This is a genomic window from Streptomyces sp. RLA131, from assembly GCF_056270125.1.
Genome location: NZ_JBWDOQ010000002.1, coordinates 3825938 through 3941280 on the forward strand (window position 1 = coordinate 3825938; position 115343 = coordinate 3941280).

A 115343-nucleotide genomic window follows, 5' to 3' on the forward strand; every position below is an offset into this window, starting at 1 on the left:
CACCTTCAGGTCCTCGGTACGGGCGATGTGCTCGACGGCGGCGGTGAAGCGGTGCACGGGTCTGAGCGCGGTACGGGCGATGAGCAGCCCTGCGCCCAGCGCCAGCAGCACCCCGCAGCCGCTGACGATGGTCAGCAGCGCGGCGAGCTTGCTGAGCGGCTCCGCCACGTCGCTGATCTCGCGGGCGATCATGATCGTGTCGCCGTTGCGCATCGTGCGGGTGAAGACCTGGACCGTGGTGCCGTCGTCCCGCCGGCCGACGTACAGCGCGGACTGGCTCTTGCCGGCGGCCACCGCCAGGTCGGCCGCGGTGACCTCGATCGCGGTGTCGGCGTAGTCGACGCACCGGGTGCCGTCGGCCCTGATCAGCTGACCGGTGATGCGGGAGGGCGGCCCGGACTTGTTGGTCCTGGCCGGGGACTTCCCGCACTTGCTCTCCAGGATCTTCACCCAGCCCGGATTGATGTCCGCGGTGATGAGCGAGTCGTTGAGATTGTTGCGGAGCTGGTTGGCGGTGATGTACCAGCAGGCTGCCGCCGCCACCCCGATCGCCACGGCGAACGCCGCCGCCGTGAGGAGGGCCAGACGGGAGCGGAGCGGCAGTCTGCGCATCATGGGATCACTCAGGCGGCGAGCCCGCCCGCCTTCCTGGTCGGGGGTGGGATCGGGGGTGGGGCCGGGGGTGAGGTCGAGGTCGAGGGTGGCGACGAACTCCTTGAGCCAGGCCCGGAACTCCGGCCCCAGGTCGGGCCGGTCGCAGGCCACCCGGACGACGGTCCGCAGATAGTCGGCCTTGTCGCCGGTGTCGTAACGGCGGCCCCGGAAGACCACGCCGCGCACCTCGCCCTTGGCCGCCAGTTCCTCGATGGCGTCGGTCAGCTGGATCTCGCCGCCCCGCCCGGGTGCGGTGCGTTCCAGGACCTCGAAGACGCCCGGGTCCAGCACATAGCGGCCGATGACGGCGTAGTTGCTGGGGGCCGACTCGGCGGACGGCTTCTCCACCAGGCCGGTGACACGTACGACCCCGTCCTGCCCCGCGTCCCCGGCACACGCCGCGGACTCGACGGGGGCGACGGCCGCGCAGCCGTACAGGTGGATCTGCGCCGGGTCGACCTCCATGAGGGCGACGACGCTGCCGCCGTGGCGGGCGCGGACCTCCAGCATGTCCTTGAGCAGGGTCTCGCGCTCGTCGATCAGGTCGTCGCCGAGCAGTACGGCGAAGGGCTCGTCGCCCACATGGCTGCGGGCGCACAGCACCGCATGGCCCAGGCCCAGCGGGTCGCCCTGCCTGATGTGGTGGACGCGGGCCAGCCGTGAGGCGCTGCGTACGGCGTCGAGACGGGCCAGGTCGCCCTTGGCCTCCAGTACGCGCTCCAGTTCGGAGGCGGCGTCGAAGTGGTCCTCGATCGCCCGCTTGTGCCGCCCGGTGACCATCAGTACGTCGTCCAGGCCTGCCGCGGACGCCTCTTCGACGACGTACTGGATGGCCGGCTTGTCGACGACCGGGAGCATCTCCTTGGGCGTCGCCTTGGTCGCGGGCAGGAAACGGGTGCCGAGGCCGGCGGCCGGCACGACCGCCTTCCTGACACCGTGGGTGGGGTGAGAGGTGTGGGGGGTCATGGAAGTCATGCTGTATCACCGGGATGAGAGAGCTCTGAGATCGCGGTGAGGTGGATCGCAGAAGACGAATTCACAGCATTCGTGCCGACTTGGGAAGCTACCGGGCGTCCGCTTGCCGCACCGTCCGGTCGCCCCCGGCGCCCCGGGCGCGCAGCGCCTCGAAGACCGCCGGGGCGACCGACAGGACCACGATCGCCACCAGCACCACGTCCACATGGTCGCGGATGAAGCCGATCCGGCCGAGGAAGAAGCCGGCCGCGGTGACCCCGGCGCCCCACAGGACACCGCCGAGGACGTTGAAGACGGTGAAGGAGCGGTGCGCCATGCCGCTCACCCCGGCGAGAACCGGGGTGAAGGTCCGCACGACCGGGATGAAGCGGGCCAGAACCAGCGCGCGGGCGCCGTGCCGCCCGAAGAAGTCGCCGGCCCTGGTGACGTACTCCTGCCGGAACAGCCGGGAGTCCGGCCGCCGCAGGAGCGCGGGCCCGGCCTTGCGGCCGAGGACATAGCCGACCTCGTTCCCCGCGATCGACGCGGCGGCGATGAGGAGGCAGACCAGCCACAGTTGCTGATGGATCACCTGGTGCTGGGAGATCAGCAGACCCGCGGTGAACAGCACGGAGTCACCGGGCAGGAAGAAGCCGATGAGCAGACCGGACTCGGCGAAGACGATCGCGAGTACGCCGAGCAGCCCGAAGGCCGAGACGAGATGACTGGCGTCCAGCATGCTCAGCGGGCCTCGCGCTTCTTGGCCGGCCGCAGCACGTAACCGGTGCCACGTTCGGTGTGCAGGAGCCGGGGCAGGCCGCCGGCCTCGGTCTTGCGGCGCAGGTACATCACGTACACATCAAGGGTGTTGGAGCTCGGCTCGAAGTCGAAGCCCCAGACCTCGCGCAGGATCGCGGCCCGGCTGAGCACCTGGCGCGGGTGCGCCATGAAGAGCTTCAGCAGCGCGTACTCGGTCTTGGTGAGGTCCAGCCGCGTGCCGGCCCGGGTGACCTCGCGGGTACGCAGGTCCATCGAGACGTCCTCGAACGTCAGCTGCTGCCTGCCCGCGGCGGCCTGCGGAGCGCGGCCGCCGCCCTCGCGCTGCGGCGGTATCACCGGGACGGGCGCGCTGCGCCGCAGCAGGGCGCGTACCCGGGCCAGCAGTTCGTCGCCGGCGAAGGGCTTGGGGAGGTAGTCGTCGGCGCCGTTGTCCAGGCCTACGATGCGGTCGCCGACGGCGTCGCGGGCGGTGAGCATGAGGATCGGCACGGTGTCGCCCTTGGCCCGGATCCGGCGCGCGGCGGCGAGGCCGTCGAGAACGGGCATCATCACGTCGAGCAGGATGAGGTCCGGGTGTTCGATCTCGATGTGCTGGAGGGCGTCCATGCCGTCCTTGGCGGTGTCGACCTCGTAGCCCTCGAACTCCAGGCTCCTGGTCAGTGCCTCACGGACGGCGGGCTCGTCGTCAACGATGAGGATCCGCGCCGGGTTCACCGCGTTCTCGATCTGCGTCGTCTCGTACATGGCGTCCACGGTTGCCCGTGAATCTGTGAAATCGCTGAGAGCAGGATGTGTGGAGCCGTAGAATCCGCTGTCGGTCATGCCACGGCTTCCAGGTCGGTGTCGAGTACGTAGCCGACCCCCCGGACCGTACGGATCAGCCGGGGCAGGCCGCCGGCCTCGGTCTTGCGGCGCAGGTACATCACGTACACATCAAGGGTGTTGGCGGTGGGCAGGCCCTGGTCGCCCCACAGCGCCTTGAGCAGCCATTCGCGCTCCAGGACCTGGCGGGGGCGGGCCAGGAAGAGTTCCAGAAGGGCGAACTCGGTGCGGGTGAGGCGCAGGTCACGGCCGTCGCGGGTGACCTCGCGGCCGATGGTGTCCATCCGCAGGCCGGCGAAGCTGTGGACGGGGTCCGCGGTCCTGGTGGCGCTGCCCCGGCGCAGGAGGGCGCGGATCCGGGCCACGAGCTCGTCGGTGGCGAAGGGTTTGGCCAGGTAGTCGTCGGCCCCGGTCTCCAGGCCCGTGACGCGGTCGCCGATGGTGTCGCGGGCGGTGAGCATCATCACCGGCACCTCGTCACCGCGGGCGCGCAGCCGGCGGCAGGCGGTGAGGCCGTCCATGTAGGGCAGCAGGACGTCCATGATCACGAGGTCGGGGTGGAGGGACTCCACCATGGCGAGGGCCTCCTCGCCGTCGCCGGCGAGCAGCACCTCGTAACCGCGTCTGCTGAGGATCATCTGCAGGGCGTCCCGGATGGCCCGCTCGTCGTCGACCACCAGGATGCGCGGGGTGCCGGAGACTCCCGCGGCCGCGCTCGGATCGGTCATGGTCATGGTCATGGTCATGGTCATCGTCATCGCCTTCGGTTCTCCTTACCGGTAATCCGTCGCGAATCCGGACGGGACGCGGAACTGGCCGGTGTCGAACTGCCCGGTGCCGTCCGCGGGCCCGCTGTTCTGCGAGTGGTGCAGGTGGGCGTAGGCGCCACCGTGGGCCAGCAGTTGCTGGTGGGTGCCGACCTCGACCAGGCGGCCGTTGTCCAGGACGAGGATCCGGTCGGCGTCGGGCGCGAGGTTCAGATCGTGGGTGATCATGATCGTGGTGCGGCCGTTCATCAGGCGGCGCAGCGGCTTGATCACCCGGCGGGCGGCGAGCGCGTCCAGCCCGGTGGTGGGCTCGTCCAGCACCAGTACGGGCGAGTCGCGCAGCATGGCGCGGGCGATGGCGATGCGCTGCAGCTGGCCGCCGGACAGCTGGGCGGTGTGGGCGTCGATCAGGGTGTCGTAGCCCTGCGGCAGGGCCGCGATGAAGTCGTGGGCCTGGGCGTCCCGGGCGGCGGCGCCGATCTCGGCGTCGGTGGCACCGGGGCGGCCGCAGGCGATGTTCTCGCGGATGGTGTCGTGCAGGATGAGGGTCTTCTGCGGCAGCAGGGTGACGTTCTCCCGCAGGTGGTCCACCGGGTAGTCGGACAGCGCGATGCCGTCCAGGCTCACGCTGCCGGCCGACGGGTCGTAGAAGCGCAGCAGCAGTTTGGAGATGGTCGACTTGCCGGCGCCGCTGGCCCCGGTGACCAGGACCAGTTCGCTGGGGTGGGCGGAGAAGGAGACCCCTCGTACGGAGTCCTTCTCGGCGCCGGGGTAGCGGAAGCCGGTGTGGCGGAACTCGACGTGGCCCTGCACCCGGCGCGGGACGGGGACGGCGCGCTCGGGGTCGCGGACGGAGGGCTCGGCGTCCATGATCTCCAGGATCCGCTCGGCGCCGGCGGTGGCCGCGTTGAGGGTGAGACCCAGGGTGCCGAGCTGGCGGATCGGCGGGTAGAGGTAGCCGAGAAAGGCGGCGAAGGCCAGCAGCTTGCCGATGGTCATCCGGTCCTGGGAGATCTCCCAGGCGCCGAGGCCGATGACGACCAGGACGCAGACGGTCTCGACGACCTCGACCAGCTGGCTGTACCGCTCGCTGAGCCGGCCGCTGGTCACCGAGGCCTTCATCCAGGCCCTGGCCTCCAGCCGCAGCTTCTTCTCCTCGGCCCGCTTACGGTTGTAGGCCTGGGTGAGCAGGATGTTGCCGAGCGACTCCTCGACGACCGAGGTGATCGCGCCGTCCGCGACCCGCTCGTCCCGCGAGACGTCCTTGAGCTTGCTGGAGAACAGCTTCGCGGACAGCCAGAACAGCGGCGCCAGGACGAAGGTCGCCAGCGCCAGGTCCCAGCGGATCCACAGGGAGGCGGCGGAGAAGAAGACCACGCTGAACAGCGCGGAGATGGTGCCCACCACCCCGGAGACCACCATGTGCTCGATGGCCTCCACGTCCCCGGTGAGCCGTTCGACCAGGTCGCCGAGGCGGTGCCGCTGGAAGAAGTCGGGCGGCAGGTCCTGGATGTGGGAGAAGACCTTGGCGCGCAGCCGCAGCACGAAGCGCTCCGCCGTCCACACCGCGAGCGAGTTGCCGACGTAGCCGACGATCGCGCCGAGCACGGTGACGGCGAACCACTTGCCGGCCGGCGCCCAGAAGGCGGAGAGCGAGCCGGCCTGCAGGGCGTTGTCGGTGAGGTCGGAGAAGAGCAGGATGGCGGCGGTCTCGCCGAGGGCGGCGATGACCACGCAGACACAGATGACGACCAGCCACAGCCGGTCGCCCTTGGTCAGCGGCCAGAAGCGCTTGAAGGCGTCACGGACCGGGAGGTGGGGGGTGCGCTCCTCCGCCTCCTCCTCGGTCTCGGCCTCGGGGGTGTGGCCGCCCTCGTAGATGATCTCGAACTCGCCGGTGTGGCGGTGACGTCCGTACGGGCGGGCACGCCGGGGCTGCTGCCGGTGGCGGCCGGTGGCACCTGCTGCGGCTTCGTCCGGGTCGAGGACGCGCAGCTGCATCGTCGCCTGGTCTTGATACGCGGACAAGGTCTCTCCCACCTCGATACGGACATGGCCGAGGCGGGCCTGCGGCTCTGTGCCGCGGCCCGCCTCCGGTACCTGAAGGGTCAGCCGCCGATGGGGCGACGACGCTGGGGCTTCTTGCGCTTCGGGGCCGGCTTCGCGGGAGCGGGCCTGACCGGCTCGGCCTTCTTGGCGGCGGGCTTGACCGGGAGGATCTTCTGGAAGCTCATGCGGGTGTCTCTTCCGTTCCGTGCGGGGTGTCGAGGAGGTGGCTGCTTGCTCCGGCGTGGGGCGCCGGGGTCAGTTGCCGACCGGACGCGGGCGGGCCTTGCGCACGACCTTCCGGGCGACCGGCTTCACCGGGGCGGGCTTCTTGTGCAGCTCGTGCTTGGGGGCCGGCTTGGCGAGGGGGGCAACCTTGCGGAAGCTCATGGGGATTCTCCTTTTACGCGTTTTCTTCGGTCTTTCCGTCGTCGCCCTTTCGGCTTCGACATGGAAAACATTACGCGAGGAAAAGCGCTGCGGAAGCCGATTGCGGTGAGATGCCTATGAAATGAATGTGAGGCCGGTTCTCACAGTCGGGAGGGAACCGGGAGGCCCCGCGCGAGCGTCCCGACCCAAGGCCCTCGAACGCGAACAGGAACGCGAAGAGGGCCGGTGGTCACTCCACCGGCCCTCTTTCGGGCTGTTAACTACCTGGCCGCCAGGCTCAGTTGGCCGCCGAGCCGTCCGGGTTGACCGGGCGCGGGGCCGGGGCGGGCTTCTTCTTCGCCTTCGGCTTCGGCGGCGGGGGAACGATCTTCTTCTTCTTGGGCAGCGGCAGGGGAGCCTTGAAAGCCATCTCGATTACCTCTTCGTTGTGTGCTGTTGGCGTCGTCCGTTCGACGCCGACAGAGAGGACAGTACAGAGATCGACTCCGGCGATCATCCGAATTCGATTAAGCCTTTGTGAGCTGTCGATTAGAATCACTCATCATGGTTTGAGAATCCTCAGGGTCGATCCTCAGGAGCGGCGGACACGCCGGAGGAGGCGGCCCCTGGGCGGACCGCCCCCTCCGGTCGTGCTGGCTCCGGTCGTGCTGGCTCCGGCTACTGCACCACCGTGATGCGGTCGGCCGCTGTCGGCGCGTACGGCGCCGACGCCGAGGAGTTGGCGGTCAGGTAGTCCACCAGGGCGGCCAGGTCGTCCCCGCCGATCACCTTGTCCGTGCCCGCGCCCAGCGCCGCGAACCCGTCGCCGCCGCCGGACAGGAAGGAGTTCATCGCGACGCGGTAGGTGGCGGCGGGGTCGACGGCCGCGCCGTCGAGCCGGACCGAGTCCGCGACGACGCGGTCGGCGCCGGACCTGGTCGGATCCAGGGTGTAGGTGAGCCCCGAGGACACCTGAAGGATCTTCGGCACCGCCTCGTTGGCGCCGCTGACCTGCTGCCGCAACGCGGTCACCAGCTGCGCGCCGGTGAGGCTCACCAGCGTCACCGTGTTGCTGAACGGCTGCACCGCGAAGCCCTCGCCGTAGGTCACCACCCCGTCGCCCTCGCTGCCGGAGGCGGTCCGCACGAGGTCGGCGCGGATACCGCCGGGATTCATGAGCGCCAGGTCCGCCCCGCTGTCCAGGGTCCTGGCGTAGGCGAGCTGGGCGTCCGCGATCAGGTCACCGAGCGGCGACTCGTTGCCGTCGGCGTCGTTGCGCGTGATGTCCGAGGAGATGTAGCCGATGGTCCGGTTGGCGACCGGCGCGGCCAGCGCGTTCCAGTACGACAGCAGGCCGGTGAGGTCGGCCGCCTTGTCCTGGGTGCGGTTCACCACGTGGTTGGAGCCGGAGACCGAGGTCCGCACGATGTCGTGGGTGTAGCGGTCGTACTTCATGTCCAGCTCGGTGAAGAGCCGGCCGTACGAGGCCGCGCTGGTGACCAGGCGGTCGTTGCCGCTGGGGTCCGGGACGGTGCAGACGTACGCGTTGTGGGTGTGGCCGGTGATCAGCGCGTCCACGTCCGCCGAGGTGTTCTTGGCGATGTCGACGATCGGGCCCGACAGACCGGAGCCGGAACCGCCGGCGTCGCAGTCGTAGTTGTACGCGGAGGAGGCGGGGTAGCCGCCCTCGTGGACCAGCGCCACGATCGCGTTGACGCCCTGCCGCTTGAGCACCTTGGTGTACTTGTTGATCGTCTCGACCTCGTCGAGGAACTTCAGCCCCTTCACACCGTCCGCGGAGACGATGTCCGGCGTCCCTTCGAGGGTGACGCCGATGAAGCCGACCTTCACGCCCTTGACGTTCTTGACGACATAGGGCTTGAGCAGCGGCTTTCCGGTCTTCTCGTTGATGACGTTCGCGGACAGGACCGGGTAGTCCGCGCCCTCGAAGGTGCGGCCGTCCGCGTAGCAGCCGTCGGTGGGGTGGCAGCCGCCCTTCTGCAGGCGCAGCAGTTCCTTCCCGCCCTCGTCGAACTCGTGGTTGCCGACACCGGTCACGTCCAGGCCGATCGCGTTCATCGCCTCGACGGTCGGTTCGTCGTGGAACAGCCCGGACAGCAGCGGGCTCGCGCCCACGAGGTCCCCCGCCGCCACGGTCAGCGAACGCTGCTGCCCGGTACGGGCGGTGCGCAGGCTGCTCGCCAGATACTCCACGCCGCCCGCGTCGACGGTCTTCGTGGTGCCGTCCGCCTGGAGCTCCGTCACCCGCCCCGAAGAGCCCGCCGGCGGTTCCAGGTTGCCGTGGAAGTCGTTGATCGCCAGCAACTGCAGGTCCACCGTGCGGCTGCCGTGGCCGCCGTGGCCGCCGGGCTTTCCGTACGGCGTCGACTGCGCCTGGGCCGTGGGCATCCCGGCCGCGAGCACGCCGACCACGGCGAACCCGGCCGCGGCGGCCGCCGCCGCGCGCGCGGCCCTGCGCCGCCGGGGGCGGGGGCGGGGGTTTCCAGTCATGAGGTCCCCTTACAAGACATAAGTGCCGGATAAAGAGGGGAGAGCGGGCGCAGCCTATGGTCAACGCGCGTAGTTGTCATGTCCTTTGCGGTTACCATCCCGTTTCCCCACTCCCGCACCGGTGACGCCGGCTCCTCCGTCTCGTATAGCGATACGAACTGTCTCGCCATACGAACACCCGGCATAGTTGTGCCCACCACCCACCAAGGAGGTGCACGCCATGCCACGCCGCTGGCTGATGCTGGCCCTGGGCACCGCGGCACAGACCGCCGCCTGCGCCTTCGTCTACGGAATCCCTTACCTGGCAACGGAGTTGAGAAGCCAGGCGCACCTCTCCCTCGCCCAGGTCGGCCTCCTGGTGGCCTGCCCGACCGTCGGCCTCGTACTGGCCCTGGTGGCATGGGGGGCCGCCGCCGACCGCTACGGCGAGCGCGTGGTGATCTCCGCCGGGCTGGGCCTGGCGGCCGTCCTGCTGGCCGTCGCCCACACCGCCGACGGCATGGGGACCCTGGGCGTCCTGCTGGCCCTGGCCGGCGCGGCCGGGGCCTCGGTGTACTCGGCCAGCGGCCGGCTGGTGATGGGCTGGTTCGGCGCCGGCGAACGCGGCCTGGCGATGGGCATCCGGCAGACCTCGACCCCGCTGGGGATGGGCGTGGCCGCACTGTCCATGCCGCCGCTGGCCGCCGCGTACGGCGTGGCCGGCGCCATGGTCTTCCTCGCCGCCGTCTGCGGGGTGATCGCCCTGCTGATCGCCCTGTACGCGGCCGACCCCCCACGGGCCGCCGCGCCGGCCGGGGACCACGCCGTGCCCGCCGCCAACCCCTACCGGGGCACCGGCACCCTGTGGCGGATCCACGGCGCCGGGGCCCTGCTGGTCGTACCGCAGTTCACCGCCGGGGCGTTCGCCCTGGTACTGCTCGTGGACGTACGCGGCTGGACGGCCGTCCACGCCGGGCAACTGCTCGCCGGGGCACAGGTGCTGGGCGCGGCGAGCCGGGTCGCCGCCGGGCGCTGGTCGGACCGGGTCGGCAGCCGGCTCCGGCCGATGCGCCAACTCGCCCTGGTCACCGCCGCCGTGGTCGCCGCCTGCGCGCTCACCGCCGCCTTCCCCTCCCCGCTCACCGACCTCGCCCTGGTCGTCGCCGTCGGCATCACCGCCAGCACCAACGGCCTGTCCTTCACCGCCACCGCCGAACGCGCCGGCCCCGCCTGGTCCGGCCGGGCCCTCGGCGTCCACAACACCGGGCAGAACCTGGCAGCCGCCCTCGCCCCGCCGCTCGTCGGCGCGCTGATAACGGCGACCGGCTACTGGCCGGCGTTCGCCGCCGCCGCCGGGATCGCCTGCGCGGCAGCGGCGGTCGTACCCGTACGACCGGTCGTAAGCTCAGGGGCATGACGGACATCGCTGACCCGCGCCGCATCGACGTACTCGACGGACTGACGCCCGACCAGGCACGGTCGGTACTCACCCTCATCGAGCAGGCCGCCGCCGTCGACGGCCAGCCCGCGGTGTCCGAACAGGGCCGGATCAACCTGCGCGGCGGCGAACGGCCCGGCGTACGGCACCTGCTGGTGCACACCGACCGCGGACTCGTCGGCTACGCGCAACTGGAGGACACCGACCCCGTCGAGGCCCCGGCCGCCGAACTGGTCGTCCACCCCGTGCACCGCGCCAAGGGCCACGGCCGGGCCCTGGGCCACGCCCTCCTGTCCGCCTCCGGCCGCCGGCTCCGCGTCTGGGCCCACGGCGGCCACCCCGCCGCCCGCCACCTCGCCGGGCTCCTCGGCCTCGCCCTCTTCCGCGAACTCCGCCAGATGCGGCGGCCGCTGCACGAGGAGGCCGGCGGCCCGCCCCTGCCCGAGCCGGTCCTGCCGGAGGGCGTCACCGTACGCACTTTCGTCCCCGGCCAGGACGACGCCGCCTGGCTCGCCGTCAACGCGGCCGCCTTCGCCCACCACCCCGAGCAGGGCTCCCTCACCCAGCGCGACCTCGACGACCGCGAGGCCGAGTCCTGGTTCGACCCCGCCGGCTTCTTCCTCGCCTTCCGCGGCGACCGCCTCACCGGCTTCCACTGGACGAAGGTCCACCCCGCCCAGTCCCTCGGCGAGGTCTACGTCCTCGGCATCCACCCCGAAGCCCAGGGATCGGGCCTCGGCAAGGCCCTCACCGCGATCGGCCTCCGCCACCTCGCCCACGACCGCGGCCTGCCCACCGCCATGCTCTACGTCGACGCCGACAACCTCGCCGCCGTCGCCGTCTACGAACGCCTCGGCTTCCGCACCCACGAGGTCGACCTCATGTACCGCACCGAGGCATAGCGCGCCCCCGTCGCCCGGTGAGGGGTGCCGGTCTCGCAGGCGCCCGCAGCCCGGTGACCCGGTCCCCTCCCTCACGTGTGCCGCGCCCCGGGACGCGTCGGCGAAGGGGGCAACCGCCTGCCCGCCCGCAGGCGCCCCACCTCGCTTCGCTCGCCCGCAACCGGAGCTGGGTTGCCCCCACGCCCGCCAGAGCGTAGGGGCCCCGGCCGCAGCCGCCCGAGGCTGCGCCCCGCGCGGGTTCCGAGGCACAACCCGCCCGGGTCGGGGCCGCAGCCCCGCCCGGGACGTCCGGGGCACCACCCCGCCCGAGTTACGGGCCGCAACCCCGCCCGGGTCCGAGGCACAACCCCGCCCGGGTTCCGGGGCGCAGCCCCGCCAGGGTCCGGGCTGCAGTCCCGTGCGGGTCGTCCGGGGCACAACCCCGCCCGAGTTCCGGGCCGCAACCCCGCCCGGGTCCGAGGCACAACCCCGCCCGGGTCCGGGCCGCAGCCCCGCCAGGGTCGAGGCACAACCCCGCCCGGGTTCCGGGCCGCAGCCCCGCCCGGGTCCGAGGCACAACCCCGCCCGGGTTCCGGGGCGCAGCCCCGCCAGGGTCCGGGCTGCAGTCCCGTGCGGGTCGTCCGGGGCACAACCCCGCCCGGGTTCCGGGCCGCAACCCCGCCCGGGTCCGAGGCACAACCCCGCCCGGGTCCGGGCCGCAGCCCCGCCCGGGTCGAGGCACAACCCCGCCCGGGTTCCGGGCCGCAGCCCCGCCAGGGTCGAGGCACAACCCCGCCCGGGTTCCGGGCCGCAGCCCCGCCCGGGTCGAGGCACAACCCCGCCCGGGTTCCGGGCCGCAGCCCCGTGCGGGTCGTCCGGGCCGCAGCCCCGCCAGGGGTCCAAGGCACAACCAACCCCGTGCGGGTCCGGGGCACAACTCCGCCCGCGAGTCCGGGCCGCAGCCGCATGCGGGCTTCCGGGCCGCGGCCCCCGCCCGGGTCCGGGGCACCACCCCGCCAGGGGTCCGGGGCACAACCCCACCGGGGTCCAAGGCGCAGCCCCACCGGGGTCCAAGGCACAACCCCGGCGGGGTTTCGGGCCGCAGCCCCGTGCGGGGTTCCGAGGCGCAGCCGCCGCAGGCCTGGGGCGGAGCCCCGCCGCGGGTCCGGGGCGGAGCCCCGCCAGGGGTCCGGGCCGCAGCCCCGCAGGGGTTCGGGGCACAACGGGGCGCGGTCCCGGGCCGCTTGGGGCCGCAGGCGTAGGCCTTGGGGATTCCTGGTCGCCATCTGCTCGTTACCGGCGATTCAACGTCGCTTGCGAGCATCACAGGATGCAGCCCGCCATCCGCACCACCCTCCAGCGGCCCGACCTGCCGGAACGGCATCGCGCACGGGAGAATGGAAGACGGAATGCCGTGCCGGATCCGGAGAAGGGCTCGCTCCCATGGCCTCGATGAATTTTCCCGCAGAAGCCGCCGCCAGCGCGGGGGACGGTGCCGTGGCTGCCTACCGCCCCCGCGTCGTGCCCGACCTGGTGTCGGACATTCCTGATGTGCCGGAGGGCGCCGGTGGCGGCGCCGGGGCCGACGAGGACACCGCCGAGCTGCCGCAGGGCCGGTTCCTGGACCGTGAGCAGAGCTGGCTGGCCTTCAACGAACGGGTGCTGGAACTCGCCGAGGACCCGGCGACCCCGCTCCTCGAACGCGCCAACTTCCTGGCGATCTTCGCGAGCAACCTGGACGAGTTCTTCATGGTCCGCGTGGCCGGCCTGAAGCGCCGGATCGCGACCGGGGTGGCGACCCGCTCGGCGTCCGGCCTGCAGCCGCGCGAGGTGCTGGCGAACATCCTGTCCCGGTCCCGGGAGCTCATGGCCCGCCATGCCGCCACCTTCCAGAACGACGTGGCGCCGCAGCTGGCGGAGGCGGGCATCCACATCATCCGGTGGGCCGAGCTCACCGACAAGGAGCAGGCCCGGCTCTTCACGCTGTTCCGGCACCAGATCTTCCCGGTGCTGACCCCGCTGGCGGTCGATCCGGCCCACCCGTTCCCGTACATCTCCGGTCTGTCGCTGAATCTCGCCGTGACCGTACGCAACCCGGTCTCCGGCCACGACCACTTCGCCCGGGTCAAGGTGCCGCCGATCCTGTCCCGTTTCCTCGAAGCGAGCCCGCAGCGGTTCGTGCCCCTCGAAGACGTCATAGCGGCGCATCTGGAGGAGCTGTTCCCGGGGATGGAGGTCATGGACCACCACATGTTCCGGGTCACCCGCAACGAGGACCTGGAGGTGGAGGAGGACGACACCGAGAACCTGCTCCAGGCCCTGGAGAAGGAGCTGCTGCGGCGTCGTTTCGGCCCGCCGGTCCGGCTGGAGGTCGAGGAGTCGATCTCGCCGAGGGCGCTGGACACGCTGGTCCACGAGCTGAAGATCGAGGACGCCGAGGTCTACCCGCTGCCGGGCCCGCTGGACCTGACCGGGCTGTTCTCGATGGCCGGGCAGGACCGGCCGGAGCTGAAGTACACCAAGTTCGTGGCGGGCACCCACCGCGATCTGGCCGAGGTGGAGTCGGCGCACGCGCCGGACGTCTTCGCGGCCCTGCGGGAGCGCGACGTCCTGCTCCACCACCCGTACGACAGTTTCTCGACGTCCGTACAGGCCTTCCTGGACCAGGCCGCCGCCGACCCGGACGTGCTGGCGATCAAGCAGACCCTGTACCGCACCTCCGGCGACTCCCCGATCGTCGACGCGCTGATCGACGCCGCCGACGCGGGCAAGCAGGTGCTGGTCCTGGTGGAGATCAAGGCCCGCTTCGACGAGCAGGCCAACATCAAGTGGGCCCGCAAGCTGGAAGAGGCCGGCTGCCATGTGGTGTACGGCCTGGTCGGGCTCAAGACGCACTGCAAGCTGTCGCTGGTCGTCCGCCAGGAGGGCGACACGCTGCGCCGCTACAGCCACGTCGGCACCGGCAACTACCACCCCAAGACCGCCCGGCTGTACGAGGACCTCGGCCTGCTGACCGCCGACCCGCAGGTCGGCGCGGACCTGTCACACCTGTTCAACCGGCTGTCGGGCTACTCGCGCCGGGAGACGTACAACCGGCTGCTGGTCGCCCCGCGCAGTCTGCGGGACGGGCTGATCGCCCGGATCATGAAGGAGATCGACCACCAGCGGGCGGGCCGCCCGGCCTCCATCCGGATCAAGGTCAACTCGATCGTCGACGAGGCGCTCATCGACGCGCTCTACCGGGCCTCGCAGGCCGGCGTGCCCGTGGACATCTGGGTGCGCGGCATCTGCGCCGTACGGCCGGGTGTGGCAGGGCTGTCGGAGAACATCCGGGTGCGCAGTGTGCTCGGCCGGTTCCTGGAGCACTCCCGGGTGTTCGTCTTCGGCAACGGCGGCGAGCCCGAGGTCTGGTTCGGCAGCGCCGACATGATGCACCGCAACCTCGACCGCCGTATCGAGGCGATGGTGCGGGTCGCCGACCCGGCCCACCGTACGACGCTCAACCGCCTGCTGGAGATCGGGACTTCGGACACCACCTCGTCCTGGCACCTCGGCCCGGACGGGAACTGGACGCGGCACAGCACCGATGCCGACGGACGTCCGCTGCGCAACGTCCAGGAGATGCTCATCGACGCCCGGAGGCGCCGGCGTGGCCCAGCGACACCATGACACCGCGTTGGCCGGCCCGCTCGCCGGGCCGGCCGGCACGCCCGCCGCGGGCGACGTGCTCACCGGCTATCTGCGGGAGCAGGCCACCGCCTTCCTGCGCGCCCTCAACGAGGAGGGGGACGACGCCACCGGACGGCAGCTGCGCCGCGCGGCCCGGCGGATCGGCGGCGCCCTGCACACCTACGGGCCGCTCGCCGATCCGGCCTGGGCCGAACCGCTGCGTGCCGAGCTCGGCTGGCTGACCACCACTCTGGGCCGCGAACACCAGCATGCCGCCCGGCTGGCCCGGCTGGTCTCCGCCCTGCACCGGCTGGCCGCCTCCGAGGAGCCCGGGGACGGGGCCCTGGCGATCGGCGCGGCCCGCGCCGGGGCGCTGCTGGAGCGCCGGCTGACGCTGGCCAGGACCCGGGCCCACTCGGCGGCCCTGCAGGCGATGGGGTCGTCGCGGTTCCACGCGGTGGCCGACGCGGTGGCCGTGATGGCCTCCGACGTGCCGCTGGCCCCGGCCGCCCGCGCCCCCGCGCCCGAGGTGCTGCCCGCGCTGACCGGCCAGGCCCACGCCCGCCTCGCCGACGCGGCCGAGGCCCTGCCGCTGACCCGGGCCGCACAGCCGTACAACGGCGGCCCGCTGTGCGCCGCCCTCGCCGCCGAGCCCCCGGCCGACCGGCAGGACGCCCCCTGGCACCGGGTCCGTACCCTGCTGCGGCTGAGCCGCTACGCCCGCGAGGTGTGCCCCCACGACGACGGGGAGCCCGAGGCACGACCGTCCGCGCTCGCCCGGATACTGCAGCAGCACCACGAAGCCGCGGAGGCCGCCGCCGCCGTGACCGCCGCGGCCCAGACCCCCCGGATAGCGCCGGCGACGGCGTACGCGCTCGGCGTCCTGCACGCGGACCAGCGGCAGGAGACCGAGCAGGCCCGTTTCGCCTTCGCGCATCTGTGGCTGGGTACCGGTTCCGCCTGAAGGGAGCACTGCCATGGACACCGCACGTAACAGGGCGGGCGACACCGCGACCGCCCCCGTTCTCGCCGCGGGCGCGGTCCTGTGGCGCCGCTCCCCGGTAGACGGCGGCCTGGAGATCGCCCTGGTCCACCGGCCCCGCTACGACGACTGGTCCCACCCCAAGGGCAAGCTCAAGCCCGGCGAGAGCGCGGCCGCGGCCGCGCTGCGCGAGGTCAAGGAGGAAACCGGTCAGGACTGCCTGCTCGGCGACCCGCTGCCGTCCGCCTACTACCTGGTGGCCGGGCGGCCCAAGCATGTGCGGTACTGGGCGGCCGAGGCGACCGGCGGCGGTTTCACGCCGAACCACGAGGTCGACCGGGTCGTCTGGCTGCCCCCGGTGGCCGCCCGACACCGGCTGACCCACGAGCGGGATCGTCCGCTCATCGACGCCTTCATGCGTCATTCTGGACAAAACGCCCACTGATCGGAATCCACAGGCTGGGCTACCGCACTGATATGCGAGGTTCACCCCCCGTTCACCCTGTCCCATCGGGCGCTTCATCTGATCTGCCTAATTTCGGCCTTACCGGTGAACAGCAACGGACACCGGAGACGCAGGACCCCTACATCTCTGCTTCGCCGTCCCGGCGGGCTCTTGGGAAGGAAACACCGAAGGTGAAGCTTCAGCGTAAGAGCGGCGTGCGCGCCCTGACCGTCGGCACGGTCATGATTTCCGGTGCGCTGCTCCTCACGGCGTGCGGCTCGGACGACAACAACAACGCGAGCGACGGCGCCAGCAAGTCGTCCTCGTCGTCCAGCAGCATCAAGTGCGCGGACAAGGGCGGTCAGATCCTCGCCTCCGGCTCCTCCGCCCAGCAGAACGCCATGGACCTGTGGGTCAAGAACTACCAGGCGGCCTGTTCCGGCGCGACGGTCAACTACAAGGCCTCGTCCTCCGGTGAGGGCATCATCGACTTCAACCAGGGCACCGACGCCTTCGCCGGCTCCGACTCCCCGCTGAAGCCCGAAGAGGTCACCGCCTCCAAGGCCATCTGCAAGACCGGCACCGGCATCAGCATCCCGCTGGTCGGCGGCCCGATCGCGATCGGCTACAACCTCTCCGGTGTCGACAACCTGGTCCTGGACGCGACCACGATCGGCGAGATCTTCAACTCGAAGATCACCTACTGGGACGACGCGGCCATCAAGAAGCTGAACGACAGCGCCACCCTGCCGCACACCAAGATCCAGGCCTTCCACCGCCAGGACGAGTCCGGCACCACGGACAACCTCACCAAGTACCTGAGCACCGCCGCCCCCAAGGCCTGGCCGTACGAGCACGCCAAGGCCTTCGCCGGCAAGGGCGGCCAGTCCGCCGCCAAGTCGGCCGGCGTCGCCGCCCAGGTCAAGCAGACCAACGGCGGAATCGGCTACTTCGAGGTCTCCTACGCGACCGCGAACAGCATCAAGACCGCCAAGGTCGACACCGGCGCCTCCGCCCCGGTCGAGGCCACCGCCGCCAACGCCTCCACCGCGATCGCGCAGGCCAAGGTCGTCGGCACCGGCTCGGACCTCTCCCTGGACCTGGCCTCGGCGTACACCACCAAGACCGACAACGCGTACCCGATCACCCTGGTGACGTACGAGATCGCCTGCGACAAGGGCAACAAGGCGGCCACCCTGCCGCTGACCAAGTCCTTCCTGACCTACATCGCCAGCGAGGATGGCCAGAAGGTCCTGCCCGACGCCGGCTACGCCCCGCTGCCGGACGAGCTGGCCACCAAGGTCCGCTCCACCATCTCCTCGCTCTCCTGAACCACCGGCCGGCCCGCGGTCCTCACCGACCGCGGGCCGGCCACCCATCCGGTGCACCGCCGCCGGGGGAGCCATCCCCCACCCAGACCGGAGAAATCCCCCAATGGACATAACCGCACAGCCCTCAGCCCCTCCACCCCTGGCGGAGAAGAACACCAGGGGCGGTGACCGCACGGTCACCCGCGCGGGCGACCGGATCTTCTCGGGCCTGTCCCGGGGATCCGGCATCCTGCTGCTGGTGATCATGGCCGCCATCGCGGTCTTCCTCACCTACCGCGCCGTCGGCGCCATCGCCAAGGACCACGGCAACTTCCTGACCACCTTCGAGTGGAACGCGAGCGCCACCCCGCCGGTCTTCGGCATCGCGGTCCTGGCCTACGGCACCGTGGTCAGCTCGGTCATCGCCCTCGCGCTGGCGGTCCCGATCTCGGTGGGCATCGCGCTGTTCATCTCGCACTACGCGCCGCGCCGGCTCGCCACCCCGATCAGCTATGTGATCGACCTGCTGGCCGCCGTCCCGAGCATCATCTACGGCCTGTGGGGCGCCCTCTTCCTGGTGCCGCACCTCATCGGCCTCAACGAGTGGCTCGACACATACTTCGGCTGGACCGTGATCTTCGACTCCAGCAACCCGCAGGCCGCCCGCTCGCTGTTCACCGTCGGCATCCTGCTGGCGATCATGATCCTGCCGATCGTCACCAACGTCAGCCGCGAGGTGTTCAACCAGGTCCCGAGGATGCACGAGGAAGCCGCCCTGGCCCTCGGCGCGACCCGCTGGGAGACCATCCGCCTGTCGGTGCTGCCCTTTGCCCGTTCCGGCATCATCTCCGCCTCGATGCTCGGCCTCGGCCGCGCCCTCGGCGAGACGATGGCCGTGGCCACCGTGCTGTCCGCGTCACCGCAGCTGACCGCGCACATCCTGGACCCGGCCGGCGGCACCTTCTCGCAGAACATCGTCGCCAAGTTCGGCGAGGCCGACCAGTTCGGCCGTGACGCGCTGATCGCCTCCGGCCTGGTGCTCTTCGTCATCACCCTGCTGGTGAACGGAGCCGCCCGGATGATCATCGCCCGCCGCAAGGAGTACTCGGGGGCCAACGCATGAGCGACACCGTGATCGACCAGGCCCCCGCGGCGGCCGTGCCGCAGGGCTCCCTCTCCCACCGGCGCCTCCCGCGCTGGGCACCGGCCGCGATCGCCGCAGGCTCGATCGCGCTGGGCATCGGCATCGGCCTGGGCGCCGGGCTGAACAGCAGGATCCAGTGGGGCCTGATCGCCCTGGCCCTCTTCGTCGGCGGTACGTACGCGATCACCGCCCGCGTCGAAGGCGGCCGCCAGGCCAAGGACCGGGTCGCCACCAGCATGGTGTGGGCCTGCTTCGTGCTGGCCGCCCTGCCGCTGTACTCGCTGCTCCAGACCACCATCAGCAAGGGCGTCAAGATCCTCGACGGCGCCTTCCTCGGCCACTCCATGAACGGTGTGCTGACCCTCTACCCCGGCGGCGGCGTCTACCACGCCATCATCGGGACGCTGGAGCAGGTCGCCATCGCCACCCTCATCGCCGCCCCGATCGGCCTGCTCACCGCGATCTACCTGGTCGAGTACGGCAAGGGCAAGCTCGCCAAGGCGGTCACCTTCTTCGTCGACGTCATGACGGGTGTCCCGTCCATCGTCGCCGGTCTGTTCGTCCTGTCGTTCTGGATCCTGGGACTCGGCTTCGGCTACTCGGGCTTCGCCGGCGCGCTGGCACTCGCGATCCTGATGATGCCGGTCGTCGTACGCTCCACCGAGGAGATGCTCAAGCTCGTCCCCAACGAGCTGCGCGAGGCATCGCTGGCGCTGGGCGTCCCGAAGTGGCGCACCATCATGAAGGTCGTCGTGCCCACCGCGATCGGCGGCATCACCACGGGCATCATGCTCGCCGTCGCCCGTATCGCCGGCGAGAGCGCGCCGATCGCGCTGCTGGTCTTCGGCAGCAACCTGATCAACAGCAACCCCTTCAGCGGCCCGCAGGCCTCGCTGCCGTTCTACATCTTCCAGCAGTACCAGAACGGCAACGAGCCCAGCTACGACCGGGCCTGGGCGGCGGCACTCGTACTGATCGCCTTCGTGATGATCCTGAACATGGTGGCCCGCGGCATCGCCCGCTGGAAGGCCCCCAAGACCGGTCGCTGACGCGACCACCCAGACAGCGACCGGATTGAGAGCAACACCATGGCCAAGCGAATCGACGTGAGCGGTCTCTCCGCTTACTACGGCACCCACAAGGCGATCGACGACATCTCCATGACCGTCGAGCCGCGCACCGTCACCGCCTTCATCGGCCCCTCCGGCTGCGGCAAGTCGACGTTCCTGCGCACCCTGAACCGTATGCACGAGGTCACCCCCGGCGGCCGCGTGGAGGGCAAGGTGCTCCTGGACGACGAGAACCTCTACGCCTCCGGCGTCGACCCGGTCGCCGTGCGCCGCACCGTCGGCATGGTCTTCCAGCGCCCGAACCCGTTCCCCACCATGTCGATCTACGACAACGTGGCGGCCGGCCTCAAGCTCAACGGCGTCAAGAAGAAGCGCGACCTCGACATCATCGTCGAGAAGTCCCTCAAGGGCGCCAACCTCTGGAACGAGGTCAAGGACCGCCTCAACAAGCCCGGCTCGGGCCTGTCCGGCGGCCAGCAGCAGCGCCTGTGCATCGCGCGCGCCATCGCCGTCGAGCCCGAGGTGCTGCTGATGGACGAGCCGTGCTCCGCGCTCGACCCGATCTCCACCCTCGCCATCGAGGACCTGATCGGCGAGCTCAAGGAGAAGTTCACGATCGTCATCGTCACGCACAACATGCAGCAGGCCGCGCGGGTCTCCGACCGCACCGCCTTCTTCAACCTCGCCGCCGTCGGCCAGCCCGGCAAGCTCATCGAGATCGACGACACCGAGCGGATCTTCTCCAACCCCTCCGTGCAGGCCACCGAGGACTACATCTCCGGCCGCTTCGGCTAGGCCGGCCCCGTACTCGTCCTGCGGTGCTGCATGGCGGTGCCACCGCACGGCGAAAGGCCCGCCCCCTGTGCAGGGGGCGGGCCCGTTTGCTGTCCGGCGGAGCCGGCCCCGGCCGGAAGCCGGCTCAGCCGGAAGCGGCCTCAGCCAGTGGCTGCCTCAGCCGAAGACCAGATGCGTGACCCCGTACACCAGCGCGGCCACACACCCGGCGGCCGGCATGGTGATGAACCAGCCCATGACGATGTTCTTGGCGACACCCCAGCGGACCGCCTTGACCCGCTTGGTCGCGCCGACGCCCATGATGGCCGAGGTGATCACATGGGTCGTGGAGATCGGCGCCTTGAAGACGTACGACGTCACATAGAGGATCGACGAGGCCGTGGCCTCCGCCGCGAAGCCCTGCGGCGGATCCAGCTCGATGATCTTCCGGCCCAGCGTGCGCATGATGCGCCAGCCACCGGCGTACGTACCGAGCGACAGCATCGCCGCACAGGCGAACTTGACCCAGACCGGAATGCCGTCGCCCTGCTGGGCCCCGCCGATGGTCAGCGCCATGACCACGATGCCCATGGTCTTCTGCGCGTCCTGCAGACCGTGGCCGAGCGCCATCGCCGCGGCCGAGACGGTCTGGGCGATCCGGAAACCGCGCTTGGCCTTGTGCGGATTGGAACGGCGGAAGAGCCACATCACGCCGACCATCACCAGATAGCCGACCACCAGACCGACCACGGGCGAAATGATCATCGGAAGGATGATCTTGTCCAGGACGCCGTTCCAGTAGACCGTGCTGGAGCCGGCCAGCGCCGCGCCCACCATGCCGCCGAAGAGCGCGTGACTGGAGGACGACGGCAGACCGAAGTACCAGGTGCTGAGATTCCAGACGATCGCCCCGACCAGGGCGGCGAACAGGATGATCATGCCCTGCTTGCCGGTGGGGGTGTCGATGATGCCCTTGCTGACCGTGTGGGCGACGCCACTGCCCGCGAAGGCACCGATCAGGTTCATCACCGCCGCCATCGCCAGCGCGGCACGCGGGGTGAGGGCCCGGGTGGACACCGAGGTCGCGATGGCGTTCGCGGAGTCGTGGAAGCCGTTGGTGTATGTGAAGAAGAGCGCGACGCCGATGACGACGACGAGTGCGAAGGTGTCCACGCCGGTCAGGACTCCTTGACCGCGATGGTCTCCACCGTGTTGGCCACGTGCTCGAAGGCGTCCGCCGCCTCTTCCAGGACGTCCACGATCTGCTTGAGCTTGAGCACGTCCATGGCGTCGTACTTGCCGTTGAACAGGTGCGCCAGCAGCTTGCGGTGGATCTGGTCCGCCTGGTTCTCCAGCCGGTTGACCTCGATCCAGTACTCGGTGAGGTCGGTCATCGTGCGCAGGTTGGGCATGGCCTCGGCAGTCAGCTCCGCCGCCCGCGCCAGCACCTCGATCTGCTGCTCGACACCCTTGGGCAGTTCCTCGACCTGGTAGAGGACGACCAGGTCGACGGCCTCCTCCATGAAGTCCATGATGTCGTCGAGCTGCGAGGCCAGGGAGTAGATGTCCTCCCGGTCGAACGGCGTGATGAAGGACGAGTTCAACTGGTGGAAGATCGCGTGGGTCGCGTCGTCACCGGCGTGCTCCGCCGCGCGCATGCGCTCGGCGATCTCGGTACGCGTGGCCGCATCGGCTCCGAGCAGTTCCATGAGGAGCTTCGATCCTGTGACGATGTTGTCCGCTGACGCGGCGAACATGTCGTAGAAGCTCGTCTCCCTGGGGGTCAGACGAAAGCGCACGTGAAGTCCTCGGCTACTGGCTGCTGGCTACATCGGGGGTCGGTCGCAATTGATGCTAGGTGCATCATCCGGCCACTGCTGACCGGCGCCATACAGTGTCGCTCATCGTCCGACGTGCTCCCCACAGGGGGCACCTCGCACAATGGGCCGAATTCGGTACGATATATCCTGGCTATACCCTGGAGGGGTATACCGGGGCAGGAGGGACGGGTTATATGACCGCCACCGAGGTCGGCGCCGAACACCACGGCTCACACGAAACTCATGAGTCTCACGGGTCCCATGGGTCTCATGGGTACAGCAAACAGAAGGACCAGCACCTCAAACGGCTGCGCCGCATCGAGGGGCAGGTCCGCGGCCTCCAGCGCATGGTCGAGGAGGACGTCTACTGCATTGACATCCTTACCCAGGTATCGGCGGGCACAAAGGCCCTGCAGGCCTTCGCTCTCCAACTCCTGGAGGAGCACCTGCGGCACTGCGTCGCCGACGCCGCCGTACGAGGCGGCCCCGAGGCCGACGACAAGGTGGCGGAGGCCACCGCCGCGATAGCCCGGCTGCTGCGGACCTAAAGGCTGTCCCTGTCGTACGGATCCCCGCGGCGCTCGACATTGAGCACCTCGTCGATCCGGGCGGCGCTGAGCCGCTCCTCGGCGGCGGCGGACGCCGCGATCATCAGCTCACCGCACAGCTCGATCTCCGCGAGAGCCACATGGTCCTGCCCCAGAACCGTCCGGGATCCGGTCGACAACCCCACGCGCACCACCTCCTCCCCACCCCAGCGTAGGGAAGGACCCACACTCCGTGCATGACACGGACGGGCCATTCGGGGTGGCCTACTTTGTCGCGGCCGTGCTCGCCGCGGCCCCGGTCGCCGCGGCCGTGCCCGCCGCGGAAACGATCTTTCCCCGGTAGATGGCGCCCCGGTCCGGCAGTACGACCCGCACCGGCGACCCGAACGCGGAGAAACGGGTGGTGGAGACCACCTCGGCACCGTTGGTGAAGGTGAACCGCTGCCGCAGTTTGCGCAGCCGCCCCCGCTCGTCCAGATACGCGTCGAAGGGCACCACGGTCACCGTGAACCCGCGCGCCGCCGCGCGCAGCGGCCCCCGCGAGCCCGCCGAGGCGTCCCGCGCCGCCCGCGCGATGTCCGTCACCCCCCGGAAGTGCCGCACCCGCGCCCCGTCGAGGGTCTCCTCCCCGAGGTAGGAGACCCGGCGCGCCCCACGGCACAGCTCGGCGGCGGCGAGCGGCTCGGTGGCCCCACCGGTGACCAGGTTCCCGTCGGACAGCCGCGTGGTGTCCACCCGCACCCACTTGCCGTCGGGCACACCCTCGCCGCGGTTCTTCATGTAGAGGGCGCCCGAGACCATCAGCTCGGTGATCGGCGGGTGCTCCGGGTCCCCCGCGGCGTCCACCGGCAGCACCACCGTGAGGCTGCCGCGATGCCGGGCGAAGTCGAAGCCCCCGCTGCCGGTGACCGAGACCCTCGTACCGCCGCTGGCCATCTCCATGGACGTGGCGACGCGGGCGCTGCCCGACCGGACCAGTACATCGGCGGCCCGCCGCACAGCCTCCGTACGATCCGGCTCGGCGGCCTGGCCGGGGGCGGAGCAACCGCAGAGCGCCACCGCGCCCAGACCCAGACCGAGCCCGAGACCCGCAGCCGCGGCGGTCCCGCGCGTCCGCTGCCCCATCTCCGCCAACTCCCTGCAACTTCCGGCACCTCGGACCTCGTTCGGCATAACGACGACCGGGGTCCGTCGTCACGGCCTGGCCGGTACCGTTGATTGCGTGCTCAACCAGCCTTCCGCAGCCCATCGCACGACCACCGTCGAAAAGGGCCACTTCACCCACGCCACCTGCGCCTGCGGCTGGCGCGGGCCCGCCCGCCGTGCCCGCGACCGGGCCCGGCGGGACGCGGCGGAGCACACCGGAAACTGACCGGGGCACACGGCGGCGCACGGGGCGGACCGCCTCAGGCCGCCAGATCCTTGTCGTACGCGGTGGGCTCCGGATACGGCTCGCCCTCGGGCTGCCGCACCCGCCGGGGCGAGCACACGAGCCAGCCCGCCCGGGACGACCGGGCGACCGCCGTGGTCAACGGGGTGAGCAGCGCCATCGCCGGCGGGGCGAGCAGCAGCGCCACGGCCGTGCCCAGCGCGAAGCCGCCGATGACGTCGGTCGGGTAGTGGACGCCCATGTAGACGCGGCAGAAGCCCTCCGCCAGCGCCACCCCGATCGCGACCAGTCCGAGCCCGCGGCTGACCAGAAACAGCCCCACCGCGACCGCCATCGTCAGGGTCGCGTGATCGCTGACGAACGAGAAGTCCGTCTTGCCCTTGATCAGGACATCCAGCCCGTCATGGTCGACGAAGGGCCGGGGCCGCTCCACGAACCCCCGCAGCGGAATGTTGAGCAGCAGCGCGATACCGGCCGCCAGGCCGGACCACAGCACACCCGCCACCGCCACCGGGGCCTCCGGGGCACGCCGGGCCACCCGCCACCAGCACCAGCCCCCGAGCAGCACCATCAGCAGGATCAGCCCGTACTCGCCGACGAACTCCATGCCCCGGTCGAACCACGCGGGGGTGCCCTTCGCCAGGCCGTTGATGTCACGCAGCAGACCGACATCGGGGTTCGAGCCGTCAAGCGTGAGCTCTGCCATCGGTGATGCCCCTCACTGTCCGTACCGCCGTCGCGCTGCAACCCCCGTCGCGTCCCGCTCCTCACGCATACACATGCGTCCGGGGCCATTCTCCCCGGACAACGGCGCACACGGTACGTGGCGTTCCGGTCTCCACCGGATGATCACCAGGAAGTTACCGAAGGGAGACCGGCGTCACGCGCTCGCGTCCGCATCGGCCGACGGCAGCGCCGCCGCCCCCTCCTGGGTCACCCGGGTCGCACCGATGTAGTCCGCTGTGTCGATCTTGTCGAAGCGAATGACCGCGCCGGTGTGCGGGGCGTTGATCATATAGCCACCGCCGACGTAGATCCCGACATGGTGGATGGTCCGCGGATCGTCCAGGTCGTACGCGAAGAACACCAGATCCCCCGGGGCCAGCTCGTCCCGGCTCGGATGCGGCCCCGCGTTCCACTGGTCGTTCGCCACCCGCGGCAGCTCTATGCCCACCGAGCGGTACGAGGCCTGCGTGAGCCCCGAGCAGTCGAACCGCCCGTTCTGCGCGGCCGTGCCGGTGCCGCCCCACAAGTACAGGGTGCCCAGCTTCTTCTGCGCGTAGTAGATGGCCCCGGCCGCCTGCCGCGACGCCGCGACCGTGGCCTTCGGCGCCTCGAAGCTCTTCGCCAGGGTCATGATGCTCTTTACGTAGTTCCTGGTCTCGGCGATGTCCGGCACCCCGCCCGCCCTGATCACCCGGTACGCGCCCGCGTTGTAAGCGGCCAGCATGTTCTCGGTCGGATCGCCGGGCACGTCCTTGACGTACTGCGCCAGTTCGCAGTCGTACGACGCCGCCGAGGGGATCGCGTCGGCCGGGTCCCACACGTCCTTGTCGCCGTCACCGTCACCGTCGATGCCGTGCGTCGCCCAGGTGCCGGGGATGAACTGCGCTATGCCCTGCGCCGAGGCGGCACTGCGGGCCTTCGCGTTCCACCCGCTCTCCTGGTAGAGCTGCGCCGCGAGCAACGGGGGACTGATGGCCGAACACAGACTCCCCCACTGCTGCACCATGCCCGAGTACGCCGCCGGCACCGCGCCCTTGGCCAGGGAGTGCACACCACCGGTCAGGCTCGCCGCCGCCGAGTACGTGCCGACGACCAGCAGCGCGAGGAAGGAGAAGAACACCCCACCGGCCACGCCGGTGGCGACCCAGGCCTTGCGCGCGGCCTTCATCATCCGGTCCCCTTCTGTGCGTACTGGGTGTACAGACACGGGTGGTGACGGCGAGTCGGCCCCCGGAAAGCGCCCGGTAAAGCATCACCACTCATCGCCGCCCCCAATCGTTGCCCTGCGGTCACGCGCGTGATACACAGAGTAGTCATCCAAGTCCCATCGAACACCGGTCCGTGCGACAGTCCGACCAGTCTGACGTCTGCGGCGGTAATCACACGAGGTAATCGGCTGAGAAAGTCGCCGAGTCGACATCCGACGGCGGCATCCTCCGCCAAGATAGACCTTGGCTCCTTGCGCCCCGGCGAGGAGACCAACTGATCTAGCGTGGTGGTGAGTTCTCATGTTCCTGGCAGCCGAGAAGGGCGACATCAACACCATCATCGGTGGTATCGCCCCGGACTGGGGTCCCTTCGGTTCCCTCGGGAACGAAGCGCGCGTGATGATCGAGGTGGTGATGGCAGTGGCGATCCTGCTCTGTCTGGCCATCGCGATCTGGGGCGCGGCAAAGCAGCGGATCGGCGCGACGGCGCTCCGCGACACCTTCAGCGCCGAGCAGGGCAAGGGGTTGATCATCGCCGGACTGACCGGCGTGTTCATCATCGGTTCCCTCGGCACGCTGTTCACCATCGTCTACGGGATGGCGGTCTAGCCAGGCCCCGACACGACACAGCGTCTCCCAGCCACTGTCCCCTACCTTGGTTATGTCCCCAGGGCCCGTCCCGGCCCACATCCCCACCCGAGGCTGCGTGCTGATGCCCACTCACCCGAGCAGCGATACCGGACCCGACCGCGGTTCCGCCCTGCCCTTCTCGCGTGAGGGGGCGACAGCGCGATGAGCCCCGGCCACGACGGGCCGCCGACCACCCGCACCCGGTTCCCCGAGGGCCAGGCCGGCCCCGGCGGCACCGCCGCCCGCCGCCCCGCCCGCCCGGGCCGCAGCCTGATCGCCGTCGTCGGTGTCATCGTGCTGCTCTTCGCCGCCATCGCCTTCGTCAACCGCGGCGACAGCTCGGACAACACCTCAGGCGGCAACGACTCGGGCAGCGGCGGCAAGGGGACCACCCAGTCCCAGCCCACCTCCGCCACCGGCCAGAAGCCCGTCTCCGGCTCCGACCAGGGCATCGCATCCGGCTTCGCCCGCACCTCCCAGGGCGCCCAGTCCGCCGCGGCCAACTACGCGGTGGCCCTCGGCGGCGACGGCATGTTCGACGCCCAGCGCCGGCACGCCATCGTCACCGCCATCCACGACCCGGCCGTGGTGGACCGGCTGCAGAGCAAGCTCGACAAGGCGTACTCCGCCGCCTTCCTGGAAAAGGTCGGCCTGGACCAGGACGGCTCGACTCCCAGCGGCTACACCTTCGTATCGCGCACGATCCCCGTAGGCACCAGGACCACCGGCCACAGCGGCACCACCGCCACCGTCGAGGTCTGGTGCACCGGACTCGTCGGACTGGCCGGCGAGGGCTCCACCAAGCCGGTCAGTCAGAGCTGGTTCACCATCACCGAGAAGCTGAAGTGGATCGACGGCGACTGGAAGATCGAGTCGTCCAGCCAGAAGCAGGGACCCGCGCCGGTCGCCGGCGACGAACGGGCCGCGGGCGCGGACGAGATCGCGAACGCGGTCGAGGGATACGGAGGTTTCACCTATGCCAGGTAGCCGCCATCACCACCGTGTGCTGTCGCTCGCCGCGCTTCTCGCCGGAGCACAGACCGCCTTCCTCCTGGCCGCCTCACGGGCGGTCGCCGCCCCCTCACCGTCGCCCAGTCCCAGCGCTTCCGCCGACTGCAGCCAGTTCATCGGCGTCGCCAAGGACTACTGCGAGAGCGGCAACGGCAGCAGCGGCGACACCAACAGCCTCACCGACTCCCTCGACCCGCTGGCCTCGCTCGCCCGGGGCTGCGCCGACGCCGCGTCCTGGGTCATCGGGCAGCTCTCGAAGGCGGTCACCAAGACCACCCAGGTCGACTTCACCAACGCCTCCTTCCTGCGCCAGTACGCGGTCGTCTTCGCCGCCTCCACCATCCTGACCCTGGTCCTGTGGCTGCTGGCGGTCGCCAAGCGCGCCGTGCGCGGCGTGCCGCTGACCGAGGCCCTCACCGAGGCCGTCGGCTTCCTGTGGCTGACCGTCATCGCCTCGGCCTTCACCCCGCTGATCCTCTACACCGTGGTGTCCGCCACCGACGGGGTCACCGAGGTGATCTCCTCCGGCACGTCCTCCAACACCGATGTCTTCTTCGGCTCCTTCGCCGACGCGCTGTCCGGCGAGACCGACATCGGCGGCGGCCCGATCATGCTGATCGTCGTCTCCCTCATCTCGGTGCTCGCCGCAGGCGTCCTGTGGCTGGAACTCGTCATCCGCGCCGCGCTGCTGTACGTCGGCGCGCTGCTCGGCACCGCCGTGTACTCCGGCCTGGTCGACAAGAACATGTGGCACCACGTCCGCCGCTGGGCGGGCATCATGATCGCGGTCATCCTCGTCAAACCGGTCATCGTCATCGTTCTCGGCCTGGCCGGCGCGCTCTCCTCCGACGACGGGCCGAACGCCTTCGGGGCCGTGGTCTCCGGCCTCGCGATCATCCTGCTGGCGATCTTCGCCAGCGCCATGATCTACCGCTTCGTGCCCGGCTTCGGCGACGACGTGCAGAGCCTGCGCAACGGCCGCAAGGCCAGCGGTGAGAGCCAGGCCGCCGCCGTGATCTCCTCCCCGGCGGCGCTGGTGAAGCAGGGCATCAAGACGCACAGTTCGCGCGGCGGAGCCCAGGAACAGGCCGCCTCCGGAGGTTCCGCCCAGCCCGCCAACAGCGTGGCCGGCGGCGTGGCCGCCCACAGCACCCGCGGCGGCGCCGCCGCGGCCCCCGCCGCCCCCGCACCGCGCACCACGCCGGACCGCGGCGGCAACGGCACCAGCAGCAGTAGCAAGTCCGGAGGTGACAACAGGTGACGTCCCAGCCCTACGCCGCCCCCCAGCCACGCCGTACGTATCTGATCGGCAAGGCCCGGCCGAACGCCATCGTCGGCAAGAACCGCGAGACCGGCGAGATCACCCTCATCATCGCCGGGGCCTTCCTCGGCATGATGTGCGGGCTTCTCGTCCCGATCCTCCCCCTGCGGATCCTGGGACTGACCGGCTGGCCCCTGCTGGCCTTCGCCGCGGTCTACATGCCGTACAAACGCCGCACCTTCTACCGGTGGTTCGAGATCAACCGCACCTACCGCCGCACCCTGCGCAACGCGGCCACCTACCGCTCCGGCGCCGCCGAGGCCGGCATCCGCCTCGACGGCCGCGAGATCGAGATCGGGCCGCCGCCCGGCATCGGACGCATCACCTGGCTGTCCGCACCCTTCGGCCCCGACGAGATCGCCGTGCTGCTGCACGTCGACCGCCGCACCGTCACCGCCGCCATCGAGATCGAGGGCCCCGGCGTCGGCCTGCGCGACAGCGAGGACCAGGAGGCCCTGGTCGAACGCTTCGGCACCCTCCTCAAGCACGTGGCCAACGGCGACGGTTTCGTCACCCGCCTCCAGATGCTCGCCCGCACCCTCCCCGCCGACCCCGACGCCCACGCCAAGGACGTCGCCGTACGCGGGGACGAGGGCGCCGAACGGTGGCTCAAGGACTCCTACGACCAGCTCCAGTCGATGGTGTCCACCTCCAGCGAGCAGCACCGCGCCTACCTGGTCGCCTGTATGCACTACGGCCGCGAACTCGCCGCCGAGGGCGCCGCCATCGCCCGCGCCACCGGCCTGCGCGGCAAGAACGTCGACAAGGACGCCGGGATCGCCGCCGTCATGGCCCGCGAACTCACCGACATCTGCGCCCGCCTGGCCGAGGCCGACATCCGGGTCCGCCAGCCGCTGGGCCAGGCGCGGCTGTCCTCCCTCGTGCACTCCATGTACGACCCGGACCACCCCATGGACCACATCCAGGCGATGACCCGCCGTAACGCCTGGCCCGCCGAACTCGACGCCACCGAGCCGACGTTCCTCCAGGCCAAGACCCGCGAGTCGTCCACGCGCGCCCCCTGGTGCCACTCCACCGCCTGGGTCAAGGAGTGGCCGATGACCCCCGTCGGTGTCAACTTCCTCGCGCCGCTGCTGGTCCACACCCCGGACGTCATCCGCACCGTCGCCGTCTGCATGGACCTCGAACCGACCGACGTCGCCATCGAGCGCATGCTCACCGAGAAGACCAACGACGACGCCGACGCCAGCCGCGCCGCCAAGATGAACCGCGTCATCGACCCCCGCGACGTGGCCCACCACGGCCGTATCGACCAGCGCGGCGAGGACCTCGCCTCCGGCGCCGCGGGCGTCAACCTGGTCGGCTACATCACCGTCTCGTCCCGCTCCCCCGAGGCGCTGGCCCGCGACAAGCGCACCATCCGCGCCTCGGCCGGCAAGTCGTACCTCAAGCTGGAGTGGTGCGACCGCGAGCACCACCGGGCCTTCGTCAACACCCTCCCGTTCGCGACGGGAATCCGCCGATGAACGCCCCGCAGCAGGACACCGCGCGTCAGGGCCGCCGCGATGCGCCCCTCACGCCCCCTCCCCACGGACCCACCGCCACCCGGCACCATAAGAACCACCAGAGCCCGTGCCCCCGGCGCGGGACTCGCTGACGGCCGAGGAGGCAACCCCATGGCCATGCTCGACCCCCTCGCCGCCCTCACCGACGCCTTCACCAGCTTCCTCTTCGGCAAGGTCGAGTCCACCCGCCTCCCCGTGCGTACGTCCACCGGCCAGGCGCAGGCCGTCTACCTCCCCACCGCCGCCCCCGGCCTCGGCGACTCCGGTGTGATCATCGGCCGCGAGGTCTACTCCGGCAAGGGGTACATCTACGACCCGTTCCAGCTCTACGGCCAGCAGCTGCCCGCCCCCCACTGGCTGGTCCTGGGTGAGTCCGGCAACGGAAAGTCAGCCCTCGAAAAGACCTACGTACTGCGCCAGCTCCGCTTCCGCGACCGCCAGGTCGTCGTGCTCGACGCGCAGGGCGAGGACGGCGTCGGCGAGTGGAACCTCATCGCCAAGGCCCTCGGAATACAGCCCATCCGGCTGGACCCGATGGCCGCCCTCGACGGCGGCATCAAGCTCAACCCCCTCGACCCGGCGATCACCCTCACCGGCCAGCTGGCCCTGCTCCGTACGATCATCGAGGTCGCCATGGGGCGCGGCCTGGACGAGCGTTCCGGCTTCGCCCTCAAGGTGGCGCACGCCTACGTCATCGAGACCATCACCGAGCGCCAGCCCATCCTCACCGACATCGTGGAACGCCTCCGCCACCCCATGGAGGACTCCGCCGAGTCGATGAACGTCCAGCTCGACGACGTACGCGCCTGGGGCCTGGACGTCGCCCTCGTCCTGGACCGGCTCGTCGACGGCGACCTGCGCGGGATGTTCGACGGCCCGACGACCGTCGGGATCGACCTCGACGCCCCGCTCATCGTCTTCGACCTCTCGCACATCGACCGCAACTCCATCGCCATGCCGATCCTGATGGCGATCGTCGGCGTCTGGCTGGAGCACACCTGGATCCGGCCCGACCGCAAGAAGCGCATCTTCCTGGTCGAAGAGGCCTGGCACATCATCAACTCACCCTTCGTCGCCCAGCTCTTCCAGCGCCTGCTGAAGTTCGGCCGACGGCTCGGCCTGTCCTTCGTGGCCGTCGTCCACCACCTCTCCGACGTCGTGGACGGCGCGGCGGCGAAGGAGGCGGCCGCGATCCTCAAGATGGCATCGACCCGGACCATCTACGCCCAGAAGGCCGACGAGGCACGGGCCACCGGAAGGGTCCTCGGCCTGCCCCGGTGGGCGGTGGAGATCATCCCCACCCTCACCCCCGGCATCGCGGTCTGGGACGTCAACGGCAACGTCCAGGTGGTCAAACACCTGATCACCGAGACCGAACGCCCACTGGTCTACACCGACCGGGCGATGACCCAGTCGTCGGCCGAGGCGGACGCCGAGGCCGTGGCGGAAGCGGAAGCGGAAGCCGGAGCGGTCTCGCTCAACAAACAGTTGGCCGACGACGCGGTGGCGTGATGACGACTCAGGGCCCAGGACAGCAGCAGCGCGAGGGCGGCGTCCCCGACGGCCTGATCCTGGGCGTCATCGGCTTTCTGCTCGGCATGACCGTCCTGCTGTGGACCGCCACCGGCATAGCCGGCCTGCTCTCCCACGGCTCCTGGCCCGCCAGGCTGCACTTCACCCGCACCCCGCCGGCCATGCGCCATCTCATGGGCCACCCCCACGACATCCCGGGCGCGTGGCCGGACTCCCCGCCGGACGGTCTGCCCAGCTCGGGCCTGTTCTGGGGCATCTTCATCGGACAGCTGATGGTGCTGTTCGTGGTGACCGTCTTCGCGATCGGCGTGACGACCCGCTACCGGCTGGTACGCGCCCGGCGCCGCGAAGCCACCGCGATGGCCGACGCCGCGGCAACCGCGGACGCCGGACCCGTGACGGTGCCCGTGGAACAGCCGCCCGCCACTGTGCCGTTGGCTGCGCCGCCGCCCCCGCGGGGGCCGGAAGAACCCCCGTCCCGTGCCGTCCATGCCGCCCCTGCCGCGCACGTCCCACACGTCGCACACACCCCGCAGGACCGCCTCGCGGACGCCGAACTGACGTCCACGTACGTCCTGTTCGCGGCTCCGGGCAGTGACAAGGGCAAGCGCCTTGTCCAGCCGGCCATCCTCAACGCCGGCGGCCCGGTCGTCGTCACCACAGCCGACCCCGACACCTTCCACCAGACCGTCGGCAACCGCGCCAAGCTCGGCCCCGTCCACATCTACGATCCGGCCCACCTCGTCGACACCCCCGGCCGGCTCCGCTGGGCACCGCACACCGGCTGCGACGACGTGCCCACCGCCCTGGCGGCCGCCCGGGCCCTGCTCTTCCCGTGCCGCCCGCACGCGACCGCCGACGCCGCCATGTTCGACGCCGCCGAGACCCTGCTGCGCTGCTGGCTGCACGCCGCCGCCGTCGACGGCCTCCCCTTCCGCCAGGTCCACCGCTGGGCGGGCGGCAACGGCGGCCAGGACGCCGTACGGATCCTGCGTACGCACCCCAGGGCCGCCTCCGGCTGGAGCGGCGAGCTGGAGTCCGTACTGCACGCCCACACCGACCGCCGCGACGCCGCCCAGGCCCACATCCACCGGACCCTGGAATCCCTCAACTCCGTCCACATCCGCGACGCCTGCAATCCCGGCCGTGCCGATGCCCTCGATCTGGAGTCGTTCGTACGCGAACGGGGAACGCTTTATGTCGTGGGCGAGCTCAACGAGGATCCGCGGAGCCGCCCGGGTGCGATGCCACTGCTCACCGCACTCGTCTCCAGCGTGGTCGAGCACGGCCGGCGCATGGCCGCACGGTCACCCGCCGGTCGGCTCGACCCACCAATGACCCTCGTCCTGGACGACATCGCGGCCCTCGCCCCGGTCCCCGGCCTCCCGGACCTCCTGGCCTCAGGCACCGCCCTCGGCCTGCCCACCCTGGCCGTCCTGCGCTCCCCCGAACAGGCCCGCGCCCACTGGCGTACGCCCCTGTGGCGCAGGGCCGACGCCCGGCTGATCCTCGGCCCTGCCTCCGCCCCCGCGCTCCTGGACGAGGTCCCGGACGCGATCCGGCTGCTCTGACGGCCCGGCTCCTACTGGCGTGGCAGCACCATCTCGTACTCGGTCTGTGTCTCGTCCAGCGGAAACGCCATCGTCTGCCCGGTCCGGGTGAACCCCAGCCGGCTGTAGAACGCCTGAGCCCGCGGGTTCTCGCCGTGCACCCACAGCCGCACCCGTTCGGTCTTCTGCGGCAGCTCCCACGACCAGTCGACGGCCGCTCTCAGCAACTCCTCCGCCAGCCCCGTGCCCCGGTGCTCCGGCCTCACGAACACCCCGACCAGATGTGTCTGCCGCTCTTCCTCCTCGACCAGCACCGTCACGGTCCCCACCCACTCCCCGGAACCGTCCACCGCGACGAACGCCGGGGTCTCCGCCCGGTGCCGCCACACGTCCTCGGTGAAGGCCGCCTCGGTCTCATAGGTGTTGACGAATGCCACACTGCTGGCCGGATCCTTGAGCCCGGTCAGTCGCAGATCCCTGGCGGCTTCCCAATCGTCGGGGCGCCGAGCACGTATTTCATATCCCATGCGGTGATGGTGGCAGCCGCCCGAGCCGCACCGCAACGCAAAAAAGCCTCAGCCCCCGAGCACAAGGCTCGGGGGCTGAGGCGAATGATTGTTCGGCGGTGTCCTACTCTCCCACAGGGTCCCCCCTGCAGTACCATCGGCGCTGAAAGGCTTAGCTTCCGGGTTCGAAATGTAACCGGGCGTTTCCCTAACGCTATGACCACCGAAACACTATGAAGTTAACGACCACCGGAAAACAACACGGTTCGTTACTTCAGAACTACACAGTGGACGCGAGCAACTGAGGACAAGCCCTCGGCCTATTAGTACCGGTCAGCTCCACCCCTTACAGGGCTTCCACATCCGGCCTATCAACCCAGTCGTCTACTGGGAGCCTTAACCAATCAAGTTGGTGGGAATACTCATCTCGAAGCAGGCTTCCCGCTTAGATGCTTTCAGCGGTTATCCCTCCCGAACGTAGCCAACCAGCCATGCCCTTGGCAGGACAACTGGCACACCAGAGGTTCGTCCGTCCCGGTCCTCTCGTACTAGGGACAGCCCTTCTCAATATTCCTACGCGCACAGCGGATAGGGACCGAACTGTCTCACGACGTTCTAAACCCAGCTCGCGTACCGCTTTAATGGGCGAACAGCCCAACCCTTGGGACCGACTCCAGCCCCAGGATGCGACGAGCCGACATCGAGGTGCCAAACCATCCCGTCGATATGGACTCTTGGGGAAGATCAGCCTGTTATCCCCGGGGTACCTTTTATCCGTTGAGCGACGGCGCTTCCACAAGCCACCGCCGGATCACTAGTCCCGACTTTCGTCCCTGCTCGACCCGTCAGTCTCACAGTCAAGCTCCCTTGTGCACTTACACTCAACACCTGATTGCCAACCAGGCTGAGGGAACCTTTGGGCGCCTCCGTTACATTTTAGGAGGCAACCGCCCCAGTTAAACTACCCACCAGACACTGTCCCTGATCCGGATCACGGACCGAGGTTAGACATCCAGCACGACCAGAGTGGTATTTCAACGACGACTCCACCATGGCTGGCGCCATGACTTCACAGTCTCCCACCTATCCTACACAAGCCGAACCGAACACCAATATCAAGCTATAGTAAAGGTCCCGGGGTCTTTCCGTCCTGCTGCGCGAAACGAGCATCTTTACTCGTAGTGCAATTTCACCGGGCCTATGGTTGAGACAGTCGAGAAGTCGTTACGCCATTCGTGCAGGTCGGAACTTACCCGACAAGGAATTTCGCTACCTTAGGATGGTTATAGTTACCACCGCCGTTTACTGGCGCTTAAGTTCTCAGCTTCGCCACACCGAAATGTGACTAACCGGTCCCCTTAACGTTCCAGCACCGGGCAGGCGTCAGTCCGTATACATCGCCTTACGGCTTCGCACGGACCTGTGTTTTTAGTAAACAGTCGCTTCTCGCTGGTCTCTGCGGCCACCCCCAGCTCAAGCAGCAAGTGCTATCACCGGTGATGGCCCCCCTTCTCCCGAAGTTACGGGGGCATTTTGCCGAGTTCCTTAACCATAGTTCACCCGAACGCCTCGGTATTCTCTACCTGACCACCTGAGTCGGTTTAGGGTACGGGCCGCCATGAAACTCGCTAGAGGCTTTTCTCGACAGCATAGGATCATCCACTTCACCACAATCGGCTCGGCATCAGGTCTCAGCCTCAATGTGTGACGGATTTGCCTATCACACGGCCTACACCCTTACCCCGGGACAACCACCGCCCGGGCTGGACTACCTTCCTGCGTCACCCCATCGCTTACCTACTACAGGTCTGGTCCGTCGGCTCCACCACTCCCCTCAACTCCGAAGAGATCAGGGCGGCTTCACGGACTTAGCATCGCCTGGTTCGATACTGGGCGTTTCAAAGCGGGTATCGGAATATCAACCGGTTGTCCATCGACTACGCCTGTCGGCCTCGCCTTAGGTCCCGACTTACCCTGGGCAGATCAGCTTGACCCAGGAACCCTTAGTCAATCGGCGCACACGTTTCCCACGTGTGTATCGCTACTCATGCCTGCATTCTCACTCGTGAACCGTCCACCACTGCCTTCCGGCGCGGCTTCACCCGGCACACGACGCTCCCCTACCCATCACAGCCTCCGTTGGGAGTACATGCTGCAATGACACGACTTCGGCGGTACGCTTGAGCCCCGCTACATTGTCGGCGCGGAATCACTTGACCAGTGAGCTATTACGCACTCTTTCAAGGGTGGCTGCTTCTAAGCCAACCTCCTGGTTGTCTCTGCGACTCCACATCCTTTCCCACTTAGCGTACGCTTAGGGGCCTTAGTCGATGCTCTGGGCTGTTTCCCTCTCGACCATGGAGCTTATCCCCCACAGTCTCACTGCCACGCTCTCACTTACCGGCATTCGGAGTTTGGCTAAGGTCAGTAACCCGGTAGGGCCCATCGCCTATCCAGTGCTCTACCTCCGGCAAGAAACACGTGACGCTGCACCTAAATGCATTTCGGGGAGAACCAGCTATCACGGAGTTTGATTGGCCTTTCACCCCTAACCACAGGTCATCCCCCAGGTTTTCAACCCTGGTGGGTTCGGTCCTCCACGCGGTCTTACCCACGCTTCAACCTGCCCATGGCTAGATCACTCCGCTTCGGGTCTTGGGCGCGCTACTCAATCGCCCTATTCGGACTCGCTTTCGCTACGGCTTCCCCACACGGGTTAACCTCGCAACACACCGCAAACTCGCAGGCTCATTCTTCAAAAGGCACGCAGTCACGACGCACCGAGTAAACTCGATGCGCGACGCTCCCACGGCTTGTAGGCACACGGTTTCAGGTACTATTTCACTCCGCTCCCGCGGTACTTTTCACCATTCCCTCACGGTACTATCCGCTATCGGTCACCAGGGAATATTTAGGCTTAACGGGTGGTCCCGCCAGATTCACACGGGATTTCTCGGGCCCCGTGCTACTTGGGTGTCGTACAAGCAAGCCGTACAGATTTCAGCTACGGGGGTCTTACCCTCTACGCCGGACCTTTCGCATGTCCTTCGCCTATCCATACGGTTTCTGACTCGCCCGACGGCCGGCAGACCATCGAAGTACGATCCCACAACCCCGTATACGCAACCCCTGCCGGGTATCACACGCATACGGTTTGGCCTCATCCGGTTTCGCTCGCCACTACTCCCGGAATCACGGTTGTTTTCTCTTCCTGCGGGTACTGAGATGTTTCACTTCCCCGCGTTCCCTCCACATACCCTATGTGTTCAGGTATGGGTGACAGCCCATGACGACTGCCGGGTTTCCCCATTCGGACACCCCCGGATCAAAGCTCAGTTGACAGCTCCCCGGGGCCTATCGCGGCCTCTCGCGTCCTTCATCGGTTCCTGGTGCCAAGGCATCCACCGTGCGCCCTTAAAAACTTGCCCACAGATGCTCGCGTCCACTATGTAGTTCTCAAGCAACGAACCCTCCCCCACTCCCCCCACCCAAACGGTGAGCTTCATGAGGCCGGTCTACGTTGAGGCAACTCTCGTTCCCTCAGGACCCAACAGCGTGCCCGACCCGACTCATTGATCATGTGTTCCACGCCGAAGCAGTACTAACACTCACAACCAGCCGTGCCGAATAGTCAACGTTCCACCCATGAGCAACCAGCACCGGACATTCGCCGATGAACTGGCCCCTTGGACCGCCGAAACGGTCAAGAAGTGCTCCTTAGAAAGGAGGTGATCCAGCCGCACCTTCCGGTACGGCTACCTTGTTACGACTTCGTCCCAATCGCCAGTCCCACCTTCGACGACTCCCTCCCTTACGGGTTGGGCCATCGGCTTCGGGTGTTACCGACTTTCGTGACGTGACGGGCGGTGTGTACAAGGCCCGGGAACGTATTCACCGCAGCAATGCTGATCTGCGATTACTAGCAACTCCGACTTCATGGGGTCGAGTTGCAGACCCCAATCCGAACTGAGGCCGGCTTTTTGAGATTCGCTCCACCTTGCGGTATCGCAGCTCATTGTACCGACCATTGTAGCACGTGTGCAGCCCAAGACATAAGGGGCATGATGACTTGACGTCGTCCCCACCTTCCTCCGAGTTGACCCCGGCGGTCTCCTGTGAGTCCCCATCACCCCGAAGGGCATGCTGGCAACACAGAACAGGGGTTGCGCTCGTTGCGGGACTTAACCCAACATCTCACGACACGAGCTGACGACAGCCATGCACCACCTGTCACCCGACCACAAGGGGCGCACCATCTCTGATGCTTTCCGGGTGATGTCAAGCCTTGGTAAGGTTCTTCGCGTTGCGTCGAATTAAGCCACATGCTCCGCTGCTTGTGCGGGCCCCCGTCAATTCCTTTGAGTTTTAGCCTTGCGGCCGTACTCCCCAGGCGGGGAACTTAATGCGTTAGCTGCGGCACCGACGACGTGGAATGTCGCCAACACCTAGTTCCCAACGTTTACGGCGTGGACTACCAGGGTATCTAATCCTGTTCGCTCCCCACGCTTTCGCTCCTCAGCGTCAGTAATGGCCCAGAGATCCGCCTTCGCCACCGGTGTTCCTCCTGATATCTGCGCATTTCACCGCTACACCAGGAATTCCGATCTCCCCTACCACACTCTAGTCTGCCCGTATCGAATGCAGACCCGGGGTTAAGCCCCGGGCTTTCACATCCGACGTGACAGACCGCCTACGAGCTCTTTACGCCCAATAATTCCGGACAACGCTCGCACCCTACGTATTACCGCGGCTGCTGGCACGTAGTTAGCCGGTGCTTCTTCTGCAGGTACCGTCACTTGCGCTTCTTCCCTGCTGAAAGAGGTTTACAACCCGAAGGCCGTCATCCCTCACGCGGCGTCGCTGCATCAGGCTTTCGCCCATTGTGCAATATTCCCCACTGCTGCCTCCCGTAGGAGTCTGGGCCGTGTCTCAGTCCCAGTGTGGCCGGTCGCCCTCTCAGGCCGGCTACCCGTCGTCGCCTTGGTAGGCCATTACCCCACCAACAAGCTGATAGGCCGCGGGCTCATCCTGCACCGCCGGAGCTTTCAACCCCCTCCCATGCAGGAGAAGGTATTATCCGGTATTAGACCCCGTTTCCAGGGCTTGTCCCAGAGTGCAGGGCAGATTGCCCACGTGTTACTCACCCGTTCGCCACTGATCCACCCCGAAAGGCTTCACCGTTCGACTTGCATGTGTTAAGCACGCCGCCAGCGTTCGTCCTGAGCCAGGATCAAACTCTCCGTGAATGTTTACCCGTAATCGGGTTCGACACTCGCGTTGAGCGGAACCACCGGAGGAATAATCCGATGGTTCACAGCGTCCTCGCTGTGTTTTTCTTCAAAGGAACCACAACTCACCGAAGTGAGCCGGGGTTATCAACATATCTGGCGTTGACTTTTGGCACGCTGTTGAGTTCTCAAGGAACGGAAGCTTCCTTCGAGACCGTTTCACCGGCCCCTCCGGGCTTTCCCTTCGTTGTCCCCAGCTTAGCAGACCCGATTTCTCGTTTCCGCCACCCTCTGGAGGGGGCTTACCGTCCGGCTTTCGCTTTTCGGTGATTCCGACTCTACCAGACCCTTTCGGCCCTGATTTCCGGTCAGCTCCACCCCGCCTGAGCAGGGTATTCGCTGCTTGTCTTCGCGGCTGTTGGGCCGTTCCGACGAGTGAAACTTAGCGGATCTGCGCTGCCCGATCCAAATCGAGCAATTTCCGATCCTCATTCCGAAAACACGCACGAAAACGAGACGACATGCAGTCGTTCGTTCGAGTACCTGCTCTGGGATGGCTGCCTCGGGACCGACCTGGGTCGGCGTCCACCGCTGGGCAACTCGGAGAACACTACGGATCGACCTGACCGCTGTCAAACCACCTCAGTCGAGGTTCTGGAGCCGGCCGCCGGCGTCGGGCTGGGCGGCTTCGACACGACGGAGGAGCCGGGTGAGCATCTCGCCGAGCTGGGTGCGTTCGTCGGTCGAGAGGTCCTGGAGGAGGTCGTCCTCGAAGGCGGAGGCCATGCGCATGGTCTGGAGCCACTTGCTGCGGCCCTCGTCGGTGAGTTCGACGATGACGCGGACGCGGTTGGACTCGTCGCGCTCCCGGGTGACCAGACCCTCGGCGACCATGCGGTCGATGCGGTGGGTCATGGCCGCCGGGGTGAGGCCGAGGCGCTTGGCGAGGTCGCCGGGGCCGAGCCGGTAGGGGCGGCCGACGAGGACCAGGGCCTTGAGGACCTCCCACTCGGCGCTGCTGATGCCGACGGCGGACAGATGGCGGCCGTAGCCGACGTACATCCGGCGGTTCAGGCGGCCGAGAGCGGTGACGACCTTCTCGACCTGGGTGTCGACCTCCGGGTACTCGCGCTGGTAGATCGCGATCTGCTCGTCGAGATCCAGCTCGTGGGGGCTGCTGGAGGGGCCGTCCGCTGCGGTGGTCATGGGTCGAGTCTCCCACGTAAACCATTGGCACTAAAGACTTCCGGCATGTACAGTTTAGCTTCGAACTTTAACTTTGAAGTCTTCGAGATCGAGGACTACCAACCTAAGGGGTGAGTGTGACCACCGCGATGGGCGCAGCACTGCGCCGGATCCAGCTGGGGAACGCGCTGAGCGCGTTCGGCAACGGCTTCACCGTCCCGTATCTGTTCGTCTATGTGGCGCAGGTGCGGGGTCTGGGGGCGAGTACGGCGGGCGTGGTCCTGTCGGCGTTCGCCGTGGCCGCGCTTGCCGTGCTGCCGTTCACCGGCCGGACGATCGACCGGCGGGGGCCGCTGCCCGTGCTGCTGGCCGGTTCGTTGACGGCCGCGGTGGGCGTGATGGGCTTCGGGCTGGCGACGACCGCCCCGCTGGTGATCGCGGCGTCCGCGGTGATGGGCGCGGGGATCGCGGTCATGCAGCCTGCGCTGGCGACGCTCATCGTGTGGTGCTCCACACCGGGCACCCGCTCGCGCGCGTTCGCCATGCAGTTCTTCCTGGCCAACCTGGGTCTGGGCATCGGCGGGCTGATCGGCGGGCTGATGGTGGACACCTCGCACCCGGGGTCCTTCACGCTGCTGTTCACGATCGAGGCCGTGATGTTCCTGGTGCTGGGCGCGGTGGTGGCCACGGTGCGGCTGCCGAGGGTCGCCAGGATCGGCGACGCGCCGGTGGAGCGGACCGGCAACGGCTGGCGCGCGCTGTTCGCCGACCGGTCGATGGTGCAGCTGTGTGTGCTGGGCGCGGTGATGTTCTTCGCCTGTTACGGACAGTTCGAGTCCGGCCTGGCGGCCTTCGCGACCGAGGTCACGCGGGTCTCGACGTCGACGCTGGGCATCGCGCTGGCCGCGAACACCGCGGTCATCGTCATGGCGCAGTTCCTGATCCTGAGGACCGTGGAACGGCGGCGGCGCAGCCGGGTCATCGCAGCGGTCGGCCTGCTGTGGGCCGGCGCGTGGGTGGTGGCGGGCCTGTCGGGGCTGGTGCACGGGGCTCAGACGGTGGCCACGGCCCTGCTGGTCTCGACGTACGCGATCTTCGGGCTCGGTGAGGCGATGCTGTCGCCGACGGTGGCGCCGCTGGTGGCCGACCTGGCGCCGGCGCGGCTGGTCGGGCAGTACAACTCGGCCTTCGCCCTGGTCAAGCAGCTCGCGCTGGCGATCGGTCCGGCGGTGGGCGGCCTGATGGCGGGCGCCGGGCTGTACGGGGCGTACATCGTGATGCTGGTCGTGTGCTCGCTGGGCATCACCTGGCTGGCGCTGCGCATGGGGCGCAGCCTCGCCACCGCGCAGGACACGCCGCATCGTTCGGTGGTGGTCGCCTCGGGCGGGATGCCCGAGCCGGTCGCTGTCTGACGTCCGTGTCCGACGTTCGTGTCCGACGTTCCTGTCTTACGTTCCCGCCCGGGTTTCCGGCGGGAACGGGTCAGTTCTGCGGCAGCGCGAACTCGCACCAGACCGCCTTGCCACCGCCCGGTGTGCGCCGTGAGCCCCAGGCCGAGGCGATGGTGGCGATGATGGAGATGCCGCGCCCCGCCTCGTCGACCGGTTCCGCGCGCCTGCGCCGCGGCAGGTGGTCGTCGCCGTCGGTGACCTCGATGATGAGGCGGCGGTCGGTGCGGCGCAGTCGCAGCCGCATCGGCGGGACGCCGTGCTGCAGGGAGTTGGCGACCAGCTCGCTCGCGGCGAGGACGCCGAGGTCGACCAGCTCGACGGGGAATCGCCACGAGGCCAGGACGCCGGAGGCGAAGGCACGGGCGCGCGGGGCCGCCTCGATGCCGCCCAGCAGGTCGAGGGAGGCGTTGCGGAAGAGCTCCGCGTCGACGCCTTCGTGGTCGGGGTACTGCAGGACCAGCACGGCCACGTCGTCGTCGTGCTCGGAGGTGACGCCCAGGGCGCGCAGCAGCCGGTCGCAGATGACCGAGGGGGTGCCGGTGGCGCCCGCGAGGGCGTTGGTGAGGGCGGCGACGCCTTCGTCGATGTCCTCACCGCGGCGCTCGATGAGGCCGTCGGTGTAGAGCACGGCGGTCGATCCGGGGCCGAGGGGGATGGAGCCGGAGGTGTGCGTCCAGCCGCCGGTGCCCAACGGGGGGCCGGTGGGCTCGTCGGCCCGGTGGACGGTGCCCTCGGCGTCGCGCACGAGGATCGGCAGGTGGCCCGCGGTGGCGTACGAGAGCCGGGACTCGGTGGGGTCGTGGACGGCGTAGACGCAGGTCGCGATCTGGGTGGGGTCGATCTCGGCGGCGAGGCCGTCGAGGAGCTGGATGACCTCGTGCGGGGGCAGGTCGAGCCGGGCGTAGGCGCGTACCGCGGTGCGGAGCTGGCCCATGACTGCGGCGGCGCGGACGCCACGGCCCATGACGTCGCCGATGACCAGGGCGGTGCGGCCGGCGCCCAGGGTGATGACGTCGTACCAGTCGCCGCCGACCGCGGCGTCGGTGCCGCCGGGCTGGTAGGTGGCGGCCACCCGCAGGTCGTCGGGCTGTTCGAGCTCCTGGGGGAGCAGGCTGCGCTGGAGGGTCACCGCCGTGTCGTGGACGCGGCGCTCGCTCTCGCGCAGCCGCTCGGCGTACTGCACCTGGTCCGTGACGTCGGCGGCGAAGACCAGTACGCCGCCGTCGCCCGCGGCCGCCTGGACGGGGGTGCAGGTGAAGGTGAAGTAGCCCTGGCGGGTGTCGGTGGCGACGCGGCGGGCCTTGACGGTGCGGGGCTTGCCGCTCCGGTAGACCTGGTCCATCAGCGGGAGCAGGCCCAGTTCGGCGAGTTCGGGGAGGGCCTCGCGGGCGGGCTCGCCGGGGGTGCGGGGGCCGAAGACGTCGGCGTAGGCGTCGTTGACGTAGCCGATCCGGTGGGCGGGACCGTAGGTGACGGCGATCAGCGCGGGGACCTGGCCGAGCATGTCGTGAACGGACAGCGCGGCGAGGCCGTGGGCCGCCTCGTCGGCGCGGTCGGGGTGCGCGGCGTGCTCGGCGGGGCCGCCGTTTCTGCCGCGCGCGGCCGGGACCGCGCCGCCGGTGGCGGACAGCGGTCCGGTGGCGGTGGCGGTGGCGGCGTTGCGTCGCTGTGTTCCGGGGAGCCGGGCGCTCCAGCGTGTGAGGTTCACAGCCGGTCGCCTCGCGGACGCTCGCCTCGCGATGTCATGGCCTGGGCTTCGATTGAGTGCAGCAAACGTCCGATTCCTCGCAATTGTCACTCTTTGCAGATGCTGACGCACGCATGGTCACCCGCCCAGTGTGGCCGACCCGTCGCTCCGGGGGAATCGGCGGCCGTGTCCGCACTGCTTGTCAGGGCGCGTCGGGTTTGCGGCCCAGGCCCGCGGCGAGCTCGAACTCGGCGCGCGGGTGCTCCAGGGAGCCGAGCGAGACGATCTCACGCTTGAAGAGCCCGGAGAGGATCCATTCGGCCAGGACGCGGGCCTTGCGGTTGAAGGTCGGCACCCGGCTGAGGTGGTAGGCGCGGTGCATGAACCAGGCGGGATAGCCCTTGACCTTGCGGCCGTAGAGGTACGCCACGCCCTTGTGCAGCCCGAGCGAGGCGACCGAGCCGACGTACCTGTGCCGGTACCGGGTCAACGGCTCGCCGCGCAGCGTGGCGGTGATGTTGTCGGCGAGGACCCTGGCCTGGCGTACGGCGTGCTGCGCGTTGGGCGCGGTGACGGCGTCCGGATCGGACGAGGTCAGGTCCGGGACGGCTGCGGCGTCACCGGCCGCCCAGGCGCCCTCGGTTCCCTCGATGCGCAGCTCGGCGGTGCACTTCAGCCGGCCGCGTTCGTTGACGGGCAGGTCGGTGCGGCCGAGGACGGGATGCGGCTTGACGCCGGCGGTCCACACCAGCGTCCGGGTGGGGAAGCGCGAGCCGTCGCTGAGGGCGGCGACGCGGTTGTCGACGGACTCCAGCCGGGTGCCGAGGCGGATGTCGACGTTGCGGCCGCGCAGCTCGCTGACGGCGTAGCGGCCCATCTCCTCACCGACCTCGGGGAGGATCCGGTCGGTGGCCTCGACCAGGATCCACTTCAGGTCCTCGGGGACCAGGTTGTGGTAGTAGCGGACGGCGTAGCGGGCCATGTCCTCCAGCTCGCCGAGGGCTTCCACGCCCGCGTAGCCGCCGCCGACGAAGACGAAGGTCAGGGCCGCGTCACGGACCTCGACGTCGCGGGTGGCCGAGGCGATGTCGAGCTGTTCCAGGACGTGGTTGCGCAGCCCGATGGCCTCCTCGACGGTCTTGAAGCCAATGCCGTGCTCGGCCAGGCCCGGGACGGGCAGGGTGCGCGAGACCGAGCCGGGGGCGAGGACCAGTTGGTCGTAGCCGATCTCGATGTCGCCGGAACCCTTTTCCTCGGTGGCGAGGGTGGAGACGGTCGCGACGCGCTTGGCGTGGTCGATGCCGTGGGCCTCGCCGATGACGAGTCTGCAGCGGTCCAGGACCCTGCGCAGCGGGACGACGACATGCCGCGGTGAGATGGACCCGGCGGCCGCTTCGGGGAGGAAGGGCTGATAGGTCATGTAGGGCTGCGGCTCGACGACGACGATCTCCGCCTCGCCCCGGGCGATCTTGAGCTGCTTCTGCAGGCGCAGCGCGGTGTACATCCCGACGTATCCGCCGCCGACGACCAGGATCCGGGGAGTCTCCGGCTCTTTGAGTGGGCCCATCGCTCCATGAGGCATGCGGTGGCAGGGGTTTGTCCACAGGGCGGACGCCCCGGGATTGCCTGATGTCGGTGCGACGGCCCATGCTGGACAGGTGGGAGAGAGGCATAGGGGGGCAAGGCCAACCAGTCGGGCGGATACTCCGATCGTGGGGCGACGACCCTCTTCTTTCTTGACCAATGCTCAACTATGTTCGTAACTCGTCGGGGTGCGTTCGTCGTGCGCCGGCGATCATGGGGTGGGGAAGTCTCCGGGGGGAGACGTCATTACCGGGGGATACACATATGCGCATTCAGGACCCTCATTGGGCGACGGCGGCGGCAGTGGACACGATGGCGGGCGCGAACGGCGGCGGGGGCGGCAGGCCCGCTCCACTGCGGGTGGACGCCCAGCGGAATCTGGAACACGTGCTGCGCGCCGCGCGCGAGGTATTCGGTGAGCTCGGCTACGGGGCTCCGATGGAGGACGTGGCACGCCGCGCCCGGGTCGGGGTCGGCACCGTCTACCGGCGGTTCCCGAGCAAGGACGTACTGGTCAGGCGGATCGCCGAGGAGGAGACCGCGCGGCTGACCGAGCAGGCGCGGACCGCGCTCGGACAGGAGCACGAGGCCTGGCCCGCGCTGTCGCGTTTTCTGCGGACGTCGGTGGCCTCGGGTGCCGGACGGCTGCTGCCGCCGCAGGTGCTGCGGCCGATGCCGGCCACCGACGAGACCCGGGTGCCCCAGCAGCGTGGGGCGGCCGAGGAGGCCGGCGCTTCCTCGGGTTCGGGTGTCACGGCACTGCTGGAGGTGGTCGGGCAGTTGGTGGACCGGGCCCGGGCGGCGGGTGAGCTGCGTGGTGACGTGTCGGTGGCGGATGTGCTGCTGGTGATAGCCACCGCCGCGCCCGCGCTGCCGGATCCGGTGCACCAGGCGGCGGCTTCGGCGCGGTTGCTGGACATCCTGCTGGACGGCCTGCGGTCCCGGCCGGCGGCATAAGGCGGCATAAAGGCGTTCCGTATTCACTGCTCCGTTCGAGTGGTGGGCAGCGTCCGGGGTGGCGAAACCCCCCGGACGAGTGGTTCCGCGTCACACGGGGCGGTCGGCCGGAATGGCTGTGCCAGGCTGTGCGCCGTGGACGAGGGAATCGGCGGGCCCCAACAGCCCCGGGAGCCCGGACAGTTCGGGCAGCCGGGGCCCGGGGCCGCCGCCGAGGCGGGCGAGGGCCTGCCGGCGCGGGGGCGCGTACCGGGGCAGCGTGAGCCGGGCCGGTGCGAGCCGGGCCGGTGCGAGCCGGGCCGGCAGCCGCTGGGGACCGATCCGGCCCGGGTGCCGGCGCAGGACTGCGGCGGCGAGGGGTTGGACACCGCGCCGCTGCCGGACGCCGAGCTCGTCACACGGGTGCGCGGCGGTGACGGCACCGCGTACGAGGAGCTGTACCGACGGCACGCCGACGCCGTACGGCGCTATGCGCGAAGCTGTTGCCGCGACGGGTACACCGCCGAGGACCTCACCGGCGAGGTCTTCGCACGCACCCTGCAGGCGATCCGGGGCGGCAGCGGGCCCGATGTGGCGGTGCGGGCGTATCTGCTGACGACGGTGCGGCGGGTCGCCGCGGCCTGGGGCAACACCGCCAGGCGCGAGCAACTGGTCGACGACTTCGCGCTCTTCGCGGTGTCGGCGGCCGGGTCGTCCACGAACGAGGGCTCGCGTTACGGGTCCGGGTCCGGGCTGGATGTGGGCGCGGACGTACGTGCCCTGCACGAGGCCGAGCAGTCGCTGGCCATCCGGGCCTTCCGTACGCTGCCCGAGCGCTGGCAGGCGGTGCTCTGGCACACGGCGGTGGAGGAGGAGTCGCCCAGCGAGATCGCCCCGCTGCTGGGGCTGACCGCGAACGCCACGGCGGTCCTCGCGCACCGGGCGCGGGAGGGGCTGCGGCAGGCGTATCTGCAGGCACATGTCTCCGCGACGCTGACAGCGGAGGCCTCCTGCGCCCGGTACGCCGACCGGTTGGGCGCGTACGCGCGCGGCGGCCTGCGGATGCGGGCCGACCGGGAGCTGCGCAAGCACCTGGAGGAATGCCCGAAGTGCCGGCTGGCGGCCGCCGAGCTGGCCGACGTCAACGCGGCGCTGAAGGGGCTGCTGCCGGTCGCGGTCATCGGGTGGTTCGCGACCGCGTACGCGGCCAAGGCCGCCGGGATCGTGGCAGGTGGTGCCACCGCCGCAGGCGCGGGGGCGGTCGCGGGGGCCGCCGGGGCCGCCGCGGCCAAGGGCGGTGGCGCGGCCGCCGCCGAGGGCGCCGGCGCTCCGGTGAAGGCCGGGCTCGCGGCGGGGATCGTCGTGACGGCGGCCGGGGTGGCACTGGCCCTCGCGCTGACCGGCGCGGGGGACAGGGCGCCGGCGAAGGCGCCACCCGCGGCGGCCCCGGCCGCCGACGCGCCGTCCGCCGACGTCCCGTCGAGGACGCCGAAGCCCCCGGCAGGACCGGCGCCGGTCCGGGAGGCGGCGGCGCCTTCCCCCGCACCCGCCCCGAGCCCCGCCCCGGCCAGGAAGGCGTCGCCGGCGCCGCCGCCCTCCGGGCCCCCGTCCGTACAGCCCGAGCCCACCCCGACGCCATCGCCCATGCCCACTCCGACGCCCAGCCCGGCGCCGGAGGTCTACCGGGTCGGCCGGCTCGGCTACGACCCCCTCGGCAACGCCTCCGAGCCCACGATCCGTACCGGGGACCGGGTCTGGCAGCGCCGGGGCCCGGGTATCGGCGGCACCCGGTACGACCACGGCGTCACCGTCACCACGCCGTCGTCGGTCACCATCGACCTCAACCGTTCCTGCACCTCGTACGACGCCCTCGCCGGGATCGACGACCTGGCGCCGGGCCTGGGCGCGGCCCGCTTCTCGGTCTACGGCGACGGCACCCGCCTCTGGCGGTCCGGCGTCGTCCGGGGCGGTGACGCGGCGGTGCCGGTGCATGTGCCGCTGGCCGGGCGCGGCACGCTCCGGCTGGTGGTGGAGGCGGTGGACGTTCCCCAGCCGGTGAATGTGGCGGACTGGGCGATGTCCCGGATCAGCTGCGGCCCGGGGTAGGGACCTCGCAGGCGGCGTCGGCGGCGCAGGCCTCGGCTTCGGCGGCGGCTTCGGTTTCGGTTTCGGTTTCGGTTTCGGGGGCTTCGGGGGCGGCGGCTTCGGTGTCCGCGTCCGCGCCGGTGTCCCTCGCCACCTGCTCCAGGACGCGGAGGAAGGTCTCGGAGTCCTGCCCGCCCTGGACCGCCCACCGGCCCTCGAAGACGAAGGTGGGCACGGCGGTGATGCCCAGCTCGCGCGCCTCGTCGAGCTGGGCGAGGACCTCGTCGAGCCCTTCCTCGCCGGCCAGGAAGACCGCGGCGCGCTCCCGGTCGAGCCCGGACTCGGCGGCCAGCGAGGCGAGGGCGGCGCGGTCACCGATGTCGGCGCCCTCCGCGAAGTGGGCGGTGAGCAGGCGGTCCTTGAGGCGGCCCTGCACGGCGGGACCGTAGGCGGTCAGGGCGTGCCACAGCAGCCGGTGGGCGAGGAGGGTGTTGTTCTCCAGGACACGGTCGAAGTCGAAGGGGAGGCCTTCGGCGCGGCCGAGTTCGACCAGGCGGGCGTCCATGGCCTCGGACTGGGGGCCGTAGCGGGCGGTGAGGTAGGCGCGGTGCGGCTCGGGCTGCTCGCTCTTGTCGGGGACCAGCTGGTAGGGCCGGTAGACCACCTCGACGGAGTCGGCCTGCGGGAAGGCGGCGAGCGCCCGCTCGAAGCGGCGCTTGCCGACGTAGCACCAGGGGCAGGCGATGTCGCTGTAGATCTCGACCTTCACGGCTGGCTCACTCATTCCTCGACGATTGAAAGCTCAAGGACACGGTACGCCCCCGCCGCGTCCAGCGCCCGGCCCTCCTCACGGGCCGCCTCGTACCCCGCATCGCCCAGCGCGCCGCGCGCCGCGGCCTCGGCGACGGCGAGCTCCCGTACCTCCGGCACCGAACGGGGCAGGGGGCCCCGCAGAGCGTCGGCCGCGCCGTGCAGCCGCGCGGCCCGCGCCGGGTGGCCGAGGCCGACCAGGACGGCGGCGGCAGGTTCGATGATCGCGGCGAGAGAGGCCTCCGAGATGACGACGCTGCCGAGGCTGGAGTGCAGCGCCGCGGTGAAACCGGCCAGGGCGCCGTGCGGATCCCCCTCGGCGGCCACGACGGCGGCGTTCAGGACAGCCAGCAGGACGTCGAACATCGGCGGCGGTGTCCCCAGCGTGGCCTGGCCGTGGGCGAGTTCGCACAGCTCGCGGGCCCGGGTGGGGTCGCCGTCGTCGAGGGCGAGCTGCGCGAAGAGGTAGTGGATGTAGGTGCGGGCGTCGTGGACGCCGTAGCGCTCGGCCTCGTCCATGGCCTCCCGGAGCAGTTTGGCCGCGCCGTCGCGGTCGCCCGCCCGGCGGGCCACCTCGCCCATCCGGGCGACCAGGAGCGGCCCTTCACCGTGCGCCCCCAGCTCCTCCCCCAGCCGCCGCGCGGCCTCCAGGTCGGCCTGGGCCCGGGCGTACTGACCACGTGTGAACTGGATCTCGGCGCTCACCCCGTGCACCTGCGCACGCAGCCAGCGGTCGCCGACGCCCTCGCTGAGGGCCAGCAGCTCGGGCCAGTCGGCGTCGGCGTGCGCCATACCGCCGGGGGTGTCGATGGCGATGTGGGTACGGAACAGCAGCGCGGCGGCGACCTCCCAGTCACCGCCGTGCGAACGGCAGTTGGCCACCAGCTCCTCCGGTTGACCAGGCATCAGGGAGTAGTCGCCGAGGATGAAGGCGCAGAAGGGCCAGAGCAGTCCGGGGAAGCGGGCGCCGTGCGCGCCGGGGGAGCGGTAGACCTCGAGGAGGCGACGGGCCATGACGCGGATTCGCTCGCCGGAGGACGCGTCCTGGAGGAGGTTGTCGCTCTTGACGAACACATCGAGCAGCCGCAGATCCATCCGGGGCCAGAAGCCGGGGTCGTCCGGGTCGTCGGGGACGTCGCCGAGCGCGATGACCCGGTCGAGCCACACCGTGGCATCGTCGCGGTAGCTGCGCAGCCACCAGAACCAGCCCATGGCCAGGACGATGGCGATCGCGTCGTCCTCCTCGTGCCGCTCGACCGTACGCTGCAGCGCGGCACGGATGTTGTCGAGGTCGGCCTCCACGCGTTCCGCCCACAGGAGCTGGTCGGGGCCGCGCAGCAGCCGGTCGGCGGTGCGGGCGAACTCGCGGTAGTGGGCGGTGTGCCGGGCGGCGGCGCGGGCGAGGTCGTCGGGGGTGGCCGCGGCCTGCTCGGCGGCGTACTCGTGGATGGTCTCCAGCATCCGGTAGCGGACCTCGGCCGGATCCGGTGAACGGACCGGGACGATGAGCGACTTGTCGATGAGCCTGCCCAGCAGCGTCAGCGTGTCGGGCTCGCCGATCACCTCCTCGGCGGCGGCGAGCGTGCAGCCGCCGGCGAAGACGCTGAAACGGCGCAGCACGGTGCGTTCGTCCTTGTCCAGCAGGTCCCAGCTCCAGTCGACGACCGCGCGCAGCGTCTGCTGGCGCGGCAGGAGCGTACGGCTGCCGCCGGCCAGCAGGCGGAAGCGGTTGTCCAGGCGGTCGGCGATCTGGTGCGGGGTGAGCATCCGCAGCCGGGCCGCGGCCAGTTCGATGGCGAGCGGCAGACCGTCCAGGCGGCGGCAGATCTCGTCGACGGCCTGCGCATGCGGCGCCAGGTCGAAGCCGGGCCGCGCGGCGGCCGCCCGGTCGGCGAAGAGCCGCCGCGCGGTGGGCGGGGTGAGCGGCTCGACCGGGCGTACGGCTTCGCCGGGCACGCCCAGCGGTTCGCGGCTGGTGGCGAGGATGGTCAGGCCGGGGCAGGCGGCGAGAAGGGCGTCCGCGAGGGTGGCCGCCGCGCCGATGACGTGCTCGCAGTTGTCCAGCACCAGCAGCAGGCTGCGCCGCCGGCAGTGCTCGATGATGCGGGCGGTGGCGTCGGCCGGCTCGTGGGACGTGCCCGTACGGGCCTCCATCCCGGCCGCGAAGACATTGGTGTCCCGGCGGCCCAGCGCGGTGAGCACGGCGCCGGGGACGGCGGCGGGGTGGTCCAGCGGGGCGAGTTCGGCGAGCCAGGTGCCGTCCGGGAAGGCGGGGGCGGCTTCGGGGGCGGCCACGGACACGGATGGGGATGGAGATGGAGATGCGGCGCCCCGCGCGGCCTCGTAGGCCAGCCGGGTCTTGCCGGAGCCGCCGGGACCGGTCAGCGTGATCAGCCGGGAGCCGGCCATACCGGCCCGCAGCGCGCGCAGTTCGCTCTCCCGGCCGACGAAGGTGGTGAGCCGGGCCCGCAGATTGCCGGGCGCGGCGGGCGGTGCCGCCGATGGGCGCGGCGAAGGCGGCTCCGGCGGCTCTGCCGCCCGCAGCAACTCGCCGTACAGGGAACGCAGTTCCGGGCCCGGATCGGTGCCCAGACGGTCGGCGAGGGCCTCCCGGGCCTCTTCGTAGGCCATCAGCGCGTCCGCCGCCCGGCCCGTCGCGCGCAGCGCGCGTATCAACTGCGCCCGGAACGGCTCGTGCAGCGGGTGCTCCGCGACCAGCCCGCGCAGCTGCGGCAGTACGTCGGCGGCTCTGCCGAGCGCGAGTTCGGCGTCGATCCGGCGCTGGGTGGCCGTCATGCGCAGCGCTTCGGGGCGGGCGGCCGCGGCGCCCCGGTCCGGCAGGTCCGCCAGCGCCGGGCCGCGCCACAGAGCGAGAGCCGTACGGAGGACGGCGGCGGCGGTCTGCGGGTCGCGGTGGGTGTCGAGGGCGGCGACGCCCTCCCGGACGAGGCGTTCGAAGCTGTGCAGGTCGATGTCGTCCGGCACGGCCAGCAGCCGGTACCCGGCGGGCGTCGAGGCGATCGTCTCCTTGCCGAGGGCACGGCGCAGCCGGGACACCAGCGCCTGGAGCGCGCCCGGCGCGTCAGCGGGCGGTTCGTCGTCCGGGCCGCCCCACACATCGCCGATCAACGCCTCGACGGACACCGCGTGCGGCGTGCGCAGCGCGAGCGCGGTCAGCAGCGCGCGCAGCCGGCTCCCCCTGAGGGGGACCGGACCGCCGTCGGGACTTCGCACCTCGGTCGCGCCGAGGATCAGATACCGCACGTCGCCCATTCTCGCGGGCGGCCACGGACCGCGCCGGGAATTGTCCGCCCGGCGGCAGCGGTCACCGGGGCGGCTGGCCGCGGCCGCGACGGCGGCGGTCGGAGGGGTCGTCGTCCTCGTGGGGGCCGAGAAGTTCGTCGGCGAGCGAGGGCAGGTCGTCGAGGGGGGTCTCCTCGGCCCAGGAGGGGCGGGGACGGCGGGCGGGAGGCTCGGGGACGGCGGGAAGCTCGCGGGTGCGGTCGTCGCCGGAACCGGGGTGGAAGAAGTCGGAGGGGATCCGGTCCGTGGGGGCCTCGCCCGTGCGCGGCAGGACGGCGGTCTCGTCGGCGTCCCGCGCAGCGCCACCTTCGCGTACCGACGGCAGCACGGCGGTCTCGTCGGTCGGCGCGGCCGGGGGCACCGACGGCAGCACGGCGGTCTCGGCCGCGTCGGCCACGTCGGGCGCGGGCCGGCGCCGGGGCTCGGGCTCCGGCTTCCGCAGCCGGTCGGGCTCGGGCTTCCGCAGCCGCTCCGGCTCCGGCTCGGACTTCCGCAGCCGGTCAGGCTCGGATTCCGGCCGGACCGGCGGGAGGACTGCGGTCTCGGCCACATCCGGTGCCGGGACCTCGACGGTCTCGCCGGCATCCTCAGGGCCGCCCTCGGCGGGGTCGACGCGCGGCACCTCGACGGTCCGCGTCGCCTCGGCGGCCGCCAGCCGGGCCTGCTCGGCGCGCAGCAGCGCCTCCTCGGCCTTGCGCTGCTTCTCCAGGCGGCGTTCCTGCGCCTCGGCGCGCAGGCGGCTCTCCTCCTCGGCCTGACGACGGAGCCGTTCCTGTTCCTGGCGGTGGACTCGTTCCTGCTCCTCGCGGCGCAGGCGCTCCTCCTCGGCGAGCAGCCGGGCCTCCTCGGCGCGCAGCCGGGCGGCCTCGGCCTCGCGCTCCTCCGCCTCGCGCAGCGCGGCCTCCTCGACGAGCCGCTTGCGCTCCGCCTCCTCCGCCCGGAGCTTCACCAGCTGGGCCTCGCGTTCGCGCTCCAGCCGCTCCTGTTCGGCCTTGCGGGCGGCTTCCTCCTCGGCCTGGCGGCGGATCTCCGCCTCGGCCGCCCGGCGGGCCTCCTCGCGGGCCTCGATCTCCTTCTCCGACATCGGCAGGACCTGGTCGAGCCGGTGCCGTACGACGGTGGTCACCGCCTCCGGCTCCTGGCCGGCGTCGACGACGAGATAACGGGCCGGGTCGGCGGCGGCGAGCGTCAGGAATCCGGACCGTACGCGCTGGTGGAACTCGGCGGGCTCGGACTCCAGGCGGTCCGGGGCCTCGGTGAAGCGCTCACGGGCGGTCTCCGGGGAGACGTCGAGCAGGACCGTCAGATGCGGTACGAGACCGTCGGTGGCCCAGCGCGAGATGCGGGCGACCTCGGTCGGGGCGAGATCGCGGCCGGCGCCCTGGTAGGCCACGGAGGAGTCGATGTAGCGGTCGGAGATGACGACGGCACCGCGTTCGAGGGCGGGGCGTACGACGGAGTCGATGTGCTCGGCGCGGTCGGCCGCGTACAGCAGGGCCTCGGCGCGGTGCGAGAGCCCGGCGGAGGAGACGTCGAGCAGGATCGAACGCAGCCGCTTGCCGACGGCGGTCGCGCCGGGCTCTCGGGTGACGACGACCTCGTGGCCCTTGTCCCGTATCCAGTCGGCGAGCGCCTCGACCTGGGTGGACTTGCCGGCGCCGTCGCCGCCCTCGACGGCGATGAAGAAGCCGCCGGCGGCCGGGGCCTGGAGCGGGTCGCCGCCGCGCAGCGCCTCGCGCAGGTCGCGGCGGAGCGGAACGCCCTGGCGGTCGTCGGTCTTGCCGAGGACCACCGCGGCGACCGGCAGCAGCAGCGCGCCGACCAGCATCAGCGCGTACGCGGCTCCGCCGTGGTCGAAGGTGAAGGAACCGTTCGCCACCCGGTGCCGCCCGATCACCCCGGCGAGCAGGGGCGCGACGACGGCGGCCAGCGCCAGGAAGACCCGCACGACGGCGTGCAGATGCTCGGTGGTGCGGGCCCGGCCGGACTCCTCGGCCTCCTGGTCGACAAGGGTGTGGCCGGTGTTGGCGGTGATGCCGGCGGCGGTGCCCGCGAGCAGCGACAGCAGCAGGACCGTCGTGGGATCCGGGACGATGCCGCAGAGCAGCACCGCCAGCCCGGTCGCCGCGATGGCCAGCGCGAACAGCCGGCGCCGCGACAGCGCCGGGAGGGTACGCGGCGCGAGCCGGATGCCCAGCACCGGTCCCGCGGTCAGGGCCAGTACGAGCAGCCCGTAGCCGACCGGGCCGCCACCGAGGTCGGCGGCGTGCAGCACGGCCAGCGCCACCGCCGCGGCGATGGCCCCGGCGACCGCGGCCGTGGCCAGGACCAGCAGCGGGATGGCCCCGGTACGGCCGCGCTGCTCGGGCAGCCGCAGGCCCTCCAGGGGCGACCGGGGGCGAATGCTCTTCGACCCGGGCAGTTCGAGGAAGTACAGGACGGCGATCGAGGACGAGAACAGCCCCGCGGCGGCATAGGAGGCCAGCGCCACCTGGTGGGCGCCGAACCAGCTCACGCCGACCGCCAGCAGATTGCCGACCAGCGTGATCGTGACCAGCGCGGCGGCCGCGATCGGCAGGGCGGCGAATCCGGTCCGCAGGTCGAGGCGGCGCAGGGCGTCCAGGTGGTCAGGGACCGGCCGCACCACGCCGTCACCGGGCGCGGGCGCCGGCAGCAGGGCGGGGGCGGCGCCGTCCTTGGCGACCGTCCATACGCGTTCCCCGACGCCCGTGACGAACACGGTGGCCAGCAGCCAGACGACGGCGGAGGCGCCCACCCAGTCGATCCACAGCGGCGCGACGATCAGCAGCGCGAGGCGGATCCCGTCGGCGCCGATCATCGTCCACCGGCGGTCGAGGGGGCCCTGCGGAGCGGTCATCGAGCTGAGCGGGCCCAGCAGGACCGCGCCGAAGAGCAGGGTGGCGAGCAGCCGGGCGCCGAACACGGCGGCGACGGCGAACGCCGCTCCGCGGTATCCGCCGCCGAAGGACTGCGCCACGACCGCGGCCTGCACGGTCAGCACGACCAGCGCGAGCATTCCCAGGCGGTCGGCGATCGCTCCGGTGAAGTGCGCCCCCCACAACTTCCGCAGTTGCGGGATCTTCAGCAGCGCCCCCACCGCACGCTCCCGTGAGTCCGCGGCGAGGTCGCCCGCGAAGCCCTCGGGCACGTCAGTCGTCGACTGGTGGTGCTGCTGGTGCTGGTCGTGTTCGGCCGGCTGCTCCGATCGCGTCATTGCGCCAGCCTATCCGGACCCGGCACACTCCCGACGCCCCGCCCGAACATGCGGACGGGAGCGGGTTACTGCGGCCACCGGACGGACCCCGGTGAACCGCACGCGTTCAGCCCGCTAGTCGACGGGCTTCGCAGCGGCCGTCTTCCGGGCCGGAGCCTTCGTCGCCGCGGTGGCCGTCTTCTTGGCGGCCGTCTTCTTCGCGACCGTGCCCGTCGCCTTCTTGGCGGGCGCCTTCTTCGCCGCGGTGGCCGTCGCCTTCTTGGCGGGCGCCTTCTTCGCCGCGGTGGCCGTCTTCTTGGCCGCCGTCTTCTTCACCGGCGCCTTGGTCCGCTTCTCCGCGAGGAGCTCGTAACCGCGCTCGGGCGTGATCGTCTCGACGTCGTCGTCCCTGCGCAGCGTGGCATTGGTCTCGCCGTCCGTCACGTAGGGGCCGAAGCGGCCGTCCTTGACGACGACGGGGCGCTCGCTGACCGGGTCCGTGCCGAGTTCCTTGAGCGGCGGCTTGGCGGCCGCCCGGCCGCGCTGCTTGGGCTGGGCGTAGATGGCCAGCGCCTGTTCGAGGGTGATGCTGAAGAGCTGGTCCTCGGTCTCGATGGAACGCGAGTCGGTGCCCTTCTTCAGATACGGGCCGTAGCGGCCGTTCTGGGCGGTGATCTCGGTGCCGGACTCGGGGTCGACGCCCACGACGCGGGGCAGCGACATCAGCCGGAGCGCGTCCTCAAGGGTCACCGTGTCCAGGGTCATGGACTTGAAGAGGGAGGCGGTGCGCGGCTTGACCGCGTTCTTGCCGGTCTTCGGCGTGCCCTCGGGGAGGATCTCGGTGACGTACGGGCCGTAGCGGCCGTCCTTGGCGACGATCTGCCGGCCGGTGCCGGGGTCGGTGCCGAGTTCGAAGTCACCACTGGGCTTGGCGAGGTACTCCTCGGCGACCTCGACGGTGAGCTCGTCCGGCGGAAGGTCGTCGGGGACGTCGGCGCGCTGGCCCGGCTCGCCCTCGACCTCGCTGGGCTTCTCGACGTACGGGCCGTAGCGGCCGACGCGCAGCATGATGCCGTTGCCGACGGGGAACGAGGAGACCTCGCGGGCGTCGATGGCGCCGAGGTCCTCGACCAGTTCCTTGAGGCCGCCGAGGTGGTCGCCGTCGCCGTTTCCGGCCTCGGCGGCCGTGCCCGCGGCGCCGGCGCCCTCGGTGCTCTCCGCGCCGAAGTAGAAGCGGCGCAGCCACGGCACGGCCCGCGCCTCACCGCGGGCGATGCGGTCGAGGTCGTCCTCCATCTTGGCGGTGAAGTCGTAGTCGACCAGGCGGCCGAAGTGCTTCTCCAGCAGGCCGACCACGGCGAAGGACAGGAAGGACGGGACGAGGGCCGTGCCCTTCTTGAAGACGTAGCCGCGGTCGAGGATCGTGCCGATGATCGACGCGTAGGTCGACGGGCGGCCGATCTCGCGCTCCTCCAGCTCCTTGACCAGCGAGGCCTCGGTGTAGCGGGCGGGCGGCTTGGTGGAGTGGCCGTCGGCGGTGATCTCCTGCGCGGTGAGCGCGTCGCCCTCGCTGACCTGCGGCAGGCGGCGCTCGGAGCTGTCCAGCTCGGCGTTGGGGTCGTCGGCGCCCTCGACGTAGGCCTTCATGAAGCCGTGGAAGGTGATGATCTTGCCGGAGGCGGAGAACTCCGCGTCCCGGCCGTCGGCCGAACGCCCGCCGACCTTGACGGTCACCGACTGGCCGACGGCGTCCTTCATCTGGCTGGCGACCGTACGCATCCAGATCAGCTCGTAGAGCCGGTACTGGTCGCCGGTGAGGCCGGTCTCGGCGGGGGTGCGGAAGCGGTCGCCGGAGGGGCGGATCGCCTCGTGCGCCTCCTGCGCGTTCTTGACCTTGCCGGTGTAGACGCGCGGCTTGTCGGGCAGGTATTCGGCGCCGTACAGCTGGGTGACCTGCGCACGCGCGGCGGCGATGGCGGTCTCCGACAGCGTCGTGGAGTCGGTACGCATGTAGGTGATGAAGCCGTTCTCGTACAGCTTCTGGGCGACCTGCATGGTGGCCTTGGCGCCGAAGCCCAGCTTGCGCGACGCCTCCTGCTGGAGGGTGGTCGTGCGGAAGGGCGCGTACGGCGAGCGGCGGTACGGCTTGGACTCGACGGACCGGACGGCGAAGGACGTGTCGGCCAGGGCGCCGGCCAGGGCGCGGGCGGCGGACTCGTCGAGGTGCAGGACGGTGGCGTTGTCCTTGAGCTGCCCGGTCGACGCGTCGAAGTCGCGGCCCTGGGCGACCCGGCGGCCGTCGACGGTGGTCAGCCTGGCGGCGAAGGTGCCGGGGTCGGAGGTGTCACCGGCACGGCCGGTGGCGAAGGTGCCGGACAGGTCCCAGTACTCGGCGGTACGGAAGGCGATGCGCTCGCGCTCACGCTGGACGACCAGGCGGGTCGCCACGGACTGGACGCGGCCTGCCGACAGCCGCGGCATGACCTTCTTCCACAGGACCGGCGAGACCTCGTAGCCGTAGAGACGGTCGAGGATCCGGCGGGTCTCCTGGGCGTCGACCAGCGGCTGGTTCAGCTCGCGCGGATTGCGCACGGCCTCCTGGATGGCGTCCTTGGTGATCTCGTGGAAGACCATCCGGCGGACCGGGACCTTGGGCTTGAGGACTTCCTGCAGGTGCCAGGCGATGGCCTCGCCCTCGCGGTCCTCATCGGTGGCGAGGAGGAGTTCGTCGGAGTCCTTGAGCAGGTCCTTGAGCTTCTTGACCTGCGCCTTCTTGTCGGCATTGACGACATAGATGGGCTGGAACTCGCTGTCGACGTTGACGCCGAGCCGCGCCCACGGCTGGCCCTTGAACTCGGCCGGCACCTCGGCGGCCCCGTTGGGGAGGTCGCGGATGTGCCCGACGCTGGCCTCGACCACGTATCCAGGGCCGAGGTAGCCCTTGATCGTCTTCGCCTTGGCAGGCGACTCGACAATGACGAGTCGACGGCCGCCCTGTGCGGTTTCGCGGGTCGGGGACAACTTCGCTCTTCTCTCCGGGTCGAAGGTGGTCTCGCTGCGGAGTGTGACCGTACATCCCGGTCCCGTGTCAAACGGGAAAAGTCCGCAACGCCACTCGAACGGTAACCCGACTTCCATCGTGTCTGCCGCACGGACCGCAACCCATGTCCGATTCATCCTGGTGGCATTACGTGTCATGGACGCGACTCGACGTGATCGATCTGCGCTCAGATACGTAGAAAGGACCAGACACCCGCGAGGAGCGAGGCCGCTCCGAACATCATGGCGAGCACGGTCGCGGCCGGTCCGCCGCCCTCGGTCACCGGGGCGTGCCGGGTGACACGGGTCACCGTCCACAGCAGCAGAGCGGCCCCGAAGAGCGCGAAGACCGTCCCGGCGAAGACGGCGGGTGCGGTGTCCATGGCGTCCCCTCTCTCAGCGCGCGTCCCCGTGCGTCCGGCGGCGCGCGCCGCACGCTGTCACGCTCGGACGAACGCCCGGTGAACCCGGGGGGACGGGAGGGAACGCCGTGGAACGCGGTGGCGCGATTTCGACGGTCGTACCGTTGTTCGCGCAGGCGTTCGTACCGTCCCCAAGGCCCCTCTCCCACACCTTGACCGGCCTGACAATATGTCCGAGAACGACGACCGGATTTCCACAACACGGGGGAGCACCCGAGATGTCCGACCCGAACAACCCCTACGGCCCTCCGCCCGCCGAGGGTTACGGCTACCCGCAGCAGCCGGCCGGCCAGCCCGGCTACGGCCAGCCCGAGTACGGCCAGCCCGGCCAGCCCGGCCAGCCCGGTTACGGCTACCCGCAGCAGGGCGGCTACCCGCCGCCTCCCGGGGGCGGCTACGGCTACGGCGTCGACCCCAACGCGCCGCACGGCTACGACCAGTACGGCCGCCCGCTGTCGGACAAGTCCAAGGTCGTGGCGGGCGTTCTGCAGCTCCTGGTCGGAGGCCTGGGCATCGGCCGCTTCTACACCGGCGACATCGGCATCGGCCTGGCCCAGCTGTTCACCTGCGGCGGCTGCGGCATCTGGTCGCTGATCGACGGCATCCTCTACCTCACCAGCAACGACCGCACCGACTCCGAGGGCCGGATCCTGCGTGGCTGAAGCGCTGACGCGGCTGCGGGCCGTGGCCGCACGACCGGCCACGGCCTCTCTGGCGTCCGCGGTCGCGGGCCTCGGCGCGGCCGCGTATCTCTACGGCACCGATCCGCACCAGCCCGGCCACTGGCTGCCCCGCTGCCCCTTCAACTGGGTGACCGGGCTGCTGTGTCCGGCCTGCGGCGGCACCCGCATGGTCTACGACCTCATGCACGGGAATCCGGCGGCGGCCTTCCACGACAACATGGTGCTGCTGGTCGCCGCGCCGGCCGGGCTGTACCTGTATCTGCGGTGGTTCGCCGAGGGTCTGCGCGGCCGGGTCTACCGGCCGTCGCTCAGGCCGCGTGCGCAGGCGGCCGTGCTGGCAGTGGCCGTACTGTGGGCCGTCGTGCGCAATGTGCACTGACCGGGCTTTGGCAACGCGGCGATCACGGTTGCGTGACAAGACGTAACTAACAGGCCGAAGGCCGGCTTCTGATGCAAAGATCTCGTCAATCCGCGGCGGGGGGCCGGATTTTCTTTCATGCGCTCCTGCCGCCGTCCCCAGATGATCGCGCTAGGAGCAACACCCATGGCTACGCCCACACCTGACGCCCCGTTCGGCTTCGACGCCCAGGGCCGTCCGCTGTCCGACAAGAGCCGGACCACCGCCGGTCTGCTCACCCTCTTCCTGGGCGGCTTCGGTGTCGGCCGCTTCTACACCGGCCACACCGGCATGGCGCTGGGTCAGCTCTTCACCTGTGGCGGCTGTGGCATCTGGTCGCTGATCGACGCGATCATCTTCTTCACCAACGAGGAGCGCACCGACGCCCAGGGTCGCGTGCTGCAGAAGTAGTTCACGTACGGCATGACGAGAGCCCGTCCGACCGGTCCTGCCGGCGGACGGGCTTCGTCATGCCGTCAGCCCGTGACCGGCTCCAGGAAGCCCTGCTCGACCAGCACCCGGATCGCCTCCGGCGTACGGTCCCGCAGCACGACCGGATCCTCGCCCAGCAGCTGGGCGATCGCGTCCAGGATGGCGCCGGCGGTGAGGCTGCCGTCGCAGACCCCGGCGAAGCCCGCGCCGACCGTGTCGGCCTTGGTGGCCCTGCGCATACCGCGGTTGGCGCGCAGCACCACGTGCTCGGGGTCCTCGGCGCCGGGGAGGCCCACCTGCTCCTGGACGACCTCGTCGGCGAGCCGGAAGCGGGCGGCCAGCAGCGCGGCGTCGTCGTGCGCGCGCAGGAAGTCCTGGCGGTCGAACCAGGCGGCGATGTGCGGGCCGAGCGGCTGTTCCACCGGGTGCGGCCATTCCTCCGCGACGACGGACGGGCGGTCCGAGCCGGTCCTGCGCAAGGTGATCCACCCGAAGCCGACACCCTTGACCTTGCGCTGCTCGAAGGCGTCGAGCCAGGCGTCGTAACGTTCGGCGTACGCGGCCGGGTCGGCCAGATGGTCACCGCCGTCGCGCAGCCACAACTCGGCGTACTGGGTGATGTCCTGGACCTCGCGCTGCACGATCCAGGCGTCGCAGCCCTGCGGGATCCAGGAGCTGATCCGCTCCCGCCAGTCCTCGCCCGCCGTGTGCTGCCAGTTGGCGAGCAGCTGGCAGTAACCGCCCTCGTTGAGATGGCCGGCCGCCTGCTGGACGAGTGTGCGGCACAGGTCGTCGCCCGTCATGCCGCCGTCCCGGTACGTGAAGCGGCTTCCCGGCGAGATGACGAAGGGCGGGTTGGACACGATCAGGTCGAAGCGTTCGTCCCCGACCGGCTCGTACAGGCTGCCCTGCCGCAGCACGGGCTCGCGGGCGCCGGACAGGGCGAGCGTGAGGCGGGTGAAGTGCAGCGCGCGCGGGTTGAGGTCGGTCGCGGTGACCCGGGTGGCGTGCCGGGAGGCGTGCAGCGCCTGTACGCCCGATCCGGTGCCGAGGTCCAGCGCGCTGCCCACCGGCCGGCGCACAGTGATGCCCGCCAGTGTCATGGACGCCCCGCCGAGCCCGAGGACGAGATCGGCCCGGTCCACCCCCGGTGTCGTGCGGATGCCGTTGGCACCGCCGACCGCGCATCCGAGATCGGAGACGATCCACCAGTCCTCGCCGGCCCCGTCCCCCGCGTACGGACGGACGTCGACCGTCGCCCGGACCTCGTCGCCGTCGCGCAGCAGCCAGCCGTCCGCGAGCGCCTCCTCCAGCGGAAGCGCTTCGCGCAGCGCGGCGTACGGCACCGCCTGCTGGAGCAGGAAGAGCCGCACCAGGCTTTCCAGCGGGCCGCCGCCACGCGTCGCGCGCAGCGCGGGCACGGTCTCGGCCCGCGAGAGCGCGGCGTAGGCACTCGCACCGAGCAGATCGAGGCAGCCGTCGGCGGTGAAGGCCGCCGCGCGCAGCGCGTCTCGCAGCCGCGCCGTACGGGCGGTGGTGGGGAGGGCGTCCGTGGTACTCACGGTGTCATTGTGCTGCACCGGGACCGTCACCGTGCGGTGGGCGGACCCGCCGCACGGCGGACGGCGTACCCACCACCCGAGTGCTCACCCCGCCGAGGCGCTCGGGGACACACTGCCGCCCTCCTGACAGCCCGGCTGGTTGGCCATGGCGGTGCCGACCTCGCCCTTGCGCAGGGTGTCGAGGGCCTGTTCGCCGCTCTTGCTGACCTTGCCGAGGTTGTCCGAGACGGTCTTGAGGCCGTCGGCGAACTTCGCCTGGTCCTTGGTGTTGAGAGCGTCGACCTGCTTCTTGAGGTCGGCGTAGGAGGTGGAGAGCTTGGTGAGGTCGGAGACCGCGTCCTTCTGCAGCGTGGCGCCCTTGTCCACGGGCGGGTCACCGGCCTTGTCGACAATGCTCGCAAGGGATCTGTAGGCGTCCGAGATCTGCTGGAAGGCCGCGGCGTCCGCCTTCTGCACATCGGCCGGCTTGCCCGCGCTGTCGACCTTGGTGATCGCCGTGTTGGCGTCGTTGATCTTCTTGACCTGGGTGGCGGCCTGGTCGCAGACCGTCTTCGCCCAGGTGTCGAGTTCCTTGTTGCCGTCGTCGCCGCACGCGGACAGCGATCCCACGGCAAGTACCAGAGCCGCACCGGACAGCGCAGCCGCGAATTTGTTCGTCACCGGTTGTCGTTCCTTCCCTGGCTCTACGGCCCCGGAACCTACACGGAGTACAGGCTCCGGGCCTCACCCGGCCGCGCTTTTAGTACTGTATTAAATACATTTGTACCAAGCAACCAGTGACAAACCTGACGCGGAAGCAGATGGCGGGCGCCACCCCAAAGGGTGACGCCCGCCATACAGCTGACGGTCCGACGCTAGGAGACGACCGCCGGGTCGGCTGATCGTGACGCCGTCTCGGTGTTGCTCTCGTCGTCGCCCATCGCGATACCGCGCCGCTTGGAGATGTAGACCGCGCCGACGATCACGACGATGGAGACCGCCGCGACCCCGATGCGCACGCCGAGATTGGCGTCCTTGCCGTACGAGAACTGCACCACCGCCGGGGCGATCAGCAGCGCCACCAGGTTCATCACCTTGAGCAGCGGGTTGATCGCGGGACCGGCGGTGTCCTTGAACGGGTCGCCGACCGTGTCCCCGATGACGGTGGCGGCATGCGCCTCGCTGCCCTTGCCGCCGTAATGGCCGTCCTCGACCAGCTTCTTGGCGTTGTCCCAGGCGCCACCGGAGTTGGCCAGGAACACCGCCATCAGCGTGCCGGTACCGATCGCCCCGGCCAGGTACGAGCCCAGCGAGCCGACCCCGAAGGTGAAGCCGACCGCGATGGGCGCCAGGACCGCGAGCAGACCGGGGGTGGCCAGTTCGCGCAGCGCGTCCTTGGTGCAGATGTCGACCACCCGGCCGTACTCCGGCGTCTCGGAGTAGTCCATGATCCCGGGGTGCTCGCGGAACTGCCGGCGCACCTCGTAGACAACCGCGCCCGCCGACCGCGAGACGGCGCTGATGGCGAGCCCGGAGAACAGGAACACCACCGCCGCGCCGAGCAGCAGCCCGACCAGGTTGTTCGGCTGGGAGATGTCCAGGGTGAGCCAGCGGGCGTCCGAGGCGGGGATGTCCGCCTTGGCGACCGCCGTGTCGATGGCCTCCTTGAACGAGCCGAACAACGCGGTCGCCGCGAGGACGGCGGTGGCGATGGCGATGCCCTTGGTGATGGCCTTGGTGGTGTTGCCGACCGCGTCCAGGTCGGTGAGCACCTGCGCGCCCTCGCCATGGACGTCGCCGGACATCTCGGCGATGCCCTGGGCGTTGTCCGAGACGGGGCCGAAGGTGTCCATGGCCACGATCACGCCGACCGTGGTCAGCAGCCCGGTGCCGGCCAGCGCGACCGCGAACAGGGCCAGCCACACCGACGTACCGCCCAGCAGGAACGCGCCGTAGACCGACAGGCCGATCAGGACCGCCGAGTAGACCGCGGACTCCAGCCCGAGGGAGATACCGGCGAGGACGACGGTGGCCGGACCGGTGAGCGAGGTCTTGCCGATGTCCTGGACCGGGCGGCGGCTGGTCTCCGTGAAGTAGCCGGTCAGCTGCTGGATCAGCGCCGCGAGCACGATGCCGATGGCCACCGCGATCAGGGCGAGGATCCGCGGGTCACCCGGGTGCGCGGCGATGGCCGCCGGTACACCCTTGAGGTCCGCGTACGAGGACGGCAGATAGACGAAGGTCGCGACGGCGACCAGCACCAGCGAGATCACGGCGGAGATGAAGAAGCCGCGGTTGATGGCGGTCATGCCGCTGCGGTCGGAACGGCGGGGCGCCACCGCGAAGATGCCGATCATCGCGGTCAGCACCCCGATCGCCGGGATGAGCAGCGGGAAGGCCAGACCGGCGTCGCCGAAGGTCACCTTGCCGAGAATCAGCGCGGCGACCAGGGTGACGGCGTACGACTCGAAGAGGTCGGCGGCCATACCCGCGCAGTCACCGACGTTGTCGCCCACGTTGTCCGCGATGGTCGCGGCGTTGCGCGGATCGTCCTCGGGGATGCCCTGCTCGACCTTGCCGACCAGGTCCGCGCCCACGTCGGCGGCCTTGGTGAAGATGCCGCCGCCGACACGCATGAACATCGCGAGCAGCGCCGCCCCGAAGCCGAATCCCTCCAGCACCTTGGGCGCGTCCTGCTTGTAGATCAGGACGACCACGGAGGCGCCGAGCAGGCCCAGGCCGACGGTGAACATCCCGACCACACCACCGGTGCGGAAGGCGATCTTCATCGCCCGATGGGAAACCGTCGTGAGGTCCGCCTTCGGCTCACCGGGCCCCGGCGTCGCGGCGCGCGCGGCCGCCGCCACCCGGACGTTGCTGCGCACCGCCAGCCACATGCCGATGTAACCGGTGATCGCCGAGAAACCGGCGCCGACCAGAAAGAACGCGCTGCGGCCGATCCGCTGCGAGGTCGTGTCGGCGGGCAGCAGCATCAGCAGGAAGAACGCCGCGACCGCGAAAACGCCCAGCGTACGGAACTGCCGTGCGAGATAGGCGTTGGCGCCTTCCTGCACGGCAGCGGCGATCTTCTTCATGCTGTCGGTGCCCTCGTCGGCAGCGAGCACTTGACGTACCAGTACCGCCGCGAGCGCCAGTGCGGCGAGCGCGACGACCCCGATGACGAGTACGAGATTGCGGTTGCCTTCGGTCAGCACCGGTGAGGCCGCCAGAGATGAAGCGATGTCCTGCGTGTGAGGGGTGATTTGCCCCGCCATTCGTCCTCCTTGACGCTTGGCACATGGGCGCGCGGCTCCGCGAGACGTGCGACTGCGACAGCCGCTGCGCTCAGGCGAACTGAGCAAAGATGTGGACGGATTGTAGGGAGCCGAACTAGATCAAAACAGGGCGCAGGAGCCTGTTTGAGCCCCGAACGGGGCTATAGCAAAGCGCCCGCACCATAAATTTCACCGTAAACGGTGAATGGGGCAGGCGCTACAGGTGACACGGAAGCGGCTCGCGGCCGACGTGAGGCACCGGGTTCACCGGGGTCGCCGGGGGCGCCGGGGGCGTCAGGGGCGCAGGGGTCGCCGGGGCACGCAGGGATCGCCGGGGCACGGAGAACATCGGGCACAGCGTCGCTCAGGACACCGGCCGGCCCACCGGGCGCGTCACGGGGTGGGCCACCGGGTGGTTCACAGGGCCGTCGTCGGCCAGGTCATCCGGATCAGACCGCCGTTGTCGCCCTCGAAGACCTCGACGTCGTCGACCAGTCCGCTGATCACGGCCAGGCCCATCTGACCCTCGTCATCGGCCTCGGAATCCTCCGGAGCCGGCTCGTCCGAGCGCGCCGAGGGCACGGCGGAGGTGGCGGAACCGCCGGGGGCCGTGCCGTTGACCGGCGTCGCGGGCACCTCGTCGCCGACCTCGATGGAGAACTTCTTGTCGTCCTCGGTCAGCAGCACCCGCACCGGCTTGTCCACACCGCTGCTCCGGTGCAGGCCCACCGCACGGCTGCACGCCTCGCCCACGGCGAGCCGGACCTCGTCGAGGACGGCCTCGTCCACCCCCGCCCTGCGGGCTACCGCGGCCGCGACAAGACGTGCGGTGCGGACGTGCTCCGGCAGAGCGCTGAAGAGCAGTTCTACGGTGGGCATGGCGGCCTCCCCCTCGTACCTGTGGGCGGGCATCGCGGGGGCCCGGGCGTCACTGCGCCCGGCACCCCGCGTACGTACAGCGAACAGCCGGTCAGTCGGTCGCCGCGACGGCCTCGTCGACCGAGGTGTGGATGGGGAACACCTTGGTCAGGCCGGTAATCCTGAAAATCTTAAGAATGCGCTCCTGGTTGCACACCAGGCGAAGCGAGCCTTCATGCGCACGCACCCGCTTGAGCCCGCCGACGAGCACACCCAGGCCGGTGGAGTCGAGGAAGTCAACGCCTTCCATGTCCACCACCAGGTGGTAATTGCCGTCGTTCACGAGCTCGACCAGCTGCTCGCGCAGCTTGGGCGCGGTGTACACATCAATCTCGCCGCCGACCTCGACGACCGTACGGTCGCCAACGGTTCGAGTCGACAGGGACAGGTCCACGGATCCTCCAGCACCTTGCATCGAGCGGTCGCCCCCCATGGATCGGCAGCCGCGTTGGCATTCAATCACTTACCAGCGGGCGTGTACGACGCCTTACGGCGATTGTCCGTCATGCCAGTGACACACTGAGTGCCGATGGCCCAGGATCTTCCGCAGTCGGCGCACAGCCGCCCGTCCCCCCGCGTCCTTCTTGAGCGGCTCGCCACGGGGGCAGGCAGGGCCGCGCGCATCACCCATACGGAGCACTTGCCCGCAAGGGTCGGTCGCCATGCCGATTGGCCTGATCAGATCCGTAGTGAAGTGATCGAAGCCATACGGCAGACGGGTATTGAGCGCCCCTGGGAGCACCAGGCGCGCGTCGCCACCCACGCTATCGGCAACACGTCGGTCGTGGTCGCCACCGGCACCGCTTCCGGCAAGTCGCTCGCTTATCTGGTGCCGGTGCTCAGCGCCCTCCTCGACGGCTCCGAGGCCCCGAACGGCCGGGGGGCCACCGCCCTGTACCTGGCGCCCACCAAGGCCCTGGCGGCCGATCAGCGGCGCGCCGTGGCCGCACTGGCCGCCCCGGTGGGCACGGCGGTGCGCCCGGCGGTCTACGACGGCGACACGCCCTTCGAGGAGCGGGAGTGGGTACGCCAGTACGCCACGTACGTACTGACCAATCCCGACATGCTGCACCGGGGCATCCTGCCGGGCCACGCGCGCTGGGCCTCCTTCCTGAAGGCGCTCCGGTATGTCGTGATCGACGAATGCCACACCTACCGCGGGGTATTCGGGTCGCATGTCGCCCAGGTGCTGCGCAGGCTGCGGCGGCTGTGCGCCCGCTACGGCTCCGACCCGGTCTTCCTGCTGGCCTCGGCGACGTCCGCCGACCCGGCGGAGGCCGCGGCCCGGCTCACCGGGGTGCCGGTGGCCGAGGTCACCGACGACGCCTCGCCGCGCGGAGAGCTGGCCTTCGCGCTGTGGGAGCCGCCGCTGACCGAGCTCAGCGGCGAGCGGGGCGCACCGGTACGGCGCACCGCCGTGGCCGAGGCCGCGGACCTGCTGACGGACCTGGTGGTCCAGGGCACCCGCACGGTCGCCTTCGTACGGTCCCGGCGGGGCGCCGAGCTGGTCTCCGTGATCGCCAAGGAGCGGCTGGCCGAGGTCGACGCCTCGCTGCCGCGCCGGGTCGGCGCCTATCGCGGGGGCTACCTGCCGGAGGAACGGCGCGCCATCGAGCGCGATCTGCACGACGGCCGGCTGCTCGGCCTCGCCTCCACCACCGCCCTGGAGCTGGGCGTCGACGTCTCCGGGCTCGACGCCGTCCTGCTGGCCGGCTATCCCGGTACGCGGGCCTCCCTGTGGCAGCAGGCCGGGCGGGCGGGCCGCGGCGGCCAGGGCGCGCTGGCGATCCTCATCGCCCGGGACGACCCGCTGGACACCTATCTGGTCCACCACCCCGAGGCGCTCTTCCGGCGGCCGGTGGAGTCCACCGTGCTCGATCCCGACAACCCCTATGTGCTCGCCCCGCATCTGTGCGCCGCGGCGGCCGAGCTTCCGCTCGGCGAGGCCGACCTGAAGCTCTTCGGCCCGGAGGCCGCCGGTCTCGTCGGTCAGCTGGAGGAACGGGGGCTGCTCCGGCGGCGCACCGGCGGCTGGTACTGGACCCGTCGCGAGCGTGCCGCCGACCTCACCGACATCCGGGGCGGCGGCGGCCGTCCGGTGCAGATCGTCGAGGCCGGTACCGGACGGCTGCTGGGGACGGTGGACGCGGGCGCGGCGCACACCACGGTGCACGAGGGCGCGGTCCATCTGCACCAGGGCCGCACCTATCTGGTCCGGCGGCTGGAGCTGGAGGACGCGGTGGCCCTGGTCGAGGAGGCCGATCCGTCCTACTCGACCATGGCCCGGGACGTGGTCACGGTCGCCGTCCTCGACGTCGAGCAGGAGGAGGCCTGGGGCGAGGCCCGCCTCTGCTTCGGCTCGGTGGAGGTCACCAACCAGGTTGTCTCCTTCCTGCGCCGGCGCCTGATGACCGGCGAGATCCTGGGCGAGACCAAGCTCGACCTGCCGCCCCGCACCCTGCGCACCCGTGCCGTCTGGTGGACCATGACCGACGGCCAGCTGGACGCCGCCCAGGTGCACCCCGAGGAGCTGCCCGGCGCCCTGCACGCCGCCGAGCACGCCTCCATCGGCCTGCTGCCGCTCTTCGCCACCTGCGACCGCTGGGACATCGGCGGCGTCTCCGTCGCCCTCCATCCCGACACCGGGCTGCCCACCGTCTTCGTCTACGACGGCCACCCCGGCGGTGCCGGCTTCGCCGAGCGTGCCTTCCGAACCGCCCGCCGCTGGCTGACCGCCACGCGTGAGGCGATCGCCGCCTGCGAGTGCGACTTCGGCTGCCCCTCCTGTGTGCAGTCCCCCAAGTGCGGCAACGGCAACGACCCCCTGGACAAGGCGGCGGCGGTACGGGTACTGGACGCCCTGCTGGCCCCCGTCAGGGTCCCGCCCGGGAGCGGACCCGGGCCGGACCCACGGACACCGTGAGGTCGGCGACCTCGCCCACCACGGCGCAGCGCAGCAGCCGCGCGCCCTGCGCCGCCGCGACCCGGTCGGCGAATGCGCAGGCGGCGGTCCGGCCGTCGAGGGCGTGGTCGGCGGCGGCCAGCGCCGCCAGGTCGGCCGCCGCACCGGCCCGATGGCGGGCGGTGAGCGCGTGCCCCACGGCGAGGAGGACACCGGCGGACACGCAGAGGAGGGCCACGATCAGGACGGCCCAGACGGTGGCGGAGCCCCGGTCCCGGTCCCGGTCCCGCTCTCGGTCACAGTCACGGTCACGGCGGGCGGCGGCGGTCATGGCGCCTCCGCGAGAGCCGTGGCGTCGCCCCGCACGGTGAGAACGGCGACCCGGGCGGTGACGCGGACCCGGACGAGGTCTCCCATGTGGTCGAGCGCCACCGCCGCGCCGCTGGGGGCGGCGGACCGTGCCGCGTCCAGCGCGGCTGCGTCGCTCTCGCCCCGGGCCGCGGCCCGTGCTCCGGCGCGTGCGGCGTCGACGCAGCGGATCTGGGCGCCGACGGCCGCCAGGCCCCAGAGCAGCACGGCGGCCACGAGGAGCAGGGACGGGATGGCGGTCGCCGCCTCGGCGGTGACATACCCACGGTCAGACCCGCGGTCAGACCCGCGGTCAGACCCGCTGCCGGGCCCATGGTCAGAACCCGGCATTGAGGGCTCGCTCGATCAGGCCGCTCAACGCCGAGCTGACGGCTCCACTGGTCACGACCTTGTACAGGACGGCCGCGAAGCCGCAGGCGGCGAGTGTGCCGACCGCGTACTCGGCGGTGGTCATCCCCGCTTCGCCGACGGCGCGGCCGAGCCTGCGGCAGCGGGTCCGGCCGGGAGTGCGGGAGCCCTTGAAAACGTTCTTCCTGGTGTTCCTGAGGACGCGTACGGACATGACGATCTCTCCTTACGGTGCATGGGAGTTCAGCGGGTGGTGGCGGCGAGGATCGGGCCGGCCAGGCCCATCACCACCGGGGCCACCCCGACGAGCAGGAAGGCGGGCAGGAAGCAGAGGCCGAGCGGGGCGGTGGCCAGGACACCGGCCCGGCGGGCACGGGCCACGGCGGCGCGCGAGCGCTCGGCGCGGTAGGCGGCAGCCAGCCGGGAGACCTCGCCGACCGGCGGGATGCCGGTGGAGGAGGCCCTTTCCAGGCAGCGCCCCAGGTCGTGGGAGCCGAGCCGGGCCCAGCAGGCGGCCGGGTCGGCACCGAGCCGCAGTTCGGCCGCGATCCGGGTGAGCGCGTCGCCGAGCGGTCCGCCGAGCGAACGGCCCACCGCGTCGGCGGCCTCACGCGGCCCCGCCCCGGCAGCCAGGCACGCGGCTATGAGGTCGGCGGCGAGCGGGAGTTGACTTGCCTCGCCGGCGCGCGACGCTGGACCGGCCGCCGGGCGGGGGCGGCGCTGGAAGCGTCGTATCCCGTAGGCGGCAGCGGCTCCCGCCAGGCCGCCCGGGACCCCGCCCAGCAGCACGGCCACCCCCAGCCCGGCTCCGGCCACCGGCAGCCAGGGGCGCAGCACTTGGGGCCGCCAAGGCAGGACGGGCAGTCCCGAGGCCTCGGGCGGTGTGCCCAGCAGCGCCCTCAGCCGCCGTCCGGCGGCGCGTTCACGCCGGGCACCGATCACTCCGCCGGCCGCGCAGGCCGCCGCCGCGAGGACGGAAAGAATTATCCCCAGGCTGTGGACAACCTCGCCGCTCATGGCGCACCCCGCTCCGCCGACCGGACGATGCGGCCGGTCCACGCCAGTCCCGCCCACTCCAGCAGGCCACCCGACACGAGGCAGGCCAGCCCGGCGGGGGTGTGCAGGAGCACCCGCAGGGGGTCGGCGCCGAAGCCCGTGCCCAGCAGGACGCCGAGCAGCGGGAGCAGGGCCAGCAGGACGGCCGTGGAGCGAGGGCCGGCGAGCTGGGCGCGCAGGTCCTCACGCTCGGCGTGCTCGGCGCGCTGGACGGCGGCGATGCGGTCGAGGCCGTCGGCGAGCCCGGCGCCGCCGTCCACGGCGACCTGCCAGCACGCGGCGGCCCCGGCCAGGCCGTCGGCGCCGGCCTGGTTCGCGGCGGACCGCAGGGCGGCGGGAACGTCGCCCCCGAACCGGGCCGCGGCCAGCAGCAGCACGGCGGCGTCGGCCAGTTCGGCCCGCTCCGGCCACCCTTCACGGCCCAGGGCACCGGCGAGGGCGGTGTGCGGGGCCAGCCCGGCGCGCAGGTCGCCCGCCACGGCCGAGCAGAGCGCGGTCACCGCCCCGGCCCGCCGCTCGACCGCCGCCGCGCGGTCACGGGCCCGCAGCCACCGCCCGATCAGCGGTACGGCGGCCGCCCCGGCCAGCGCGGGCAGTACGGAGTGCGCGGCCAGGCACGCCAGCAACCCGGCGGGGAGACAAAGGACTTCACGGCCCAACCGCCATCCGAACCGGGCCCGGAAGGGAGCGAGCAGGGCCCGGCACCGGGTTTCCCAGGGCACGGGTGGCGGCGCCCCGCCGGCGAACAGCAGCCGTGCCCGGCGCAGCGCGTCGTCCCGCCCGCCGAACGCCCAGGCGGCCCCGCCGGCGCACAGCGCCGCCGCGAACGCCAACTGCGCCGCCGTCGCGCTCACCGTCCGGCCCCCCGCTCGCACAGCGCCGTCAACCGGGCCCGGCCCGGGCCGCTTCCGGCGCCCAGGACGGCCGGCACGGTTCGGACCAGGCCGTCCCGGCCCCGTTCCAGTACATGGATCTCGGCGACCCGGCGCCGCCCGGTCCGGTCCCTCGCGAGGTGGACGACGACGGACAGGGCGGCCGCCAACTGGCTGTGCAGCGCCGCCCGGTCGAGCCCGGCGGTGGATCCCAGCGCCTCCAGCCGGGCCGGGACATCGGACGCCGCGTTGGCGTGCACGGTGCCGCAGCCACCTTCGTGGCCGGTGTTCAACGCGGCCAGCAGATCGAGGACTTCGGGCCCCCTGACCTCGCCCACCACCAGCCGGTCCGGCCGCATCCGCAGGGCCTGCCGGACCAGGTCCCGCAGGGTCACCAGGCCCATGCCCTCCTGGTTGGCAGGCCGGGTCTCCAGTCGTACGACATGCGGGTGGTGCGGGCGCAGTTCGGCCGAGTCCTCTGCCAGGACGATCCGTTCGGCCGGGGCCACCAGCCCCAGCAGGCTGCTCAGCAGCGTGGTCTTGCCGGTTCCGGTGCCACCCGAGACCAGGAAGCCGAGCCTGGCGTCGAGCACGGACCGCAGCACCGCGGCGGTCCCACGGTCCATGCTGCCCGCCGCGATCAGCTCGTCGAGGGTGAAGGCCCTGGTGCGCACCACGCGCAGCGACAGGCACGGCGCGTCGCCCACCACCACCGGCGGCAGCACGGCGTGCAGCCGCGTGCCGTCCGGCAGCCGGGCGTCCACCCAGGGGCGAGCGTCGTCGAGTCTGCGGCCGGCGGAGGTGGCGAGGCGCTGGGCCAGCCGTCGTACGGCGGCGGCGTCCCGGAAGCGGATGCCGCTGCGTTCGAGGCCGGCGCCCCGGTCGACCCAGACCTCGTCCGGGCCGTTGACCAGGACGTCGGTCACCTCGGGCTCGGCGAGCAGCGGTTCCAGCGGGCCGGCTCCGACGATCTCGGACCGCAGGGCGGTGACGACCCCGAGGACCTCGGTGTCGCCGAGCAGCCGCCCCTGGGCCCGCAGCGCGGCTGCGACACCGGCCGGTGTGGGCTCGTCGCCGGAGGCGGCCAGGCGCATCCGTACGGCGTCGAGGACGTCGAGCGGTTCGGCGTTCATGCGGCCACGCTCCCGCCGGTGCCGGTGCCGGGGACGGCCTCGGCCAGGAAGGCGGAGCAGAAGCGGCCCAGGGGGCCGCGGGGGTCGGTGCCGGGCGCCTCGCCCCGGTCGAGGGTGGCGGGCAGGCCTGGTTCCGGCGGCAGTTCGCCGGCGAGCGGGAGGCCGATGAGCTTCGCGATCGCCTCGTCCCCGAGGGCGCCGGAGCCGAACGGGCCCCGTGCGACGACCCGGACGTCCTTGAGCATCATGCCGATCCGTGCGGCGACCCGCCCCGCGGCGGCGACGGCCCGCAGTTCGGCGGGAACCACCAGGAGCCCGACGTCGATCTGGGCCAGTGCCTCGGTGGCGGCCTCGTCGATCCGGCGCGGCAGGTCGACCACGACCAGCCCGCCGCGCCGCCGGGCGGCGCCCATGACCGACCGCATGGCCTGCGGCGGGATGACGACGGCGTCGCCCCGGTCCCAGCTCAGCACGCTCAGCGCGTGCGCCCGCGGCAGGGACTCCTCCAGGGCAGCGCTGTTGACCCGGCCACGGGAGGCCGCGAGGTCGGGCCAGCGCAGCCCGCCGGCCCGTTCGGCCCCGAGCAGGACATCCAGCCCGCCGCCGAGCGGATCGGCGTCGACCAGTACGGTGCGCCGTCCGGAGCGGGCGGCGGTGACCGCCAGGGCGCAGGCGAGGGTGCTGGCCCCGGCGCCGCCCCGGCCGCCGATCACGCCGACGGTGAGGGCGGGCGCGCCGACGCCCTCCGCCGCGTCGGCGATCCGGTCGACCAGCCAGCTCTCGGCGTCGGGCAGGAAGAGCACATGGTCGGCTCCGATGTCGACGGCCTGCCGCCACACGTCCGGGTCGTCCAGATCCCGCCCGATGAGCAGGACACCGCCACGCCTGCCGGTGCCCCGCAGCCGCCGGGCACCGGCTCCCCGGTCCGCCCCGACCAGCACCAGCGGCGCCTTCTCCCAGCTGGCGGCGGGCGGCGGGGCGGCGAAGGCCACCTCCGGCTGCGCGCCGGCCGCCGCACACAGTCTCAGCAGGTCGTCGAGGAGCGCCTCGTCCTCGGTGACGATCAGCGGACCGGCCGGAATATCGGCTGCCGCCGCGCCTCGCTCATCCGTGATTGATTCAGCCACAGTCCCATCCCCCTCGTTCGTCCCCTAAGCACCGGATGCAGCGCTTGTGCAACATCCACGGCCAGGATCGGGGGATTCGGGAAATATTGTTGATCTTGAATGGGATCTGTGGATAACCCAGCGATTGTGGATATCTCCGTCGACAGTTCTGGCGACTTACTTCGAACAGCGCATTGATTACACGATGTCACGCACAGTAGTCGCTGGAGAGGGTTCAGAGCCCGGACGATGCCGGGCGCACAAGTCATGGGAGGGAGCGGAAAGGCCGCTCCGGGGCCCCCTGAAACGCATGCGGACATGCGACGACCCCCGCCGGGGGGGAGAGCGGGGGTCGTCCCCACGGTCCGACTCGGGGGGGGAGGAGCCAGACCGGGTTAGCACGGTCGCGAACGATCCGTGACTTCCATGGTGTACCCGAAGCCTCTCTCAGGCAAACCCACGCGCCTCAGCTTACGCCGAATGGTGGGTGACTAGGCTTCGTGATTGTGGAAAACCACCCAGCCCCGCGCACCGCAGCCTTCTTCGACCTCGACAAGACTGTCATCGCCAAGTCGAGCGCACTCGCCTTTGGCCGGTCCTTCTATCAGGGCGGCCTGATCAACCGGCGCGCCGTCCTGCGTACCGCGTACGCCCAGTTCGTCTTCCTCGCAGGCGGGGCGGACCACGATCAGATGGAGGGGATGCGCAAGTACCTCTCCGAGCTCTGTCGTGGCTGGAATGTGCAGCAGGTGCGGGAGATCGTCGCCGAGACCCTGCACGACCTGATCGACCCGATCATCTACGACGAGGCCGCCTCCCTCATCGAGGAACACCATCTGGCCGGCCGTGACGTCGTCATCGTCAGCGCGTCCGGCGCCGAGGTCGCCGAGCCGATCGGCGAGATGCTCGGGGCCGACCACGTCCTCGCCACCCGGATGGTCGCCGAGAACGGCTGCTACACCGGCGAGATCGAGCACTACGTCTACGGCCCCGCCAAGGCCGAGGCGATAGCAGCCCTGGCCGAGTCGGAGGGATACGACCTCGAACGCTCCTACGCCTACAGCGACTCGGTCACCGACATCCCGATGCTGGAGACCGTCGGCCACCCGTACGCCGTCAATCCCGACCGCGCACTGCGCAAGGAGGCGGTCGCCCGCGAGTGGCCGGTGCTGACGTTCAGCCGTCCGGTGCGGCTGCACCAGCGGGTGCCGTCACTGCCGCCGCGCCCGGTGCTCGCCGCAGCGGCGATCGGCGCCGCCGCGGCCACGGCGGGCCTCGTCTGGTACGCCTCCCGGCGGCGAAGGGCGGCAATATCCTGATCCGCGGCACAGGATCGGCAATGTCCTGGTTGGTGGCCAAAAGTAAATAACTGGGCCCAGGGGTTCCGCTTGCCTCACCCGCGCTGTAGAAATGAGGTAACGGCCCGCGAGACCACGGACTTTCCGAGAGGAAGACCGAAGGAACCGCAGCAATCACACTGCATGGCCCCACGGACCGAGCATGGCTACCGGGTACCCACGCGCCGCAGACCCGCTGACCGGGCCGCCGCACCAGGTGACGGGCGAAGTCCCCGACCTGATGGGCAAATATCGTGCACGCTTGGTAACCCGGAAGTCATGCCAGCGGCGGCACCCTCAAAGGTGCCGCCGCAACTCTTTGCCCACGTTCCTCACGCGGCTCCGCGCTGAAGCGCCTCGCACACCGCCACGCTCTCGCGCACCCCGAGCTCCACGGCCCGGCCGCAGTGCCCGATCCACGCCGCCATCCCCTGGGGCGTACCGGAGACATAGCCGTCCAGCGCCTTGAGGTAGTCCGCACGCCCCAGTTCCGCGTGCCCGACCTCGGCCGGACAGATGGACTTGGGGTCCAGGCCGCTGCCGACCAGCACGACACGCTGCGCGGCGCGCGCGACGAGGCCGTTGAAGGAACCGAAGGGCCGCAGGGCCAGCAGCTCCCCCTGCACCACCGCACCCACCACCAGGGCCGGGGCCTCGCTGCCCGCGAGCAGCAGCGCGGCCAGGCCGTCGAGGCGGGCGGCGACCTCCTCCGGTTCGGGCAGCGGCAGCGCCGTTCCCGTCGCCGGTGACTCCTCCTCGGCCTTCTCGCCGGCCAGCCGGGGCCGGCCCACCGTTTCGTCGGGCATCACGCCCCCCGCCGCGACCAGGTGCAGCCTGGCCAGCGTCTGCACCGGCGACTGACGCCACACACTGAGGAGTTGGCCGGCCTCGGCGGTGAGCCGCAGGGCGGCGCCGACGGTACGCGCGTCGGGGTCGGCGCCGAAGTCACTGCGGCGCCGCACCTCCTCCAGCGGCCAGTCAGCCCCGGCCAGGGCCGCCGAACCGCGGGCGCCGCGCAGCGCGGCCTCCGAGGCGACCTCGTCGGACCGGCGGCGCATCACTCGGTGGCCGTAGACCTGGTCCACGGCCTTCCGTACGGAGTCCACGGACTCCCCGACACCGGGGAGTGAGCCGAGGACGGCGAGCGGGTCTGTCGTACTCATACCTACGACCCTACGCACCCGGCCCGCCCGCCCCCCTTTGGAGTGGTCTTCCTCACGGCACTTGCGCGGGGAGGCCGTCGCCACCACTACGCTTACCGAACATGAAGATCGCTTTCGTTGGGAAGGGCGGCAGCGGCAAGACCACGCTGTCCTCGCTCTTCATCCGTCACCTCGCCGCCGCCCGCGTCCCGGTCCTCGCCGTCGACGCCGACATCAACCAGCACCTCGCGCCCGCCCTCGGCGTCGACGAGGACGAGGCCGGCGCGCTCCCCGCGATGGGCGCGCACCTACCGGAGATCAAGGAGTACCTGCGCGGCGCCAACCCCCGGATCGCCTCGGCCGACACCATGATCAAGACGACTCCGCCCGGTCACGGTTCCCGGCTGCTGCGCGTCACGGAGGACAACCCGGTCTACGCCGCCTGCGCACGCCCGGTTCCGCTGGACGACGGCGCGGCCCGGCTGATGGTCACCGGCCCGTTCAACGAGTCCGATCTCGGCGTCGCCTGCTACCACTCCAAGGTCGGCGCGGTCGAGTTGTGCCTCAACCACCTCGTGGACACCCGCGACGAGTACGTGGTGGTCGACATGACCGCCGGCAGCGACTCCTTCGCCTCGGGGATGTTCACCCGCTTCGACATGACGTTCCTGGTCGCCGAACCGACCCGCAAGGGTGTCGGCGTCTACCGCCAGTACAAGGAGTACGCCCGCGACTTCGGGGTCGCGCTGCGCGTGATCGGCAACAAGGTCCAGGGCCCCGACGACCTGGCCTTCCTGCGCGACGAGACCGGGGACGACCTGCTGGTCACCGTCGGCCACTCCGACTGGGTGCGGGCCATGGAGAAGGGCCGCCCGCCGCTCTTCGCGCGCCTCGAAGAGACCAATCGCGCCGCGCTGCGCACCATGCACGAGGCAGCCGACGCGTCGTACGCGCAGCGGGACTGGGAGCGCTACACCCGCCAGATGGTGCACTTCCATCTGAAGAACGCCGAGAGCTGGGGCAACGAGCGCACCGGCACCGACCTGGCCTCCCAGGTGGACCCGTCGTTCCTGCTCGGCGAGCAGATCCGCACCGGCTCACCCGTACGGGCTAGTTAGCCGCACGGACGGTCCCTCGCTCCTCCGGCTTTGTCCGAGCTGTGCATTACTCTCCCATTACTGACTCTTGAGAGTAATGAGGAGATTGCTCCCAGTTACCCGCCGCACAGCCGTGACCACGACCGTGTACGCGCAGCCGAGCGCCGTACGCAGCCGCGCCGCCCCGGAGGAGACGGGCCCATGAGCCGATCGCGTCAACCACGCCCACCGCGCCGACTTCGTCCACCGAACCGCACCCGCCAGGCCGACCGAACAGACCACGTGGACCGGGCAGACCGGGCAGACCGACCAGAAGGGGCTGACCGGGCAGGCCGAATGAGCCGCGCCGGCGGACCCGGCCGGCTTCGGCACGACCTGTCCGCCTCGGTCACGGTCTTCCTGATCGCTGTACCGCTGTCCCTCGGCATCGCCATGGCGACCGGTGCCCCGCTGCAGGCCGGGCTGGTCTCGGCCGCCGTCGGAGGCATCGTCGCCGGGCTGCTGGGCGGAGCCCCGCTGCAGGTCAGCGGGGCCGCCACCAGCCTGGTGGTGGTGACCGCCGAGCTGGTGCAGCGCTATGGATGGCGTACGACATGCGCCATCACGGTACTGGCCGGCCTCGTCCAACTCGCCCTGGGCGTGCTGCGCGTGGCGCGGGCCGCGCTCGCCGTCAGCCCGGCGATCGTGCACGGCATGCTGGCCGGTGTCGGCGTGGCGATCGCCATCGCCCAGCTGCATGTGGTCCTCGGCGGCAGCCCGGATCCCTCGGCTCTCGACAACATCGCGGCACTGCCACGGCAGTTGGCCCACCCCGGCCTCGCGGACCTGCTGATCGGCGCGGTCACCATCGTCGTACTCCTGTCCTGGCCCCGGCTGCCCGGCCGCGCCGGACGGGCGCTGCGCACCGTCCCGGCACCGCTCGGGGCGATCGTGGTCGCCACCGCGGTCTCGGTCGGCATGACGCTGCCCAGGGCCGAACTCCCCTCCTGGAACACGCTGGTACTGCCCGGCCTGCCCGGCCTGCCCGACCGGCCGTTGCCCGGCATCGTCGCCGCCGTCCTCACGGTCACCCTGGTGGCCAGCATGGAGTCACTGCTGTCCGCCGTCGCCGTCGACAAGCTGCGCAGCGCGCGAGGCGACACCGCCGAGAGGGCGGCCCTGAACCGCGAACTCCTCGGCCAGGGTGCCTCGAACGTGGTGTCGGGGCTGCTCGGCGGGCTGCCGGTGGCCGGTGGTGCGATCCGCGGCTCGGCCAATGTCGCGGCCGGCGCGGTCAGCCGCCGCGCCACGGTGCTGCACGGTGTGTGGGTGACGCTGTGCTTCGGGCTGCTGGCGGGAATCCTGGAGCTGATCCCGCTGGCCGCGCTGGCCGCGCTGGTGATGGTGGTCGGGGTGAAGATGGTCAGCTTCGCCCACATCCGGCATGTGCGACGGCACCGCGAGTTCCCGGTCTACGCCGTCACCCTGGGCACGGTCGTGCTCTTCGGGGTGCTCCAGGGGGTGGCGGCCGGCATCGCGGTTTCCGTCTTCCTCCAGATGCGCCGCCTCACCCGGACCCGGATCACCGTCACCGAGCAGGACGGCACCCATCGCGTCCATGTCCGCGGCCAGTTGACCTTTCTCGCCGTCCCCCAGCTGACCAAGGCCTTCACCCAGGTCCCGTACGGCGCCACGGCGGTGGTCGAGCTGGACGGCTCCTTCATGGACCACGCCGCGTACGAGGCGCTGCGCACGTGGTGCGACAGCCATCGTGCGCGTGGTGGCTGGGCCACGCTCGCCGGACGCTCGGGGGAGCCGATCGCCGAACCGGCCGGCTCCCGTGCGCACGCCTGCCGGCCCTGGACGCCGTGGCGCAACCATCACTGCACGCGCGCGGACACCGCCTCCGGCAGCGCGGGCCAGCTCGTCGGCGGACTCAGCGCCTTCCAGCGCAACACCGCGCCGCTGGTGCGCGAGGAGCTCGCCCGGCTGGCCGCCGAGGGCCAGCGGCCCACCCAGCTGTTCCTGACCTGCGCGGACTCCCGCCTGGTCACCAGCATGATCACCTCCTCCGGCCCCGGAGATCTCTTCACCGTCCGCAATGTCGGCAATCTCATGCCGCCACCCGGCACCGACGCGTCCTGCGACTCGGTGGCCGCCGCCGTGGAGTACGCGGTGGATGTGCTGAAGGTCGGCAGCATCACCGTCTGCGGGCACTCCGGCTGCGGGGCCATGCAGGCGCTGCTCGGTGGCAACGGCCATGAGCCCGGCGCCCAGACGCCGCTGGCCCGCTGGCTCCGGCACGGCCGGCCGTCCCTCGCCCGGCTGGGCCGGATCGGCCGGATCGGCCGCGGCGAGGTCGCCCTCGCCGACCGCCCGGTCGCCGACGACCTGGAACGCCTCGCCCTGGTCAACGTCATGCAGCAGCTCGACCACCTCATGGCGCACCCCTGCGTCGCCCGCCGGGTGGCCGAGGGCACCCTCCAGCTGCACGGCATGTACTTCCATGTGGCCGAGGCCCAGGCCTATGTCCTGGACCGGCCGTCCAGCACTTTCACCGCGGTGCGGCCGGAGGTGCCGGAGGTCCTGGATCCGGTGTGAACGACCGCGGTCCGTCTCCTGTCGTCGTGCCGCTCGTTTCCTCGCCCGTACCCGGCCGCCCCGGGTACGGGCGTTGCGGCAGAACGGCGCTGTGACAGAACAGGTCTAAACCAATTTCGGGCGGCCCTTGTCATGGGCCGCCCCGACTGATGAGCTATGACCTGGGACACACGGGAGCATGCCGAAGGAGACACTGTGAGCAACGAGAGCCTTGCCAACCTCCTGAAGGAGGAGCGCCGGTTCGCCCCGCCCGCCGAACTGGCGGCGGCCGCGAATGTCACCGCGGACGCGTATGCGCAGGCCAAGGCGGACCGGCTGGGCTTCTGGGCGGAGCAGGCGAGACGGCTGACCTGGACGACCGAGCCGGCCGAGACGCTGGACTGGTCGAACCCCCCGTTCGCCAAGTGGTTCGCCGACGGCACGCTCAACGTGGCGTACAACTGCGTCGACCGGCATGTCGAGGCCGGCCTGGGCGACCGGGTGGCGATCCACTTCGAGGGCGAGCCCGGCGACAGCCGCGCCATCACCTACGCCGAGCTGAAGGACGAGGTCTGCAAGGCGGCCAACGCCCTCACCGAGCTGGGCGTCCAGGCCGGCGACCGGGTGGCGGTCTATCTGCCGATGATCCCCGAGGCCGTCGTGGCCATGCTGGCCTGCGCCCGCATCGGCGCCGCGCACTCCGTGGTCTTCGGCGGTTTCTCCGCCGACGCGCTCGCCACCCGTATCGAGGACGCCGACGCCAAGCTGGTCATCACCTCCGACGGCGGCTGGCGGCGCGGCAAGGCAATGGCTCTCAAGCCCGCTGTCGACGACGCCGTGGGGCGCGTCGACTCGGTGCGCAACGTGCTGGTCGTACGCCGCACCGGCCAGGACGTCGCCTGGACCGAGGGCCGCGACCTGTGGTGGCACGAGACGGTGGAACAGCAGTCCGCCGAGCACACCCCGCAGGCCTTCGGGGCCGAGCAGCCGCTGTTCATCCTGTACACCTCCGGCACCACCGGCAGGCCCAAGGGCATCCTGCACACCTCCGGCGGCTACCTCACCCAGGTGGCCTACACCCACCACGCCGTCTTCGACCTCAAGCCCGAGACCGACGTCTACTGGTGCACCGCCGACATCGGCTGGGTCACCGGCCACTCCTACATCGTCTACGGGCCGCTCGCCAACGGCGCCACCCAGGTGATGTACGAGGGCACCCCCGACACCCCGCACCAGGGGCGCTTCTGGGAGATCGTGCAGAAGTACGGCGTCACCATCCTCTACACCGCGCCGACGGCCATCCGTACGTTCATGAAGTGGGGCGACGACATCCCCGCGAAGTTCGACCTGTCCTCGCTGCGCGTGCTGGGTTCGGTCGGCGAGCCGATCAACCCCGAGGCGTGGATCTGGTACCGCGAGCACATCGGCGCGGGAAAGACCCCGATCGTCGACACCTGGTGGCAGACCGAGACCGGCGCCATGATGATCTCGCCGCTGCCCGGCGTCACCGAGACCAAGCCCGGCTCCGCGCAGCGCGCCCTGCCGGGCATCGCCGCGACCGTCGTGGACGACGACGCCAACGAGGTGCCCGACGGCTCCGGCGGGTACCTGGTGCTCACCGAGCCCTGGCCCGCGATGCTCCGGACGATCTGGGGCGACGACCAGCGCTACCTGGACACCTACTGGTCCCGTTTCGAGGGCCGCTACTTCGCCGGTGACGGGGCCAAGAAGGACGACGACGGCGACATCTGGCTGCTCGGCCGGGTGGACGACGTGATGCTGGTCTCCGGACACAACATCTCGACCACCGAGGTCGAGTCCGCCCTCGTCTCCCACCCCTCGGTCGCCGAGGCCGCCGTCGTCGGTGCCACCGACGCCACCACGGGCCAGGCCATCGTCGCCTTCGTCATCCTGCGCGGCAACGTCTCCGAGACCGAGGGCCTGGTCGACGAACTGCGTGCGCATGTCGCCACCGTCCTCGGCCCCATCGCCAAGCCCAAGCGGATCCTGCCGGTGGCCGAACTGCCCAAGACCCGCTCCGGGAAGATCATGCGCCGGCTGCTGCGCGACGTCGCCGAGAACCGCGAACTGGGTGACGTCACCACCCTGACGGACTCCACGGTCATGGACCTCATCCAGAGCAAGCTGCCCTCCGCCACAAGCGAGGACTGAGCCCGGAACGGGTGAGGGGGCCTGCGGGACGGAACCCGGAGGCCCCCTCACCCGTTCCGGCTAAGCCGGCCATACGTCGCGCAGGAGCCGCGACAAGAATCAGGGGCGCCGGGAAGTCCGGTCGGCACACAGATCACGTGTATCCAGCCGCACCGCCCAGGAGGCCTCTCCGATGACAGCGCCCCCGCCCCCGCCCCCGCCCCGCCGGTCCGTCTTCCTCGGCCGTCTCTCGCTGCCGGAGCGCAACTACCTCGCGGACGCGCTGCGCACCGAGACCACCGGCGGCATGCTGCTGCTCCTGGCGGCGGTGACGGCGCTGGTCTGGGCGAACAGCCCGGCCGGTGACACCTACACCTCGACCGTCGACTTCCACTTCGGGCCGGCCGCGCTGCGGCTGGACCTTTCCGTCGGGCACTGGGCGGCGGACGGGCTGCTGGCGGTCTTCTTCTTCGTCGCCGGAATCGAGCTGAAGCGCGAACTGGTCGCCGGCGAGCTGCGCAGCCCCGCGGCGGCGGCCCTGCCGGTGGTCGCGGCGGTGTGCGGGATGGCGGTACCGGCCCTGGTCTACACGGTCGTGAACGCCGCCGGCGGCGGATCGTTGCAGGGCTGGGCGGTGCCCACGGCCACCGACATCGCGTTCGCGCTGGCCGTGCTGGCGGTGATCGGGACCTCGCTGCCCTCGGCACTGCGGGCCTTCCTGCTGACGCTGGCCGTCGTGGACGACCTTCTCGCCATCCTGATCATCGCGATCTTCTTCACCTCCAGCATCGACCTGGCCGCGCTCGGCCTGGCCCTGGCCGGACTGGTCCTGTTCTGGCTGCTGCTGCGCAAGGAGGTGCACGGCTGGTACATCTACGTCCCCCTGGCGCTGGCCAACTGGACGCTGATGCACGCCAGCGGGGTGCACGCGACGATCGCGGGCGTGGCGATGGGCCTGATGCTGCGCTGTCACCGGCGGGAGGGCGAGGCGCAGTCGCCGGGCGAGCACATCGAGCATCTGGTGCGTCCGCTGTCGGCCGGGCTGGCGGTACCGCTGTTCGCGCTGTTCTCGGCCGGGGTGGCGGTGTCGGGGGGCGCGCTGGCCGATGTGTTCTCCCGGCCCGAGACCCTGGGTGTGGTGCTGGGCCTGCTGGTCGGCAAGACGGTCGGGGTGTTCGGCGGCACCTGGCTGACGGCACGGTTCACCAGGGCCGAACTCAATGCGGACCTGGCCTGGGCGGATGTGCTCGCGGTGGCGTCGCTGGCCGGGATCGGCTTCACGGTGTCGCTGCTGATCGGCGAACTCGCCTTCGACGAGGACCCGGTACTGGCCGCGGAGATCAAGGCCGCGGTGCTGATCGGTTCGCTCCTGGCGGCGGTGGTCGCGAGCGTGCTGCTGAAACTGCGCAACTCCCGGTACCGCCGTCTCGTCGACGACGAGGAGCGTGACGAGGACCTGGACGGCATCCCGGACGTGTACGAGCAGGACAACCCGGCCTATCACCTCCGCATGGCCGCGATCCACGAGGCGAAGGCCGCCGAGCACCGACGCCTCGCCGAAGTGGCGCGCAGCAGGGGCGGCGACGACTGAGCGTCAGGCATGATCGGGGGGTAGCGGGTACGTACCGTTCGTGGGCGGGTACCGCCCACGGGTACGTACCGCTCGCGGGACAGCCCACCATGACCCACGACCAACCAACGGAGGACGCGATGAGCGCAGCGGACGAGGCCGGACCCGAGGGACGGAGCCTCGGCCAACTGTTCGCCTCGGCCACGGCGGAGATGTCCGCCCTGGTGCACGAGGAGATCGCCCTCGCCAAGGCGGAGCTGCGGGAGGACGTCAAGCGGGGCGCGGTCGGTGGCGGGGCCATCACGGCCGCCGGGGTGCTGGCCCTGTTCGCGCTGCCGGTGCTGAGCTTCGCGGCGGCGTACGGGATCCACAACCTGGGGCTGGGGCTGGCCTGGTCCTTCCTGATCGTGGGCGTCGCGTTTCTGCTGCTGGCCGCGGTGCTGGGGCTCTTCGCGAAGGGCAAGTTCAACAAGATCAAGAAGCCGGAACGGTCCATCGCCTCGGCCAAGCAGACGGCCGCCGTGCTGCAGAACGTGAAGCCGCATCCCCGTCCGGCCCCGCTGGACCCCGCCCTGCCGGCCGGGTCCGGCAACACGGTGGACGTAAAGGTGTGACAGGCTCCTCGCTATGACGGTCGCTGATCATCCTTCTGGTCTCTCGGGGCCCTCGGGCTCCGAGCTCGTGCGGATCGACGGGCCCTGGACCCACCGGGATGTCGCCGCGAACGGCGCCCGCTTCCACATCGCCGAGATGGGCGACGGGCCGCTGGTGCTGCTGCTGCACGGCTTCCCGCAGTTCTGGTGGACCTGGCGGGAGCAGCTGCCCGCGCTCGCCGAGGCCGGTTTCCGGGCGGTGGCGATGGATCTGCGCGGGGTGGGCGGCAGCGACCGCACACCGCGCGGCTACGACCCGGCGAACCTGGCGCTGGACGTCACCGGCGTGATCCGTTCGCTCGGTGAGCCGGACGCCGCGCTGGTCGGCCATGACCTGGGCGGCTATCTGGCCTGGACGGCGGCGGTGATGCGGCCGAAGCTGGTGCGGCGGCTCGCGGTGTGCTCGATGCCGCACCCGAGGCGCTGGCGGGCGGCCATGCTGGGGGACTACCGGCAGACGGCCGCCGGGTCGTACGTGTGGGGCTTCCAGCGGCCGTGGATTCCCGAACGGCAGCTGGTCGCGGACGACGCCGCGCTGGTCGGACGGCTGATCCGGGACTGGTCCGGCCCCCGGCTGCCGGAAGACGAGGCGGTGGACACCTACCGCCGGGCGATGTCCATCCCGTCGACCGCGCACTGCGCCGTCGAGCCGTACCGGTGGATGGTGCGGTCGCTGGCGCGCTTCGACGGTTTTCAGTTCAACCGCCGGATGAAGCGGCCGCTGCGCGTGCCGACGCTGCATCTGCACGGCTCGCTCGACCCCGTGATGCGCACGCGTTCGGCGGCGGGCAGCGGGGCGTACGTGGAGGCGCCCTACCGCTGGCGGCTCTTCGACGGACTGGGGCACTTCCCGCACGAGGAGGACCCGGTGGCGTTCTCGACGGAGCTCATCAACTGGCTCAAGGACCCCGAGCCGGACCGCTAGGCAACGGCTGGGTGTCGCTGCGCAAAGCCGCGTTACGCTCATATGACCATCAGCCAAATGCCGGACGCATACGCCAATTGATTGACCCCCGGGAGATTATGGACCTCGGGGCGCGGGCACGTAGCTCGGTATGGGCTGGACGCACGACTACCGTGACGTGTCACGCAATCGCGGCTCCGCAGCGGCCTCGGCCGCCCGGAGTTTCCCCGGGAACGGCACCCCGGATCACCGTACGGAGGACTCCCGCATCGGGATCCCCCTCATCCTGAGGCGCCGCGCCCGCTGGGTCGGTGCGCGGCTGCGCCACGTGCGCAGCGACTAGGCGCGGCCGGGCCGCCGCGCCGCCGGGGCACGTGCCGGGGCGGTTTCGGTGCACGTGCCGATGCCCGTCGGTGCAGGTGCCGGGTGCTCGTCGGTGCAGGTGCGGGTGCTCGTCGGGGTCTGTTTCGGGGTGTCGGTCGGTGTCTGTGTCGGGGTATCGGTCGGTCAGAGCGCGCAGCCCTGGCTGTCCACCTCGCCGACCGCCTTCGCCCCGATGTTCGCGTCGGGTGCCACCTCATCGGCCGTCAGGGCGTAGCCGGTTGTCGCGTCGTCGAGGGACTTGGCGAAGACGACTCCGTAGACCTTGCCCTCCGGAGTGAGCAGCGGGCCACCGGAGTTGCCCTGGCGGACCGTGGTGTAGAGCGAGTAGACATCGCGCTTGACGGTGCCGCGCCGGTAGATGTCGGGGCCGGTGGCCGGGATGCGGTTGCGCACGCGGGCGGCCCGGACGTCGAAGGCGCCGTTCTCCGGGAAGCCGGCCACGATGGCGTCGTCACGGGTCCTGGCGTCGGTCCCGCTGAACTGGAGCGCGGGCGCGTCGAGCGAGGGGACGTCCAGGACGGCGATGTCGCGCTGCCAGTCGTAGAGCACGATCTTGGCGTCGTAGAGCCGGCCCTCGCCGCCGATCTGGACGGTCGGCTCGTCGACACCGCCGACGACGTGCGCATTGGTCATGACGCGGTGCTTGGCGAAGACGAAGCCGCTGCCTTCGAGGATCTTTCCGCAACTGGAGGCGGTGCCGACCACCTTGACGATGCTCTTTCTGGCCTGGCTGACCACACTGCTGGTGGTCAACGTCTCGTCGGGGGCCGGCACATCGGTGATCGGCTCGTTGGCGAAGGGCGTGAAGACCTGCGGCAGGCCGTTCTGCGCGAGCGTCGAACTGAAGTCGGCGAACCAGGTGTCGGCCTGCTGCGGTACGACCCGGGCGACACCGAGCAGCACCTTGGACGAGCGCACCTCGCGGCCCAGCGTCGGCAGCGTGGTGGTGGCCAGTGCCGAACCGATCAGCCAGGCGACCAGCAGCATCGCCACGACGTTCACCAGCGCGCCGCCGATCGCGTCGATCGCGCGCGCCGGCGACCAGCTGACGTGCGTACGGACCTTGTTGCCCAGGTGGGTGGTGAACGCCTGACCGACCGAGGCGCAGACGATGACCAGCACCACGGCGGCGACCACCGCGACCGTGCCCGGCGTGGCGTTGCCCGTGACCTCGCCCCAGAGGACCGGCAGCAGGTAGACCGCGATCAGACCACCGCCGAGGAAGCCGATCACCGACATGACGCCGACGATGAAGCCCTGGCGGTAGCCGATGACCGCGAACCACACGGCGGCGAGCAGTAGTACGACATCCAGCACGTTCACCCGGACACCGTCTCACGGGGGATCATCCCAGCGGGACGGACTTTGTACGATCCCAACTTCGCTCCCAGCCCGCGAAGTGCAGGATTCGGTCGATCAGTCCCGCTGTAAAGCCCCACACGAGGGCGCCCCCGACCTCGAAGGCCGGTCCCCGGTAGCCGCTGGGGTGCACGACGGACGTCCGGTTCGCCGGGTCGGTGAGATCGGCGACCGGCACCGTGAAGACCCGGGCGGTCTCGGCGGGATCGACCGCGCCGAACGGGCTCGGTCTGCGCCACCAGCCCAGCACCGGTGTCACCACGAAGCCGCTGACCGGGATGTAGAGCCGGGGCAGCACCGCGAAGACCTGCACACCGGACGGATCGAGGCCGGTCTCCTCCTCCGCCTCGCGCAGCGCGGCCCGCAACGGCCCCTCGCGCTCCGGGTCGCCGTCCTGCGGATCCAGCGCCCCGCCGGGGAAGGAGGTCTGCCCGGCGTGCGAGCGCAGGGAGCTGGACCGCTCCATGAGCAGCAGTTCGGGACCGTCGGCGCCCTGCCCGAAGAGGATCAGCACCGCCGAGGCCCGGCCGCCGTCCGCCGGTGGCAGAAAGCGGCTCAGTTGCTCCGGCAGTACGCCGTCGGCCGCGCGGGCGACCGGGTGCAGCCAGTCGGGCAGACCGTCGGCGGTGACGGTCACCGCGCCCTCGTACGTCTCGCGTGCTCTTGTCACTCAACCCCCAGCGGCGGCGCGGCCTTGCCGGGGAAGCCCGGCGGCGGCTTCAGCCGCTGGCCCGGGGCGCCGCCCAGTTCGTACTTCAGCAGTTTCCCGGCCTTCTCCGGGTCGGTCTCGCCCTCTCCGTACGCCGGGCAGAGCGGGGCGACCGGGCAGGCACCGCAGGCGGGCCGGCGGGAGTGGCAGACGCGGCGGCCGTGGAAGATCAACCGGTGCGACAGCATCGTCCACTCGCTTCTGGGGAAGAGCTCGCCGATCTCCTGCTCGACCTTCTCCGGATCCTCCGACCGCGTCCATCCGAAGCGGCGCACCAGCCGCCCGAAGTGGGTGTCGACGGTGATGCCCGGCACCCCGAAGGCGTTGCCCAGCACCACGTTGGCGGTCTTGCGGCCCACGCCGGGGAGCGTGACCAGGTCGCTCAGCCTCCCGGGGACCTCGCCGCCGAAGCGGTCGCGCAGCGCCGCGGAGAGCCCCAGCAGCGATCTCGCCTTGGCCCGGAAGAAGCCGGTCGGGCGGATGATCTGCTCCAGCTCCTCCGGGTCGGCGGCGGCCAGTTCCTCGGGCGTCGGATACTTCGCGAAGAGCGCGGGGGTGGTCTGGTTGACGCGCAGGTCGGTGGTCTGCGCGGACAGCACCGTGGCGACCAGGAGCTGGAACGGATTCTCGAAGTCCAGCTCGGGGTGGGCGTACGGATAGGCCTCCGCCAGCTCGCGGTTGATCCGCCGCGCCCGGCGCACCAGGGCGAGACGCGACTCGGGCTTCCCGGGCTGTTCGCTCAGAGCTGAATCCGGCACGGCCTTCACCCGGGCGGCCGTACCGCCCTGCCGTTTCTTCTGCGCACTCGGCGTATCGGACACCCGGCCAGCCTAAGGCCAGGCACTGACATCCGCCCCGGACCACCAAGATCCCGCACCCGAACGGACCCCCGGGAGACAACCCCGCGCACACATAAGACAGACTTGTGATTGATCGCACTGTTTTGCCGTACGGCATGATGGTCCGGAAAGCATATGGGCCCGACAAGGAGAGAGCACGTGGACGACGTTCTGCGGCGCGCACCGCTTTTCGCGGCGCTCGACGATGAGCAGGCCGCTGAACTGCGCGCCTCCATGACGGAGGTCACGCTGGCACGCGGTGACTCGCTGTTCCACGAGGGCGACCCCGGGGACCGGCTGTACGTCGTCACCGAGGGCAAGGTGAAGCTGCACCGCACCTCCCCCGACGGCCGCGAGAACATGCTCGCCGTCATCGGCCCGGGAGAACTGATCGGTGAGCTGTCGCTCTTCGACCCCGGCCCGCGCACGGCGACCGCCACCGCCCTGACCGAGCTCAAGCTGCTCGGTCTGGGCCACGGCGACCTCCAGCCCTGGCTCAACGCCCGCCCCGAGGTCGCCACGGCGCTGCTGCGGGCGGTCGCCCGCCGGCTGCGCCGTACCAACGACGTCATGTCCGACCTGGTCTTCTCCGATGTGCCGGGCCGGGTCGCCAAGGCCCTGCTCGACCTGTCGCGCCGCTTCGGCGTGCAGTCCGAGGAAGGCATCCACGTCGTCCACGACCTCACCCAGGAGGAGCTCGCCCAGCTCGTCGGCGCCTCCCGGGAGACGGTCAACAAGGCGCTCGCCGACTTCGCGGGCCGTGGCTGGCTGCGGCTGGAGGCCCGCGCGGTCATCCTGCTCGACGTGGAGCGGCTGGCGAAGCGGTCGCGCTGACCGCCGCGCGCACGCATACACGCGCGAGGGGCCCTGCGCCGTCCACGGACGGCGCAGGGCCCCTCGCGCATGCTCAGATCAGCCCGTGCTCGCGCAGGTAGTCCAACTGCGCCCGCACCGACAGCTCGGCGGCCGGCCACAGCGCCCGGTCGACATCGGCGTAGACACGGGCGACGACCTGCTGCGCGGTGGCGCAGCCCGCCTCCACCGCCGTCTCGACCTGCGCGAGGCGGTTCGCGCGATGGGCGAGGTAGAACTCCACGGCGCCGCGCGCGTCCGCCAGCACCGGGCCGTGGCCGGGGAGCACCGTGTCGACGCCGCCGTCCATGGTGAGGCGCTGGAGCCTGCGCAGCGAGTCCAGGTAGTCGCCGAGCCGGCCGTCGGGGTGCGCGACCAGGGTGGTGCCGCGTCCAAGGACGGTGTCGCCGGTCAGCACGGCGCCGTCGGCGGGCAGATGGAACGAGAGCGAGTCGGCGGTGTGCCCGGGGGTGGGCACGACGCGCAGCTCCAGGCCGCCGGTGGTGACCGTGTCGCCCGCCGCCAGCCCCTCGTCGCCGAGCCTCAGCTCCGGGTCCAGGGACCGTACATGGGTCCGCGTCAGCTCGGCGAGACGGGCGGCGCCCTCGGCGTGGTCCGGATGGCCGTGGGTCAGCAGCGTCAGGGCGATCCGCTTGCCCAGGGAGTCCGCGGTGCTGACGACCCGGGCGAGGTGCGCCTCGTCCAGCGGGCCGGGGTCGATGACGACCGCCAGCTCGGAGTCCGGCTCGCTCACGATCCAGGTGTTGGTGCCGTCCAGCGTCATGGGCGAGGGATTCGGCGCCAGTACGCAGTGCGCGCGGGCCGTCGCAGCTCCGCCGACCGAGGGCCGGGGAGCACCGGGCAGGATCGCCGCGGTCATTCGGCGGCTCCCGGGCCGATGCGCCTGGTGAACTCCGCGTGCCCGGGCCAGCTCAGTACGATCTCGCCGCCGTCACCGTCGAGGTCGGCCCGTGCCAGCACCGGGGTCATGTCCCGGCCCGGCGCGCCCGCCAGGGCCTCCGCGGCCGTACCGTACGGCGCCAGCGCGCGCAGCGTCGCGATGGTCGGCGGCATCATGGTCAGCTCGCCCCGGTCGTAGGCGGCGGCCGCGTCGGCCGGGCGCAGCCACTCCGTACGGTCCGCCTCGCCGGACACGTCCCGGGTGCGCTGGCCCGCGGGCAGCAGCGCCACGAAGAACCAGGTGTCGTACCGGCGCTCCTCGAACTCCGGGGTGATCCACCGCGCCCAGGGCCCGAGCAGATCCGACCGCAGGACGAGGGAGCGGCGGGCCAGGAAGTCGGCGAAGGACAGCTCCCGGGTGACCAGGGCACGCCGGTCGGCCTCCCAGTCGTCGGCGGTGGTGTCCTCGACCACCGAGGCCTCGTCCGGCCCCGCCAGCAGCACTCCGGACTCCTCGAACGTCTCCCGTACCGCCGCGCACACCACGGCCTGCGCGGACGCCGGATCCACCCCGAGCCCGGCCGCCCAGGTCCCCAGATCCGGGCCCGCCCAGCCGACCGGACGTTCGTCGCGCGGGTCGACCCCGCCGCCGGGGTAGGCGTACGCCCCCGCGGCGAAGGCCATCGAGGACCGTCTGCGCAGCATGTGCACCGCGGGGCCGGCCCCGGCGGGGGTGTCGCGCAGCAGCATCACCGTCGCCGCCCGGCGCGGGGCGACGGGCGTCAGACGGCCTTCCGCCAGTGCTCTGATCCGCTCCGGCCAGCTGGCCGGAAACCACTGGCCGCTCGTGGTGGTCATGGGGCGGATGCTATGCGCTCGCGCGCGGATGTTCGAGGGTGCCCCACGTGAAGGGCCGCCCCGGTCGGGCTCATCCCGGTCGGCCCCTCCCCCGGTTCCGGCGGCTCGGCCCTACTCCGCCAGCTCGACCTGGAGCTCGATCTCGACCGGCGCGTCCAGCGGGAGCACCGCGACGCCCACCGCGCTGCGCGCGTGGATGCCGGCCTCGCCCAGCACCTCGCCGAGCAGCTCGCTGGCGCCGTTGACGACGCCGGGCTGCCCGGTGAAGTCGGGGGCGGAGGCGACGAAACCGGTGACCTTGACGACCCGCTTGACCAGATCGAGGTCACCGACGACCGACTTGACCGCGGCGAGCCCGTTGAGCGCCGCCGTGCGCGCCAGCTCCTTCGCCTCCTCGGCGGTGACCTCCGCGCCGACCTTGCCGGTCAGCGGCAGCTTGCCCTCGACCAGCGGAAGCTGGCCCGCCGTGAAGACGTACCGGCCCGAGCGCACCGCCGGGACGTACGCCGCGAGCGGGGCGGCGACCGCCGGCAGGGTCAGCCCCAGCTCGGCGAGCCGGGCCTCGACCGCGCTCATGCCTGCTTCTCGCGCTTGAAGTAGGCGACGAGCTGCTCGGGGTTGTTGGGCCCGGGCACGACCTGGACCAGCTCCCAGCCGTCCTCGCCCCAGGTGTCCAGAATCTGCTTCGTCGCGTGCACAAGCAGCGGCACGGTCGCGTATTCCCACTTAGCCATGACAGGGACTTTAGTGCCTGCCCGTCGATCAGCCGGACGGCCCCGCGCGTAGGGCGGTGCCGGACTGGTTAGGCTCGAAGATGTGAGTATCAGGCTCCATATCGTGACGGGTAAGGGCGGGACAGGGAAGACCACGGTCGCCGCGGCGCTCGCGCTCGCGCTGGCCGGCGAGGGGAGGCGGATCCTGCTCGTCGAGGTCGAGGGACGGCAGGGCATCGCGCAGGTCTTCGAGACGGAGGCGCTGCCGTACGAGGAGCGGAAGATCGCCGTCGCACCGGGCGGAGGCGAGGTGCACGCCCTCGCCATCGATCCGGAGCAGGCGCTGCTGGACTACCTCGACATGTTCTACAAGCTCGGCCGGGCCGGCCGGGCCCTCAAGAAGCTCGGCGCGATCGACTTCGCGACGACCGTCGCGCCCGGGCTGCGCGACGTGCTGCTGACCGGCAAGGCCTGCGAGGCCGTCCGCCGCAAGGACAAGGCGGGCTGGCGGACGTACGACGCGGTGGTGATGGACGCCCCGCCGACCGGCCGGATCACCCGCTTCCTCAACGTCAACGACGAGGTGGCGGGCCTGGCCAGGATCGGGCCCATATACAACCAGGCGCAGGCCGTGATGCGGGTGATGAAGTCGCCGGAGACCGCGGTCCATCTGGTGACGCTGCTGGAGGAGATGCCGGTCCAGGAGACCGTGGACGGCGTCGCCGAGCTGCGCGGAGCCGGGCTCCCGGTCGGCGGCGTGGTGATCAACATGGTGCGGCCGGTGGTCCTGGACTCCGAGGCGGTGTGCGCGGCGGCCAACGGACAGCGCACAGCCGTCGCCAAGGCCCTCTCGCAGGCCGGTCTGGGCGGCGCCCGCCGGGGCGGCCTCGCGGAGCGCCTGGTGGACCCGCTGCTCGCGCAGGCCCATGAGCACGCCGAGCGGGTGGCCCTGGAGGGGCGGGAGCGCGAGGAGCTGTCGGCGCTCGGACTGCCGACGTACGAACTGGAGCTGCTGGGGGACGGAATCGACCTCGGCGGGCTCTACAGATTGGCTGAAAATCTACGTAAGCAGGGGCTGGGAGTCGCATGAGTCTGGAGAGTCCGGTATTGGCGATCGACCCCCTGCTCGACGATCCGCGGACCCGGATCCTGGTCTGCTGCGGCTCGGGCGGCGTCGGCAAGACCACCACGGCCGCCGCCCTGGGCGTACGGGCCGCCGAGCGCGGCCGCAAGGCCGTGGTGCTCACCATCGACCCGGCGCGGCGGCTGGCGCAGTCCATGGGGCTGAGCGAACTGGACAACACCCCGCGCCGGGTGGCCGGCGTCGACGAGTCGGCCGGCGGCGAACTGCACGCGATGATGCTGGACATGAAGCGGACCTTCGACGAGGTGGTGCTTCAGCACAGCGATCCCGACCGGGCCCGGGCGATCCTGGACAACCCCTTCTACCAGTCGCTTTCGGCGGGGTTCGCGGGCACGCAGGAGTACATGGCCATGGAGAAGCTGGGCCAGCTGCGGGCGCTCGACGAGTGGGACCTGATCATCGTGGACACCCCGCCCAGCCGGTCCGCGCTGGACTTCCTGGACGCCCCCAAGCGCCTCGGGTCCTTCCTGGACGGGCGGTTCATCCGGCTGCTGATGGCCCCGGCGAAGGTCGGCGGCCGGGCCGGGGTGAAGTTCCTCAACATGGGGATGTCGATGATGGCCGGCACCCTCAACAAGGTCGTGGGAACGCAGTTGTTGAGCGACGTGCAGACCTTCGTGGCGGCCATGGACTCGATGTTCGGCGGCTTCCGCAAGCGGGCGGACGCCACGTACAAGCTCCTGCAGGCCAACGGCACCGCGTTCCTGGTGGTGGCGGCGCCGGAGCGGGACGCGCTGCGCGAGGCCTCGTACTTCGTGGAACGGCTGGCGGCCGAGGACATGCCGCTGGCGGGCCTGGTGCTCAACCGTGTGCACGGGAGCGGGGCCGCACAGCTGACGGCCGAGCGGGCGACGGCCGCGGCAGAGGCCCTGGAAGAGGACCTCGCCGAAAACGAGCCACCCCGGGCGGACACTCCGTCAACTCCCCTCCCCAGCGGGGAGTTCGACGAATCAGCAGAAAATCTTCAAAGCGGTGGCATTGTGGATCATCCGGACGGGAAGGCTCAGGTCCGTAACAACCGCAAGGCCGCCGGCACCTCTCCCGACCCCGGACCCGGGACCTCTCCCGAATCAGGAACCGAACCCGGGCACGACGTACCCGACCCACACCGCCTCGCCGCCGGTCTGCTGCGGCTGCATGCGGAGCGGATGCAGCTGGTCGCGCGCGAGCGCCGCACCCGCAGCCGGTTCGTCTCCGTGCACCCGGAGGTGCCGATGGTGGACGTGGCCGCGCTGCCCGGTGACGTGCACGACCTGGAGGGCCTGCGCGAGATCGGCGAGCGCCTCGCGCACGGTCAGCCGACTGCGGCGTAGTCGCCGTACTCGTCATCACCCAGCTCGTCGAACGGCAGCACACCCGTGCTGCGTTCGTACTCGGTGCGCGCGGTCTCCAGTAGCTCGCGCCACGAGGTGACCGTGGGACGCCGGCGCAGCAGCGCCCTGCGTTCCCGCTCCGTCATGCCGCCCCAGACGCCGAACTCGACGCGGTTGTCGAGGGCGTCCGCCAGGCACTCGGTACGCACCGGGCAGCCGGTGCACACCGCCTTGGCCCTGTTCTGGGCGGCTCCCTGGACGAAAAGCTCGTCCGGATCCGTTGTGCGGCACGCGGCCTGCGTGCTCCAGTCGGTTACCCAGCTGCTCATGCTGGCGCCGTCCTCTCCCGAATCGAGGCTCCCCCACGGCGGCGAGCGGCATATTCGCCGCCGCCAGTTGAGGACGTTACGGAAGGTGGGCACGGCGCAACAGCCCTTTCAGGCCCAATCTTGAATGGCCCGAACGGACTATGGGTACGCGGCAGATCACCCATGGGAGTGAGCTGGCGACATATCCGACCTGGGTGGCGATAGCCGGACATTTCGAAGATTCCAGCGTCCGAGACCTATGGCATATGACAGGAATTCGGACAGTTCTCATCACCCACAAGAGTGACGGGGGTGGACAGAAGCACGCTGCGGGTCGCTTCCGTCTTGTTACAGGGTAGGCGAACAGATGGCCGCCCGTCCCAAGAATCGCAACGTACGATGCCCTGCATGGGTCAGAAGCGATCGGGCGGAGGGCTCTCCACAGCCCAGCAGGCCGCCAAGTTCCTCGGAGTCAGTGTCCTGTCGGGCGCCGTGCTGGCGGGCATAGCGTTGCCCGCCGCCGGTGCGCTCGGCCTGTCCGCGAAGGGCACGGCGGCCGAGTTCGACTCCCTCCCGGGTGAACTGAAGCGTCCACCGCTGAGTGAGAGCAGCCAGATCCTCGACTCGGACGGTGGTCTGATCGCCACGGTCTACTCACGGGACCGCAAGGTCGTGCAGCTCAAGAACGTCAGCAAGACCATGCGGCAGGCGATCGTCGCCATCGAGGACTCGCGTTTCTACGAGCACGGCGCGATCGACGTCAAGGGCATCCTCCGCGCCCTCAACAAGAACGCCCAGGACGGCGGCGTCGCCCAGGGCGCCTCCACCCTGACCCAGCAGTACGTGAAGAACGTCTTCATCGAGGAGGCCGGCGACGACGCGACCAAGGTCGCGCAGGCCACGCAGCAGACCCTCGGTCGCAAGATCAAGGAGATGAAGTACGCCATCCAGCTGGAGAAGGAGCTGGGCAAGAAGAAGATCCTTGAGAACTACCTCAACATCACCTTCTTCGGCGAGCAGGCGTACGGCGTGGAGTCCGCCGCCAAGCGCTACTTCTCCACCTCCGCCAAGAAGCTCACGCTGGCCCAGTCCGCGCTGCTGGCCGGCCTCGTCCAGTCCCCGACGACGTACGACCCGGTCAACGACCCGCAGACCGCCAAGAAGCGCCGCAACACCGTGCTGCAGCGGATGGCCGACCTCAAGGACATCACGCAGGCCGACGCCGACGCCGCGAAGGCCAAGCCGCTCGGCCTGAAGGTCAGCAAGCCCAAGAGCGGCTGCATCACCGCCGTCAACGGCGCGGGCTTCTTCTGCGACTACGTACGCGCGGTCTTCCTCAACGACAAGACCTTCGGCAAGACCAAGGCCGCCCGCGCCAAGCGCTGGGACCGCGGCGGTCTCACCATCAAGACCACCCTGGACCCCAAGGCCCAGGCCTCGGTCCGGTCGGCGATCAGCAGTCACGTCTACGCGAGCGACTCCGTCGCCACCGCCGTCACCCTCGTCCAGCCCGGCACCGGCAAGATCCTCGCCATGGGTCAGTCCCGTCCGTACGGCATCAGCAAGGGCGAGACCACGATCAACTACTCGGTGAACCGCAACCGCGGCGGCGGCGCCGGCTACCAGCCAGGCTCCACCTTCAAGGCGATCACTGCGGCCGCCGCCATAGAGCAGGGCACCAGCGCCTCGCAGGTCTACGCGGCGCCGTACCAGATGGACTACCCGAGCCCGGTCTCCACCTGCAGCGGCAACTGGACCAACACCGAGGGCGCCACCGTCGAGAACGAGAACTCCTCGGAGAAGGGCCCGATGGGCATGAAGGAGGCGACCGCGAAGTCGGTCAACACCTACTACGTCCAGCTCATCAGTGACATCGGGGTCTGCTCGGTGACGAAGATGGCCACCTCCATGGGCATCCAGCGCGCCGACGGCAAGAAGATCGACCAGGTCCCCTCGATCACCCTGGGCACCCAGGAGGTCACCCCGCTGACCATGGCGAACGCCTACGCCACCTTCGCCAACGGCGGCGTCTACTGCTCGCCCACCGCCATCGAGTCGATCACCGACTCGAACGGCAAGAAGCTGAGCGTGCCGAAGACCTCCTGCGAGCGGGCGATGTCGGAGAAGACCGCCGCCACCCTCAACACCCTCCTCAAGGGTGTGGTCGAGGACGGAACCGGCCAGCAGGCCGGTCTGGACGACCGTGACAGCGCGGGCAAGACCGGCACCACCGACTCCCGCTACGCCGCCTGGTTCGTCGGTTACACCTCCGACATGGCCGGCGCGGTCTGGGTCGGCGACCCCGCCCACCAGCGCAAGATGACCAACATCACCATCGGCGGCGTCTACCACGCCAAGGTCTTCGGCGCCGACACCCCGGGCCCGATCTGGAAGGCCGCCATGAGCGGCGCCCTGTCCGGCACGACCTCCGCGAACCTCCCGACCGTGGCGATCCAGGACCCGGTCACGGACGACAACAGCGACGACGACGACAAGGGCGACACGTCGAGCACCGGGGACAACACCACCGGCAGCGACGACAGCAACAGCACCGGCCTGCTCGGCGGCATCTTCGACACCACCGGCAGCAACAGCAACGGCGGGAACAGCGGCAACGGCAACGGCGGCCGGGGCTAGCGACCGCGAACCTCATGCGGCATGCGTAAGGGGCGCCCTCAAGGGAGGGCGCCCCTTACGCGTACCCGGACTCCGGTGTCCGGACCGGCCGGGCGCCCGGGCGACCGGGCCGCCCGGGCGCGGCCCGGAAGGCGGCTCAGCCGAGCAGCTGCTTCTTCACCTCGGCCGCGACCCGGCCGCCCTCGGCCAGCCCGGCCACCTTCGGGTTCACGATCTTCATGACCGCGCCCATCGCCCGCGGCCCCTCGGCGCCGGACTCCTTGATCGCCTGCGAGACGATCTCCGTCAGCTCGTCTTCCCCGAGCTGCTTGGGCAGATACGCCTGCAGCACCTCGCCCTCCGCGAGCTCCCGCTCCGCCGACTCCTTGCGGCCGCCCAGCTCGAAGGCATCGGCCGCCTCCCGGCGCTTCTTCTCCTCGCGGGCGATGACCTTGAGCACCTCGGCGTCGGACAGCTCCCGGGCCTGCTTGCCCGCGACCTCCTCCTTGGTGATCGCGGTGAGCGTCAGCCGGAGCGTGGCGGAGCGCAGCTCGTCCCGCCCCTTGATGGCGGCGGTGAGGTCGTTGTGGAGGCGCTGCTTGAGCGTGGTGGTCATACGATCGAGTCTGCCAGGTCGACCGCGGGACAGCGGAAAATTTATGATGTGACAGGCCGTCTGCCACCATGGACGGCATGCGCGCGCGATACGGAGTCCCCCTTGGCATCACGGCACTCGGCGCGGCCTGCGTGGCCTACGCCGCCGGCATCGAATCACGGTCCTTCCGCCTGAGGCGGGTGGAGATCCCCGTACTCCCCGCCGGAATGCGGCCGCTGCGCGTACTCCAGGTCTCGGACATCCACATGGTCAGCGGCCAGAACAAGAAGCGCCGCTGGCTCCAGTCCCTGGCCGCCCTGCGCCCCGACTTCGTCGTCAACACCGGCGACAACCTCTCCGACCCCGAAGGCGTCCCCGAGCTCCTCGACGCCCTCGGCCCCCTCATGGAGTTCCCCGGCACCTACGTCTTCGGCTCCAACGACTACTACGGCCCCAAGCCCCGCAACCCCGCCCGCTACCTCGTCGAGCGCACCCGCGGCCAGCACGGCCTCAACGGCAAGAACGAGCCCGCCGTCAACGTCGTCCACAACCCCTGGGAAGACCTCCGCGACGCCTTCGACACCGCCGGCTGGGTCGGCCTGTCCAACGCCCGCGGCCGCCTCAAGCTCGAAGACGGCATACGAGATCGCCCTCACCGGCCTCGACGACCCCCACATCAAGCGCGACCGCTACAGCCTGGTCGCCGGCGGCGCCGAATCCTCCGCCGACCTCTCCCTGGCCATAGTGCACGCCCCCTATCTGCGGGTCCTCGACGCCTTCACCGCCGACCGCTACCCCCTCATCCTCGCCGGCCACACCCACGGCGGGCAGCTCTGCATCCCCTTCTACGGCGCCCTGGTCACCAACTGCGACCTCGACACCGACCGCGTCAAGGGCCTCTCCACCCACACCGCCGCCGGCCAACGCTCCTACCTCCACGTCTCCGCCGGCTGCGGCGCCAACCGCTACACCCCCGTCCGCTTCGCCTGCCCCCCCGAGGCGACCCTGCTCACCCTGACCCCACGCACCGCCTGACGCGCGCCTGACGCCCCTGACGCCGATAAACCGGATTTCGTCTCCGGCAGCCGGTCCGCTAGAGTAATCCTCGTCGCGCCGGAGATGGCCCGACACAGCAGGACCGGGGTGTGGCGCAGCTTGGTAGCGCGCTTCGTTCGGGACGAAGAGGCCGTGGGTTCAAATCCCGCCACCCCGACCCAGGTCAGAGGCCCTATCGGAGAGATCCGGTAGGGCCTCTGGCGCGTCTGCCAGCAGAAAAGTACAGCAACCACAGCGGCCCTCAGCGACCGCCAGCAGCCAGGCCGGCCGACGCTCGCCGCTGGAGCGTTGTCGGACCCGCCCACAGCCAAACTCCGGACGGACGGATCTCACGCCCTACCCACCCGGTGAAGGCCATGTCCTCCGCATCTGCCCGGCCCACGGGTCACGCGCCGTCGGGGGCGTCTTCGGCTGTGGATACCGGGTGGAGCCAGTCGCTGTCCGGCCGAGTGAGCAAACGGGCGTTGCTGTAGGCCATCGCGGGCGTGAGCACGGTGTGCCCACGGTAGTACTCACCTTCTCGGGACACGACCAGAGCCAAGTCCACTCGGCTCTGGTCGCTGAGGGAGAGCGGCAGCAGCAGTTGGACCTGCTTCTGCTTCACGTACCAGAACGGGACGGCTGCCTTGTAGGTCCGCCGTACGCGCTTCTCCGCACGCTTCACGGCCGCCTCCAATTGCAACTCGGCACCATGGGGGTTACCTCGTAGTTCGCTCGGGAAGCGCTCCGTGTGGTCTTCGACTACGTGCCGAGAGTTCACTATGAGACGGCGCGTCCAGTCGTAGATGTAGTCGCCTGGTTCCTTGGCATAGGTCGCGAAGTCCGGCAGGTCCGGGAAGTTGTTAAGGACAGTCCTGTGGCTTTCTTCATACCAGTTATCAAAGCGCCACGCCTGCGGTCCACCAGCGGAGTTTCGGATGAAGACCCCGTAGATCGTCTCCTGCCGGCGGGTCGCAAGACCCGTGTTGAAGACGCTACGAGAGCCGTCAGGGCTCTCTCGAACCTGGCCATCTTCTTGAACGTGCTGGAAGGTCAGCCACACGTAGCTCTTGAGGATGCGCTTGTCGCCCATGAAACCGGCATCGAGACCATCCCAGTCCTCGTCCTCCGCCAGGGCAGCCAGTTTGTCAATGTAGTCCGGATTGCCAGTGCCTTGTCGGCGCTCGTCGGCGGTGCGCACACGGCCCATATACGCGTACTGAAATAGTGCATCGGTAAGACGTGGACGGGGCTGGGTCATCAGTTCTCCTTCATCGTTAGGTTGGGATATGCGTTCTATTCAGGCGGCGCCGTGCCAGGCACTGCCAAGGAAGGCCGAGCTGACCCGTGGCCCGCTCGCGAAGCTGCCCAGCGTCGAGTAATCCGCTGATCCCGAAGGTCAGCTCTCTTCAGGTTCGACTCACTCACTCCTCAGCGAAGATCGCACGGAAGCCGGCGAGCACCCTCTCCAACTCGTCGACCTTGTCAGCAAGATCCGCAAGTTTGGCGTCCTTGGCCTTCTCCGCCTGCACCGCGTCAGAGGTGTTCAGGCGCCGAAGGGCTGCCTCCGCATCGCCGGTACTGCTGCCGTTGCGGACTGCCGCCACGACAGCACCCGCTTCGCTGCTCACCTTGTAGAGGACGACGTTCTGGTTCTGGTTGTTGGGGAGATCGGAGGGCAGGTGGCCAACGCCGATGTCGGCGAGTTTGTCGTGAATGCTGGTGAGGACTCGCACGCCAAGGCGTCCATAGCCGTCGATGTCACGAAGCGCCCACATAGCGACGCGCAGGACGCCTCCGTTGGCCTTGACGGCCTTGTCCAGGTCGATCCAAGTAGAGAACTCTGGCGATTCAGGATCAAAATCATCAGATGCAGCCATGATTCCCCCAAGGGATCGACGTTTTATTGGTGTACTCATCATAGGATAATTTCTTCACGTCGTCAAGTTAGATTTTTCATGGCGGCGATCGGCTGCGGCCCTGGAAGTTCGTCTACCGATGGCGGACGCGGGCAGGGCCAGCGACCACCGTCTCCGTGGGCAACTCGTGGCAATCCGATGCTTCGGTCCCCCGCCCAATGGGAGAGGCCCAGCCGGATCATCCCGGCTGGGCCCTGACTTGATCAGCTACGAACGCGGCAGCTATGCAAGCTCTTCCTGATCGCCATCGGAGGCGGAGTGCAACGGCCCTTCCCCGCCTGCCCCCTGGGTTCGGCCGCCGTCGAGCGTCGCACCGAGCTTGCGGAGCGCGTTACGCGTCTGCTCCGACGGCACGTGGGTGTAGACCTCCATGGTCACCGAGATCTGCGTATGCCGGAGGATCTGCATCGCGATGCGCGGGTGGACGTCCAGGGCCGCCAGCAGCGAGCCGCAGGTGTGGCGGGTGTCGTGGACGCGGATCAGCCGTACCCCCGCCTCGGCACAGCGGAAGGCGAAGCGCCGGTTGAAGTTCCGGGGCTCAACCGGTGTGCCGTAGCGGGTCGTGAAGACGAGGTCGGACTCGGTCCACAGGTCGCGGGCCGCCAGCTTGTGCGCGTCGCGGCTCTTCTGACGCAGCAACAGCGCGGCACGGCAGATGTCCGGCAGCGGGAGCAGAGCCTCCGATCCTTCGGTCTTGGTCTCCGAGTGCAGCAGCCTGCGGCGCACCCGCTGGAGCTGCTTCTGGATGAGGACCTCGTTGCGGTCCAGCAGCACGTTCGACCACTCCAGCCCGAGCACCTCCCCCTTCCGCAGGCCCAGGACCAGGATCATCACGTACGCCCCGTACAGCGGGTCGCGGGCTGTGCGGGCGGATTCGAGGAAGCGGCTGGCCTCCTCGACCGACCACGGGACGACCTTGTGGCTGCGGGGCTTGGCCATCTTGACGAGCTGGGCGACGTTCCGGGAGATCATCTCCTCGCTCATCGCGTAGGTGAGCGCGCTGCGCAGAACGGTCCGGGCGTCGCCGACCGACCGCCTGGCCAGCGTCCTGCCGCAGCACTTGCCGATCGCGCAGCAGCGCCGCCGCTCGTCGGGCCGGGCCTCGTCCTTGCCCTGCGCGCAGCACTGGCAGGCGGCGGCGAGCTTGTTGAGCCACTCGCGCACGTCGCGGACGTTGAGCTTCTCGATCCGCTTGGCACCGAGGAAGGGGGTTATGTAGAGGCGGACCACGGTCTCGTAGGTCGCTGCGGTCAGCGGCTTGAGATTGACCTCCACCTCCTCCTTCAGCCAGTGGGCGAGGAAGTGCTCCAGGGTCGGCGTGCTGGTGGCCACGGGGCCGGCCTTGGCCGCCGTGTGAAGCTTGAGCCACTTGTCGTGGACCTCGGGCCGGGTCTTGCCATAGACGTACTTACGGCTGGGCTTGCCCATGGGTGTGGTCACCCAGGCGTACGCCGCGAAGCCGTTGCGGTAGGGGTAGATGGACCCCTCGCCGTTACCGCGCTTGCCGCTCATGCCGCCAGCTCCATGTCAGTGGCGACGATCTGGGCGACGTACTCGTCGACCCAGACCGGCAGGATGCGGCGGCTGCGTCCAACTTTGACGGAGCGGATCTCGCCGGAGTGGACGAGCGCCTTGGTCTTGGACAGGCCGAAGCCGAGCATCACGGCGACTTCAGCGGTGGTGTACCACTTGCGCTCGATAGCGGTGGCAGTGGTGGGCATGGGTGTTCCTTCCGGCGGCGCAGTGGGCTACGCGCCGCGGTGTTGACGTGCGGGGATGGGCGGTGGGTTGGTGCGATGCCGCTCGGCGGCCCTCGGCGTTCGTAGCGCCGGGGTCTTGCGGCAGGTCTGCGCTGGGCCTCCGTTACTGGTCGGGGGCCTGCTCGCCGGCGTCCTTCCTGAGCGGGTCATCGGGCGAGTCAGGCGCGGGGTAGAACTCGAAGTCGGGCTGGAAATCAGGGGCCTCGATGCCCAGACGCTTGGCGATCTCCGCGTACTCGCGCTCCGCCTCTGTCAGGCGGGCCTTCGCCGCCTGTTCGAGGTCGCGGGCGTTTCTCCATTCCTGGTCGGCCGCCTCGACGCGGAACGCGGCTTCCTGGAGCTCGTACTCGGGCTCGCCCTCACTGGCGACGGCCTCGGTCATGAAGGGGAACAGCGGGACGCCGAGCGCCTTGGCCAGACCGATGACCTCGTCGTAGCGCACGGGCCGCGCATTGCGTTCGATCTTGGCGACCTGCGTCTGGTGGAACTTGAAGCCGAGCCGGTTCATGCGCTCGGCGACGTCCTCCTGGGAGAGCCGGGCGGCCTTCCGCAGGACACGCAGATTGTGCGCCACCAGCGCTTCGCCACTAAGCCGCCCATCGGGAGTCTCCATGGGGTTCACTTTATCAACCTCCTCTCGGTTGACACGGGGCGATCTCTCGACTTAACTAGACCTCATAAGACTGAAAAAGTCAACCGCAAGGAGGTTGGAGACGAGTGGACGCGAACACAGTAGACGGCAGAGCGCGATGTGGCGCGGCCGGATTTACGTGATAGCAAGTCGAACCCATAGACCCGTACGGAAGGTCGCTTGCAGGAAGGAGACGCAGGTCCATGACCTGACGCGCGCCCGAGAAGCGTGAGGCCCCCGGTGCTACGAACACCGAGGGCCGATCGGAAACCCTAGCCACCGCCCATCCCAGGACAGTCAACAACGGCAAGGCCCGGATAGCCCCCGAGCCGCCGAGTGAGGAATTTCCATGTCCCAACATAAGCCCACCGACCCCAGCGGCGCAGCCTCCCGGCCCGCCGCAGCCTGGCCCGCCGTCGCCGTCCCAGGCCAGCCGCGCCCCACCCAGGACCCCGCTGCGTCCACAGCCTGTGGACCCGGCGACCAGGACGCCGAGGCAGCGCCCGGCCACCACGCGCCCGAAGCCGCCCCAGCAGGCGACGACAGGGCGCCGGACCCGGCCCCGGCGGATCAGCCCGCCGAGGAAGCGGTACCGGACCCGGAGCCGACGTACGGATCCGAGCTGCTGAACGAACTGCGTGTCCAGATAGCGGAGTTCGTGATCCTGCCCTCCCGGCAGGCGCTGGACGCGGTCACGCTGTGGGTGGCGGCGACGCATCTGCAGCCCGCGTGGCAGCACGCTCCGCGCCTGGCGGTGGTGGGGCCGGCGAAGCGGTGCGGCAAGTCACGGCTCCTGGACGTGCTCACCGAGACGGTCCACGAGCCGATGCTCACCATCAACACCACGCCTGCGGCGATCTTCCGCTCGATCACCGACGAACCGCCCACCCTGCTGGTGGACGAGGCGGACACCATCTTCGGCACCCCGAAAATGGCGGAGAAGAACGAGGAGATGCGCGGCCTGCTCAACGCCGGTCACCAGCGCAACCGGTACGTCACCCGCGTCGTCGGCAACGACCACACGCCCCACAAGTTCTCCACCTTCGCCATGGCCGCCCTGGCCGGGATCGGCGACCTGCCCGACACGATCATGGACCGATCGGTGGTCATCCGTATGCGCCGCCGGGCCGAGGGAGAGAGCGTCAAGCCCTTCCGGTCCCGCCGCGACACCCCAGCTCTCCACGACCTGCGCGACCGCATCGCCGCATGGACACGGCCGCTGCTCGATGAGGCCGCCGACCGGGAACCGGCGATGCCGGTGGAGGACCGCGCCGCCGACACCTGGGAGCCCCTGGTGATCGTCGCCGACCTCGCCGCCGGACCCTGGCCCCGCCACGCCCGCGTGGCGTGCGCGCAGATGGTCACGGCCGAAGCGGCGGCCGAGGAGGACCACCCCAGCGGAGCACGGATCCTGGCCGACATCCGCCGCGTCTTCGCCGCCCAGCGCGAGGTCGACAGCCTCTCCACGGACGAACTCCTCCACCACCTGCGCCAGGACCTGGAAAGCCCTTGGGCGGAGTGGGGACGAAGCGGGCTGAGCCCCCGTAACCTCGGCTCGATGCTGCGCGAGTTCGACATCAGGCCCGGCAACGTCCGCCTCGCCGACGGCACCCAGCGCAAGGGCTACACGCGCAACAAGTTCCTCGACGCGTGGCGCCGCTACTGCCCGACCGTCCACCCGGTCGACACCGGCCCCACCCGCAGCGCGAGCTGAGACCCCGCCCCACCCCCGGTTGCCGTCCCCGCCGTCCCTGCCGTAATGCCGCAGGTCAACGGCATGCGGGCAAGACGGCAACCGGGGCCAAGACGGCAACACGATCATGACCGCCATGCGGCCCGCCAGGACACCGCCCACATCCGTCTCGTGCCGTCCTACGCGTCCATGCCGTATCCCCGCAGGTCACGGCGCACCCGGTCGGGACGGCAGACGGATCCGACCCATCCACGGCCCCCCAGCCGAAACCCTCACCGCATTGACGGGCCACCAGGACACGACGGCACCGCCAAGACGGAACACCAACCCGCCTGCCGTAACGGCCCTGACCTGCGCTTACAACGGCCAAGACGGCTAAGACGGACCACGCCACCACCGCAGGAGTATCCCGCTTGACCACCCTCGCCATAACCACAAACCGCACCACCGCCCACCCGGCGACCGGCTGGGACCCCGCCGCGACCCTCACCCTCGGCACCACCGGCCGCACCCTGTCCAACGACGCGCTCAAGGGCGGCAAGCGATGACCAAGCACGCTGCCGAGCGGTATGCACTCGGCGCGGCGGGAGTCGTCATCATCGCCCTCACCGCAGGCGGGTTCTGGCTCTCCTACGCCCACCTCGCTGAGGTCGCCGGACAGCACGGGCTTCGGAGCTCCCCGGTCCGCCAGTGGGCCTGGCCGGCGACCCTGGACGCGTTCATCGTCGCGGGCGAACTGCTGATGCTCCGTGCGGGCCTGCGCCGGGTGACCGACGGGTGGGCGATCGCTCTCACGGCCACCGGATCGGTCGGTTCCATCGGGCTCAACGTGGCCGGGGTCAGCGGTACGGGCAATGCCAGCACCGTGCCCCTGCTCGACTACGTGGTCGCCGCAGTTCCCCCGACCGCCGCGCTGCTGGCCTTCGGTGTCCTGATGCGGCAGATCCACCAGCTCATCGACCAACCCGCGGGCCATCCGGACGCCGCTTCCGCACAGCCCGCCGACCCGCCGGCTGACATGTTCGTCCAGCCACCGGAACTACCGGCCCAGGTTGTGGAGAGCAAGTCGCGCGGTGGCCGTCCGGCCAGCGCCACGGTCGAGGAGCTCGCGGAGATCGGTCGGATCGCCGCCGCCGAACAGGGGAAGCTCACCCGGGCCATCGTCCGAAAGGCCGTACAGGACAAAGGGCTGAAGGTCAGCGGCAACCGGCTGACCGAGGTGATGGACATCGTCCGGCCCGATCTCGAAGCCGACGCGCACGCCGGTCAGGACAGCGGCTGACCACCCGCCCCACCGGGTGACCGGAACCCTTCCGGTCACCCGGCCAGTCGGCCGCTCTCCCACTCGCCGCACCCCTATCCACGCCTGTGGACGAGGCAGCCACCTCCCACGCTCCGGCCAGACCTCCACGCCATCTACTCGCCCTGCCCGCACCTTCTGGAGAACCGCCCGTGACGCACGACCCACACCACCCCGACCGCACCCTCGACGAGCCGGTGCCGCTCACGAAATCCCCTACGTTGATGGGGCGTTTGCGGCAGGCGTTCGGACAGGGGGCTCCTGGCGGAGCCAGTAGTCCCCCCAGTCCGACTCAAGGCCGGACTGGGGGAATCTCCGCCCCGGGGGTGGCGGAGAAGGCCCGGCGCGAGGGCGCGCCGGGCCAGGAGGTCGGGGCCGGGGGCGGCACCGACCCGGACACGCTCCACACCGTCCAACGCGACACGCTCGACGCCGTCCGCTCCAGCGAAACCACCACAACCGACGACGCGGCCGGCGAGCCTGCCGTGCAGAGCGTCCAGCCGGCGATCCGCCGTTTCACCGGTGCCAAGCGCACCGCGCGAGTCGGCCCGTTGCGGTTCACGCCCGGCGAGCGCGAGCGCCTGCATACCTCGGCCGCTGCCCACGGCTACTGGGGAGAGTCCGGTTTCGCCGCCGACGTCACCCTGGCCTTTATCGACGGCCGGTTCTTCGTCGACCTGCCGCTGGCGGAAGAACGCCGCCGCACGCACGTCTTCCGCGCCCAGGCGCTGCGCCACCTGAACAGGATCGGCCACAACGTCAACCAGATCGCCCGCGCCTTCAACGGCGCCTACGAACCACCCGCCGACTTCCGCCACACCCTCGATGACCTGCACCACCTGCTGACGCAGATCGCCGAGGCCCTCCGCCAGCCCACCGACGAGGAGGTCTGACCGTGATCGCGTCCATCAAGGACCCCGGCGCCAACACCCGGGGTCTGCTTGCCTATCTCTACGGGCCCGGCCGCCACGACGAGCACCACGACCCGCACATCGTCGCCGCCTTCGCCACGCTCGGCCTGCCCGACCCCGGCCGGGACGAGAGGGCCACCCTCACCGAACTCGCGCGTCACCTGGACGCCCCCGTACGCCTGCGCAACAGCGAACTCGGCCAGATGGTCACCGACCACGTCTGGCACTGCCCGGTCCGCGCCGCACCCGAGGACCGCTACCTCTCCGACGCCCAATGGGCCGACATCGCCGAGCGCATCGTCCAGGCCACCGGCATCGCCCCCGATGGCGATGACCTGGCCTGCCGCTGGATCGCCGTCCGCCACGCCGACGACCACATCCACATCCTCGCGACCACCGTCCGCGAAGACGGACGCCGCCCCAAGCTCCACGACAGCGGCATCCGCGTCGGCGACGAAAGCCGGAAGATCGAGAAGGACTACGGCCTGCGCCGGCTCCGCACCGGTGACGGCACCGCCGCCAAGCGGCCCACCCAGGGCGAGATGCACAAGGCCAAGCGCCTGGGATGGGAACAGACCAGCCGCGAATGGCTCCAGGACCGCATCCGCGCCGCCATCCCCTACGCCGCCACCACGGAAGAACTTCTCGCCTACCTCCAAGCCGACGACGTCCAGGTCAAACCTCGGCGCGCCCCCTCCGGCGACCTCATCGGCTACTCCGTCGGCCGCCCCGGCGACCTGAACAAAGACGGCGAGCAGGTCTACATCCCCGGCGGAAAGATCGCCCCCGACCTGTCCCTGCCCCAACTTCAGGCCCGCCTCGACACCAGCACGCCCGAAGAGCACCCCACTGCTCGTCGTAACCGGCCCAACACGCCCTGGCAGCGCGCCACCGAAGCCCTCGACACCCTCCCCGGCCACCTCACCGACAGCGAAACCGGAGCCAGCGACGGTGACGGCAGCCTGGCCCAGGCCCAGATCGCGGCACTCGGCGAACTGATCGAAGCCACCGCGCAAACCGCGCCCACACAACTCCGGGCTGAGCTCCGAGCAGCGTCACGGGCGTTCGCCCACGCTCAGCGCTCCCAGATCCACGCCGAGCACAGCACTGCCAGCGGCCTGCGCACCGCCGCCCGTGACCTCGTTAACGCCGGAAGCGGCAAGGACGGCAGCGCCCTCGCCGTCCTGATCGCCGCCCTCGTCTGGTCCGCGATCCTCGCCGGCCGCTGGCACCAGGCCCGAGGACACGCCCAGCAAGCCGCAGCCTCCCACCAGGCCGTCCAGCACCTGCAGGCCGCCTACGACCACGCCGCCGCACAGCAGCTCGCGACGCTCGCCCAGCGCCAGCCCAAGGCGGACACCCGCAACACCCTCGCCAACGACGTCCGAGCCGCCGTCCCCGAACACGCCGCCCGCATCCTCGCCGACCCCACCTGGCCCGCCCTCGCCACCGTGCTCGCCGACGCCGAAGCCGGCGGCCACAAGCCAAAGGGGCTCCTTAAAGAAGCCGCCGAGCAGCGCGAACTCCACTCTGCCCGCCTCCCCGCCCGCGTTCTCCTCGCCCGGATCCAGCACACCAGCCGCAACCCCGCCCGCAACTCGGTCGCCGAGGCCGCCCGCAAACGCTCCACCATGCGCACGACCACGCAACAGCAGCGCACCATCGAACCGGCGACGCCACGCCCTGCCCTTCCGAGCCACGACCACCAGGGCCGCCACAGGTAGGAAGGATCAAGGAAGAGGAACGGCCCACGAGCCGCCGATCTGACCATCCGTGGAGGTCGGCTCCTCTGATCGCCAGGTACACAACAGTTCTGTCCGCCAATCGGTGGCAGAGTGAGCCACGTGACAGGTGACGAACTGTTGAGCGCTCTGACGACGTTGCGGCGCGCCCAGATAGGCAATCGCCGCGCCCCGCACAAGCCGCTGTTCGTGCTGTGGCTGCTGGGGCGGTTCGCGGCTGCGGGCAGTACCGCGATCACATATGACGAAGCCGAAGAGCCCGTCAGCCGATTGATCAATGACTTCGGGCCGTCGCTGGCGAACAGTTCGGGGACCAGGGATCGGGCTGCCATGCCCTTCATCCATCTTGAGCGTGGCCTGTGGGATCTACAGGATCGGGACGGCAATCCCATCGGCACGAATGCCCCGGAACGCGGAGGCTGGCTGCGAACCAGGGGAGCCCATGGCCAGCTGCATCCTCACGTTGAAGGCCTGCTGGCCGGTCCGGGCACAAGGGCGGCGGCAGCCCGGCTCCTGCTCGACCAACACTTCACCCCGGCCCTGGAAACGGCCCTTTGTGATGCCGTCGGCCTGGACCTGCTCGGGCTGGAGGACGCAGTGCACCTCGGATCGGCGAAGAAGCGCCGACGGCGGGCTGGATTCGCGGAGGAGGTGCTGCAGGCCTACGCGTACGCCTGCGCATTCTGCGGCTTCGACGGCGCGCTCGGCCGGAACCCCGTCGGACTCGAAGCCGCACACGTCCGGTGGCACAGCCAAGACGGCCCGGACGAGGTGAACAACGGCCTGGCTCTCTGCTCCCTGCACCACACCCTGTTCGATCTCGGTGTCCTCGGTCTGACATCCGCCCTGCACATCCAGGTCTCCCAGTCCTACATAGCGCGCAGCCAGGCTGGCCGGACCATCGACGCTCTCCATGGCCAGCCCATCAGCGCGCCCCGCCCCGGACTGCCCGGCGTTGACCCGGACCATGTCGTGTGGCACGGACTCCAGGTCTTCAAACGACCTGCGACCCATGCCGCATAGAAACGCGCGGATCAGCCTTCGACGCCGAGCCCTGCCCCGTTCTCAAGGTAGGCAGTTTCCGATCGCCCACGGGCAGCAATCGCTGCGTGGACTCGGCGGGCCAGTCGAGGGATGAGTAGTCCGTCGATCTGATCGGCTTGGTGGAAGGCGAACTGATCGACTTCCACCCCGTCGAGGACGATCTGATCGCGCTCGCCAGCTGGGAGGACGCCTCCGTCGAACACGAACAGCAGCTTGTCGCCCTCGGTCGGGTGGGGTGCCCAGTCCGCGACGAGGAGGCGGCCGATCGGCGGGGTGATGCCGATCTCCTCCTTGACCTCCCGAGCCGCGGCTTGGCTCGGGGTCTCGCCCGGGCGCAGGTAGCCGCCGGGGATCTCCCAGCCCAGCTTGTACGTGGGCTTGACCAGCAGCACGCGCCCGGCCTCGTCGAAGAACAGCACCCCGGCGGCGGTGCGGGGCTGGGCTACTGCCTCGTGGGCTTCGGAGTCGCTCATGGCAACGACTGTAGTCGTCGCGCGAGGGTCACCCGATGACGCGCAGTCGCTGGGCCACGCCCGCCAGCTGATGGCTCGGCTTGCCGCGTTGCTGCCGTACCCAGGAGGTCACCAGGTGCCGGGAGATGAAGTGGTAGCGGACCTGCTCGGGTGCCAGTTCCTCTGCGTCCAGGACGAGGGCGAGGGCTTCGTCCGTGCGGTTCTGGGCACTGTACGCGCGGGCCAGTTCCAGGGTGTGCCGGACGCGGCGTTCCAGGGGCAGGGTGGAGGTGTCCACGCGTGGCCCCTGGTCGACGGCGATCTGGACGTCGCCGAGTTCCATGGCTGTCGAGATGCGGTGGATGGCGACATTGGTCGGGCCGAACGCCGTCCACATGTGGTTGGCGTCATGTCCGAGACGCTGGGCCGTCTGGTCGGCCTCTGCGAGGAACTGGTTCACCATGGCCCGGTCCTCGATCCGGGCCGCGGCCATCGCTCCGACGAGGAAGAGCGTGCCGTAGATCGACAGGTACGTCGGCGAGGCGTCTCCGAGGCCGTTCTCCAGGTAGCCGGCGGAGGCCACCACGAGGTCCCGGGCGGCGGTGGGGCGGCCGTTGGCGAGCAGGCAGTGGGCAACCGACCTGAAGAGCGAGCCAGTGACGACGAGGTTCCCTGACTCCTGCGCGGCGGCCAGGCCGCGATCGGCAGCCATCCAGGCAAGATCAGCTTCGCCGATCTTCGTCAGCACCATGGCCGCACCCTGGTAGGCCATGGCGAGCAGGGCCTGGGCCTCCCGTTGCTCCTCGCTCTCGTAGGCGCGGACAGCGTGCTGGGCTGCCGCAAGGATGCCGGGCGTCAGACGGGTGGCTCGCGCGTATCTCGCGTCCTGATAGGCCGACCAGGTCGATCCGACTTCGGTACGCAGGATCTCCAGGTCCGGTGGCTGGCTGGTGGAATCGGAGGCCAGCAGTGGGGACATCTGCTGGTAGTCCATCAGGGCTTCCCGCAGTTTCGGCACGGTGCCGCCCAGGATGTCGGGCGTCCAGTCCAGGAGTGAGGGCTCGGCGAGCAGGTCACCGAGTTGCACGTCGAGAGCGTCGGCCAGGGACTTGATCACGGACAGCCGGTCCAGTTCGATGCGGCCGTTCTCCACTTTGCTCAGCCAGTCGGCTGTCCGCCCGACGAGGCCGGCCAATACCTCCTGCGGTATGCCGCGTCGGCGGCGATACCAGGCGACGCGCTCCCCGATGCTCAGCGTCTCGGTCATTCCTCGCATGACCCCCAGCCTGGCGCTGCTTGGTTCCCCACCCCGGAAGAATTTTCCGGGTTCCCGTCCGCTCATCCTCCTAGCGTTCTGACTTGTCATCAAGCACCGGTGTCGATCAGCCGTTACGGACAAGGAGGGGCGAATGTCGATGGAACATCATGGCTATGAGGTCGGCGCGTCCACCGTCGAGGAGGAGACGGCGCCCTGCCTGGGCTGTGAGCGCCTTCGCACTCCGCAGGCACCTGACGGCTCCCTCCAGAGCGGCGGCATTGCGGTAGCACGTGGCACACACGGCCAGGAACTCCGTTGCGCGTCCCTGCAGATGAGCTTCGCGCTGTCCGATCGATCGGTGCCCTTGATCCGGAGGCTGGTCAGACGCATCGCGGAGGCTTGGGGCCTCGATGTCCTGATCATCGACGATGCCGAGCTCGTTACTTCCGAACTCGTCACCAACGCCGTCCGGCACGCCCCGTGTCCCGAGATCGGCTTCACCGCCACCTACGGCGAGGAGCTTCTCCTCATCCAGGTCCATGACGGCTCGGCCAACCCGCCGATCCTGCGTCACCGATCTGCGGGCGACGCCGAGAGCGGGCGCGGTCTGGGCCTGGTCCACTCCCTGACTCGCGACTGGGGCTGGATGCCGCACGCAGACGGCACGAAAAGCACCTGGGCCCTGATCGACGTACCGACGCCAGACGACAAACGCGCTGGCTCGAACCACAGGACACAGAGAGGGAGGACCACCATTGGCCACAATCCGCGATGAACACGCTCGGCCTTCGCTGTCCCCAGAGGTACTCATCAAGTGGCTTCAGTAGGACGGAAGGTCGAGGCCAAAACGGCCGCCGTGACGCCCCGTCACAAGATCTAGACTCGCGGTTTCGCGCAGAGCGTCGTACGCCGTCCCGGCGTCGGCATTGCTGGACCGATGGTCCCGGGTGCGACTGCGTGACGCGACCGGTTCCGATGAATGAGGAGTGTTCCCGTGCCCGAGAAGGTCACCAAGGACAAGGTGCTGTGCTACGTCGTACGCGACGGGCGGCTGCTGGTGTTCCGGCACACCAACTACAGCTACGAGGAGGTCGGCATCCAGGTCCCGGCCGGCAGCATCCGCGAGGGCGAGACGCCCGAGGCCGCGGCCCTGCGCGAGGCGCGCGAGGAGACGGGCCTGAAGGACTTCAAGATCGTGCGCAAACTCGGCGAAGCCGAGTACGACATCAGCCCGTACCGGTTCGAGATCCAGCGCCGCCACGTCTTCCACCTGGAACTGACCGAGCCCACGCCGGAGCGGTGGGCGAGCCAGGAGGACCACGACGGCGAACAGGAGCCCACGCACTTCGAGTGCTTCTGGATGCCGCTGGAGGCCGCCCACATTCTCCAGTCTGGCCAGGGCGCCCTGTTGGGACGCCTGTCCGACTGATTCCCGTCCGGTCACGGCAGCACCAGGGAGGCAGCCGATGCACCGCACCACCGAACAGCACGACCGGATCAGCCAGCTCTACCGAAGCCTGGACGTCGCGGACACCGTCAGCGCCGTATCAGTGATCTTGAAGTTGCGCGGTGAGACCTGTGACATCGACTGCCTGTACTGCTACGAGAAACGCAAGGAAGCCCCCGGAGGAGCCCGGATCGAGGCCGGCCAGGTACGCCGGCTTGCCAAGCTCTTCCGGGGACGGCCCCTCGCGGTCGAGCTGCACGGCGGGGAACCGCTGACCGCAGGCCGCGACCAGGTCGCCGAGGTGCTCGGCGAGCTTGCCGCCCAGCCGTCCGTGGTCCGCGTCTCGTTGCAGACCAACGGCGTGCTGCTGGACGAGCAGTGGCTGGACCTCTTCGACGACCTGTGCCCGGACCTGCGGATCGGAATCTCCCTGGACGGGGACGCCCGGGGCAACGCCTGGCGGGTCGGCTATGACGGCAAGCCCGTCTACCCGCGGGTTGCCGCAGCCCTGCGGCTGCTGGCAGCCCGAGGCCGTACCGCTGGGGTGATCGCCGCCGTCACCCCGGCCGTACTGGGCCGCGCCGAAGCCGTACTGGACCACCTCGCCGGCTTCGGCACGGTCAACGCGGTCAGCTTCGTGCCCTGCTTCGACACCTCCGTCCAGCGGCCCACGGCCACCGCCGGCCGCCGCGTCCCGGCAAGCCGGAAGCTCCAGCAAGCTCACCTGACAGGTGTCTCCGGCCCCGATTGGGCGATCCGCCCGGACCAGTACGCCGACTTCGTGCTGGCGGCCACCGCCCACTGGATCAGCGCGGGGCACTTCGCCCACATGAAACTGGAACCCGCCGTCTCCGCGATCCGGCGGATACGCGGGCTGGACACCGGCTTCTGCCACTTCTCGGACCTCAAGTGCGACCACGTCTTCACCCTCTACCCCGACGGCCGGCTCGGCAGTTGCGACGAACTGCCCTGGCCCCAGGCCCGGCTCACCCTCCTGGACCAGACTGCGGACCAGCACCAGGTGGCCGACGCCCAGCAGAACTCGAACTTGCTCACCGAGGGCAAAGACCTGATGGATCGGTGCGTCACCTGCGAGTACCGGACCACCTGCGGCGGGGGCTGCGTAGCCACCCGCTGGCGTTACGACCAGGCCGGAGACCAGGACGCCTACTGCGACTACCGCATGCGGATGATCGACGGGATCGCGGCCCTACTCGCCCAGCCCGCCGCCCCGGCGGGCGCCTGGTGCCAGACCCTGCGCTGGCGGTCCCGGCAGCCGAACAGCATGCCCGACGTCGCCGCGTTCCTCACCCGCTGGAACGATGCGACCGCGCCGCGGACCACCGTGCGCCTGCACACCAGCGAGCAAGGGAACATCAACACCGTCGGTCTGCCCGGCATCCACGAGGCCGATGACCTCGACCCCTCTCACCCCCAGTGGCACGACGCGATCGAACCCAGGGTCCGCGCCCTGGTCGAGACGATCACCCAGGACTGGGGTCTGGTCACCTACGACAGCTGCCAGGGGCACGACTACACCGGCCTGGACCTGCCGCCGGCCGAACGACGCCTCGGCATCCTCGCCCGCGACAAGGCCGAGTACGCCGCGACTGCCGCAGCCCTGTGCCGGGCGGTCACCGCCACCGTGCCCGACCTACCAGCGGCGGTCCAGGTGCTCGTCGCCCGCTGCGAGCTGACCTGTGAGGCAACCGGGCAGATCACTGCCGTGCTCGACCTGCAGCTGCTGCTGGCCCCCGGGCACGCCTGGGCGGCGTACTTCACCGCGCTGGACGAGGCCACGGCTGTCC

The 115343-nt window shown here is 70.4% G+C and carries 98 protein-coding genes, 1 tRNA gene, 3 rRNA genes and 2 pseudogenes (2 of these 104 running past the window's edge); 47 read left to right on the top strand and 57 right to left on the bottom strand.

Annotation, left to right across the window (positions count from 1 at the left end):
* The 10 genes and pseudogenes from RWE79_RS18300 to RWE79_RS18345 form a co-directional block, all read right to left on the bottom strand.
* Positions 1–615: the 5' portion of a sensor histidine kinase gene (locus RWE79_RS18300; RefSeq protein WP_475945906.1), read on the bottom strand. Its footprint begins 783 nt before the window's first position; only the first 615 of its 1398 coding nucleotides appear in the window; its start codon is at positions 613–615; its stop codon lies beyond the left edge, outside the window.
* A 78-nt stretch (positions 616–693) separates the two neighbouring features.
* Positions 694–1629, bottom strand: a pseudogene (galU, locus tag RWE79_RS18305) (UTP--glucose-1-phosphate uridylyltransferase GalU); the annotation flags it as partial.
* An 88-nt stretch (positions 1630–1717) separates the two neighbouring features.
* A complete protein-coding gene (locus RWE79_RS18310; protein ID WP_475941154.1) occupies positions 1718–2347 on the bottom strand; it encodes a DedA family protein in 630 nt (209 codons plus the stop codon).
* Positions 2348–2349: 2 nt separating this feature from the next.
* The gene (locus RWE79_RS18315) at positions 2350–3132 is read right to left on the bottom strand and encodes a response regulator transcription factor (protein ID WP_475941155.1); all 783 of its coding nucleotides are present in this window, start codon (positions 3130–3132) and stop codon (positions 2350–2352) included.
* A 74-nt stretch (positions 3133–3206) separates the two neighbouring features.
* The gene (locus tag RWE79_RS18320; RefSeq protein ID WP_475945908.1) at positions 3207–3944 is read right to left on the bottom strand and encodes a response regulator transcription factor; all 738 of its coding nucleotides are present in this window, start codon (positions 3942–3944) and stop codon (positions 3207–3209) included.
* 39 nt (positions 3945–3983) lie between these two features.
* Positions 3984–6005, bottom strand: a complete 2022-nt coding sequence (locus RWE79_RS18325; protein ID WP_475941156.1) for an ABC transporter ATP-binding protein — start codon at positions 6003–6005, stop codon at positions 3984–3986.
* Between the two features lie 80 nt (positions 6006–6085).
* Positions 6086–6211 (bottom strand): hypothetical protein, encoded by a 126-nt coding sequence (locus tag RWE79_RS18330; protein ID WP_475941157.1) that lies wholly within the window; start codon positions 6209–6211, stop codon positions 6086–6088.
* A gap of 70 nt (positions 6212–6281) precedes the next feature.
* Positions 6282–6413, bottom strand: a complete 132-nt coding sequence (locus RWE79_RS18335; RefSeq protein WP_475941158.1) for a hypothetical protein — start codon at positions 6411–6413, stop codon at positions 6282–6284.
* A gap of 277 nt (positions 6414–6690) precedes the next feature.
* Positions 6691–6822, bottom strand: coding sequence for a hypothetical protein (locus tag RWE79_RS18340; RefSeq protein ID WP_475941159.1), 132 nt, complete (start codon positions 6820–6822; stop codon positions 6691–6693).
* 248 nt (positions 6823–7070) lie between these two features.
* Entirely contained in the window at positions 7071–8903 is a 1833-nt protein-coding gene (locus RWE79_RS18345; protein ID WP_475941160.1) for a bifunctional metallophosphatase/5'-nucleotidase, read from the bottom strand.
* A 220-nt stretch (positions 8904–9123) separates the two neighbouring features.
* On the opposite strand from RWE79_RS18345, the gene RWE79_RS18350 reads away from it, so the two are divergent.
* From RWE79_RS18350 to pstB, 9 genes are all read left to right on the top strand, one after another.
* Entirely contained in the window at positions 9124–10299 is a 1176-nt protein-coding gene (locus RWE79_RS18350; protein ID WP_475941161.1) for an MFS transporter, read from the top strand.
* Positions 10296–11222, top strand: a complete 927-nt coding sequence (gene mshD / locus RWE79_RS18355) for a mycothiol synthase (RefSeq protein WP_475941162.1) — start codon at positions 10296–10298, stop codon at positions 11220–11222. The genes RWE79_RS18350 and mshD overlap by 4 nt, the downstream gene beginning before the upstream one ends.
* Positions 11223–12644: 1422 nt before the next feature.
* The gene (locus tag RWE79_RS18360; protein WP_475941163.1) at positions 12645–14870 is read left to right on the top strand and encodes an RNA degradosome polyphosphate kinase; all 2226 of its coding nucleotides are present in this window, start codon (positions 12645–12647) and stop codon (positions 14868–14870) included.
* Positions 14851–15834, top strand: coding sequence for a CHAD domain-containing protein (locus tag RWE79_RS18365; RefSeq protein ID WP_475941164.1), 984 nt, complete (start codon positions 14851–14853; stop codon positions 15832–15834). Before RWE79_RS18360 ends, RWE79_RS18365 begins: the two co-directional genes overlap by 20 nt.
* 13 nt (positions 15835–15847) lie before the next feature.
* Positions 15848–16297 (top strand): NUDIX hydrolase, encoded by a 450-nt coding sequence (locus tag RWE79_RS18370; RefSeq protein WP_475941165.1) that lies wholly within the window; start codon positions 15848–15850, stop codon positions 16295–16297.
* A 191-nt stretch (positions 16298–16488) separates the two neighbouring features.
* Complete coding sequence (gene pstS / locus RWE79_RS18375; protein WP_475941166.1) at positions 16489–17628, top strand: phosphate ABC transporter substrate-binding protein PstS; 1140 nt, start codon at positions 16489–16491, stop codon at positions 17626–17628.
* Between the two features lie 103 nt (positions 17629–17731).
* Positions 17732–18730 carry a phosphate ABC transporter permease subunit PstC gene (gene pstC, locus RWE79_RS18380; protein WP_475941167.1) on the top strand — a complete coding sequence of 333 codons (999 nt, stop codon included), beginning with the start codon at positions 17732–17734 and terminating at the stop codon, positions 18728–18730.
* Complete coding sequence (pstA, locus tag RWE79_RS18385) at positions 18727–19800, top strand: phosphate ABC transporter permease PstA (RefSeq protein WP_475941168.1); 1074 nt, start codon at positions 18727–18729, stop codon at positions 19798–19800. The genes pstC and pstA overlap by 4 nt, the downstream gene beginning before the upstream one ends.
* A 39-nt stretch (positions 19801–19839) precedes the next feature.
* The gene (gene pstB / locus RWE79_RS18390) at positions 19840–20616 is read left to right on the top strand and encodes a phosphate ABC transporter ATP-binding protein PstB (RefSeq protein WP_475941169.1); all 777 of its coding nucleotides are present in this window, start codon (positions 19840–19842) and stop codon (positions 20614–20616) included.
* A gap of 156 nt (positions 20617–20772) precedes the next feature.
* On the opposite strand, the gene RWE79_RS18395 is transcribed toward pstB, so the two are convergent.
* Both RWE79_RS18395 and RWE79_RS18400 read right to left on the bottom strand, forming a co-directional pair.
* Positions 20773–21768 (bottom strand): inorganic phosphate transporter, encoded by a 996-nt coding sequence (locus RWE79_RS18395; RefSeq protein WP_475941170.1) that lies wholly within the window; start codon positions 21766–21768, stop codon positions 20773–20775.
* 5 nt (positions 21769–21773) lie between these two features.
* Positions 21774–22394: a DUF47 domain-containing protein gene (locus RWE79_RS18400; protein ID WP_475941171.1), complete on the bottom strand. Its 621-nt coding sequence runs from the start codon at positions 22392–22394 to the stop codon at positions 21774–21776.
* Positions 22395–22609: 215 nt separating this feature from the next.
* Here RWE79_RS18400 and RWE79_RS18405 point away from each other — a divergent pair, with 215 nt between their 5' ends.
* Positions 22610–22963: a metal-sensing transcriptional repressor gene (locus tag RWE79_RS18405; protein ID WP_475941172.1), complete on the top strand. Its 354-nt coding sequence runs from the start codon at positions 22610–22612 to the stop codon at positions 22961–22963.
* Here RWE79_RS18405 and RWE79_RS18410 read toward each other — a convergent pair.
* Positions 22960–23142: a hypothetical protein gene (locus RWE79_RS18410; protein ID WP_475945910.1), complete on the bottom strand. Its 183-nt coding sequence runs from the start codon at positions 23140–23142 to the stop codon at positions 22960–22962. The two genes, RWE79_RS18405 and RWE79_RS18410, sit on opposite strands and share 4 nt — an antisense overlap.
* Positions 23143–23227: 85 nt before the next feature.
* Entirely contained in the window at positions 23228–24088 is an 861-nt protein-coding gene (locus RWE79_RS18415) for an SCO4651 family lipoprotein (protein WP_475941173.1), read from the bottom strand.
* 97 nt (positions 24089–24185) lie between these two features.
* Between RWE79_RS18415 and RWE79_RS18420 the strand changes: the two genes are divergently transcribed.
* Positions 24186–24335 (top strand): hypothetical protein, encoded by a 150-nt coding sequence (locus RWE79_RS18420; protein WP_475941174.1) that lies wholly within the window; start codon positions 24186–24188, stop codon positions 24333–24335.
* Between the two features lie 34 nt (positions 24336–24369).
* Here RWE79_RS18420 and RWE79_RS18425 read toward each other — a convergent pair whose 3' ends face one another.
* Both RWE79_RS18425 and RWE79_RS18430 read right to left on the bottom strand, forming a co-directional pair.
* On the bottom strand, positions 24370–25059 hold the full coding sequence (locus tag RWE79_RS18425; protein ID WP_475941175.1) for a phosphatase PAP2 family protein: 690 nt from the start codon (positions 25057–25059) through the stop codon (positions 24370–24372).
* Between the two features lie 174 nt (positions 25060–25233).
* The gene (locus RWE79_RS18430; protein ID WP_475945912.1) at positions 25234–26247 is read right to left on the bottom strand and encodes a C40 family peptidase; all 1014 of its coding nucleotides are present in this window, start codon (positions 26245–26247) and stop codon (positions 25234–25236) included.
* A gap of 340 nt (positions 26248–26587) precedes the next feature.
* Between RWE79_RS18430 and RWE79_RS18435 the strand changes: the two genes are divergently transcribed.
* The 6 genes from RWE79_RS18435 (at position 26588) to RWE79_RS18460 (ending at position 33879) form a co-directional block, all read left to right on the top strand.
* On the top strand, positions 26588–26896 hold the full coding sequence (locus RWE79_RS18435; RefSeq protein ID WP_018559685.1) for a hypothetical protein: 309 nt from the start codon (positions 26588–26590) through the stop codon (positions 26894–26896).
* Positions 26897–27079: 183 nt separating this feature from the next.
* Positions 27080–27904 carry a DUF8175 domain-containg protein gene (locus RWE79_RS18440; protein ID WP_475941176.1) on the top strand — a complete coding sequence of 275 codons (825 nt, stop codon included), beginning with the start codon at positions 27080–27082 and terminating at the stop codon, positions 27902–27904.
* Positions 27894–29189 carry a hypothetical protein gene (locus tag RWE79_RS18445; protein ID WP_475941177.1) on the top strand — a complete coding sequence of 432 codons (1296 nt, stop codon included), beginning with the start codon at positions 27894–27896 and terminating at the stop codon, positions 29187–29189. Before RWE79_RS18440 ends, RWE79_RS18445 begins: the two co-directional genes overlap by 11 nt.
* The gene (locus RWE79_RS18450; protein ID WP_475941178.1) at positions 29186–30736 is read left to right on the top strand and encodes an SCO6880 family protein; all 1551 of its coding nucleotides are present in this window, start codon (positions 29186–29188) and stop codon (positions 30734–30736) included. Before RWE79_RS18445 ends, RWE79_RS18450 begins: the two co-directional genes overlap by 4 nt.
* Positions 30737–30892: 156 nt before the next feature.
* Positions 30893–32287: an ATP-binding protein gene (locus RWE79_RS18455; protein WP_475945914.1), complete on the top strand. Its 1395-nt coding sequence runs from the start codon at positions 30893–30895 to the stop codon at positions 32285–32287.
* Complete coding sequence (locus RWE79_RS18460; RefSeq protein WP_475941179.1) at positions 32287–33879, top strand: type IV secretory system conjugative DNA transfer family protein; 1593 nt, start codon at positions 32287–32289, stop codon at positions 33877–33879. Before RWE79_RS18455 ends, RWE79_RS18460 begins: the two co-directional genes overlap by 1 nt.
* Positions 33880–33890: 11 nt before the next feature.
* Here RWE79_RS18460 and RWE79_RS18465 read toward each other — a convergent pair whose 3' ends face one another.
* The 5 genes from RWE79_RS18465 to RWE79_RS18485 all read right to left on the bottom strand — a co-directional run bounded on the left by RWE79_RS18465 (position 33891) and on the right by RWE79_RS18485 (position 40798).
* Complete coding sequence (locus tag RWE79_RS18465) at positions 33891–34385, bottom strand: GNAT family N-acetyltransferase (protein ID WP_475941180.1); 495 nt, start codon at positions 34383–34385, stop codon at positions 33891–33893.
* A gap of 90 nt (positions 34386–34475) precedes the next feature.
* Positions 34476–34592: ribosomal RNA gene (gene rrf, locus RWE79_RS18470) — 5S ribosomal RNA — on the bottom strand.
* Between the two features lie 75 nt (positions 34593–34667).
* A 23S ribosomal RNA gene (locus tag RWE79_RS18475) occupies positions 34668–37792 on the bottom strand.
* Between the two features lie 293 nt (positions 37793–38085).
* A 16S ribosomal RNA gene (locus RWE79_RS18480) occupies positions 38086–39610 on the bottom strand.
* Together the 16S, 23S and 5S rRNA genes form the textbook arrangement of a ribosomal RNA operon.
* Positions 39611–40234: 624 nt before the next feature.
* Positions 40235–40798: a MarR family winged helix-turn-helix transcriptional regulator gene (locus RWE79_RS18485; RefSeq protein WP_475941181.1), complete on the bottom strand. Its 564-nt coding sequence runs from the start codon at positions 40796–40798 to the stop codon at positions 40235–40237.
* Between the two features lie 116 nt (positions 40799–40914).
* On the opposite strand from RWE79_RS18485, the gene RWE79_RS18490 reads away from it, so the two are divergent.
* On the top strand, positions 40915–42189 hold the full coding sequence (locus tag RWE79_RS18490) for an MFS transporter (protein WP_475941182.1): 1275 nt from the start codon (positions 40915–40917) through the stop codon (positions 42187–42189).
* 70 nt (positions 42190–42259) lie between these two features.
* Here RWE79_RS18490 and RWE79_RS18495 read toward each other — a convergent pair whose 3' ends face one another.
* On the bottom strand, positions 42260–43936 hold the full coding sequence (locus RWE79_RS18495; protein WP_475941183.1) for an ATP-binding SpoIIE family protein phosphatase: 1677 nt from the start codon (positions 43934–43936) through the stop codon (positions 42260–42262).
* Positions 43937–44117: 181 nt separating this feature from the next.
* A complete protein-coding gene (locus RWE79_RS18500; protein ID WP_475941184.1) occupies positions 44118–45482 on the bottom strand; it encodes an NAD(P)/FAD-dependent oxidoreductase in 1365 nt (454 codons plus the stop codon).
* A gap of 281 nt (positions 45483–45763) precedes the next feature.
* Here RWE79_RS18500 and RWE79_RS18505 point away from each other — a divergent pair, with 281 nt between their 5' ends.
* Positions 45764–46456: a TetR/AcrR family transcriptional regulator gene (locus RWE79_RS18505; protein ID WP_475941185.1), complete on the top strand. Its 693-nt coding sequence runs from the start codon at positions 45764–45766 to the stop codon at positions 46454–46456.
* A gap of 135 nt (positions 46457–46591) precedes the next feature.
* A complete protein-coding gene (locus RWE79_RS18510; RefSeq protein WP_475941186.1) occupies positions 46592–48541 on the top strand; it encodes a sigma-70 family RNA polymerase sigma factor in 1950 nt (649 codons plus the stop codon).
* Here the strand turns inward: RWE79_RS18510 and RWE79_RS18515 are convergent.
* The 5 genes from RWE79_RS18515 to RWE79_RS18535 form a co-directional block, all read right to left on the bottom strand.
* Positions 48522–49304 carry a DsbA family oxidoreductase gene (locus tag RWE79_RS18515; protein WP_475941187.1) on the bottom strand — a complete coding sequence of 261 codons (783 nt, stop codon included), beginning with the start codon at positions 49302–49304 and terminating at the stop codon, positions 48522–48524. The two genes, RWE79_RS18510 and RWE79_RS18515, sit on opposite strands and share 20 nt — an antisense overlap.
* On the bottom strand, positions 49301–52594 hold the full coding sequence (locus RWE79_RS18520; RefSeq protein WP_475941188.1) for an AfsR/SARP family transcriptional regulator: 3294 nt from the start codon (positions 52592–52594) through the stop codon (positions 49301–49303). Before RWE79_RS18520 ends, RWE79_RS18515 begins: the two co-directional genes overlap by 4 nt.
* A gap of 61 nt (positions 52595–52655) precedes the next feature.
* Positions 52656–55868 carry a dTMP kinase gene (tmk, locus tag RWE79_RS18525; protein ID WP_475941189.1) on the bottom strand — a complete coding sequence of 1071 codons (3213 nt, stop codon included), beginning with the start codon at positions 55866–55868 and terminating at the stop codon, positions 52656–52658.
* Positions 55869–55982: 114 nt separating this feature from the next.
* Entirely contained in the window at positions 55983–58868 is a 2886-nt protein-coding gene (gene topA / locus RWE79_RS18530) for a type I DNA topoisomerase (RefSeq protein WP_475941190.1), read from the bottom strand.
* Positions 58869–59074: 206 nt separating this feature from the next.
* On the bottom strand, positions 59075–59269 hold the full coding sequence (locus tag RWE79_RS18535; RefSeq protein WP_475941191.1) for a hypothetical protein: 195 nt from the start codon (positions 59267–59269) through the stop codon (positions 59075–59077).
* 257 nt (positions 59270–59526) lie between these two features.
* On the opposite strand from RWE79_RS18535, the gene RWE79_RS18540 reads away from it, so the two are divergent.
* From RWE79_RS18540 to RWE79_RS18550, 3 genes are all read left to right on the top strand, one after another.
* Positions 59527–59970 carry a TM2 domain-containing protein gene (locus RWE79_RS18540; protein WP_475941192.1) on the top strand — a complete coding sequence of 148 codons (444 nt, stop codon included), beginning with the start codon at positions 59527–59529 and terminating at the stop codon, positions 59968–59970.
* Positions 59963–60370 carry a DUF2752 domain-containing protein gene (locus RWE79_RS18545; protein ID WP_475941193.1) on the top strand — a complete coding sequence of 136 codons (408 nt, stop codon included), beginning with the start codon at positions 59963–59965 and terminating at the stop codon, positions 60368–60370. The genes RWE79_RS18540 and RWE79_RS18545 overlap by 8 nt, the downstream gene beginning before the upstream one ends.
* A 165-nt stretch (positions 60371–60535) precedes the next feature.
* Positions 60536–60799, top strand: a complete 264-nt coding sequence (locus RWE79_RS18550) for a TM2 domain-containing protein (RefSeq protein ID WP_475941194.1) — start codon at positions 60536–60538, stop codon at positions 60797–60799.
* Between the two features lie 65 nt (positions 60800–60864).
* Here RWE79_RS18550 and RWE79_RS18555 read toward each other — a convergent pair whose 3' ends face one another.
* From RWE79_RS18555 to bldG, 5 genes are all read right to left on the bottom strand, one after another.
* On the bottom strand, positions 60865–62382 hold the full coding sequence (locus RWE79_RS18555) for a DUF7059 domain-containing protein (protein WP_475941195.1): 1518 nt from the start codon (positions 62380–62382) through the stop codon (positions 60865–60867).
* Between the two features lie 84 nt (positions 62383–62466).
* A complete protein-coding gene (locus RWE79_RS18560; protein WP_475941196.1) occupies positions 62467–63042 on the bottom strand; it encodes a small secreted protein in 576 nt (191 codons plus the stop codon).
* Between the two features lie 194 nt (positions 63043–63236).
* Positions 63237–65636, bottom strand: coding sequence for a sodium-translocating pyrophosphatase (locus RWE79_RS18565; RefSeq protein WP_475941197.1), 2400 nt, complete (start codon positions 65634–65636; stop codon positions 63237–63239).
* A gap of 417 nt (positions 65637–66053) precedes the next feature.
* Positions 66054–66515: an ATP-binding protein gene (locus RWE79_RS18570; RefSeq protein WP_475941198.1), complete on the bottom strand. Its 462-nt coding sequence runs from the start codon at positions 66513–66515 to the stop codon at positions 66054–66056.
* A 91-nt stretch (positions 66516–66606) separates the two neighbouring features.
* Positions 66607–66948: an anti-sigma factor antagonist BldG gene (gene bldG / locus RWE79_RS18575; protein WP_384628251.1), complete on the bottom strand. Its 342-nt coding sequence runs from the start codon at positions 66946–66948 to the stop codon at positions 66607–66609.
* Between the two features lie 135 nt (positions 66949–67083).
* Here bldG and RWE79_RS18580 point away from each other — a divergent pair, with 135 nt between their 5' ends.
* Complete coding sequence (locus RWE79_RS18580) at positions 67084–69477, top strand: DEAD/DEAH box helicase (protein ID WP_475941199.1); 2394 nt, start codon at positions 67084–67086, stop codon at positions 69475–69477.
* On the opposite strand, the gene RWE79_RS18585 is transcribed toward RWE79_RS18580, so the two are convergent.
* From RWE79_RS18585 to ssd, 7 genes are all read right to left on the bottom strand, one after another.
* The gene (locus RWE79_RS18585) at positions 69428–69787 is read right to left on the bottom strand and encodes an Rv3654c family TadE-like protein (RefSeq protein ID WP_475941200.1); all 360 of its coding nucleotides are present in this window, start codon (positions 69785–69787) and stop codon (positions 69428–69430) included. The genes RWE79_RS18580 and RWE79_RS18585 overlap by 50 nt on opposite strands.
* Positions 69784–70041 (bottom strand): TadE family type IV pilus minor pilin, encoded by a 258-nt coding sequence (locus RWE79_RS18590; RefSeq protein ID WP_475941201.1) that lies wholly within the window; start codon positions 70039–70041, stop codon positions 69784–69786. The genes RWE79_RS18585 and RWE79_RS18590 overlap by 4 nt, the downstream gene beginning before the upstream one ends.
* Positions 70042–70141: 100 nt before the next feature.
* Positions 70142–70387 carry a DUF4244 domain-containing protein gene (locus RWE79_RS18595; RefSeq protein WP_475941202.1) on the bottom strand — a complete coding sequence of 82 codons (246 nt, stop codon included), beginning with the start codon at positions 70385–70387 and terminating at the stop codon, positions 70142–70144.
* 29 nt (positions 70388–70416) lie between these two features.
* Positions 70417–71190 carry a type II secretion system F family protein gene (locus tag RWE79_RS18600; RefSeq protein ID WP_475941203.1) on the bottom strand — a complete coding sequence of 258 codons (774 nt, stop codon included), beginning with the start codon at positions 71188–71190 and terminating at the stop codon, positions 70417–70419.
* Complete coding sequence (locus RWE79_RS18605; RefSeq protein WP_475941204.1) at positions 71187–72083, bottom strand: type II secretion system F family protein; 897 nt, start codon at positions 72081–72083, stop codon at positions 71187–71189. Before RWE79_RS18605 ends, RWE79_RS18600 begins: the two co-directional genes overlap by 4 nt.
* Positions 72080–73234: a TadA family conjugal transfer-associated ATPase gene (locus tag RWE79_RS18610; protein ID WP_475941205.1), complete on the bottom strand. Its 1155-nt coding sequence runs from the start codon at positions 73232–73234 to the stop codon at positions 72080–72082. The genes RWE79_RS18605 and RWE79_RS18610 overlap by 4 nt, the downstream gene beginning before the upstream one ends.
* Positions 73231–74361, bottom strand: coding sequence for a septum site-determining protein Ssd (gene ssd / locus RWE79_RS18615; protein WP_475941206.1), 1131 nt, complete (start codon positions 74359–74361; stop codon positions 73231–73233). The genes RWE79_RS18610 and ssd overlap by 4 nt, the downstream gene beginning before the upstream one ends.
* A 485-nt stretch (positions 74362–74846) precedes the next feature.
* Between ssd and RWE79_RS18620 the strand changes: the two genes are divergently transcribed.
* Entirely contained in the window at positions 74847–75659 is an 813-nt protein-coding gene (locus RWE79_RS18620; protein ID WP_475941207.1) for an HAD family hydrolase, read from the top strand.
* A 350-nt stretch (positions 75660–76009) separates the two neighbouring features.
* Here the strand turns inward: RWE79_RS18620 and RWE79_RS18625 are convergent, their stop codons facing one another.
* Positions 76010–76840: a Fic family protein gene (locus tag RWE79_RS18625; protein WP_475941208.1), complete on the bottom strand. Its 831-nt coding sequence runs from the start codon at positions 76838–76840 to the stop codon at positions 76010–76012.
* Between the two features lie 101 nt (positions 76841–76941).
* On the opposite strand from RWE79_RS18625, the gene RWE79_RS18630 reads away from it, so the two are divergent.
* The 7 genes from RWE79_RS18630 (at position 76942) to RWE79_RS18660 (ending at position 86096) form a co-directional block, all read left to right on the top strand.
* On the top strand, positions 76942–77937 hold the full coding sequence (locus RWE79_RS18630; RefSeq protein ID WP_475941209.1) for an ATP-binding protein: 996 nt from the start codon (positions 76942–76944) through the stop codon (positions 77935–77937).
* A 315-nt stretch (positions 77938–78252) separates the two neighbouring features.
* A complete protein-coding gene (locus RWE79_RS18635; protein ID WP_475941210.1) occupies positions 78253–80496 on the top strand; it encodes a SulP family inorganic anion transporter in 2244 nt (747 codons plus the stop codon).
* A gap of 195 nt (positions 80497–80691) precedes the next feature.
* Positions 80692–82647, top strand: a complete 1956-nt coding sequence (gene acs / locus RWE79_RS18640) for an acetate--CoA ligase (RefSeq protein ID WP_475941211.1) — start codon at positions 80692–80694, stop codon at positions 82645–82647.
* Between the two features lie 172 nt (positions 82648–82819).
* On the top strand, positions 82820–84217 hold the full coding sequence (nhaA, locus tag RWE79_RS18645) for a Na+/H+ antiporter NhaA (RefSeq protein WP_475941212.1): 1398 nt from the start codon (positions 82820–82822) through the stop codon (positions 84215–84217).
* A 119-nt stretch (positions 84218–84336) separates the two neighbouring features.
* Complete coding sequence (locus tag RWE79_RS18650; protein ID WP_475941213.1) at positions 84337–84810, top strand: phage holin family protein; 474 nt, start codon at positions 84337–84339, stop codon at positions 84808–84810.
* A gap of 13 nt (positions 84811–84823) precedes the next feature.
* Positions 84824–85774, top strand: coding sequence for an alpha/beta fold hydrolase (locus RWE79_RS18655; RefSeq protein WP_475941214.1), 951 nt, complete (start codon positions 84824–84826; stop codon positions 85772–85774).
* Positions 85775–85904: 130 nt separating this feature from the next.
* A complete protein-coding gene (locus RWE79_RS18660) occupies positions 85905–86096 on the top strand; it encodes a hypothetical protein (protein ID WP_475941215.1) in 192 nt (63 codons plus the stop codon).
* A 164-nt stretch (positions 86097–86260) separates the two neighbouring features.
* On the opposite strand, the gene RWE79_RS18665 is transcribed toward RWE79_RS18660, so the two are convergent.
* The 3 genes from RWE79_RS18665 to nth are packed head-to-tail and all read right to left on the bottom strand — an operon-like array spanning position 86261 to position 88972.
* The gene (locus RWE79_RS18665) at positions 86261–87460 is read right to left on the bottom strand and encodes a MarP family serine protease (RefSeq protein ID WP_475941216.1); all 1200 of its coding nucleotides are present in this window, start codon (positions 87458–87460) and stop codon (positions 86261–86263) included.
* Positions 87461–87482: 22 nt separating this feature from the next.
* Positions 87483–88166, bottom strand: coding sequence for an NUDIX hydrolase (locus RWE79_RS18670; RefSeq protein WP_475941217.1), 684 nt, complete (start codon positions 88164–88166; stop codon positions 87483–87485).
* Positions 88163–88972, bottom strand: a complete 810-nt coding sequence (gene nth / locus RWE79_RS18675) for an endonuclease III (RefSeq protein WP_475945916.1) — start codon at positions 88970–88972, stop codon at positions 88163–88165. Before nth ends, RWE79_RS18670 begins: the two co-directional genes overlap by 4 nt.
* A gap of 231 nt (positions 88973–89203) precedes the next feature.
* On the opposite strand from nth, the gene RWE79_RS18680 reads away from it, so the two are divergent.
* Positions 89204–89878: a Crp/Fnr family transcriptional regulator gene (locus RWE79_RS18680; RefSeq protein ID WP_475941218.1), complete on the top strand. Its 675-nt coding sequence runs from the start codon at positions 89204–89206 to the stop codon at positions 89876–89878.
* Between the two features lie 73 nt (positions 89879–89951).
* On the opposite strand, the gene RWE79_RS18685 is transcribed toward RWE79_RS18680, so the two are convergent.
* The 4 genes from RWE79_RS18685 to RWE79_RS18700 all read right to left on the bottom strand — a co-directional run bounded on the left by RWE79_RS18685 (position 89952) and on the right by RWE79_RS18700 (position 92388).
* Positions 89952–90776, bottom strand: a complete 825-nt coding sequence (locus RWE79_RS18685) for an MBL fold metallo-hydrolase (RefSeq protein ID WP_475941219.1) — start codon at positions 90774–90776, stop codon at positions 89952–89954.
* Complete coding sequence (locus RWE79_RS18690; protein WP_475941220.1) at positions 90773–91654, bottom strand: NUDIX hydrolase; 882 nt, start codon at positions 91652–91654, stop codon at positions 90773–90775. The genes RWE79_RS18685 and RWE79_RS18690 overlap by 4 nt, the downstream gene beginning before the upstream one ends.
* A gap of 111 nt (positions 91655–91765) precedes the next feature.
* Positions 91766–92230, bottom strand: a complete 465-nt coding sequence (locus RWE79_RS18695) for a RidA family protein (RefSeq protein ID WP_475941221.1) — start codon at positions 92228–92230, stop codon at positions 91766–91768.
* Complete coding sequence (locus RWE79_RS18700; RefSeq protein WP_127357531.1) at positions 92227–92388, bottom strand: DUF4177 domain-containing protein; 162 nt, start codon at positions 92386–92388, stop codon at positions 92227–92229. Before RWE79_RS18700 ends, RWE79_RS18695 begins: the two co-directional genes overlap by 4 nt.
* Positions 92389–92470: 82 nt before the next feature.
* On the opposite strand from RWE79_RS18700, the gene bagA reads away from it, so the two are divergent.
* A complete protein-coding gene (gene bagA / locus RWE79_RS18705) occupies positions 92471–93457 on the top strand; it encodes an ATPase BagA (RefSeq protein WP_475941222.1) in 987 nt (328 codons plus the stop codon).
* Positions 93454–94824 (top strand): ATPase BagB, encoded by a 1371-nt coding sequence (bagB, locus tag RWE79_RS18710; RefSeq protein ID WP_475941223.1) that lies wholly within the window; start codon positions 93454–93456, stop codon positions 94822–94824. The genes bagA and bagB overlap by 4 nt, the downstream gene beginning before the upstream one ends.
* Here the strand turns inward: bagB and RWE79_RS18715 are convergent.
* Positions 94806–95153, bottom strand: coding sequence for a WhiB family transcriptional regulator (locus RWE79_RS18715; protein WP_475941224.1), 348 nt, complete (start codon positions 95151–95153; stop codon positions 94806–94808). The genes bagB and RWE79_RS18715 overlap by 19 nt on opposite strands.
* A gap of 387 nt (positions 95154–95540) precedes the next feature.
* On the opposite strand from RWE79_RS18715, the gene RWE79_RS18720 reads away from it, so the two are divergent.
* Positions 95541–97769 carry a transglycosylase domain-containing protein gene (locus tag RWE79_RS18720; RefSeq protein WP_475941225.1) on the top strand — a complete coding sequence of 743 codons (2229 nt, stop codon included), beginning with the start codon at positions 95541–95543 and terminating at the stop codon, positions 97767–97769.
* A gap of 136 nt (positions 97770–97905) precedes the next feature.
* Here RWE79_RS18720 and RWE79_RS18725 read toward each other — a convergent pair whose 3' ends face one another.
* Positions 97906–98364, bottom strand: coding sequence for a GatB/YqeY domain-containing protein (locus tag RWE79_RS18725; protein ID WP_475941226.1), 459 nt, complete (start codon positions 98362–98364; stop codon positions 97906–97908).
* A 77-nt stretch (positions 98365–98441) separates the two neighbouring features.
* Between RWE79_RS18725 and RWE79_RS18730 the strand changes: the two are divergent.
* Positions 98442–99378: pseudogene (locus tag RWE79_RS18730) on the top strand (metallophosphoesterase).
* A 104-nt stretch (positions 99379–99482) separates the two neighbouring features.
* A tRNA-Pro gene (locus RWE79_RS18735) sits at positions 99483–99556 on the top strand.
* A 228-nt stretch (positions 99557–99784) separates the two neighbouring features.
* On the opposite strand, the gene RWE79_RS18740 is transcribed toward RWE79_RS18735, so the two are convergent.
* From RWE79_RS18740 to RWE79_RS18760, 5 genes are all read right to left on the bottom strand, one after another.
* On the bottom strand, positions 99785–100639 hold the full coding sequence (locus RWE79_RS18740; RefSeq protein WP_475941227.1) for a DUF3825 domain-containing protein: 855 nt from the start codon (positions 100637–100639) through the stop codon (positions 99785–99787).
* A gap of 163 nt (positions 100640–100802) precedes the next feature.
* Positions 100803–101258, bottom strand: a complete 456-nt coding sequence (locus RWE79_RS18745; protein ID WP_475941228.1) for a hypothetical protein — start codon at positions 101256–101258, stop codon at positions 100803–100805.
* A 261-nt stretch (positions 101259–101519) separates the two neighbouring features.
* The gene (locus RWE79_RS18750) at positions 101520–102809 is read right to left on the bottom strand and encodes a site-specific integrase (protein WP_475941229.1); all 1290 of its coding nucleotides are present in this window, start codon (positions 102807–102809) and stop codon (positions 101520–101522) included.
* Positions 102806–103018, bottom strand: coding sequence for an excisionase family DNA-binding protein (locus tag RWE79_RS18755; protein WP_475941230.1), 213 nt, complete (start codon positions 103016–103018; stop codon positions 102806–102808). Before RWE79_RS18755 ends, RWE79_RS18750 begins: the two co-directional genes overlap by 4 nt.
* A 142-nt stretch (positions 103019–103160) precedes the next feature.
* On the bottom strand, positions 103161–103670 hold the full coding sequence (locus RWE79_RS18760; RefSeq protein ID WP_475941231.1) for a helix-turn-helix domain-containing protein: 510 nt from the start codon (positions 103668–103670) through the stop codon (positions 103161–103163).
* Positions 103671–104037: 367 nt separating this feature from the next.
* Here RWE79_RS18760 and RWE79_RS18765 point away from each other — a divergent pair, with 367 nt between their 5' ends.
* The 6 genes from RWE79_RS18765 to RWE79_RS18790 all read left to right on the top strand — a co-directional run bounded on the left by RWE79_RS18765 (position 104038) and on the right by RWE79_RS18790 (position 110357).
* Positions 104038–105402, top strand: coding sequence for a DUF3631 domain-containing protein (locus tag RWE79_RS18765; RefSeq protein ID WP_475941232.1), 1365 nt, complete (start codon positions 104038–104040; stop codon positions 105400–105402).
* Between the two features lie 392 nt (positions 105403–105794).
* Positions 105795–105929 (top strand): hypothetical protein, encoded by a 135-nt coding sequence (locus tag RWE79_RS18770; protein ID WP_475941233.1) that lies wholly within the window; start codon positions 105795–105797, stop codon positions 105927–105929.
* Positions 105926–106663, top strand: coding sequence for a DUF2637 domain-containing protein (locus RWE79_RS18775; RefSeq protein WP_475941234.1), 738 nt, complete (start codon positions 105926–105928; stop codon positions 106661–106663). Before RWE79_RS18770 ends, RWE79_RS18775 begins: the two co-directional genes overlap by 4 nt.
* Positions 106664–107007: 344 nt before the next feature.
* Positions 107008–107574, top strand: coding sequence for a MobC family plasmid mobilization relaxosome protein (locus tag RWE79_RS18780; RefSeq protein WP_475941235.1), 567 nt, complete (start codon positions 107008–107010; stop codon positions 107572–107574).
* A 2-nt stretch (positions 107575–107576) separates the two neighbouring features.
* Positions 107577–109316 (top strand): relaxase/mobilization nuclease domain-containing protein, encoded by a 1740-nt coding sequence (locus RWE79_RS18785; RefSeq protein ID WP_475941236.1) that lies wholly within the window; start codon positions 107577–107579, stop codon positions 109314–109316.
* Positions 109317–109436: 120 nt separating this feature from the next.
* The gene (locus tag RWE79_RS18790) at positions 109437–110357 is read left to right on the top strand and encodes a phosphorothioated DNA-binding restriction endonuclease (RefSeq protein WP_475941237.1); all 921 of its coding nucleotides are present in this window, start codon (positions 109437–109439) and stop codon (positions 110355–110357) included.
* An 11-nt stretch (positions 110358–110368) separates the two neighbouring features.
* On the opposite strand, the gene RWE79_RS18795 is transcribed toward RWE79_RS18790, so the two are convergent.
* The gene (locus RWE79_RS18795; RefSeq protein WP_475941238.1) at positions 110369–110851 is read right to left on the bottom strand and encodes an NUDIX domain-containing protein; all 483 of its coding nucleotides are present in this window, start codon (positions 110849–110851) and stop codon (positions 110369–110371) included.
* Between the two features lie 28 nt (positions 110852–110879).
* On the bottom strand, positions 110880–112106 hold the full coding sequence (locus RWE79_RS18800) for a helix-turn-helix domain-containing protein (RefSeq protein ID WP_475941239.1): 1227 nt from the start codon (positions 112104–112106) through the stop codon (positions 110880–110882).
* A 133-nt stretch (positions 112107–112239) separates the two neighbouring features.
* On the opposite strand from RWE79_RS18800, the gene RWE79_RS18805 reads away from it, so the two are divergent.
* The 3 genes from RWE79_RS18805 to RWE79_RS18815 form a co-directional block, all read left to right on the top strand.
* On the top strand, positions 112240–112863 hold the full coding sequence (locus tag RWE79_RS18805) for an ATP-binding protein (RefSeq protein WP_475941240.1): 624 nt from the start codon (positions 112240–112242) through the stop codon (positions 112861–112863).
* Positions 112864–113082: 219 nt separating this feature from the next.
* On the top strand, positions 113083–113517 hold the full coding sequence (locus RWE79_RS18810) for an NUDIX hydrolase (protein ID WP_475941241.1): 435 nt from the start codon (positions 113083–113085) through the stop codon (positions 113515–113517).
* 37 nt (positions 113518–113554) lie between these two features.
* On the top strand, positions 113555–115343 hold the 5' portion of the coding sequence (locus tag RWE79_RS18815) for a radical SAM protein (RefSeq protein ID WP_475941242.1). 104 nt of this gene lie beyond the right edge of the window; only the first 1789 of its 1893 coding nucleotides appear in the window; the start codon lies at positions 113555–113557; its stop codon lies off the right edge, out of view.

Excerpts from the sequence above, each read along its gene's own strand:
- RWE79_RS18310 (WP_475941154.1), bottom strand. The coding sequence starts at position 2,347 with ATGCTGGACGCCAGTCATCTCGTCTCGGCCTTCGGGCTGCTCGGCGTA.
- RWE79_RS18315 (WP_475941155.1), bottom strand. The coding sequence starts at position 3,132 with ATGTACGAGACGACGCAGATCGAGAACGCGGTGAACCCGGCGCGGATC.
- RWE79_RS18320 (WP_475945908.1), bottom strand. The coding sequence starts at position 3,944 with ATGACCATGACCGATCCGAGCGCGGCCGCGGGAGTCTCCGGCACCCCG.
- RWE79_RS18330 (WP_475941157.1), bottom strand. The coding sequence starts at position 6,211 with ATGAGCTTCCAGAAGATCCTCCCGGTCAAGCCCGCCGCCAAGAAGGCC.
- RWE79_RS18335 (WP_475941158.1), bottom strand. The coding sequence starts at position 6,413 with ATGAGCTTCCGCAAGGTTGCCCCCCTCGCCAAGCCGGCCCCCAAGCAC.
- RWE79_RS18340 (WP_475941159.1), bottom strand. The coding sequence starts at position 6,822 with ATGGCTTTCAAGGCTCCCCTGCCGCTGCCCAAGAAGAAGAAGATCGTT.
- RWE79_RS18345 (WP_475941160.1), bottom strand. The coding sequence starts at position 8,903 with ATGACTGGAAACCCCCGCCCCCGCCCCCGGCGGCGCAGGGCCGCGCGC.
- RWE79_RS18350 (WP_475941161.1), top strand. The coding sequence starts at position 9,124 with ATGCCACGCCGCTGGCTGATGCTGGCCCTGGGCACCGCGGCACAGACC.
- mshD (WP_475941162.1), top strand. The coding sequence starts at position 10,296 with ATGACGGACATCGCTGACCCGCGCCGCATCGACGTACTCGACGGACTG.
- RWE79_RS18360 (WP_475941163.1), top strand. The coding sequence starts at position 12,645 with ATGGCCTCGATGAATTTTCCCGCAGAAGCCGCCGCCAGCGCGGGGGAC.
- RWE79_RS18370 (WP_475941165.1), top strand. The coding sequence starts at position 15,848 with ATGGACACCGCACGTAACAGGGCGGGCGACACCGCGACCGCCCCCGTT.
- pstC (WP_475941167.1), top strand. The coding sequence starts at position 17,732 with ATGGACATAACCGCACAGCCCTCAGCCCCTCCACCCCTGGCGGAGAAG.
- pstA (WP_475941168.1), top strand. The coding sequence starts at position 18,727 with ATGAGCGACACCGTGATCGACCAGGCCCCCGCGGCGGCCGTGCCGCAG.
- pstB (WP_475941169.1), top strand. The coding sequence starts at position 19,840 with ATGGCCAAGCGAATCGACGTGAGCGGTCTCTCCGCTTACTACGGCACC.
- RWE79_RS18405 (WP_475941172.1), top strand. The coding sequence starts at position 22,610 with ATGACCGCCACCGAGGTCGGCGCCGAACACCACGGCTCACACGAAACT.
- RWE79_RS18415 (WP_475941173.1), bottom strand. The coding sequence starts at position 24,088 with ATGGGGCAGCGGACGCGCGGGACCGCCGCGGCTGCGGGTCTCGGGCTC.
- RWE79_RS18425 (WP_475941175.1), bottom strand. The coding sequence starts at position 25,059 with ATGGCAGAGCTCACGCTTGACGGCTCGAACCCCGATGTCGGTCTGCTG.
- RWE79_RS18430 (WP_475945912.1), bottom strand. The coding sequence starts at position 26,247 with ATGAAGGCCGCGCGCAAGGCCTGGGTCGCCACCGGCGTGGCCGGTGGG.
- RWE79_RS18435 (WP_018559685.1), top strand. The coding sequence starts at position 26,588 with ATGTTCCTGGCAGCCGAGAAGGGCGACATCAACACCATCATCGGTGGT.
- RWE79_RS18440 (WP_475941176.1), top strand. The coding sequence starts at position 27,080 with ATGAGCCCCGGCCACGACGGGCCGCCGACCACCCGCACCCGGTTCCCC.
- RWE79_RS18445 (WP_475941177.1), top strand. The coding sequence starts at position 27,894 with ATGCCAGGTAGCCGCCATCACCACCGTGTGCTGTCGCTCGCCGCGCTT.
- RWE79_RS18455 (WP_475945914.1), top strand. The coding sequence starts at position 30,893 with ATGCTCGACCCCCTCGCCGCCCTCACCGACGCCTTCACCAGCTTCCTC.
- RWE79_RS18460 (WP_475941179.1), top strand. The coding sequence starts at position 32,287 with ATGACGACTCAGGGCCCAGGACAGCAGCAGCGCGAGGGCGGCGTCCCC.
- RWE79_RS18465 (WP_475941180.1), bottom strand. The coding sequence starts at position 34,385 with ATGGGATATGAAATACGTGCTCGGCGCCCCGACGATTGGGAAGCCGCC.
- RWE79_RS18485 (WP_475941181.1), bottom strand. The coding sequence starts at position 40,798 with ATGACCACCGCAGCGGACGGCCCCTCCAGCAGCCCCCACGAGCTGGAT.
- RWE79_RS18500 (WP_475941184.1), bottom strand. The coding sequence starts at position 45,482 with ATGGGCCCACTCAAAGAGCCGGAGACTCCCCGGATCCTGGTCGTCGGC.
- RWE79_RS18505 (WP_475941185.1), top strand. The coding sequence starts at position 45,764 with ATGCGCATTCAGGACCCTCATTGGGCGACGGCGGCGGCAGTGGACACG.
- RWE79_RS18515 (WP_475941187.1), bottom strand. The coding sequence starts at position 49,304 with ATGAGTGAGCCAGCCGTGAAGGTCGAGATCTACAGCGACATCGCCTGC.
- tmk (WP_475941189.1), bottom strand. The coding sequence starts at position 55,868 with ATGACGCGATCGGAGCAGCCGGCCGAACACGACCAGCACCAGCAGCAC.
- RWE79_RS18535 (WP_475941191.1), bottom strand. The coding sequence starts at position 59,269 with ATGGACACCGCACCCGCCGTCTTCGCCGGGACGGTCTTCGCGCTCTTC.
- RWE79_RS18540 (WP_475941192.1), top strand. The coding sequence starts at position 59,527 with ATGTCCGACCCGAACAACCCCTACGGCCCTCCGCCCGCCGAGGGTTAC.
- RWE79_RS18550 (WP_475941194.1), top strand. The coding sequence starts at position 60,536 with ATGGCTACGCCCACACCTGACGCCCCGTTCGGCTTCGACGCCCAGGGC.
- RWE79_RS18565 (WP_475941197.1), bottom strand. The coding sequence starts at position 65,636 with ATGGCGGGGCAAATCACCCCTCACACGCAGGACATCGCTTCATCTCTG.
- RWE79_RS18570 (WP_475941198.1), bottom strand. The coding sequence starts at position 66,515 with ATGCCCACCGTAGAACTGCTCTTCAGCGCTCTGCCGGAGCACGTCCGC.
- RWE79_RS18580 (WP_475941199.1), top strand. The coding sequence starts at position 67,084 with ATGGCCCAGGATCTTCCGCAGTCGGCGCACAGCCGCCCGTCCCCCCGC.
- RWE79_RS18585 (WP_475941200.1), bottom strand. The coding sequence starts at position 69,787 with ATGACCGCCGCCGCCCGCCGTGACCGTGACTGTGACCGAGAGCGGGAC.
- RWE79_RS18595 (WP_475941202.1), bottom strand. The coding sequence starts at position 70,387 with ATGTCCGTACGCGTCCTCAGGAACACCAGGAAGAACGTTTTCAAGGGC.
- RWE79_RS18600 (WP_475941203.1), bottom strand. The coding sequence starts at position 71,190 with ATGAGCGGCGAGGTTGTCCACAGCCTGGGGATAATTCTTTCCGTCCTC.
- RWE79_RS18610 (WP_475941205.1), bottom strand. The coding sequence starts at position 73,234 with ATGAACGCCGAACCGCTCGACGTCCTCGACGCCGTACGGATGCGCCTG.
- RWE79_RS18625 (WP_475941208.1), bottom strand. The coding sequence starts at position 76,840 with ATGAGTACGACAGACCCGCTCGCCGTCCTCGGCTCACTCCCCGGTGTC.
- RWE79_RS18630 (WP_475941209.1), top strand. The coding sequence starts at position 76,942 with ATGAAGATCGCTTTCGTTGGGAAGGGCGGCAGCGGCAAGACCACGCTG.
- RWE79_RS18635 (WP_475941210.1), top strand. The coding sequence starts at position 78,253 with ATGAGCCGCGCCGGCGGACCCGGCCGGCTTCGGCACGACCTGTCCGCC.
- nhaA (WP_475941212.1), top strand. The coding sequence starts at position 82,820 with ATGACAGCGCCCCCGCCCCCGCCCCCGCCCCGCCGGTCCGTCTTCCTC.
- RWE79_RS18650 (WP_475941213.1), top strand. The coding sequence starts at position 84,337 with ATGAGCGCAGCGGACGAGGCCGGACCCGAGGGACGGAGCCTCGGCCAA.
- RWE79_RS18655 (WP_475941214.1), top strand. The coding sequence starts at position 84,824 with ATGACGGTCGCTGATCATCCTTCTGGTCTCTCGGGGCCCTCGGGCTCC.
- RWE79_RS18660 (WP_475941215.1), top strand. The coding sequence starts at position 85,905 with ATGGGCTGGACGCACGACTACCGTGACGTGTCACGCAATCGCGGCTCC.
- RWE79_RS18685 (WP_475941219.1), bottom strand. The coding sequence starts at position 90,776 with ATGACCGCGGCGATCCTGCCCGGTGCTCCCCGGCCCTCGGTCGGCGGA.
- RWE79_RS18690 (WP_475941220.1), bottom strand. The coding sequence starts at position 91,654 with ATGACCACCACGAGCGGCCAGTGGTTTCCGGCCAGCTGGCCGGAGCGG.
- RWE79_RS18695 (WP_475941221.1), bottom strand. The coding sequence starts at position 92,230 with ATGAGCGCGGTCGAGGCCCGGCTCGCCGAGCTGGGGCTGACCCTGCCG.
- RWE79_RS18700 (WP_127357531.1), bottom strand. The coding sequence starts at position 92,388 with ATGGCTAAGTGGGAATACGCGACCGTGCCGCTGCTTGTGCACGCGACG.
- bagB (WP_475941223.1), top strand. The coding sequence starts at position 93,454 with ATGAGTCTGGAGAGTCCGGTATTGGCGATCGACCCCCTGCTCGACGAT.
- RWE79_RS18715 (WP_475941224.1), bottom strand. The coding sequence starts at position 95,153 with ATGAGCAGCTGGGTAACCGACTGGAGCACGCAGGCCGCGTGCCGCACA.
- RWE79_RS18720 (WP_475941225.1), top strand. The coding sequence starts at position 95,541 with ATGGGTCAGAAGCGATCGGGCGGAGGGCTCTCCACAGCCCAGCAGGCC.
- RWE79_RS18725 (WP_475941226.1), bottom strand. The coding sequence starts at position 98,364 with ATGACCACCACGCTCAAGCAGCGCCTCCACAACGACCTCACCGCCGCC.
- RWE79_RS18740 (WP_475941227.1), bottom strand. The coding sequence starts at position 100,639 with ATGACCCAGCCCCGTCCACGTCTTACCGATGCACTATTTCAGTACGCG.
- RWE79_RS18745 (WP_475941228.1), bottom strand. The coding sequence starts at position 101,258 with ATGGCTGCATCTGATGATTTTGATCCTGAATCGCCAGAGTTCTCTACT.
- RWE79_RS18750 (WP_475941229.1), bottom strand. The coding sequence starts at position 102,809 with ATGAGCGGCAAGCGCGGTAACGGCGAGGGGTCCATCTACCCCTACCGC.
- RWE79_RS18755 (WP_475941230.1), bottom strand. The coding sequence starts at position 103,018 with ATGCCCACCACTGCCACCGCTATCGAGCGCAAGTGGTACACCACCGCT.
- RWE79_RS18760 (WP_475941231.1), bottom strand. The coding sequence starts at position 103,670 with ATGGAGACTCCCGATGGGCGGCTTAGTGGCGAAGCGCTGGTGGCGCAC.
- RWE79_RS18765 (WP_475941232.1), top strand. The coding sequence starts at position 104,038 with ATGTCCCAACATAAGCCCACCGACCCCAGCGGCGCAGCCTCCCGGCCC.
- RWE79_RS18775 (WP_475941234.1), top strand. The coding sequence starts at position 105,926 with ATGACCAAGCACGCTGCCGAGCGGTATGCACTCGGCGCGGCGGGAGTC.
- RWE79_RS18795 (WP_475941238.1), bottom strand. The coding sequence starts at position 110,851 with ATGAGCGACTCCGAAGCCCACGAGGCAGTAGCCCAGCCCCGCACCGCC.
- RWE79_RS18800 (WP_475941239.1), bottom strand. The coding sequence starts at position 112,106 with ATGCGAGGAATGACCGAGACGCTGAGCATCGGGGAGCGCGTCGCCTGG.
- RWE79_RS18805 (WP_475941240.1), top strand. The coding sequence starts at position 112,240 with ATGTCGATGGAACATCATGGCTATGAGGTCGGCGCGTCCACCGTCGAG.